Here is a 114,549-nt window from a genome sequence, read left to right on the forward strand (position 1 = left end):
CTTCATCTTTCGTTTGTGAGCACTTGATACAAACTTGTGGCGATCCCCGAAGGGTTCGACTCGCTCATTCCAAGCGCCCACACTTATCGGCTGTTAATTGTTAAAGAGCAGTGACAGTTGCCTGTCGCCCTACTGACTAACCCGGCTGGCTCGTCGCGCTTGGCGCTTCGTGCCTTGCTGTGTTAGCAGCAGAGAAACGAGATTATGAAGCAGATCAGGCAGTGTGTCAAGCGTTTTTTTGAAGAAGTTAGAAAGTTTTAAAACCGTCTAACTCGTCCCGCTTAAACCAGAACTCTCGTTCCGAACCACCTGGCGAACAATCAACCGCAAGGCTAACCATTCAACTTCACAAACAAGGGTAAATTTTCAGCGCTGTTTCTAACCAGCTAAAAACTTAACGTTGCGTTCTCTGGAGCAGAACCTAGAACTTTAACACAGAATTTTCTGATTTGTCAAGCTCCGGGTTTTACACCGTGTCAGTTACCTGACTCAGTCATGCAAGTTTCGGTGCGGGCCTCTTGGCCAAGGCGGTGAATCTTGTCTAACTGCTCTCTGCGGCGCTTTGAGGGAAAACCCTGTGTGTGCTGCAGCGAGAAAAGAACTATAGCACGATGAAATTTGGCTTTGCAAGTTTTTTACCTAACTATTTCATGGAAATCAGCATCAAGCCATCAATTTATACACTAAGCCCTTGTTAAATATGAACAATCTAAAATGAAACAAAACAATACAAAACTGGCCATCCAGTCGTGGAGAATGTCCCAAATTTGAGAACCTCTGGTGAAACCATCGATATGGCCTATAGAAGAGCCCCCAAGCTCATGGCTTTTTGCTCTGCACTCCCTTTCTAAGCTCGTCCATCAGCTCCCTATCTTAAAAAGCTCTCGCCGACAGACAGACAGACAGACAGACAGACAGACAGACAGACAGACAGACAGACAGACAGACAGACAGACAGACAGACAGACAGACAGACAGACAGACAGACAGACAGACAGACAGACAGACAGACAGATAGACAGACAGACAGATAGACAGATAGACAGATAGACAGATGGATAGATAGCTACATAGATAGATAGATAGATAGATAGATAGATAGATAGATAGATAGATAGATAGATAGATAGATAGATAGATAGATAGATAGATAGATAGACAGGGACAAGGATAGGGATAGGTAGGCTGGTAGACCAGATGGCAACCCACCCGCGTGACAAGCCCTCTTAGGGGGGAGCACTTATAACGTTGACGCGCTTGCCGGGAAGGAACTTGGAACTCCTTCTGTAGCGTCACAACCCTCGCCTCTATATATAGAGGCGACATGCCGTCCTTCTCGCTTCGATTCAACATGCCCCTCTATATAGAGAAGGGAAGCGGTATCCAAGCTGATAGGTCGGTCGACGCTCCCCTATTACAATAAGCAGACAACTAACTTTGCATGCAGACTCTGTATGGCACGCTCATCTTCTCAAGCCCCCACGACACAGCTCAGCCTGATTGGCGAGGAAATGCTATCCAATAATCTCCTGACCGAGAACATTCTCGATCAGGTCGCCCGCCTTCCCGCTGACTGGCGCGCCACCCTGGATCAGCCAGAGCTACAGAACATACTGGCAACATTAGCCAAGTGGCTGGACAAGGAATGCCAGGACGGTGCCGTCATTTATCCCGCCGCCCCGTTCCGTGCTTTGGAGCTGCTACCACTACAAAAGGTCAGCGTCGTGATTCTGGGTCAGGACCCTTACCACGGCCCCGATCAAGCCCAGGGACTGTCGTTTTCGGTTCCGGACACCTGCCCTGCACCACCTAGTCTGCGCAATATCTTCAAAGAGCTGGAACTGGAGTATCCCCAGACCCCTCTCCCGCCCAGCCATGATCTGAGCAACTGGGGCCGACAAGGCGTGTTGCTCTTGAACACATCCCTAACCGTCGAGGATGGCTTGCCTGCCTCTCACGCCAAGAAAGGCTGGGAGCAAATTACCGACGCTTTACTGATGAACCTGGCCCAGCAAAGTACACGCCCTATTGTGTATATGTTGTGGGGTGCTCATGCCCAGGCCAAAGAGGCATTGATCCAGCAACAGGCTCAATGCCCCCATCTGATTCTGAAAGCCAATCATCCCTCCCCTTTGGCTGCGCGTCGCCCACCGGTCCCATTTATTGGCTGCGGTCATTTTCGACTAGCCAATGAGTGGCTCACACAGCAAGGTGCCACGCCTATCCAATGGTTTGCCACTGGTGCCTGACCATCCCTTCCCTTTACCCCATACAAAACCATGCCTTTAAGCCCTGCCAATCCCGAACTAAGCTCTCAAGAGCAGCATGCCCAATGGTCAAACGAACTGCTCGAACAATATAGCTGGCAGTTCCAGGGGGAAACTCCCTTTGCCGTTCCGCTGAGCACCTTGCCCTTGCTGGATGAGTTGTTCACATTCGTGAACGAAACCATCAAGGACTCCTTTGACCGTTCTTTATTCTGCTGGACGGATCTCAAGCAAGACAGCACCGGTCTGACAGCCTGGTATTTAGGCGTCGAAGACTACGATGAGGCACTGGAGCCTTATATAGAGGGCTTATCTGCAAAGGCTCTGATCCAGGACCAAACGACATAAGGACAGCTGCGCCGGCCCTGCCCGCACTGGCACAGAGGACTTGAACAATGCCGAGCAAGCTGACCGCAGCTCCGCCCCCGCTGGCGCGCCCCCATTTGCCCGCTCCTACACTCAGCGCCGATGCGCCAGTGGCCCTCATGGGCATGGCAAGGTCGGAAGGGCAAAAAAAACCCGGCACCAAAGCCGGGTTTCTTCATCTCTTAGCCGGATTGCATTTCAACCCGCCCACTGGGATTTCAAGGCTGCACACCTGCAGCATGTGCCTGCTGATCGGCGTGATAGGACGAACGCACCATGGCGCCCACGGCGGCATGGGTAAAGCCCATTGCATAGGCCTCCCGTTCAAACATCAAGAACTCATCGGGCGTCACATAACGCATCACGGGCAAGTGGTGACCCGAGGGCTGCAGATACTGACCAATGGTCAGCATATCAATATCGTGAGCACGCATATCGCGCATCACTTCCAAAATCTCTTCGTTGGTTTCACCCAGGCCCACCATCAGACCCGATTTAGTCGGAATGTTGGGATGCAGCTTCTTGAACTCTTGCAACAGCTTCAAGGAATGGTGATAGTCCGAACCAGGACGCGCCTGCTTGTACAAACGAGGAACGGTTTCAAGATTATGGTTCATGACATCCGGCGGGCAGGCATTCAGGATGCCCAGGGCTCGGTCCAGACGTGCGCGAAAGTCGGGCACCAACACTTCGATGGTCGTGGAAGGAGAGTGCTCGCGCACCTGGCGGATACATTCCACAAAGTGAGCCGCACCCCCATCACGCAAGTCATCACGGTCCACAGAGGTAATCACCACGTAGGACAACTTCATGGCCCCAATCGCCTTGGCCAGATTGGCGGGCTCGTTCTCATCCAGAGGATCAGGGCGGCCATGACCTACATCACAGAAGGGACAACGGCGGGTGCATTTGTCGCCCATGATCATGAACGTCGCTGTGCCCTTGCCAAAACATTCCCCGATATTGGGACAGGATGCTTCCTCACACACCGAAAACAATTTGTGTTCGCGCAGGGTTTCCTTGATCTCGTAGAAACGGGAGTTCGGCGCAGCCGCTTTCACCCGAATCCAGTCAGGCTTTTTCAAACGCTCTGCCTGCACGACCTTGATGGGAATGCGCGAGGTCTTGGCCTCGGCTTTCTGCTTTTGCGTGGCGTCATACTCAACAACGCGAGGGCGCACAGTAGGTTTGGAATCGACGGATGGATCGGTAGGGGTGGTCATAGGCGTCTAAATAGAAAAACAGCGTGCGAACAACATCATCACTCAACGATGGGCGCAGTGGTCAATTGTAGCCCCTTCGCTTTACAAGCGCCTAGAACAAGGGCGATAGTTTGTACCAGACCCCTCTAATATAGAGGTCGACTTAGGAATGCAGCAACACCCGAGAATAAAACCTGCAAATACTATAAGTACGGAGACTTGCATGTCACACGAGCACCCTGCCGATCCTGTCCTGCTTGAGCAACAGGGGGGACTGGCCCGCATCACCTTGAACCGACCCGCACAGTACAACGCGCTGTCCGAAGAAGTGCTGAACTCGTTACAACACATTCTGGACTCACTGGGCCGGGAACCCAGTCTGCAATGCGTCATCATCCAGGCCGAAGGTAACGCTTTTTGCGCGGGGCATGATCTGAAGCAAATGCGCGCCAAACCTGAACACGACTATTACCGAGAGCTGTTCAGCCGTTGCAGTCGCGTCATGCAAAGTGTGCTGGCCCTGCCCGTACCGGTGATTGCCCGTGTGCAAGGGCTGGCCACCGCCGCCGGCTGTCAGCTAGTTGCAACCTGCGACCTGGCTGTTGCCTCCGAATCCACCCGCTTTGCCGTGTCCGGCATTAACGTTGGCCTGTTCTGCTCCACCCCTGCCGTTGCCCTGTCACGCTGCATACCCCCCAAGGCCGCCATGGAAATGCTGATGACGGGCGAATTCATCAGTGCTCAGCGGGCTCAAGAGCTGGGGTTGATCAACTATGCAGTCCCCAAAGATCAGTTGGATCAAACGGTACAACGACTGGCCGACAGTATCATGGCAAAAAGTCTGGTCGCCGTGCGGGCCGGCAAAGCCATGTTCTATCGCCAGCGCAGCCTGGCTATCGAACATGCCTACGATTACGCAGGCCAGGTCATGGCCGACAACATGATGAGCAATGATGCTTGCGAAGGCATTGACGCTTTTATCAGCAAACGCATGCCGCAATGGAGCGGCACCTGAGGTGACGCTTGACCTGAAATAAAGGTTAAAGAGAACACAGCACCGTAACGGGAAACGGTGCTCTTGTGTCACCGCGCACTAAGCAACCGTGGCCGTTGCCCGCGACGTGATCGCCTGGGCCAGATAATCAGCCAGATACTGTGCCGCCTGCTCCCAGGAGACCTCCACACCCTGCGACGCGATATCCGTGGTCTGCAGCCCTTCATAGCCACAGGGATTGATACCGCCAAACGGCTTGAGATCCATCCCTATATTCAAGGCAAGGCCATGGTAAGAACGGCCATTACGGATTTTGACGCCCAGCGCGGAGATCTTGGCCAGCTCGGTCTTGCATCGCGCTTGCGGCACGTACACCCCAGGCGCACCCGGTTTGCAGCAGGCACCCTCGACCCCAAAATGGCTCAGACAGGCCATTACCGCCTCTTCCAGGAGACGCACATATTCTTTGACGTACAGCCCTGCCCGGCGAAGATCAAACAGACAATACACCATCAGCTGACCCGGGCCGTGGTAGGTAATCTGTCCGCCCCGGTCGGTTTGCACCACGGGTATACCACCCGCATTGAGCAAATGCTCCGGCTTGCCGGCCTGCCCCTGGGTGTAAACGGGGGTGTGCTCCACAAGCCAGATTTCATCCGGCGTGTCCGGCCCGCGCAATTCGGTAAAAGCGCGCATCGCCTGCCAGATGGGCTCATAGGCGCTAGGCCGCTCAAACCATTTAATACGAACAGAGTCGGACATGAACGCCGGGTCCCTGATTACATCACCACGCGCACAAGATGATGCGCGTGCAGGGCACGATAGAGATTATCCAACTGCTCACGCGAGACGGCCCGCACGGTAAAAGTCAGGCCAGTGTAATTGCCCGCCTTGCTGGGCCGCACTTCAATGGTGGCGGCGTCAAAGTCGGGGTCGTGCTCCAGAACAATGGCCAGCAATTCGTCTTGCAGGGTGTCGTGGGTCTGGCCCATGACTTTGATAGGAAAGTCACTGGGATATTCAATTAATGATTCTTCGGGTGAAATTGTCATGCTTGCTCCGCAGCCTTGATGGCCTTGTCATAGCCTTCGCGCAATCTGGCAAAGACAGGGCCGGGTAGCCCGTCACCGACGGGCTGACCATTAAATACAACGATGGGCAGCACCTCTTTGGTCGCTGACGTCATCAAAATTTCGTCGGCAGTGTCGACCTCTGCGCGTAAGATCTGCCGTGCCTGGAAAGCAATGCCTGCCTGAGCGGCAAGCTCCTCCATCAAACTGTAGCGCACCCCTTCCAGGATCAGGTTGTTGCGCATGGGGGCCAGCAAGGTGCCATCGCGCACGATCCAGATATTGCAGGAAGCCCCCTCTGTCAGAAAACCATCTCTGAACTGAATGACCTCGTCCACACCCGCCTGGACAGCTTGCTGCTTAGCCAACACATTACCCAGCAACGAAGTAGATTTTATATCGCAACGCAACCAGCGCTCATCGTCAATGGCCACAGCCTTCAAACCCGTCTCGCGCTCTTGCTGCACACGCTTGAAAGGCGAGACCATGATGAAAATACTGGGTGACACATGGTCCGGAAAGGCATGATCACGCTTGGCAACGCCACGGGTCACTTGAATGTAGACCATGCAGTCAGCGCCCCGGCCCGAGCGGGCCAGCATATCCAGCACCAGCTTTTCCCATTCACGGCGGCTAAAGGGATTGTGAATCCCCACTTTCGCCAGGCTGCGCTCCAGACGCCCCAGATGCCCATCAATACGAAAGGGTTTGCCATGGTAAGCAGGCACGACATCGTAGATACCGTCGCCAAAGATGAAACCTCGATCCAGTACCGAAATCTTGGCCTCACCCAAGCGCACGAAATCGCCATTCAGGTAAACAATGCTATCGGGGTCAATGCCTGCAATCATAGGGTTTAGTCTCGCACCAAAGGGTTACTCAAACATCAAGCGCACTTTGTCGGCCATACGTCCGAAAAAACCTGCCTCGGGCACATCTTCCAGCACCAGCAAAGGCTGCTCAGCCAATACCTTGCCATCCAGGGACAAAGTCAGTGTACCGACCTTGTCTCCCTTGCTCAACGGGGCCAGCAAGGGCTGGGTGTAGTTGGCAACCGGTTTGATTTCCGAGGACTTGCCACGAGGAACCGTCAGCCACAAGGGCTGGGCTGTACCCAAACCTACGTTCTCGACTTCGCCTTCCCACACGCGGGCGGTGACCGCCGGGTTATTGGCGTCGTACAGCTTGACCGTTTCAAAGTTCTGGAAGCTCCAGTTCAACAGCTTCAGACTATTTTCTGTACGAGCTGCATCGTTGGCCGTCCCCACGACCACCGAGACGACACGGCGGCCATCACGCAGGGCCGTAGACACCAGGCAGTAACCCGCTGACTGGGTATGGCCGGTTTTTAGTCCATCCACCGTATTGTCCAGCCAAAGCAGACGGTTGCGGTTGGGCTGCTTGATGTTGTTGTAGGTGTATTCTTTTTGGCTGTAGTAATGCAGGTACTGGGGAAAGCGGGCGACCAGCGCTGCGGACAACACACCCAGATCGCGCACCGATGTCAGGTGCTCGGGATCAGGCAAGCCGGTGGAGTTCTTGAAATGTGTCGCGGTCAAACCCAGTTTGGCCGCCTCTTCGTTCATCAGGGCGGCAAAGGCGCCTTCGCTACCCGCAACGGCTTCGGCCAACGCCACCGAGGCATCGTTACCCGACTGCACGATCACACCTTGCAGCAGATCGTTCACCGACACTTGCGAATTGACTTTGACAAACATGCGCGAGCCTTCGGTACGCCAGGCCTTGTCAGAGATCACGACGTTCTGGTCCAGCTTCAGGCGGCCTGTCTCCAAGGCATCAAAGACCAGATAGGCTGTCATCAGCTTGGTCAGGGAAGCGGGCTCCACCTGTTCATTGAGTCCTTCTGCCGCGATGATCTGTCCACTATTGACGTCCATGGACAACCAGGCACGCGCTGTCAGACTGGGTGCAGGCACCACAGACAAGTCACCCGGCAAGGCAGGCGTCTGGGCGCCGAGCACTTGCGTGGATTCGGCTGGAGCCGGTGTTTGCGTCTGTGCCTGTGCCACCATAGGCAGTGCCAAGGCAAGGGCCACCACACAACGAGAAAGGACTGGAGATGCAAATTTTTGAATAGAAGTCATGGAAAAAATCGATTGCTTTGACAGTGGCGGAAAGAGCCCATTATGGCAGAGCCATATGGGCCTGTGAGGGGCAGGACCCCTGAGTCTGAGCAGGAAAACGCAACGATTTGAAAGCAAAATCCGACTTAGGTTCCAAACGCAGCCAAATGTCGGCTAATCAGTTCGCGCAACTGAATCAGCTTGCCATGAAAAAAATGCCCAGCCTCAGGTAATACGACCATGGGCAACTGGTGCTCGCGCGCAAAGTCCATGCCCTCGGACAAGGGAACAACATCGTCGGTTTCCCCGTGCACCAACAGGGTATCGGCAGGAGGACTGACTTCCCGGAAACGAAAGCGATTGACGGCCGTGCCCGTCAAGATGAATACAGGAGGCAAGGGTGCCTGGGCATCTTTCAGGCTGGCATAGACCTGGGCGGCGACAGCGGTGCCAAACGAAAAGCCAGCCAGCATGAATGGGCCTGAGTTCCACTGTGGGAAATGAGCCGGAAACTGCTCGATCAAGGCCAGCATGTCGGCCGTCTCTCCACGGCTGCTATCAAACTCCCCGGCGGACTTGCCCACACCACGGAAATCAGGGCGTACCGCCAGCAAGCCATGCTGAGTAGCACTGCGCGACAGGGTAGTCACGACTTTGTTATTGCGGGCTCCCCCATGCAAGGGGTGAGGATGCAGCAGCAAGGCCCAACCCTTGGGCTCGCCGGCTGGCCAATCCAGAGCACAGTCAATCACCCCGGCCTGGCCGGAAAACTGGATGGTATCTACGCGTTCAGACATGCTCAGATCAAATATCACATAAGATTACGTTTAACTCATCCAGTGTACCGGATTGTCATGAATACCTCTTCTGCATTCACCTTACCCAGCCCTCGCGACATAGTGGCGGAGCTGCGCACGCGCCTGCCTCATTTTCCTCAGATCCGCTGGGTAGACTCGACCGAATCGACAAACGCGGATCTGCTCGCCCTGGCTCGCCAAGAGGCAGGCCCGCGAGTACGTCCCTGGTTATTGGGCGCGCATCTGCAAAGCCGTGGCCGCGGGCGGGCGGGACGCACCTGGGAAAACAGCGTAGGCGCCAACCTGATGTTTTCCTGTGCCTTCGACATTTTTTTACCCGCACGCCAACTGCCCACACTCTCGCCGTTGTCCGGCCTGGCCACGACCGAGGCACTTCGCCAGTTTCTGGAGCCTGCGCTGCGCAATCGACTGGCCATGAAATGGCCCAATGATGTGCTGTGGGATCAAGCCAAACTATCCGGCATCCTGGTCGAGGCCACCCGAGCTAGCGCCGCCCCCAGCTCCAACGACCATCATGTGGTGATTATCGGCATTGGATTGAATCTGCGTGAAGCCGCCACCCTTAGCCTGAACACCCAGCGAGCTGTTGCCGACTGGACCAGCATTGCCGAACAGTCGCGCCAGGCTTCGCTGACGCGTTGCTCGGATATCGTTGCCAAGGTTGCCCAGAGTCTGTATCTGAGCCTGAATCATGTCACGGCCCATGGCTTTGCTGACTTGCCCGCTCGTTATGCACAGGTCGATGCCCTTATTGGGCAACAAGTCCATATCATCGACAATGGCCACATCCTGCATACCGGCATCGTGACGGGCATCAACACCTCCGGGCAACTGCTGTTGCGCCACCCCGATGGCTCGGAACGTGCGGTTACCGTAGGCGAAGTTTCCGTTCGCGCCCAACGTTGATCGCTATACTGGCATTCTTTTAGCTCTGACGACCCGGTATGACCCTGCTTATCGATTCTGGCAATACCCGCATCAAACTGGGGTGGTGTCATCCTTTAACCGGCGTGCGCGAGGACCAGGCGGTAAGCCTGCATGCGGACCAGCTGGATCAGTTGGCAAGCTGGCTGGAAGCCGCTCACGCTCCGCTGCAGACGTTTGCCAACCAAAAAGGCGTGCAGGCACTCGGCGTGAATGTGGCAGGCCCCCAGGTTCAGGCGCAGATTGATGCCGCGGTACGCCGTCTGGGTTTGGGCCCCGTGCGCTGGCTACAGGCCCAGGAACAGGTTTTTGGCCTGCACAACGATTATGAGCAAGCCAGTCAATTAGGTGCAGACCGCTGGGCCGCTTTGCTGGGCCTGAGCGACTTGCTGGCCCAGGAACACCCTGACGAGCAGGGCGCTTTACTGATCAGCTTTGGGACTGCCACAACCATCGATCTTCTAGGCCCCGCGCAAAACGGAATACGCCATTTTCTGGGCGGCTCCATTCTGCCGGGCCCCAGCCTGATGCTGGCCTCCCTCAAGCAAAATACGGCACAGTTGCCGCAGGCACACGGGCAAACCGCCGCTTTTCCACGCAACACACAGTCGGCAATCAGCACGGGCGTTGCAGCCGCGCAAGCTGGTGCGGTGTTGCGCCAATGGGAAAAGGGACGCCAGCATCTGGGGCACAGCCCTCTGATCTTTCTGGCCGGAGGCGGCCGGGCATTGGCACAGCAGGAATTGTCCGAACAGCTCCATCACCACTGCCGCTTGATAGCGATCGCACCGCCGACCCTCTATGAGCTGGATACCCCTGCCTTGCGCGGGCTGGCCCTTTTTGCCTGCCGAAATTGAACGGCTTGAAAGGCCGCGACGGGATGGCCCACGTTCACCCGCGTGACCCCTGGATACGTTTGGCATTAAAACGGATGAACTTAAACTGCCCTGCCCTTACAATGCCGGGCTGAACTGTATTTTTTTTCCGGGCATCGACGATGCGACTGCTTTTCATACTGATCCTGGTGGCGAACGTCGCCCTGCTGGCCTTTGGACAAGGCTTTTTTGGCACGCCCCCCAGTGAGCAAGGCCGCGAGCCTCGTCAGTTCTCGCAGCGCAATCAAGATGCCATTCAACTTGGAACCCCGGCCCATCCGGCGCCCGCTTCCCCTTGATCCTCGATTGCCGACACTATGAAACCTATACGCAAAGCTGTTTTCCCCGTCGCCGGTCTAGGCACACGTTTTCTGCCTGCCACCAAGGCCATGCCCAAGGAAATGTTGCCAATCGTCGACAAACCCCTCATTCAGTATGCGGTCGAGGAAGCCATTGCCGCTGGGGTCACCGAATTAATCTTCATCACCGGCCGCAATAAGCGGGCCATTGAAGATCACTTTGACAGCATCCCAGAGCTGGAACAGGAACTGGCCGGCAAAAACAAGCTGGAACTGCTGGATGCGGTCCAAAATATTATTCCCAGCCATGTCAGCTGTATATATACCCGCCAGCCGCGCGCGCTGGGTCTGGGACATGCGGTTCTGTGCGCCGCACCCATTGTGGGCAACGAACCCTTCCTGGTTCTGCTGGCGGACGACCTGATCGACGCCAATACCCCGGTATCACGACAACTGGTTGAAGCGGCCCATCAATACAATGGCAGTATTGTTGCCACTCAAAATGTAAATAAAAATGAAACAAATAAATATGGAATAGTTTCCGGCGACTTAATCGATTCCAAAGCCACCCGACTTAATGGAATCGTTGAAAAACCAGCACCGGAAGTGGCTCCTTCTACGCAAGCCGTTGTGGGCCGTTATGTATTGGAACCGGAAATCTTTGACCACCTGCGACGCACTCAAGCAGGGGTGGGTGGAGAGATTCAATTAACGGACGGAATTGCCAGCCTTTTGAAAAGTCGTGCGGTATATGCCTATGAATATGAAGGCACACGTTACGACTGTGGTAGCAAATCAGGATTCTTTCATGCTACGCTTGAATTTGGTCGTAAATACCACGGACTTTAACGAGGGGCGCAGAGGGGTCCGCACGCATAACAAGCTTGGTTGTAATTGTTGTTCAAACACTGCCTGAAAAACCACGCAAAGGGCGATTTAGCTTGACTTACAGGCTAAATACCCCCTACGATTGGCAGTGCAGGATTTCAAGTTCGTCGAAGTTTGTTCAATACGGTATTGTTTCTAATACTCATTGCCCTGATTTTTACATCTTGACAATCTTTTTTGAGCAGATTGCTCGTCATTTTTAGGGAATGCAGGAAATGCAAACAGAAACCGGTATCGTGAAATGGTTCAATAACGAAAAAGGCTACGGCTTTATCTCCCCCGACAACGGTGGCAAAGATCTTTTCGTTCACCATTCCGACATCTTGGGCACAGGCTTTAAATCCTTGGAAGAAAACCAGCGCGTTTCGTACGTGTCGGCCGAAGGCCAAAAGGGCCCACAAGCTAAGAGCATCCAAAAACTGTAAATCGATCTCGATCAGTTTTTAGAACTCAAAAAAGCCCGCGTCATGCGGGCTTTTTTTATTCAACTTGATCCAGATCAGGTCAAGCTGTCTACAAATCGCCACAAACTCCAGCGCCAGTCAAAACCGAATACTTATTAGCTAATAAGCAAGCCGGTATTTAATCGCGAATCTGAGCCAGTCCCGAAAGTACGCGTTGCACTGCGCCCTCATGCATCTGAACCCAATGTAAGCCTGCATCTGCCATTTTGTGATGGCGCGCGGGATCATCCACCAGCTCTACCGCCTGCTGCAAAGCCAGGGCGGGGGTACTGGCCCGAATGGCGGCACCCGCCTGCATGGCATCTTGCATGGCCTGGGCAAAATTATGCGTATGAGGCCCCACAATGACAGGCACCCCCACTGCGCAGGCTTCAATAAAGTTTTGACCACCCAAAGGTTGAAAACTGCCCGCGACAATCGCCACCCGGGCCATGCCGTAGTACCAGTGCATTTCGCCCAGCGTATCGCCCAGCAGCACGTCGACCTCGCGACACGCCTCAACCGCACTGGTGCTGGTATCACCCTGTTTCAACAGTTCACTGCGACGCACTGCGCGCAGCCCCCGTTGATTCAAGTAGTCGGCAGCCTCATCAAAGCGTTCAGGATGTCGCGGCACCACGACAAACAGAACGGGACTGTGCAACTCGCTGCCCTGTTTACGCTCACGACGCAAATAATGCGCGATCGCATCAATAAAATCCATATGCTCGGTCTCGCGCGTACTGGCAATGACCACCACGCGGCGGCCCAGGTCACTGGCAAAACCTCGACCACGCGCAATTTTCTCCTGCGGCAATACGACGTCAAACTTCAGGTTTCCCGATACCCGGACCCCTTGGGCCCCAGCCAGCTCCAGACGCTGGGCATCAGCCAGGCTCTGCGCGTAAATCAGCTGAAAAGATCGATATGCCTCGCGCATGACTGAGCCAGCTTTCAGGCTGGTGCGCAGGGCGCTTTCTGAAAAGCGAGCACTGGCCAGCATCATGGGTACGCCCTGCCGACGCGCAGCGGCCAGCAGATTGGGCCACACCTCGCGTTCGATCAGCACACCGGCACACGGCCGGTAGTGGGCAAAGAAGCGCCGTACCGAGCCGGGGAAGTCATAAGGCAACCATTGCTGCACCAACTGCCCGCTGGCAATTTCAGCCGCAAACGCGTTTGCCCCTTCTTCACGGCCCGTCACGGTCATGTGTGTCAGCAGGACCGTTTCACCCTGATCGAGCAAGGCCCGGATCAAGGGCTGCGCGGCCCGTGTTTCGCCCAGGCTGACCGCATGCACCCATACAGGCGCTTTTTCAAGGGTGGGCGCAGAACCGTAAAAACCAAAACGGGGGCCTGACAACACTTGCCATTGCCCACCGGCGCGACGAGCACGCAGACCCATCCAGGCCATCAAGGCTGGAGCCAGAATGCGTATGGAGGCGGTATAAAAGAATCGGTTCACCCGTTTTGGCCTCGTTATGAAATCAGCAACCACCCGACCCGGCTTGGGGTGCTACCGAAAAACTACAGAAAACGGTGCGAGGCAGAAAAACCTGCCCTCAAACAGGGCCGCAGACCCTTTGGCACCGCGTATTGTAAGCACAAAGCCGGCTCTCAAAAAACGAATTGGCCATCCAGGTCAAACTAGTTTTTTTGCGTATCCAGCAAAGCGCCCTGGGGCGCGGTCGTACGTCCCAACGCCTGATCGATGGCACAGAGTACCGTTTCCGCGGAGGGAGGATGACCTCGCTCTCCCAGACTGGCGGTATAAGCCGAACCTTCCAAAGGCGTGCGCACAGGTGTGGAGGCTTTATAGATACCGATCGTGGGGCGTCCCAAACCGGCCGACAAATGCGTCAGGCCACTGTCCAGCCCCACCATGATTTGCGCCCCGGCCAATTGCAAGGCGATCGGCGTCAGCTCCATACGTGGCATGACCTGGGCCTGGCTGCGGCCAGCAATCAGCGTTTGGGCACGTTCGGACTCGGCAGGGCTGCCAGCCAGCAGGCGCAAAGCCATCCCCTCCTCCTGGAGGCGATCGAACACCTGTTGCCAGTTCTCGGGGTCCCACAGCTTATCGTCGCGACTGGCCGAGGGCATGATGATGGCATAGGGATCACCGTCCTTGGGGGCCTGCGCCGCCAGAGCCTGCAAACCGAAATCCGGCGCTCCGTCAAACTGGTAGCCAAAGGCGGAGGCTGCCAATGTTCTCTGACGAAGCACGGCAGGCTGCCAGAAGGCGACTCGATGGCGCACATCATAGAAAAGCGAGGCAAGCGGTTCCCGGGCCGACTTCCAATCCAAGCCATGTCGGCGCCCCTTGGTCTGCCTGACCAGCCAAATGGATTTCATCAGGGCCTGCATATCGAGGACAACATCGTACTGGCGCGATTGCAGTTGCTCACGCAAGGCAGCGCGCTCCTGACGCGTCTGGGCAGACCACCATTGCTTGCGCCAGCGCCGATGCGCCACGGGAATGACGTCGTTTACCGCCGGATGCCAGCCCGGAATCTGGGCAAAGCTCTCTTCTACAAGCCAGTCAATTTGTGCACCGGGCACATGGCGTGCAATGTCCGAGATTGCTGGCAACATATGAACCAGATCTCCCAATGAGGACGTACGCACAATCAATATCTTGCAAGTCATGGGCGAATTATAGTGGTGGCCGCGTCCAATCCATCAAAGATGCATAAAAATATCCATCTGCTCTTGTTCTGTGCCGCAACCGCCATCAGGCATAATAGAACTGCCTATTTTCAGGACCGGAAACATGATTGATCTCAAACAGATCGAAGCCTTTGTATGGGTTGCCGAACTTGGCGGTTTCCGGGCGGCTGCCGAAAAGCTCAACACGACCCAACCATCTATTTCTCAGCGCATCGCCGGACTGGAATCCAGTCTGGAACTGCGTTTGTTTGATCGGGGCGCCCGGGGCATCAAACTGACAGACAAAGGCCAGGAGCTACTGTCACATGCACAGCGCATGCTGGATCTGCGCACCGAAATGCTGCGCGCTGCCAAAGAACAAAATGCCATCCGCGGGCTGCTACGCCTAGGGGTGGCTGAAACCATTGTGCAGACCTGGCTACATGAGCTGATCGACAAGCTGCACCAGGAGTACCCGGCCCTGGTCATCGAGATCCACGTCGACACCACGAGCGTGCTGCGCCAGCAACTGGCCAGTTTCCAGATTGATATGGCCATGATTGTGGGCGTTGGCCAAGACCCTAAAGAACAATGCATCCGCTTATGTGCGTATCAGTTGGGCTGGGTCGCCAGCCCGACCCTGAAGCTGCACGGCCGCAAAATCAGCGTTTCCGAGCTAGGGGTTTACCCTGTAATCACCTATCCGTCCGGGAGCGTTCCGTACCTGGCCACACGCGAAGCATTGCTGCGTGCCGGCGTCAAATCACCCCGTATTTTTGGCAGTGCATCCCTGAGCACCATCGTGCAAATGACACGTCATGCCATGGGCCCCAGCGTGCTGGCCCCAGCGGTCATAAAAGACGAGCTTTCCGAGGGAAAACTGCGACTTTTGAAGGTCGATCAGTCCCTTCCGGACATCGAATTTTTTGCCTGCTGGATGGACTCGCCCGACAGTCATATTGCTCGCGTCGTCGCCAATCACGCACAAGAAATCGCCCAACAATACGTGCAGACCGATAAGTAATCGTTATGGCCTAGGATTCAAACATACGATTGGACACAAATTATCTGATCGGTTGCAATCCGAGGCTGTGATCAACCCCCTTTGTGCGAGTGGTCATCATGAACCTGCAAACCCTGCCTGTGCTAGCGCCCGAGGCCCAGAAGTGGCGCGAGCTGATCCGTCAACAAATCCATACTGGTCCCACTGCAGGACTGGCCGCAGGCTATGTGCAGGCCAACCTGATGATTCTTCCCAAAGAGTGGGCCGACGAGTTTTTGCTGTTTTGTCAGCGCAACCCCAAGCCCTGCCCGTTGTTGGCCGTGACCGAACCCGGTCAATTTCAGGTCCCGACCCTGGGTGGCACGATTGATCTGCGCACGGACTTCCCCCGTTACCGCATCTGGCAAAATGGCGAGCTCGGAGCCGAGCCACTGAGCATTACCGATGTCTGGCGCGAGGATCTGGTGTCCTTTCTGATCGGCTGCTCCTTTTCGTTTGAAGAGGCCCTGCTGGCCGACGGAATTGATGTGCGCCACATCAGTGCGGGGGTGAACGTGCCCATGTATCGCAGCTCCATCCAGACTCAAGGTACGACGCGCCTGTCCGGCCCGCTGGTAGTATCGATGCGGCCCATGCGTGCTGCCGATGCCATCCGCGCCATTCAGATCACCTCGCGCTTTCCATCGGTACACGGCGCTCCGGTACATATTGGCGATCCGTCCCTGATCGGAATCGGCGACCTGCAAAAGCCCGACTATGGTGATGCTGTGCCAGTCGGTCCTGACGAATTACCCGTTTTCTGGGCCTGCGGCGTTACTCCCCAAGCCGTCGCCGCCCAGGCCAAGCCGCAGTTTTGCATCACGCATGCCCCTGGCCATATGTTGATTACCGACTTGCCCAACACACGGCTGGCCGCGCTTTAAAAATTGGACCGGCACTGTCCGGTCACCCCTCTGGTTTCAATATGCAGTCCCCTGCCCAAAAGGGGGGCGCACTCTATCAACCATACAGCTGGACCGCTATTAGGAGCACCTTATGAAAAAAATCGTACTGACCTCCCTGGCTTTAGGCTCGCTGGCCCTGGGCTCTGCCGCCATGGCCCAGGAACTGCCCAAGACCTCCCTGAAAGTAGTCGGTGGCTTGAGCAATCTGACCGCCTACCAGAATACCGAGCAGCCCTTCTGGACCAAAAAGGTGCCTGAGCTGTCCGGTGGCCAGATCACTGCCGATATCAAAGGTTTCAACGACATGGGCCTGAAAGGTCCTGAAATCATGCGCCTGATCAGCCAGGGCGTGATTCCTTTCGGTACCGCCACCCTGGCTTACTTCGCCAGCGACAACTCGATTAACGAAGCCATCGACCTGGCCGGTCTGGCACCCGATATCGAAGTGGCCAAAAAACTGACCGACGCGTTCACGCCTGCCTACGAAGATTTCTATGCCAAGAGCAACGTCAAGGTACTGGGCTTCTCGACCTACCCTGCCCAGGTCCTGTTTTGCAATGGCAACTTCAATGGCCTGAGCGACCTGAAAGGCAAGAAAGTGCGCACCAGCAGCCGCACCCAGGCTGAATTTGTCCAGGCTCTGGGTGGCAACAGCGTCACCATCCCATTTGGTGAAGTCGTTCCTGCCCTGCAAAACGGCGTGGTTGACTGCGCGATTACCGGCTCCATGTCCGGCTACTCGGCCAAATGGTACGAAGTCAGCTCCAAGCTGTATGAAATGCCAATCAACTGGAACCAGCAGATTCACGCAGCCAACCTGGGAACCTGGAACAAGCTGGACCCCAAAGTCCAGGAGTTCCTGGCCAGCAACATCAAGGCCATGACGCAAGACATCTGGGCTGCCGCTGCCAAGGAGACCCAGGAAGGTTATGACTGCAATACTGGCTCCGATGCGTGTACCCAGCCCGTCAAAGGCAAGATGACGCTGGTCAAGCCAACCGACGCCGACCGCGAACTGCTGAAGAAAGTCATGAGCGAAACCGTGGTGCCCAAATGGGCCGAGCGTAGCTCCGCTGACACCGTGGCTGCCTTCAACGCCAGCCTGAGCCCGATCCTGGGCTTTGAAGCCAAGAAGTAATCTGTACGTACCGCCTGCCACCCATCCTGCGGTGGCAGGCCGCCTGTCCTTCAGGCCCCTCCCTCCTAGACCCTGTACGGGGTAGACACCATGGAAAATACCGAAAAATTCGCCATGCTGAACCGCTTGCTGTCCGGTGCCACGACCCTGTCGCGCATCGCCATCTGGTTCGCAGGCAGCCTGACATTGATCAGCGCCCTCTATATCACCGCGGACGTTCTGTTTCGCAAATTCAGTGGCAGCTCTCTGGGCGGCTCGGATGAGCTATCTGGCTACGCCTTTGCCATCAGCATTTCCTGGGCACTATCTTTTGCCACCCTGCAACGGGCCAATATCCGTATCGACGCCATCTACCAGCACCTGCCGGTCCGTCTGGCCGCCTTGCTGGACTGGATTGCTCTGGTGGCCCTGTCTGTTTTCATTGTCTACCTGACCTTGTACGCCACTGACGTGGCCGGCCTGTCCTGGACCAACCAGTCCACTGCCAACACCGCCATGGGCACTCCCTTGTGGATTCCGCAGTTCCTGTGGGTGGGCGGTCTGATCTGGCTGTGTGTCGTTTTGGCCCTGATGCTGCTGCGCTCCAGCCTGGCCCTGATTACGGGTGACCTGGCCGGTATCCGGTCCCTGTGCGGCATCCGCAGCACCCAGGAAGAAGCGTCCGAAGAAGCCGAGGCTGGCAAACGCATGGTGCAAGGAGACGCCAAATGATTACCACCGCACTGACTCTCTTGCTCGTTCTGATCGGATTGAGCATTCCCGTGGGCGCTGCCCTGGGTGTTTTGGGCCTGATTCTGGACCCGCTGTATTCCATGTTGCCGCTCACTGGCGCCCTGGGTGAGATTTCCTGGGGCACCAGCAACGAATTCCTGCTGGTGGCCATTCCCCTGTTCATCATGCTGGGCGAGATCCTGCTGCGCTCCGGTATGGCCGAACGCATGTACAACGCCATGAGCCTGTGGCTGTCCTGGCTGCCAGGCGGCCTGATGCACGCCAATATCGGGGCCAGCGCCCTGTTTGCCGCCACTTCCGGTTCCAGCGTGGCCACTGCCGCCACCGTGGGCACCGTGGCCCTGCCGCAGATCAAGAAACAAGGCTATAACGAGCCCCTGTTCCTGGGCAGCCTGGCCGCAGGCGGTACCTTGGGCATTCTGATTCCGCCTTCGATCAACCTGGTGATCTACGGCGTGCTGACCAATACCTCCGTGCCCAAGCTGTATCTGGCCGGCATCATCCCCGGTTTGGGCATGGCCCTGCTGTTCATGCTGGCAATCGCTGCCGCGTGCATGGTCAAGCCTAAATGGGGCGGCACCAAGATCAAGGCTAGCTGGGGTCAGCGTTTTGCCAGCCTGGTGCATCTGGTTCCACCCCTGGGTATTTTCTTGCTGGTCGTAGGCTCGATTTACGCCGGTGTTGCCACCCCGACCGAGGCTGCTGCCCTGGGTGTGGTCGGCGCCTTGATTCTGGCTGCCTTCTCGGGCCGCATGAGCTGGACCATGATCAAGGAAGTGCTGGAAGGCACCATGAAAGCCACGGCCATGATCATGCTGATCGTGATCGGTTCGGCTTTCCTGAACTTTGTCATGTCCGCCACTGGCCTGACCAACGCGCTGACTGACGCCATCACCGGGCTGGGTGTCTCGCCCATGGTGATGCTGATGATCATCGTGGTGTTCTACCTGGTGCTGGGCTGCTTCATGGAAACCCTGTCCATGATGATCACGACTATCCCTATCGTGGCTCCCATCATGATCGCTCTGGGCTTTGACCCGGTTTGGCTGGGTATTGCCATCATCATTCTGGTGGAAGTGGCGCTCATCACCCCTCCTGTTGGTCTGAACCTGTTTGTGGTCCAGAGCCTGCGCAAGAACGGCAGCATGAACGACGTGATGCTGGGCAGCCTGCCTTTTGTGATCATGTTGCTGGCCATGGTGGGCCTGCTGGCTATCTTCCCGGATCTGGCTTTGTGGCTGCCACGCCTGTTCGGTTAATCCCAATCTGTCTTTAAGTTAACGAGTACTGCTATGCGTTTGACCTTTGAACTGGCCCAGGCCACCCACACTGAAATCATTGAGGCTGATCTGCAGCACTGCATCGTGGCCGGTTGGGCGGGCCGTGATCTGGCCGCCATCGAGCACCACATTGAAGAGCTGGCCGAACTGGGCGTACCACGCCCCAGCTCGGTACCGCTGTACTACCGCATCGCGGCCAACCAGATGATTCAGGATGCCGACATCCAGGTCGTGGGTTCGGGGTCGTCGGGCGAGACTGAGGTATTTGTCTTCAATCATCAAGGCCGCCTGCTGGTGAGCCTGGCGTCCGATCACACCGATCGTGTTCTGGAAGCGCATAGCGTTGCCCTGTCCAAACAGATCTGCGCCAAACCCATTGCCCGCGAAGCCTGGTTGTTCAGCGACGTGGCAGAGTACTGGGACGAGCTGATCATCCGTGCCTACATTCAGGAAGGCGGCAAGGAAGTCCTGTACCAGGACGGTCCCTTGTCCACACTGAAAAATCCTCTGGAACTGATCGAGGGCTACTTCCAGTCCACCACCATGCCGGAAGGCTACGGCATGACCTGCGGCACCGTCGGCGCGATCGGAGGCATCCGTCCCGCTGCCCAGTTCACCATGGAACTGTATGACCCCCGCCGCGAACGCAGCATCCGCCACACCTATGTGGCTGAAGTCCTGCCCGAAGTAGCCTAAACTGGCCCAGCCCGCCCCACCCATTTATTTAGCGAGTGATCCATGCTAGCGACTATTACCGAACTGCAACGTGCTCTTGATCGTGGCGAAACCACCTCGGTCGAACTGACTCGGCAAGCCCTGGAACGTATCCAGGACGACAGCCGTGACGGCGCTGCCACGTTCATCGAAGTATTTGCCGAACAGGCTCTGGCAGCGGCCAAGGCTTCCGACATCTTGCGTGCGGCCGGTCTGAGCCGCTCGCTGGTCGAGGGTCTGCCCATGTCGGTCAAGAACCTGCATGACATCGCCGGCTACATAACGTTGGGTGGGTCGACAGTGCTTAAAGATGCTGAGCCTGCCGAGCAGCACGCCACCATTGTGGAACGCCTGCTGCGCGCCGGCGCCATTTTGATCGGCTCGACCAATATGACCGAATTTGCCTTCTCCGGTCTGGGCATCAACCCTCACTACGGCACTCCGCGCTCCGTTTGGGATAGTGACAATGCCCGTATCCCCGGGGGCTCGTCCTCCGGCGCCGGGGTCGCGGTTGCCCAGGGCATGTCGGTCTTTTCCATTGGTACCGATACCGGCGGCTCGATTCGTATCCCTTCGGCCTTTAACGGCCTGACCGGTTTTAAACCCACTGCCGAGCGTGTCCCCAGCGAAGGCACCATGCCCTTGTCCCGCAGCCTGGACTCCAACGGCCCCTTGGCGGTTTCTGTTGAGTGCTGCGCCATTGTTGATGCCATCCTGACCGACCAACCTTATGTACCTGTGGCGACTCCTGCCCTGGAAACCGTGCGCCTGGCCGTACCCAAGACCTTTGTCTTTGATGGCATTGATCAGACGGTACGCGCCGCCTTTGACCGCGCCATCGCCTTGCTGCGTGAGCACGGCGCAGTCGTTGAGGAAATTGACCTGCCCGAGTTTGAGCAGTTGCCCCACATCAACCGCAAAGGCGGCTTTGTCTGCGCGGAAGCCTGGTCCGTTCACCGTGACACCCTGCAAAGCAAGGGCGAACAATATGATCCACGTGTGGCCTCGCGCATCCTGCGCGGCAAGGACATCGACTGCGCTGACTACATCGAACTGCAGGATACCCGCCAAGCCTGGATCAGCGCGGTCGAGAGCCGTCTGGAGCGCTATGATGCCGTGCTGATGCCGACCGTACCCGTCGTCGCCCCGCGCATTGCCGATCTGCAGGCCTCGGACGAGGTGTACTTCGCCACCAACGGCCTGGTTTTGCGCAATCCCACACTGATCAACTTCCTGGACGGCTGCGCCCTGTCCCTGCCCTGCCACGCTGCCGGTGAGGCCCCGGTCGGCCTGATGGTGGCCGCTCCTGCCTACCATGACGAACACTTGCTGGCAGTAGGTGCAGCGATCGAACGGGTATTGCCCTTGCGCGGACGCTAATCCGCTAAGATGAAGTTCGTTTCAGGACGGCCACCCGGCCGTCCTTGTGCTTTGCGTCAGGAGCCTGTCATGAGCACAACCCAGTCTTCCTCCTTGCCCCGGACCAGTCTGACACCGACAGCCTTTCCCTTGGCGGGGGTGCTCATCCTGATTCTGTCGTCCTGGGCGCTGTCGGGACTGGATGCCAGTGGCAAATGGATCATGGGCTTTGGCGTGCCCTTGCTGGTGATGTGCTGGTTTCGCTACGTGGTCCATCTGGCCCTGGTGTTGGCGCTGGTGCTGCCCGTCAAAGGACACAAGATTTTGCGCAGCACCCGGCCCAAAGCGCAAATACTGCGTGGCACCGTGATGATGCTGTCCACCTTTTCATTTTTCACGGCACTGAGCTATCTGCCTCAGGCTGAGGCCACGTCCATTAATTTCCTGGCACCCTTGCTGGTGCTGTCGGTCGCTCCCTGGATTCTGAAAGAACCACCTCGTCTGAGCCGCTGGATAGCAGCCGGAGTCGGGTTCCTGGGGGTGCTCATCATCATCCGACCAACGGCCGGCCTGGACCCGCTTGGGGTGATGTTTGGTTTGATCACCGCCTGCATGTTCGCCACACAATTTATCGCGACCCGTCGCGTGGCGGTGGACAACTCACTGACCACACTGATCTGGAGCGGTGCCGTTGGCAGCATCTGCCTGACCATTGCCCTGCCTTTTCTTTTACCCGCAGCGCTGCCCGCCCTGAAAGAGCTGACCATTTTCCAATGGTTGATTCTGATTTCTACCGGCCTGTGGGGCTGCCTGGGACACTTGCTGCAAATTCAGGCTTATCAGCGAGCGTCGGCCTCGTTGCTGGCCCCCTTTGTCTACCTGCAAATCGTGGCGGCCGCCGCGCTGGGCTGGTTGATCTGGGGTCAGTTCCCCGACATGTTTACCTGGATCGGAATTGGCGTGGTCTGTGCCAGCGGTATTGTGATTGGAGCGCTGGAGTGGCGGCGCCAGAAGCAATCCGGCGCCTGACTCGTTGGCGCGAACTTAGCGCGATTGCCAGCCCTGCACAAAGACGGCGACGGGCTGGCGTTTGGAACCGGCTTTTTGCAGCTCCAGCAAACGTAAGACCCCTTCACCGCAAGCCACATCAATACCTTGGGCACTGACGTTCAGAATCTGACCCGGTTCTGCGCAATGCGTCTGTTCTACCACCTGAGCGCGCCACACCTTCACAGGCTGCTCCAAACCGGGCAAGGACAGAGTGGAGCCGGGCACTGGGTCAAACGCACGAATACGGCGCTCCAGTTCCTTGGCTGGCCGGCTTAAATCCAGCACCGACTCCGCCTTGGACAATTTCTCGGCATAGGTCACACCTGCCTCTGGCTGAGGAACGGCCTGCAAGGTGCCATCACGCAAGTGCTGCAAGGCGGCCAGCAAGGCCTGCGCCCCCAGTTGAGCGAGATCGTCATGCAAGGTGGCAGCACTGTGGTCATCGCGAATGGGCAGCTCGCTGCGCACCAGCATATCGCCGGTATCCAAGCCTTCATCCATCTGCATGATGGTGATGCCCGTTGCCGCATCGCCTGCCTGAATGGCCCGCTGAATAGGGGCCGCGCCACGCCAGCGGGGCAGCAGACTGGCGTGAATATTGAAGCAGCCATAACGTGGCAGCTCCAAGGTCCACTTGGGCAAAATCAAACCATAAGCGGCCACCACCATCAAATCGGGCTGCACGTCCAACAATGTCTGGCGGGCCTGGGCGGCCTCCTCGGGGTACTTGCCATCCAGGCGCAGACTATGCGGCTGCAGGACCGGGATAGCAGCCTTCAGGGCGGCCTGCTTGACCGGGCTGGGGCTCAGTTTCATACCCCGACCCGCCGGGCGATCCGGCTGCGTCATGACCAAGGGAACCTCAACGCCCTGGGCTAGCAGCGCTTCCAAGGCCACACGAGCGAAATCTGGGGTACCGGCAAAAACAATACGCATGGCAACTATTGCCCTGCCTTCAGGGCTTCACGCTGCTGCTTGCGCAAACGGCTGCGAATACGTTCACGTTTGAGCACGGACAGATACTCCACAAACACCTTGCCATCCAGGTGATCCAGCTCGTGCTGCACACACACCGCCAGCAGGCCGTCGGCTTCTTTCTCGTACCACTGTCCGTTCTCGTCCTGGGCCTTGAAACGGATACTGGCCGCACGCTCGACCTTGTCATAAGTATCGGGCACGGACAGGCAACCCTCTTCGTACACCTTCAGCTCTTCACTTTTCCAGGTGATTTCCGGGTTGATCAGCACCAGCAATTCATTGCCGCTTTCGGACACATCAATTACCACCACCCGCTCGTGGACATCCACCTGGGTCGCAGCCAGGCCTACACCGGGCGCATCATACATGGTCTCGGCCATATCCTTGACCAGTTTGCGAATGCGGTCATCGACCTCCTGCACAGGTTTGGCCACCGTGTGCAGTCGGGGGTCAGGAAATTTAAGGATGGGAAGCAAAGCCATTGTCATGTCCGAAGAAAAAGCGATAAGTCGATATAATAAAACAAGTTTCAGAGCGGCATCCGATTGCCCCGGCACACCACGACGCCCTGGTCACCAAACGACATCCACCCTGGATAAAAATATCGGGGTTACACCGAACACGGTTTCGTTTCGTGCCACACTGCCTTATGCCTCATTATTTTAGCTCGGATGAAATTTCGGAAGAATTGCATGCCTGGTTGCGCCTGTCGCTAGAGCCTGGGCTCGCACCCGCCCAGGCCCGGCAATTGCTGGCGGCCTGCGGGCTGCCACCGCACATCTACCAAAGCTCGGTGCAAACCCTGTCGCGGCATATCCCTGGCGAACTGGCGGTACAACTCAACCAGGAGCCGGTGAAAGAGCTGCAGGCACTCATAGACCAAACGGTGCAATGGCTCAAACAGCCTGGCCACCATATCGTGACCTTGGCTGACGCCAGCTACCCGGCTGCCTTGCTGGATCTGCACGACGCTCCCCTGCTGCTTTACGCAAATGGCGATCTAGGTATCTTGCAGCGTAAAGGGCTGGCTATTGTGGGAGCGCGCAACGCCACCCAATCCGGACAGGAAACCGCGACCGATTTTGCCCATACCCTGGCGACCAAGGGGTGGTGCATTATCAGTGGTCTGGCCAGCGGCATCGATCAGGCCGCCCATAAGGGAGCTTTGCAAGCCGGCTCTCAGGGTGCCGGCACCCTAGCGGTCATGGGTACCGGTCTGGATCTGGTCTACCCGGCCGCCCATCGCGACCTGGCTCATCAAATCAGCGCTCAGGGGCTGTTGCTGAGCGAATTCCCTCTGGGAACACGGGCCCTGCCCCACCACTTTCCGCGTCGAAATCGCATTGTGGCTGCGCTGTCCAAGGGCGTACTGGTGGTGGAGGCCGCCAAACAAAGCGGTTCGCTGATTACCGCCCGTTTGGCCGGGGAGCTGGGGCGAGAAGTCTTTGCCATTCCCGGCTCCATTCACTCCCCTTTGGCTCGAGGCTGCCACGCTCTGATTCGTCAAGGTGCCAAGCTGGTTGAAAGCGCCCAAGATATTCTGGACGAGCTGGGCAATGCCCAAGGCGACGTCTGCCGGGACACGCCTGCCCGGCCCGGACCCACGCCACATGCCCATGACAGCTTGCCCGAGGAACTACGTCCCATCCTGGAGCGCATCGACTTTGCCCCCTTGACTCCGGAGCAACTGATGCGTCGTACCGGCCTGCTGGCTACCGAACTGCCCGCCTTCCTGGCCGAGCTGGAGCTGGCAGGCTGTATCGAGGCCCTGCCCGACGGCCGCTTTCAACGCTTGAAGCCTTAAGAACCATAGGGCAGTTCCTAGGGCGCCAGCCCCGGCCCTCAAGAGGTATCATGACGATTACGTCAGGGCCTGCGGGCCCCAGCCCTCTATCCCTTCAGGAAACTTCATGTCATACCCATCGCGCGTCAAGATTGTGGAGGTCGGCCCCCGGGACGGCTTGCAGAACGAAAAAGAATTCATCCCCACCGACGTCAAGGTCGAGCTGGTCAACCGTTTGTCTCATGCTGGCTTTGTGAATGTGGAAGCAGCTTCTTTTGTGTCGCCCAAATGGGTACCGCAAATGGCCGACGGCGCCGAGTTGATGGCAATGATCGACCGTCGCCCCGGCACGATTTATTCCGTCCTGACCCCCAATATGCGTGGTTTTGAAGGTGCCCTGGCCGCCAAGGCGGACGAAGTGGTGATCTTCGCCGCCGCCAGCGAGGCATTTTCCCAGCGCAACATCAATTGCAGCATCGAAGAATCGCTGGAGCGCTTTGCCCCCGTTGCCCAGGCTGCCAAAGAAGCCGGTTTGCGTTTGCGCGGCTCCATCAGTTGTTCTTTCGGTTGTCCCTATGAAGGTGCGGTAGCCCCGTCCAACGTACTGAAAGTCGGCAAGCGCCTGATTGAACTGGGCTGTGATGAAATCGACGTGGCCGACACCATCGGCGTAGGCACGGCCCGCCAGGTTTATGACCTCATGCGCATGGTGACCGAGCACATAGACCCAGCTCATGTGTCCGGCCACTTCCACGACACCTACGGCCAGGCCATTGCCAATATCGTCGCGTCCATGCAGGCTGGCATTCATATTTTCCACAGCTCCGTGGCCGGTCTGGGCGGCTGTCCCTACGCCAAGGGCGCAACCGGCAACGTCGCGACTGAAGATGTACTGTTCCTGATGCAAGGCCTGGATATTGAGACCGGCATTGATCTGAACGCCGTGGTAGAGACGGGACAATGGATTTCGGCTCACCTGAAGCGTAAATCGGCCAGCAATGCCGGTAACGCCCTGGCCGCCCGCAAGCAAGGGGCCGCCGCGTGCTGATGAGCCAAGCCCCCACCAAAGAGGAAATTGACGCCCTGTTAAGCGACCTGGGCCCGCTTCCCATTCAAGGCCGCTCCTGGCCCAAATGGGTCGCTGCCAGTGCCTGGGTCGTGCTGGCCCTGATCGGGGTGCGGTTTGCCTTGGTCGCCGGCTCTCCGCAAGGGGCGGCTATCAGCCCCGTGCTGGCGGGCAGTCTGGTACTGCTGTTTACCGGCCTGATTCTGATTGCCTGGCACATGTGGCATGGGGTCACCACAATTGACCAGACCGGCATACGCCAGAGCTGGATCATGAAGCGGCAAGTGCAATGGCAGGACATCCACTTTGCCAAATTTGTGCCGCTGTTCAACTCCAAGCGTCTGATCTGCTTTACCCGACGTGGTCGTCCCGTGATTTTTCAAGGTGCCACACAGGATCTGCAAGTAGCCTTTGCCAAGATTTCCCTGGTGTTGAGGCGCAAGAATTAGGTCTTCCGGTTTGCTCCGTAAGGCTTGGCATATTGGGGCAAACAATCCAGCACGTCTTCCATACGAAAGCCGTGCGCAGCAGTTAGACAGACCAGGTATGGCCGTGTTCCACCCCACGACGATACCTACACCACCAGTCCCCGGGGCAGCGCACACCATCCGGGGACCAAGAGCAAAACGCACAGCAACGTCATAGCCCCCAGACCCATCAGTCAATAAAAAAGCAGCTCTCAAAGAGAGCTGCTTTTTGCATATCGTGAACTCCGAAAGGATTAACGAATAGGCAGACCGTAAATCAGGCCGCCGTCGATCCACAGGGCATTGAGGCCGCGTTCGATCTGCAGCGGGCTGCCTTTACCCACGTTACGCTCGAAAGACTCGCCGTAATTACCGACTTGCTTGATGATGTTGTAAGCCCATTTTTCGTCCAGGCCCAGGTTCTTGCCGGCACCTGGCGTCACCCCAAGCAGACGCTGAATGTTGGGATTGTCGCTTTTGAGTTTTTCATCCACGTTGGCGGCCGTCACACCCAACTCTTCGGCATTGAAGCTGGCTTGCAGGGACCATTTCACAATGTTCAGCCAAGCATCGTCGCCCTGACGAACGAAGGGACCCAAAGGCTCTTTGGAAATGATTTCTGGCAGAACCAGATAATCGTCCGGGTTCTCCATTTTGGAGATGCGAATCGACGCCAGACCGGAGGCGTCAGTGGAAAACACGTCACAACGACCCGCCACAAAAGCATTGACCACTTCGTTGAACTGTTCGATCACGACTGGCTTGTAGTCAACTTTGTTGGCACGTGCCCAATCGGCCATCGTATTTTCGTTGGACGTGCCAGTCTGCATGCAAACGGTAGCGCCGTTCAGTTCCTTGGCACTGGTCACGCCCAGCTTCTTGGACACCAGAAAACCCTGGCCATCGTAAAAGTTGATGCCGGCATGAATGGCACCGAGCGCCGTGTCACGCTGCTGGGTCACGGTGGTATTACGGGCCAGAAGATCAATTTCGCCCGATTGCAAGGCTGTGAAGCGCTGCTGGGAGTTCAAAGGCACCGCCTTGAACTTGCTGGCATCACCCAAGGTGGCCGCCGCCACCGAACGACATACGTCAATATCCAGGCCCGTCCAGGTCCCCTTGTCATCGGGGGCCGAAAACCCGGCAAAACCGGTGGTCACGCCACACAGCACGTGGCCGCGCTGTTGGACATTGTCCAAGGTGGCTGCCTGGGCAGCAGGCAGGCTGGCCATCAAGGCCAGGACAACAGCAGAAACTGGCACAAAGCGCATCGGGCTCTCCTCAAAAGATATAGGTATTGGCTATTTTCCTGAAATAGTACCGCAGCCCGAACGCTACTTGTGTGCATATCTATATGGCAAATTAATCGTAGCTGCGTTGGTCCTCGATGACTTTACCATCCCTTGGCAGGGCGCCAGGTGCCATAAACTCCACCTGGGCGCGCAGTTTGGTGATCTCACGGATCGAATCCGCCAAGGCGCTTTCCAGCCCGTCGGGCTGTGCGCTCACTTCCACCTGAAACACCATCTGATCCTGGCCACTGGCCCCGCGTACCACCAGACGGGCTTGCCCCAATTCTTTGTGCCGCAGACGAATCTGCTCCACCTGCCCCGGATGCACAAACATGCCCCGCACCTTGGTAGTCTGATCCGCACGCCCCATCCAGCCGCGAATACGCTGATTGGTGCGGCCGCAGGGGGATTGTCCAGGCAACACGGCAGACAGGTCTCCCGTCCCGAAGCGCACCAGCGGATAGTCGGGATTGAAAGAAGTCACCACGACCTCGCCCACTTCACCCGGGGCCACCGGCTGTCCCGTGCCAGGACGCACAATTTCCAGGATCAGGTTTTCATTCAACACCAAGCCTTCGCGAGCCTGGGTTTCGTAGGCGATCATGCCCAGATCTGCACTGCCATAAGCCTGGTAGCCTGCCACCCCTTGCTCGCTGAACCACTTTTGCAACGACGGCGGATAGGCCTCACCTGAAAACAAAGCCTTGCTCAGACCCGGCAAGGCAATTTGCATGGCCTGGGCTTTTTCCATGATGATTTTCAGAAAACTGGGTGTGCCGGTATAGCCATGAGGGCGCAAATCGGCCATAGCCTGCACCTGCTGCTCGGTTTGGCCCACCCCACCGGGAAATACAGTGCAATCGAGTGCATGCGCGGCCGTTTCCATCATGGAACCTGCCGGAGTGAAGTGATAAGAAAAACAATTGAAAATCAGTTCTTCACGCCGAAAACCTGCCGCATACAGGGCACGCGCGAAACCCCAATAGTCCGAGCGGCGGCTTTCAGGTTCGTACATGGGGCCGGGCGAGGCAAACACCTTGCGGGCCGCTCCCCAGGAGATGGAGGAAAAGCCCCCAAAGACAGCCTGCGCGTAAGCGGCCGAAGACTGCCCGGCCCGTGCCTGCTCCCGAGCCTGAAGCTGGGCCTGCAACAACTCACTTTTACGAAACACCGGGATGGCCAGCAGATCCTCGCGGCTGCGCACGGCCGCCAGCTCCACGCCCTCCAGTTGCCTGGCAATGGCAGGGGCGCCCTGGGCTGCCGCCTGCAACACCTGCGGCAAACGGGTCATCAAATCGGCTTCGCGCTCGTCCGGTTCCAGGGTCTCGCGCTCATCGTAATACTCGCTCATTTATCCTCCAGTGGGATGAATTGGCATCCCAACACGCTGCGCCAAACCAATCTGCTGTCCACAGACAAAGGCGTGTCAATGCCAAGCTCCGCAGCCACACCCTGTGTAGCCAGAAGCAGCCCAAAACTCAAAACGTCAAAAGGCCAAGGGCGGCACCTCATGTGCATCCCGGTGGCAGGTCTTTCCCTGTGCTGATCCTGCTGCTGTTCAGTACAGGCCAGACCCGGCTGATACATGGAAATTCCTGGGCGTTACGCCAGCCAGCGCTTGCGACGCCGGTAAAATTTATTGTCGCGAAAGCTCTTGCGCTCTCCTCCTGACACACCCAGGTAAAACTCCTTGACGTCCTCGTTCTCGGCCAGCGCCTGCGACGGTCCGTCCATCATGACCCGGCCGTTTTCCAGGATGTAGCCATAGTCAGCATATTTCAGGGCCACGTTGGTGTTTTGCTCGGCCAGCAGGAAACTGACTCGCTCGCGCTGATTCAGATCCCGCACAATCTCGAAAATTTCTTCTACCACCTGCGGTGCGAGTCCCATGGACGGTTCGTCCAGCAAAATCATGCCCGGATCGGCCATCAAGGCGCGGCCAATGGCACACATTTGCTGCTCCCCGCCAGAGGTATAGCCGGCCTGACTGGCACGGCGCTGCTTGAGTCGCGGAAAATACTGGTAGACCTTGTCCAGCTCGGCGCTCAGGTCGCCACGCGACAAGGAGCGGGTGTAGGCCCCCGTCAATAAATTTTCTTCAATGCTCAAGTGCGCGAAACAATGACGCCCTTCCATCACCTGCACCACGCCGCGCTTGACCAGATCGGCCGGCGTCAGCTGATCAATACGCTCACCACGCAGATGGATCTGGCCTTTGGTCACATCGCCGCGCTCGGCGCGCAGCAAATTTGATACGGCCCGCAAGGTCGTGGTTTTACCGGCACCGTTGGCGCCCAGCAAGGCAACAATCCGCCCCTCCGGCACCCGCAAGGACACGCCCTTGAGCACCAAAATGACGTGGTTGTAAATCACTTCGATGCCATTGACGTCCAGCAGGGCGGGCGTCTCATCCACTTGGCCTACGGTCTCACTCATAATCTTCCCCACGCAATGCAGTGCCCAGGGCGAACCCTGGGCGCCTGGGTTTAGCCTTCGCAGTTGCGAGGCGTAATTTTCTTCTCGGCGGCGTACTTGGCCGACATTTCCTTGACTAGCGGATCGACAAATTTCTTGTCGGACTGATACCAGTCGGACACGACTTCAAATTTGTTGCCATCCCACTGCACAATACGCGCCCAGTCGTCACCCATGTGATTGCTGCATGAGGTTTTGATGGGGCGCATGATGCCCTCAAAGCCCAGCTCTTTCAGACGCGCCTCGTCCAGGTTCAGGTTTTCAAAACCCCAGCGCACTTGCTCGGGGGTCATGTGTTTGCCTTTGCCGAACTTTTCCTGAGCCGCGCGGATTGCTTCGACCTGCATCATGGAGATCATCATGCCGCGAGTGTGGGCCAGCGTACCCACGTACTTGTCGCCGTTTTCAGCGCCTTTGCCCTTGGCATGCATCTCGCGCACCGCATCATGCACCGGACCATCGGCAGCACTGTTGTGGATGGTAATGCCCTTGTATCCCTTGGCAGTCTGGCCCAGATCGACCACATCGCTCTCGGAGGCAGCCCACCAGATGCCGTAGATCTTGTCGCGGGGGTAACCCACGGCCTGCGCTTCACGGATGGCGGTAGGCGTCATGATCCCGGCGCTCCACAGCAAAACGAAATCAGGACGGTTCTTGCGCACCTGCAGCCAGGTGGACTTCTGCTCCACGCCAGGCGCCGTCACCGGGTACAGATCCAATTTAAAGCCTTGCTCTTTGGCACGAGCCTGCAACAGCGCAATCGGCTCTTTGCCGTAAGGCGAGTCGTGATAGACCAGGGCAATACGCTGATCTTTCAGTTTGTCCTCACCCACTTGCTTGGCAATGTCCTGAATCATGACGTCCGCCGCGGTCCAGTACGTACCCAGCAAGGGGAAGTTCCACTCAAACACCGCCCCGTTGGCCGAGTGCGACAGGCCGTAGCCCATGGTCTCAATGGGCACCCCATCCACAAAGGCCTTGTCAGTCAAGGCGAAGGTAATGCCCGTAGACTGCGTGTCAAAACCCGATGCCCCGCCATTCTTGCCTTTCATGCGCTCGTAGCACTCCACGCCGCGGTCGGTGGCGTACGCGGTCTCACATTCCTCGTACACCAGCTTGACGCCATTGACACCGCCATCGCGCTCATTGACCAAAGCCAGATAGTCCAGCTTGCCGTCCGCCCACGGGATACCCAATGGCGCAAAGGAGCCGGTGCGGTAGGTCAGCAGTGGAACGTACTGTTCCTCGGCTGCCACAGCGGCTGTACTCATGGTCAGCATTGCAGCGCAAGCACTCAAACCGAGCACAGCGCGTTTCAGTCGTGTTGTCATCTCCTGGTCCTCCGATAAGTACCATGTGTCTGAATACCCCGTCCCGATGGGCGGGGCTGTTGTTGTAATGAACTGCCTACCTGCTGTTAATGGGGGAAGGGCCACAAACGCAGCTTTTCCTTACCAATACTCCAGAGTCGAGCCAAACCGTGCGGCTCCACAATCAAGAAAAACACAATCAGGGCACCGAACACCATGTGCTCAATGTGCGAAGCGGTATCCACCCCGATGGACACACCAAACCAGTGCGGCACGTTGGTCAACAGCACCGGCAGCAAAACCATGAAGGCAGCGCCGAAGAAACTGCCCACAATCGAGCCCAGTCCACCGATGATGACAATGAACAGCAGTTGCAGGGAACGATTCAGGTCAAAGGCCAGCGGCTCCCAGGAACCCAGGTGGATAAAGGCCCACAGGGCACCGGCAACACCGATGATGAAAGAGCTGACGGCAAAGGCGGTGAGCTTGGCATAGACCGGACGGATACCAATGACCTCGGCCGCCACATCCATGTCACGGATTGCCATCCATTGGCGGCCAATCGCGCCACGCACCAGGTTCTTGGCCAACAGGGCAAACACCACCACGAAGATCAGCACAAACAAGTACTTTTGCATGGGGGTTTGAACCGGCAAACCAAAGGCACTCAAGGCAGGTACCGACACGTTGCCCGAAGGCGAATAGTTCGTGAAAAAGGCAATGCGAAGGAAAGCCCAATCCACAAAGAACTGTGCGGCCAGTGTCGTGACAGCCAGGTACAAGCCACGGATACGCAAGCTGGGGATGCCAAAGGCCACGCCCACCAGAGTGGCAAACACGCCACCCAGCAGGATTTGCAACACCAGCGGCAACTCCGGAATACGGACGCCAAAGTTCCAGGCGGCATATGCCCCCACGGCCATGAAGGCGCCCGAACCAATCGAGATCTGGCCGCAATAGCCCACCAGGATGTTCAGGCCGATGGCTGCCAGAGACAGGATCAGAAAGGGGATCAGAATGGCTTGCAGGAAGTAGTTGGATGCCATGGCAGGCACCACCAGGAATGCCACCAGCAACAAGCCCAACACCACATAGCGATCCTGGCGGATGGGGAAAATCTGCTGGTCAGCCCGATAGCTGCTTTTGAACTGACCATTTTCGCGGTAAATCATATCGACTCCACCTCAGACGCGATCAATAATCTTCTCGCCGAACAGACCTTGTGGTCGGAACAGCAGGAACACCAGGGCCAGCACATAAGCGAACCAGATCTCGATGCCGCCGCCCACATAAGGGCCCAGGTACACCTCGGACACCTTCTCGCCCACACCGATAATCAGGCCACCCACAATGGCGCCAGGCACCGAAGTCAGGCCACCCAGAATCACCACCGGCAAGGCGCGCAGCGCAGCGGTCGACAAGGTGAACTGCACCCCATATTTGGAGCCCCAGATAATCCCGGCGACCAGGGCCACCAAACCGGCTACGGTCCAGACCACAACCCAGATACGGTTCAGGGGAATACCGATTGACTGCGCCGCCTGGTGATCGTCTGCCACCGCCCGCAGGGCACGGCCCACGCTGGTGTATTGGAAGAAGATGGCCAGGGCCACCACCAGCAAGGCCGCCACTACGGCCGAGCTCAGGTCTTCCAGACTGACCAGCACACCACCTTCAAACACGGACTCCAGGATGAACGCCGGGTCTTTGGGCATCCCCACATCGATGGAGTACACCGAACTGCCAAACACGATCTGGCCCAGGCCATCGAGCAGGTAGCTGATGCCGATCGTGGCCATCAACAAGGTCGTGCCTTCCTGATTGACCAGGTAACGCAACACCCAACGCTCGATGACGACAGCCAGCACAAACATCAAGATGGCCGAGACAATAAAGGCCAGCACATTGCCCAATAAGCCGGGCTCCATACCCAGCCACTGTGGAATCCACTGCGACAGACGGGCCATGGCCAGAGCGGCCACCAGCACCATGGCGCCCTGTGCAAAGTTAAAGACACCCGATGCTTTGAAGATCAGGACAAAGCCCAGCGCGACCAGGGCGTACAACATCCCGCTCATCAAGCCGCCCAACAAGGTTTCAAGAAAAAATGCCATGTCCGTTCCCCTCAATGGCCAGCGCCAAGATAGGCGCGGATGACGTCCGGGTTCTGCCGCACTTCGTCCGGTACCCCATCACCAATCTTCTTGCCATAGTCCAGGACCACCACGCGGTCCGAAATATCCATGACCACGCCCATATCGTGTTCAATCAACACAATCGTGGTGCCGTACTCTTCGTTCACGTCCAGAATGAAGCGGCACATATCCTGCTTTTCTTCGATGTTCATGCCCGCCATGGGCTCATCAAGCAGCAGAATGCTCGGTTGCATTGCCAGGGCGCGCCCCAGATCCACCCGTTTTTGCAGGCCATACGGCAGTCGCCCCACCGGCGTTTTGCGGTAGGCCTGGATCTCCAGAAAGTCGATGATGCCTTCCACGTATTCACGGTTGCGAATCTCTTCACGCTCGGCCGCCCCCAGACGCAAGGCCTGAGCAAACACACCGCTTTTCATGTGCAGGTTGCGACCCGTCATGATGTTATCCAGCACACTCATGCCCTTGAACAGGGCCAGGTTCTGAAAGGTGCGGGCAATACCCTGCTCGGCGGTGTGACGCGAGTTCATGCGGGCATAACTCTGGTCGCGTAAAACAATCTCGCCTTGTTGTGGCGCATACACGCCATTGATGACGTTCAGCATGGAGCTTTTGCCGGCTCCGTTCGGACCAATGATGGAGCGAATCTCGTGTTCACGAATGTTGAACGAGATGTCGGTCAAGGCTTTCACCCCACCAAAGGACAAGGAAATATTTTTCAAATCCAGTATCACCGGGCCTATGCGACGGCCCGCCACTTGCGCCTCACTCATCATGCGCTCCTTGCTGCTGCGTCTGTCATGCGCTCAATGTGCAGGTCTGCCGAAATGCGACCGCTGCGCCCATCCTCGAACTTCACTTCTGTCTCCACAAACTGCCGGTCCAGTCCATTGAACAGGGCATCGACCAGCACCTTGTATTTTTGAGCAATAAAGCCCCGGCGTACTTTACGGGTACGGGTGAGCTCATCGTCATCGGGGTCCAGTTCCTTATGCAGAATCAGAAAGGCGCTGATGCGCGATCCCGCCAGTTTGGGGTCGCTGGCCAGATCCTCGTTCACCTGCGCCACGCAGTCACGAATCAAGGCATAGACCTCGGGTTTGCCCGCCAGGTCGGTATAACCGGCATAGGGCAGGTTGCGGCGCTCGGCCCAGTTGCCCACGGCTTCCAGATCAATATTGATGAAGGCACAGACCTCTTTCTGGCCGTCACCAAACGCCACCGCCTCTTTGATAAAGGGAAAGAACTTGAGCTTGTTCTCGATGTACTTGGGCGCGAACAGGGAGCCGTCGGCCAATTTGCCCACATCCTTGGCGCGGTCGATGATCTTTAGCTGACCATCGGTATCCAGATACCCCGCATCCCCCGTGTGATACCAGCCATCCTCGGTAAAGGATTCGGCGGTGGACTCAGGATTGCGGTAGTACTCCTTGAACAGTCCGGGGCTGCGCACCTGAATCTCGCCGTTATCGGCCACGCGGATTTCCACCCCTTTCACAGGTGGGCCCACGGTGTCGGCCCGCACATGACCATCTTCCTGCACGCACACGAAAACAGACGTCTCGGTAGCGCCATAGAGCTGCTTCAGGTTGATGCCGATGGAACGATAAAAATCAAACAGATCCGGGCCAATCGCCTCGCCAGCGGTGTAGGCAACGCGCACGCGGCTCATGCCCAGGGCATTGCGCAAGGGGCCGTAGATCAGGATATTGCCCAGGCCATAGCACAGCCGGTCCCACAGGCCCACACCGGGTCGTTTGTCCAGAATCTTCACGCCCACGCGTTGAGCCAAGGCCATAAAACGCCTGTACAGTCCGCGTTTGAGGGCGCTGGCATCTTCCATGCGAATCGTGACTTGCGTCAGCAAGCCCTCCAGCACGCGTGGCGGCGCAAAATAATAGGTGGGGCCAATATCATGCAGGTCTATGGACACGGTTTCGGGCGACTCCGGGTGATTCACCGTAAAGCCTGTCACCAGAAACTGCGTGTAGGAAAACATGTTCTGCCCGATCCAGGCAGGGGGGAGATACGCCAGGACTTCCTCGGCATCGGTCAGCGATTCCAGCTCCTGAATGGCCAGCCCGCGATCAATCAGGGCCGCATGCGTAAGAACCACACCCTTGGGCTTGCCGGTGGTGCCGGAGGTGTAGAACATGGCGGCTGCATGATCCGGAGCAATCGCTTTCCAGATGCGGCGTACGCAATCGGGATCATGCGTCAGTTGCAAACGCCCCTGCTCCATGACCTGCTCGATGTATTGCAGTTGCTCTTGCTGATAGTTACGCAAACCGCGCGGGTCGTCATAGATCAGCGCGTCCAGGTCCGGGCATTGATCCCAGACTTCCAGCAACTTGTCGACCTGCTCCTGATCCTCGACCACCGCCACACGTATGCTGGCATCCAGCAAGACGTGCAGCATCTCCTGAGCCACTGCATCCTGATACAGCGGCACGGGTACGGCGCCCAGCATCTGCGCCGCCATCATGGCCAGGTAAAGGCGCGGGCGATTCTCACCAATCACCGCGACATGCTGGCCGTCTTTGACACCCAGCCCGGCCAGGCCTGCAGCCAGTTGCTCGGCCTGTTCGGCCAGCTCCCGCCACGTCCAGGTCTGCCAGATTCCCAGGTCTTTTTCGCGCATGGCGACTTTGTCGCCACGCACCTGGGCATGGTGTTCTATCCAGGCTGGGAAGGTGCCGGGTAAACCCGCTACCTGCTCTTTATCCATCCGCACAACCATGTCTCCTCCGAATTTTCCCGGCTTGTTATGGTCCAGGAGGCTGCTTATGATTGCGGCAGAAGGCACATGTTATGCCTTCACGCTATTTGCAGCCTGTTATTAATCAAGTTATCGGCTGCCCGTCCCGAAGATTGTCACGGACATGACATTCGACCTTTATCGAGGGTTAATCCTCATGCATGTTGTAGATGCTTTATCCGAGCGAGCCGCCTGGTTTCGCCTGTTGACGCCGGAGCTGCAAGAGCGAGTGCGCCGCGACACGCTCATTACCGCCTACGAGGCCGGAGCCATCGTCGAACGCAAGGGAGAGCGCGCCACAGCCTGGATTGGTGTGCTCTCGGGTTTGCTCAAGGTGTCGGTCGGAAACTCTGAGGGCAAGATCGCCTCCATGACCGGGGTGCCAGCCGGCGGCTGGATAGGGGAAGGCTCCTTGCTGAAAAACGAAGAGCGCAAATACGATGTGGTGGCCTTGCGCGACAGCCAGGTGGCCCGCTTGCCCATGCACAGTTTCAACGATTTGCTGGACCAGAGCATTGCTTTCAACCGCTACCTCCTGCATCAGCTCAATGAACGTGTGGCGCAATTTATCGGCAAGGCTGAGTACAACAGCCTGTCTACGCCCGATGCCCGCGTGGCACGTTGTCTGGCAGAGCTGTTCAATCCACTGCTCTACCCCGGAAAAGGTCTGCGCCTGGACATCACCCAGGAAGAGATCGGCTATCTGGCGCGGGTGTCGCGCCAACGGGCCAACCAGGCCCTGCGTCAGCTGGAAAACGAAGGGCTGTTACTGATCAAGTATGGGGGCGTCCAGGTTCTGGACCTGGACGGCCTGAAACGTTACGGCGATGAATATGCCGCCTGATGATGCGGTCGCATCCGACCGCATTCCGGTCAGTCCAGGCGGATGTCGGCCCGTTTGATCACGGCGGCCCAGTCGGCACGCTCGCGCTCGGCATAAGCCCGGAACTCATCGGACGTCATCGGCATGGGCTCCACGCCCATATCGCGAATACGCTGAGCCAGTTCAGGCGTTTTCAGAGCCTGCATCAGGTCCTGGCTCAAGCGTTCACGCGCGTCCTCAGCCATCTTGGGAGGGCCTACCAGTCCTTGCCAGGCGTAGGCGTAGAAATCGGCAATCCCGGCCTCGGCCATGGTCGGCACCTGCGGCATCAGACTGCTGCGCTCGGGAGTGGCAAGCGCCAGCACCCGCAGTTTGCCCGCCTTTATATGAGAGAGCGCGGCAGCGGAATCCACAAAGGACATATCCACCTGACCGCCCAACAGATCCTGAATGGCCGGCGCGGCTCCTTTGTAGGGCACATGCACGATTTTGCTGTCCGTGCGTTGCTTGAACATTTCGAGGGCCAGATGGTGGGGCGAGCCACTGCCTGCAGATGAGGCGGTCAGTTTTTCAGGCTGGGCGCGAACCGCTTCCAGGAGCTCGGCCACCGTTTTGTACGGAGACTCTTGCGGGACTGCCAGCATCAAGGGAAAGCGGGCCAGGCCACCCACGTAGGTAAACGCGGCGGGATCGTACTGCAGTTTGCTGTACAGGGAGGAATTAAAGGCCAGCGTGCCCGAATCGGCCGTACCCACGGTATAGCCATCCGGCTTGGCATTGCTGACGTAGGTTGCGCCAATAATGGTGGCAGCCCCCGGTTTGTTTTCCACAATCAGTGTCTGTCCAAGGCTGCTTTCCAACTGTTTGGCGACCAGCCGGGCTATCACGTCAGAACCGCCCCCTGCGGGATAGGGTACGACCCAGGTCACTGCCGACTGAGGCCAGTTCGCTGCCAACGCCGTTCCGGTCAGGGTGGCGCCCAGCAACAGCACACCGGCTCCAAATTTTTTCCAATGCATGATGTCTCCTCTGTGCATGCAGGCAGCGCTTTTGGCGCCGCTTTTTTTTAAGTTTTAAGCATCCCGTCCGGGATGCGCAGAGACATTATGCGCGGAGCGCCTCACCCAGGGCATTAGTAACGATGCGGATATCGATCAGCCATAGTCACGTGCGCCAAACAGGGCCGAGCCAAGCCGGACTTCGGTAGAACCTTCCTGAATCGCCAGTTCGAAATCTCCGCTCATGCCCATGGACAGGCCTTGCACCTGTTCATAGCCCAATTCCACCAGACGGTCACGCCACTGGCGCAACTGTGCGAAACAGGCGCGCACGGCCTGCGGATCATCGCTATTGACGGCCATGGTCATCAAGCCGCGCACCTTCAAGGTGTCCAGTGAGCGCAGGGATTGCATGAACGCAGGCAGCTCTTGCGGTGCCAGACCAAACTTGCTGGGCTCGGGCGAGGTCTTGACCTGAATCAGCACATCCAGGCTGCGCTGTTCGGTTTGCAGGTGTCTATCCAGGGCCTGAGCCAGCGACAAACGGTCCAAAGATTGCACTTCGCTGGCCAAACGAGCGATATCTTTGGCCTTATTGCTTTGCAGATGGCCTATCATCACCCACTGGACCGCGCGATCGGCCAGCTCTGCCTGCTTGTCCCGAATCTCCTGAACCTTGTTCTCCCCCATTCGCGACAAGCCCAAATCCAGGGCCTGGGCCAGCACGGGCGCAGGAAAGGTTTTGCTTACCGGCAACAGAGCCACCGCATTGGCAGGGCGGCCAGCCTGCAGGCAAGCCTGTTCGATACGCTGGCGCAGCTGCGCCAGCCGACCTGAAAGGGAAGAGTCAGAAAAAGCCATCAATGCACACGCATCCAGAGAAAACCATTGCAAACGCTGCAAACACAACAGCGGCCATTTCCGATAGCATAACTGTTACACACGGCCATCGCTAAGCCCATCGACCGCGTGTTTGCCCCGTTGCACGTCTGTATGCCATTGGCGTCTTCACGGTGTACTCGCATCCCGTTTCCCCAACCTTATCGAGGAGCTCATGACAGATCGTCCCACCCATGCTTTGCCGTCATACCTGAACGCCGACGACGTCGGCCCGTGGGGTATTTATCTCGAACAAGTGGAGCGAGTCACACCGTATCTGGGCAAACTGTCCCGATGGGTTGAAACACTCAAGCGTCCCAAGCGCACACTGATTGTCGATGTCCCCATTGAACTGGATAACGGCACCGTGGCTCATTTTGAGGGCTACCGCGTTCAGCACAATACTTCCCGTGGCCCTGGCAAGGGCGGCGTGCGCTATCACCAGGACGTGACCTTGTCCGAAGTGATGGCCCTGGCTGCCTGGATGTCGATCAAATCGGCTGCCGTGAATCTGCCATTTGGCGGTGCCAAGGGCGGTATTCGTATTGACCCGCGCAACTACTCCCAGGCCGAACTGGAGCGCATCACCCGCCGCTACACCAGCGAGATCGGCGTGATCATCGGCCCCAACAAGGACATTCCCGCTCCGGACGTCAACACCAACGCCCAGACCATGGCCTGGATGATGGACACCTATTCCATGAACGTGGGCGGCACCAGCACAGGGGTGGTCACCGGCAAGCCCGTGTCCCTGGGCGGCAGCCTGGGCCGGGTGGAAGCCACCGGGCGCGGCGTATTTACCGTAGGCTGCGAAGCGGCCCGTGATGCCGGCATCGACCTGAACGGCGCACGCGTCATTGTGCAAGGCTTCGGTAATGTGGGCGGCACTGCGGCGCGTCTGTTCCAGGAAGCCGGCGCCAAGGTGCTGGCCGTACAGGACCACACCGGCACCGTGTACAACCCCAACGGCCTGGATGTACTGGCCTTGCTGAACCACATGGAACAGCACAAGGGTCTGGCCGGCGCTCCCAACGCGGAGGCCATCGCCAATGAAGACTTCTGGCACATTGAAACCGATCTGCTGATTCCGGCTGCCCTGGAAGGCCAGATCAACAAGCACAATGCCGACCGCATTCGCGCCCGCATTGTGATCGAGGGTGCCAATGGCCCCACCACCCCCGAAGCCGACGACATTCTGAACAGCAAGGGCGTGACCATTGTGCCGGACGTGGTCGCCAACGCCGGTGGTGTCACCGTGTCCTATTTCGAGTGGGTCCAGGACTTCTCCAGCTTCTTCTGGACCGAGGACGAGATCAACAACCGTCTGGAAATGATGATGCGCTCGGCCTACACCACCGTGGCGGCGGTCGCCAAGGAGCACAACGTCACCTTGCGCACGGCTGCCTTTATCGTGGGTTGCGCCCGCATTCTGGAATCTCGTCAGGTACGCGGCCTGTATCCTTAAGCTTGTAAGGCGGCATACCCGGTTTATGCCGCTTTTTATGAGCAAAATACAGCGCCTGTGCAAAAAAAACAGGGGGAAAGCGGTAGAATCGGGCATCCAGGATATGACACCCGTATGAAACCCTTACCCCCTTTCTCTTTGACCGCAAGGACGTTGCTGTGAATAACAATGACCTGAACGCGGCGGTCCAGGTACGCGACATCCACAAACGCTTTGGCACCAACGAGGTGCTCAAGGGCATTTCCCTGCAAGCCCACAAGGGCGATGTGCTTTCCATCATCGGTGCCTCCGGTTCGGGCAAAAGCACCTTGCTGCGCTGCATCAACCATCTGGTCGTCCCCGATCAGGGCGAGATCCAGATCGGCAATGACATTTTGCGCAGCCACCGCAATCGCAAGGGAATTTGCCAGACGGACAATCCGCGCCTGCTTGAACAAGTCCGCGCACGCCTGGGCATGGTGTTTCAGAACTTCAATCTTTGGTCGCACCGCACGGTGCTGCAAAACGTCACCGAAGGCCCCATCCATGTCAAAGGACGTCCGGCCCGGGAAGCGGCCGACTACGCCCGCGAACTGCTGGGCAAGGTGGGTCTGAGCACTAAGTGTGATGCCTATCCAGCCGAGCTGTCGGGCGGACAGCAGCAGCGTGTGGCCATTGCCCGCGCCCTGGCCATGGACCCGGATGTCTTGCTGTTTGACGAGCCGACCTCGGCGCTGGACCCGGAAATGGTGGGCGAGGTACTGCGTGTGATTCGCCAATTGGCCCAGGAAGGCCGCACCATGATTTTGGTGACCCACGAAATGAACTTTGCGCGCGACGTCTCTTCCGAGACCATTTTCATGCACAACGGCCTGATTGAAGAGCGCGGCCACCCCAAAGACCTGTTCGATAGGCCACAATCCGAGCGTCTACAGCAGTTTTTACAACCAATGCAGTAAGATCATCGCTTCGTGCATACGACACCGGCTGGAAAACCAGCAGGGCTGAGACGGCCCTGACCAGCCTTTCCACAAAGGAGAGCCAGACCATGAGTTTCCTCAGCAAGACCCTGATCTGTGCAAGCCTGGCCCTGTTGGGCTCCCAGGCTGCAATGGCAGACACCCTGAAAATCGGTACCGAAGGTGGTTACCCGCCATGGAGCATGGTGGACGCCGCTGGTAAAGTCACCGGCTTTGACGCCGATATTGGCGCAGCCCTGTGCAAAGAGCTGAACAGCGATTGCAAATTCATCGTGCAAGCCTTTGACAGCCTGATTCCTTCCCTGGATGCCAAACGCTTTGACCTGATCATCTCGGGCATGTCCTATACACCCGAGCGTGCCAAGCGCGTCAATTTCAGTATTCCTTACGCCGTTGAAGACGCGATTTTCGTGTTGCCCAAGAACAGCGAACTGATCGACGCCGACAACGAACAGACCATTTTTGACGGCCTGGCCGGTAAAACCATTGGCGTTCAGGGCGGCACCACGCATGGCGCTTTCCTGGCCAAGAAAGCCCCCAAGACCACTGTCAAGAATTACGAAACCCTGGACCAGATGCAAATTGATCTGGACGCCGGTCGTCTGAACGGCACCTTTGCCGACCTGACCTCTCAGTCCAAATTTCTGCATAAGGTTGGCGAGCAGAACTTTGCCCTGTCCAAGCTGGTCATCAAGGGCTCCTCCGATCCCGAGACGCTGGGTTACGGCATTGCCGTCGGTATCCACAAAGACAATGCAGAACTGAAAGCCAAGGTTGATGCTGCCCTGTGCAAGCTGATTGACGATGGCACCGTCAAGACCGCCAGCGAAAAGTGGTTTGACATCGACATCGCCAACTACGAGATCTGCAAGAAATAAGTCGAGAAGTACCACTTGATGCTAGAGACCATTTTTAATGTGCTGCGCGAAGGCTGGGGCTGGATGTTCCTTCGCGGAGCGGCAATGACCTTGCTGATCTCCGTTTTGGGCATGGCCCTTGGCGTTGTCATTGGAATTACAGGAGCCAGCATCAAGACCAACGGGCCACGCTGGCTGCGTGGCCCCGTCAGCTTGTACACCACGGTTGTGCGCAGCATCCCTGAGCTGCTCATCATCTATCTGCTGTTTTTCGGCTCGGTGCAATTTGTCTCCGATCTGGCCGACTTCATGCGCATGGAAGATGTCGTCACCCGTTGGTTTCCCGCCCTGGTGGGCATTTTGGCGATTGGCCTGATTGCCGGCTCGTACAGCGTGGAAGTCTTTCGCGGCGCCTTGCAGGCCATTCCTGAAGGCCAGATCGAGGCGGCCAAGGCCATCGGCATGTCATCCTGGCAGCGCCTGCGGCGCATTATCCTGCCGCAAATGTTCTGGTATGCCTTGCCCGGCGCCAATAATGTCTGGCAGACCGCACTCAAGGACACCGCCCTGATCTCGCTGGTCGGCCTGGTCGAAATCATGCGCGCCGCCACCCTGGGAGCGGCCAACACACGCGAACCGATGGCCATGTACCTGATTGCGGGTGTGCTTTATTTTCTGATCGGTGCCTGTAGTCAGGCCCTGTTTTTACTGGCCGAACGCTATACCGGCAAAGGCATGAGAGCCCGGCCATGATAGATCTGGAATTATTCAACACGACCATCGAAACCCTGTTCAAAGGGTTTGGCATGAGCGTGTATATCGGTCTGTGGGGCATTGTGCTGTCGCTGTTCATCGGCCTGTCCCTGGCCCTGATGCGCCAGTCCCACAGCCGTCTTCTGAACGGTTTTGCCTTTGGCTACAGCACCGTTTTTCGGGGCACCCCCCTGCTGGTTCAGTTATTTCTGCTGTATTACGGCGTAGGCACGGTGAGTTTTGTGCGCGAGACCCCCGCCCTATGGTGGCTGTTCAGCGATGGCATGCGCTGCGCCATTTTGGCCATTGGCCTGAACAGTGGCGCCTATGTCAGCGAAGTGTTCCGTGGGGGCTTTCAGGCCGTTCCGGTCGGCCAGATCGAGGCCGCCAAATCCATCGGCATGTCCGCCTGGATGCGCTTTCGCCGCGTCGTCTTCCCCTTGGCTATCCGCCAGGCCTTGCCGGCCTACAGCAATGAAATCGTGCTGGCCATCAAAGGCACCAGTCTGGCCTCGACCATTGCCGTCATGGATCTGACCGGCCATGCCAAACGCTTGATGAACCAGAACTACGCCATCATCGAGACCTTCGTGATTGCGGGCCTGCTGTACCTGCTGATTAACTTTACCCTGCTGTCGGTAGTACACCTGATCGAGCGCTGGTTGAAAGTTCGCCGTTGAACCGACGTTCACCCAGACTGTGCGCCCTACCGACCATAACAACTGGACGCGGAGCACTGTCACATGCCAACACGCCCCAAACTGGCCCTGGTGGGCACCGGCGGCACGATTGCCGCCACCACCCAATCCAATCTGGGCCTGACTGACTACGACATCACCCAGGGCGTGGAAACGCTTTTACAAGCCGTACCGGCTCTCAATGAGCTGGCCGACCTGGAATGCCACCAGATTTTCAACGTGGACAGTCGGGCCATGAGTTCGCGGATGCTGTTGGAGCTATCCCACAAACTCAATGCGCTGCTGGCACGCCCCGATATCAACGGCGCCGTCATTACCCATGGCACCGACACCCTGGAAGAAAGTGCTTTTTTCCTGCACCTGACCCTGAAAACCGATAAGCCGGTGGTGATGACAGCGGCCATGCGCCCGGCCTCGGCCCTGAGCGCCGACGGACCGCTGAACCTATACCAGGCAGTGCAAGTGGCCTGCTCGTCGCGGGCTCAGGATCAGGGCGTGCTGGTGCTGCTCAATGACCAGATTCACAGCGCCCGTTTTCTGAGCAAGCAACACACCACCCAGACCGGCGCATTTGGTTCGCCCGATGCCGGCCCACTGGGACTGGTAGCGGGCGGCCAGGCTCGTTTCATGATGCGCAGCCTGCTGCCCCATACCCACAGCAGCCTGTTCGATGTTCGCTCTTTGCACAGCCTGCCCAAAGTGCAGATTTTTTACGATCATCCCGACACGCTGGCCGAACTGTATCGCCACGCGGCCCAAAGCGGCGTGCAGGGCCTGGTAGTGGCCGCAACCGGAAACGGCAGCCTGACTCCTGGCGCGCTGGAAGGGGTCAGCCTGGCTCACCGGCTCGGCGTGGTCTGTGTCCGCGCCTCCCGTATCCCTGCAGGGCCTGTGACAGACAGCGCTTATGATGCCGACCATCACACGATCGCAGCGCATTACCTGCCCGCGCAAAAGGCCCGAATCTTGTTGATGCTGTCCTTGGCCAACAAGCTGGAACACGATGAGATCGAAGCGGTTTTCCGCGATTACTGAGTGCCCGGACCGGCTGGTGTGCCAAGGGGACGTACACCTGTTGCCCGCCTGACGTTCACTCAAGATGCCCGCAGTTCGAGTCGCGGCGTGAACGCTGAGGCCAACTAGGCCAGCTCCAGCTGACGTTGGCTGCTAAAGCGCCGTGGCTGGCCACTCAAAGGGTCGATGAATGCAATGTGCCGCGCCAGCAATTGCAGCGGCTGACTGAAATCATCGGCAGCGCGCTCGGGCAACAACTCCGGATAAAACACATCATTGAGAATGGGGGCACCCAAGCTGCTCAAATGCACCCGCAACTGATGCTTGCGACCGCTATGCGGGCGCAGGCGATAAAGCGCCCGATGATCGCCCTGCCCGGTCTGCCAATGTCGCTCGCACACGATTTCGGTACTGCTGTTGGGCTCTCCCGCCACTTCTTCCATCACAAAACGGCCCGGCACCTCTTTCAGGCGGCTACGGTACACCAGCCCGCTTGCCAGTTTTTCCTGAAATGGTGCCACCGCCTCATATTCCTTCTCAATGCCACCTTGCTGAAACAGGGACTGATATGCCCCACGGGCAGACGGGTCCCGACAAAACAGCAAAATACCCGCTGTTTCCCGGTCCAGCCGGTGAATAGGGCTGATGCCATCCTCTTTGAAATGTTTTCGCAGGCGACTCAAGGCTGTTTCATGCAAATAGCGTCCGCCGGGCGTCGTCGCCAGAAAATGCGGCTTGTCGACCGCAATCAAACACTCATCCGCATACAGGATGGGCATCTCAAAGGGAACGATGGTTTCCTTGTCCACCATGCGGAAGTACCACAGCCAACGCTCAGCCCGGTAGGGTGAATCCAGCGTCTGGGGTACCGCATTCTGATCCAGAATGTCGCCACGCCTGAGTCTATCGAGCAAAACCTCAGGATTCACATGTGGAAAACGCTGCAGCAAAAACTCATCGAGCCGCTGCCACGGACCGGGCGGGCACCACACTTTGCTGGGGCTGACCCCGTCACGCGAAGGCACGGGCGGGACGCTGTTTATCGGTGTCATGACAAGAAAAGCCACACGGAAAACGGCCCGCCAACGCAGCGGGCCAGACAATCAGGGCCATCAGTGTACTACCCGCCACCGCAAGGACGGCCGGTAGTACTGACACGCTCAGTGCCGAACCGGATCGGGGATACGACGCATCCGCACACCTTGACGAGTCCACAGCCAGATCAAGATCAGAAAAGCGGGTATATACACCCAGAATTCCGAAGGGCGATCTGGATGAGGCACCTTCACCTGCTCAATGTCCCAGCCTTGCTCCCACCCGGCTCGACGTGCGGGACTGCCAAAACTCACAGATGCAATTTGGGCCGTGTCGCCAAATGCCATGATCGTCAGGCCCGCTTGCGACAAGCGCTTGCTGGCCGCTGCCAGACCGCTCGCTTGGTCACCTGGCGGCAAGGCCGGCAACGACACCGCTACTGTTTTCTGCAAATCCTTGCCTTCCAGGTTCATCCCGGCCAGTTGAACCACCAGATTTCCGCCATCCGGTATGGTCTGCACAATCTGCATCAACTCCGAAGCAGGACGATCCTGATATTTCTCAGCAACGTGATCCATAAACCAGTCGGGGCGGAACAACATGAAAGTCACCAGCAACAGCAGGCCGGTCTCCAGCCAGCTCGTCTTGATCCGCAACCAGCCCATGGTGGCTGCGGCAAAGGCCAGCGATGCAACCGTGGCGCCCAGCACCACCAGCATTAATTCCCAGGCACTGTGAATGCCGATCAGCAGCAGCATGGGATTGAAGATGAACATGAACGGCAACACGGCGGTGCGCATCGCATAGGTCACGCCCTGCACGCCCGTCTTGATCGGGTCCTCACCTGAAATGGCTGCCGCTGCAAAGGTGGCCAGGCCGACCGGCGGTGTGATGTCCGCCATGATCCCGTAATAGAACACAAACATGTGGACCGCAATCAGCGGAATGACCATCCCGCTTTGCGCCCCCAGTTCCACCACGACGGGGGCCATCAAGGTCGCCATCAAAATGTAGTTGGCGGTCGTTGGCATACCCAGACCCAGAACCAGACATACTGCAGCGGTGAAAAACAGCATGACCAGCACATTGCCCATGGATACCATCTCCACGAAGGCAGTCATGCGCAGGCCCAGGCCAGTCAGTGTGATGGCCCCTACAATCAGGCCCGCCGTCCCGCAGGCAATGCCGATGCCCACCATATTGCGAGCGCCTTCCTGCAGCCCCACCCAGACTTCACTGATGCCCTGGCGCAGAGGCTGGGCGGTCGCCTGTTTGCGAAACCAGGCGATGATGGGCCGTTGTGTCGCCATCTGGAACAACATGGCCATTACTGCCCAGAAAGCCGACAGGCCCGCAGACATCATCTCTACCGTCAGGCACCAGACCAAAATGCCAATCGGGATCAGAAAATACAAACCGGCTCGCACCGTTGGCCAGGGTTCGGGCCGCACCGGCGTGTTCACATTGATATCGGTGGGCAGATCCTCATGATCCGCTGCCACTTTCAGCAAAAACACGTACAAGGCCAGTAGCAGGAACAACAGAATCCAGATTGCAGCGGCACCGGCCACCGCCTGCACGCCGACGCCTATCCAGTACACCAGCCCCATCACAATCAGGGTGCCGGCCGTCCCCATGCCCCAGCCAGCCAGTTTTTGCACAAAGGTCTTGGGCTTGCCCGATGCCATCATCGGTTGAATCCCCAGTTTGAGCGCCTCCAGGTGCACGATGTAGAACAGGGCAATGTACGAAATGACCGCAGGCAGCAAGGCATGCCGAATGATGTCGGTATAGGGAATGCCGACATACTCAATCATCAGAAACGCAGCTGCGCCCATGACTGGGGGCATGATCTGCCCATTGACCGAGGAGGCGGTTTCAATCGCGCCGGCACGGATGCCACCGTAACCGGCTTTTTTCATCAGGGGGATGGTGAAAATGCCCCCCGTCACCACGTTGGCAACCGAGGAGGCCGACACAATGCCATTGACCGCCGAGGACACCACCGCCACTTTGGCAGGCCCGCCGCGCAAGTGCCCCAACAAGGCAAAGGAGACCTGCATCATGTAATTGCCCGCCCCGCAACGATCCAGCAACGAGCCCAGCAATACAAAAATGAAAATATAAGAAACAGAAACGCCCAGGGCCACCCCGTAGACCCCTTCGGTGGTCAACCACATGTGTGAGACCAGACGCTGCAAGGAAGCGCCACGGTGGGACAAGGCATCGGGCAACCAGGGGCCCAAAAAGATATAGGCAATGAAAATAAGCGCCAATACCGCCATGGGCGCGCCCAAGGAGCGCCGCGTGGCCTCCAGCAGCAAGACCAGACCCACACTGGCCACCACCACGTCCATCGTGGTCGGGATGCCGGGACGCATGGCCAGCTCTTTATAGAAAAAGAACAGATACGAGCCGCAAAATGCGGCGATCAGCGCCAATATCCAGTCTTGAACAGGGATGCGATCCCGAGCCGAACTCTTGCAGGCAGGATACGCCAGATAGGCCAGAAACATGGCGATGCCCAAGTGCAGGGCACGCGCCTCAGTATCATTGAAAATCCCCAGATTCAGGGCAAAAGGCAACGGAGAGGCGTACCAGAGCTGGAACAGAGACCAGCCGATTGCAGCCAGGAACAACACCATGCCCGCCGCACCCGTGACCGAACGCCCGCCCCGGTCTACATCGGCAACCAGTTTTTCCAGTTGTGCTGTTTCATCCTGTGTCAGAGCGACGTCCTGCGCCGTTTTTTTAGGTTCTTGTTGTGTCATTTGCATGTGTCTCCAGGAAAAGCAAGACCACTGCTGGTGCAGCGGCACTTGCGGCCAGGCGGCCTGTGCCGGCCTGGCCACGATCAGACTGTCTTACAGCAGCCCTTTTTCCTTGAAGTACTTTTCAGCCCCTTTGTGCAAGGGAGCGGACAGGCCATTTTTAACCATGTCCTCTTTTTTCAGGTTTGCCAATGCAGGGTGCAAGCGCTTGAAGTCGTCAAAATTGTCGAACACGGCTTTGACAACGTTATAGACCGACTCTTCGGGCACATCTTCCGAGGTCACAAAAGTGGCCAAAACGCCGTAGGTTTGCACATCGTCCGGGTTATTTGGGTACAGCCCGCCTGGAATCACGGCTTTGGCGTAGTAGGGATAGGTCTCGACCAACTTGTCTACCGCCGCTCCGGTCAGTGGGACCAGCTTGGCGCCGCAAGAGGTGGTGGGGTCCTGAATATTGGCCGAGGGGTGGCCTACGCCATAAATGAAGCCATCGATCTTGCCGTCACACAGGGCCGGGCCATGCTCATCAGGACGCAGTTCCGAGGCCAGCGAGAAAAAGCTGTTGTCCAGACCCATTGCCTGCAACAACTGATCCATCGATGCCCGTGTGCCCGAGCCCGGATTGCCCACGTTAAAACGTTTTCCCTTGAAATCATCAAAGGTATTGATGTTGGCCTCTTTGCGCGAAAGCACGGTAAAGGGTTCCGGGTGAATAGAAAACACCGAACGCAGCTTCTTGTAAGCCCCTCCGTCCTTGAACTGCCCTTCACCGTTATAGGCGTTGTAACCTACATCGGACTGCACCACGCCCAGGTCCAGCTCACCGGCCTTGATGGTATTGACGTTGAAAACCGAGCCTCCGGTGGACTCTACCGAGCAGCGCACGCCATCGGTACCCCGATCTTTATTGACCAGACGGCAAATCGCACCGCCCGCGGCGTAATACACGCCAGTCACGCCTCCCGTGCCGATACTGACAAATTTCTGCTGGGCACTGGCCGGCAGCGGGCTCAGTAGCATGGCGCAAACCGCCGCCGTTGCGCTGAGCGCCCACACCTTCTTTTTGCCGGTTTGTTTGCTAATGTGTTCCATCTTCTTGTCTCCCATGGGGAAATCCCCTGTTTGTATAGCCGGTACGGCCGGTTTTCTTCACTTTGCAGGAGCCGGGCCTGCCTCTTCATCATCGTGCTGCCAATAAATTCCCTGACTACGAAAGGATGTCTCCAGTTGCGCCAAGCGCTGTACAACCGGCTTGCCTCCCAGCGCGGCGATCCGCGCCAGCAGATGCTCGGCCACGGTGACGGCTCCCACCAGGGAATGGAAAAAACTTGCTGCGCACTGACCACCGGTCTGTGCCTCAAACAACAAAACATGCCGGGCACCTTGTGCAATCGGTGACAACACACTATCGGTAATCGCCACGACGGGAATCCCGCGTTGCACCGCTTGCTGCACGCTGTTGACCACGGCTTTAACGTACGGCGCCTGACTGATGACCAGCAACACACTGCCGCTATCCAGACCCGTTTCCAGCTCCAGCAGCAAATCGGCCGCCCGGTTCAGCAAGACACCGTCGCCCCGAATCAGCTGATAGGCGTAATGCATCTGAAAAGCGCAGGCAAAGCTGGCTCCCAGCCCCAAGAATCCGACCTTGGACGCGCCCAGTATGGCCCGGGCGCACGCATCGAGCGCATTAAGCGGGTTGAGCCGCAACACGGACGCCAACGCCTGCTCCTGTTGCGCACCCAAGTCCCTGGCCTGTTGCTCCGAGGCGCGGCTGCCTTGCAAGTTCTGGGCGCGTGCGGCCATCGTGCCGCTGGTGCGATGCAAAGCCTGTTGGAAGGGCTCGCGAAAGCCATCATAGCTTTCATAGCCCGCCGCTTTGGCCAGACGGAGCATGGTGGCCGGAGCCAGCGACAAGGCCTGCGCCTGCTTGCGCATGGACCACAGGCTGACCTCTACCGGATGGCGTTCTACCCATTGGGCCGCCCGACGCAACTCGGGAGTCAGCTCAGGCAAGAGACGCTGCAGGCGTAACAAGGGCTCCATGTATCGTTCTACTCACACATCCACACAATAAAACGCATGTTAATCTGGAGACGAACAAAAAAAACAAATGTTTTATTAGGGTTTGCCCGCAATTCGCTATCATTATTTCTTTTTCAGGGCGTTGTGCTGCCAATGATGGGTGGCATTAGCGAATTTCGAAAAAGTCGTAACGCTTGTCGGTGTAAGAACGCTGTATATCCACCTGCTCAACCTGCGCCTGCTCGGGACCAATATAAAGCCAGCTGACCATACGATCGATGGCATCGGCCGTGCCTTGCAACAACAGCTCCACCGAGCCGTCCCCTGCATTGCTGACCCAGCCTTTGACGCCATACAGATGCGCGTGACGCAAGGCGCTGGCACGAAACCCAAGCCCCTGGACCCGCCCTTTAACACTCACCTCTACGGTTTCACAATCCGCCATTCGTCTGCTCCCTGCTATTTGTTACCGAAATGTGGCACGCATCCGCCCCCGTTCTCGATATTCAGTTAAATTAGTCACATCATTGTTGCATGACCGCACCCGATTCCCTGCTTTGTGCAGCCACTTCATCATGAAATTGCCCCGCCTTATTTATCTATCGCTGCGCAGGGCAATCTACATGCCAAGCCTACTGGCTATCCTGGGCCTGTTGACCCCCTTTGCCCAGGCGGCACCGCATGCCCAACAGCATATTGTGCGTGTGGGCGTCTATGAAAATCCCCCCAAGCTTTTGCTGGATAGCCAGGCCCGTCCCGGCGGCATTATGGGCGAGCTGCTGATGGAGATTGCCAAGCGCGAGGGCTGGACCCTGGAGGCGGTACAGTGCGACTGGCAACAGTGCCTGAACGCCTTGCAAAACGACCTGCTCGATCTCGTGCCAGGACTGGCCTATTCGCCCGAACGGGCAGCGCTGTACAGCTACCACAACCGAGCGGTGCTGGAGGACTGGTCTCAGATCTTCACAGGCAAAACCACACATATCGGCGCGCTGAACGACCTGAATGGCAAACGCATTGCGGTCATGAGCGGCACCCTGCAACTGACCCAGCTCTACAATATTTTGCAAAAACTGGAACTGGGCTCCAGGCTGGTCATCACCGACTCCCAGTACAGTGCCCTGAAACTGGTACAGACCAAACAGGCCGACGCCGCAGTAGTCGGCCATTTATTTGGGGTACGCCATGCCGGTGAACATGGCCTGAAAACCGCCCCTATCCGGCTGGAACCGACCAACACTTATTTTGTCACTGCCAAAGACCGCAACCTGGATCTGCTGGCGGCCATTGATACCCACATCAAGAACTGGCAAGACAATAACGACCCGTTCTATACCGAAACGCTGAACCAGTGGGGTCTGCGCCTGATCGAAAAGCCGACCAAGCCCTGGATTATTCCTGCATTGCTGACGCTGGGCGTCTTGTTGACGATCGCTCTGCTTACCGTGACCCTGATGCGCATTGTCCTGCGTCGCCAGCGCAAAAAACTGCTGCGCACCGAACATCATTTGCATACGGTGCTCGATGCCATTGACGCCTACGTGTACATCAAGGACGATCAGTTCCGCTATCAATACGCCAACCGCAAGCTGTGCGAGGACCTGAACTACACCACCGACAGCATTGTGGGTAAAACCGATCAGGATCTGTACGCCAACAAACAGACCATCAACGAATTCCGGCACAACGACGAACAGGTGCTGTACAGCGGTGAACGATTGGCCGTGGAAGAGGTGGTGCGGGACCGTAAAGGCGATATACGCGCCACATTTTTCTCCATCAAGATGCCCGTCCAAGACCCGGAAACGCGGCAAACCAGCCTGTACTGCATCTCCACCAACATCTCGGCCCTTAAAGCCACGCAATCAGAAAACTATCGGCTGGCTTTTTACGACCCACTCACCGAACTGCCCAACCGCCGCCTGCTGCTGCAACGCCTGGAACGCCACCTGCAAACCATCGAGCCTTACAAACGGCCCGGTGCGTTGTACTTTCTGGATCTGGACCGCTTCAAACATATCAACGACGCACGCGGACACGCCATTGGCGATGCCTTGCTGCGCAAAGTAGCACGCCGCCTGTCCTTGATTATTGACCCCCAGGACATCGTGGCCCGACTGGGCGGGGACGAGTTTGTCATCCTGAAGATTCTGCACCCAGGCACCGTGCGCGACTGCTACAAAGAAGCACTGGAATTTGCTGAACTGGTGCGCACCCGTCTTGAGGAGCCTTACAACATTGAAGGCCATTCGTATCTGAGCAGCAGCAGTATCGGTCTGGCCCTGATTACCGACAGCACCCTGACTTCGGAAGACCTGATGCGTCAGGCCGACACGGCCATGTATCGCTCCAAAGAAAATGGCCGCAACCAGATCACGCTGTACGAGCCTGGCATGCAAGAGGCCGTCGAAGAACATTTGAATCTGCAACACGATCTGCGCTTTGCCATAGGGTCGGATCAACTGCGCCTGTTTGTGCAGTCCCAGTACGACAAGCACAACCGTATTTGTGGTGCTGAAGTACTGCTGCGCTGGCTGCATCCCACCCGCGGCATGCTCACCCCCAATCTGTTCATTCCGCTGGCGGAAAGCACGGACCTGATCACCCCCCTGGGCGACTGGATCATGGCCTCGGTCTGTGATCTGCTGCTGCAAACCCAGCAGTGCCACTTTCCGATTTCCATTAACGTCAGCCCGATCCAGTTCCGCCGGCCCGATTTTGCCCGCCGCACACGCCAGATTCTGGAAAGCAGCGGCGCCCCCGCCCATCGCCTGATTTTTGAGATTACCGAAGGCGTGCTGATGGAGGACTTCAGCTCTGCCAACAGCATGATGCGGGAACTCAAGGATCTGGGCATCCGCTTTTCCATGGATGACTTTGGTACCGGCTATTCCAACCTGGCCGCCATACGCCGCCTGCCACTGTATGAGTTGAAAATGGACCGCAGCCTGATTCTGGGGGTGCCTGGGGAGCAAGAAGCCAACGCCATTGTGCGCACGGTACTGGCCATGGCACGACAACTGGGCCTGCACGTGGTGGCAGAAGGGGTGGAAAACGAGCAGCAGAAAGAATTCCTGCTGCGTCGCGGCTGCCATGGATTGCAGGGCTATTTGTTCAGCGCCCCGCAACTGGTGGAGCAGTGGCTGGAGCTTATTGAGCAGGATGGGGGTCCTGCCGCCGCCCCCTGAAAACGCGGGCTGCATGCACCGGTTTCACCTTATTCCCGTCGCCACGCCAGCCCCGTCACACTCAGCCCTGACGGCCATCTTCCCGCTGATATTGGCACGACTCCAGGCATGTCAGATAAGGACGGCCTGGCCTCATCGCGCAGCCAAGCAGGGGCTTGTGCTGTCACGCACGATCACGCATCCGACCCTTTTTCCTGCACCGGCTCAGTCTCTTGCGGCAACACCCATTCCAGCCGCTCATGCTCAATATCCGTATGCAAGGGCTCAATCCCCGGCTGCGTACGTTTGGCCCTGGCCGATAGCTCGGCAAAGCGGCTGACTTTGCCGTACAAACCTTGCTGGCCAGCCAGTGCCGTAACGGTGCTGTTGTAGTGTTTGCCCGCCTGCCCCAAGGTTTCGCCCAGCTTTTTCAGACGTTCGGCCAGGAGAGACACCTGGTTATAGATATCCCCTGCACGTTGGCTCAGTTCGTGGGCCTGCTCATTGCTGCGCACCATCATCCAGATATTGGCTACGGTGCGCAAAATGGGCAGCAAGGTCGTGTGTGAAACCATCAGGACGTTCTTGCCCAGACCGTAATCGAACAGGCCATGATGCTGCTGCAACGCCTGCATATAGGCCGCTTCAATCGGCACATACATGAATACAAAACCAGGGCTGTTCAAACCGGGCAAGGCGCTGTAATCCTTGGTGGCCAGATCATCAATATGGTTGCGCAGTGCCTGCACATGCGCCTGCAGGCTTTGCTGACGCTCCTCATCGGTCTGAGCACGAATGGCGCGGTCGTAGTCCACCAGGGACACCTTACAGTCCAGCACCAGATGCTTGTCCTGGGGAAGATGGACCACAAAGTCGGGATACCGCAGGCGGCCTTGCTCATCGCGTGCCTGCCACTGCGTATCAAAGTGCACACCACGCACCAGCCCCGCCACTTCCAGCGTTTTCTCCAGCTGGGTTTCACCCCAATTCCCCGTGGTTTTCTTATCACCTTTCAGGGCCATCGCCAGCGAGTGCGCTTCGGCACTCATGCGCAGCCCCATTTCCTGCATGCGTTGCAGCTCCAGACTCAAGGCGGTCTGGCCTTTCACGGACTCGTCATGCACCTGGTTCACCCGCAGTTGAAAACCAGCCAATTGCTCGCGAAAGGGTCGCAGCATTTCATCCAGGGTGCGCTGGCTGTCCTGGCGCAACGTTTGTCCTTTGGCCTCCAGAATCTGTTGAGCCAGCGACTCGAACTGCAGCCGCATTTGTTCACGGCTATGTTCCAGGTCCTCCTGGATAGCCTGGTTACGCCGTTCCTGGGCCTGAATCTGAGCATCGCGGCGTATCAGCTCTTTATCCAGTTCCACGGCCCGGTTCTGGGCGTGCTGAGAGTGCTCGTGAGCATGGGCCAGATCCTGCTCCAGACGCGCGCATCGATCCTCCAGTGCCCGCTCGACCGGGGCGCTCATGCGCGACCGCAGCCATGCACCCAGCACCAGTCCCAGCGCCAAGGCGACCACCGCGATCAGCACATCCATTCCCGTCAAATCCAGCTGCATCCACCCTACTCCTGCCCAGCACCGCCAGATCAGGAATGTCCTGACCGGTCTGTCCGGCTAAGCCTGCTATTTAACCGTATAACGCTGGTAATTTATACACCCTTTTCTCAATCCCGACCTAAAGACAGCACGCTGACGGTGTCCGCGCCCGCCAAGCCGTGAGCTCGCCCTCTTCCCGTCACATCCAGACAAAACTGGACGCCAAATCCCGTATTTGGGGGACAAATCAGAAACGTCTGCCCCTTAGGATAAGCAGGTGTCTGTTTTTTATGCCCTCTCATGAACTGGATCAGCAATGCGCGGATCGTGGCGATTTTCTCGGTGGTATGCCTGCATATCGCTGCCTACGCCGTCCTCAATGCCGAGGTAGGCACGGCCAACTGGTGGAGCGGCAATCTGTATGATGCGGCCACCCGCTGGTGCGTACCGGTCTTTGTGATGGTCAGCGGTGCGCTCCTGCTCGAACCCCGGCCTCAAGAAGGCATGAAACTGTTCTATCGCAAACGGGCATCACGGGTCTTGCTGCCCTTGCTGTTCTGGACGGCCTTTTACCTGGGCTGGACCGCCTTCAAGCAACATTGGTGGACGCCGCAGGCAGATCCCTACCCCTATCTGGAGCGTCTATTGCAGGGGCGTCCCTATTTTCACCTCTGGTTTTTGTACATGATCGTGTTCCTGTACCTGTTCACGCCATTTTTGCGTCGCATGGTCCAGAACACCAATCTGAAGCAATTGACGGTGCTGACTGGAGCCGCTTTCGTACTGTCTGCGCTGAGCACCCTGAGCAAGCCAGAGCTGAACACTCACTCGGCTCCTTTCTTCACCTGGTTTCTGTCTTATCTGCCCTATTTCCTGCTGGGCTATCTGCTGCGCAAAGTACCTGTACGCGTGCCCCGCTGGCTGACCCTCTCGGTATTACTGGGCAGTATTGCGGCCACAGCCTGGGGCTTTTACGCGTTGGCCATCACCCACGATCGTCAAACCGCGGCGTACTTTTACGACTACCTGAGCATTACCGTCATCCCCATGTCTATCGCGTTGATCGTGCTGCTGCGTGACTGGAATCAGCCCTTGATCAACTCGCGCATCAGTGCCCATCTGGCGGAGCTGACCTTGGGGGTGTATTTGATCCACCCCTGGCTGATCGACCTGATGTACCGCTACCTGTTCACCGCGCTGGATTTCAATGCGCTGTGGTCAATTCCTGCGTTGGCAGTGGCCATCTATGGTCTGTCCCTGCTGCTGACGGCCGGCTTCAAAGCGACGCCGGTTTTGCGGGCAACCGTCTAAACATCACTACGTAAAACACAAAAAAAATGGGCTAGCTTCCAAAGAGAAACTTGCCCATCTCCATCTAGGGGTGCACCATCGGCGCGACTGATTATTCGCGGCTCATTACCCAGCACCAAGCCTTCACACCACGCCCCGCCACCGTCAACCCATGACCGGCCATGGACCATTGATGGCCTCGTACCCATCATCCCCTTCAAGGCTTAAGGACGAAATGGCGCGTCATCAATAGGAGATGCCTCGCCCGTCAGGTGAGCCGCCAGAATCGCTGCGCTGCCGCAAGCCAAGGTGAAGCCCAATGCGCCGTGGCCTGCATTCACCCACAAGCGACCTGCCAGCTTGCTGGCTCCCACCACCGGTTTGCCCGATGGCGTCGCAGGCCGCAAACCAGCCCAGGTCTGGGCCTGTTCCAGTGGCAGACCGGGAAACAGGCCATTGACCTGCTGCTTCAAGGTCGCCATGCGGGCAGCAGGAATATCCAAACCTTCAAACCCAATATCCACCATCGCGGCCATGCGCAGTACCTTGCCCAGACGGGCGTACACAATACGCTGTTCGTAATCGGTGACGCTGATCGCCGGCACCGCCTGATTCAAACCCTCCAGCGGCAGGCTCAAGCTATAACCCTTCAAGGGATAAATCAACGGGCGGCCACCCAATTGCCGCAGCAAAGACACCGTACCCATCCCGCTGGCAAGAACAAACTGATCTGCTTGAAACTCGCCTTGCGGGGTGTGCACAGCGCGAATGTCGCGTCCTTCCATCACAAAACGCTGCACCGGCGTGTTCAGCCTCAATTCGTAGTCACCGTCGTTTTGCAGGCGCTCATGCAAGGCAAGGGCAAACAAACAAGCGTCGCCCGCTTCTTCACTCGGTGTGTAAATCGCACCTTGCAAGCGTGAACCCAAAGCCTGTAGTGAGGGTTCCAATTCCAGTACCTGGGCGGCCTCCAGCACTTGCTGCGACGAACCCAGCTCAGCCTGCAGTTGCGCTTGCTCACGCGCATGCTCAAACGGGCCCGGGCTACGGAACACAATCAGTTTGCCATTGCGTTGATGAGCAAACTCCAGATTGAAACGTGCTTGCCAGTCGTGCAGAACGTCGCGGCTCAAGTAGGACAGACTCAGCATCTGCGCAGTAGTCCGACGCACCACATCACTGCGGCAGGCTTTCAGAAAATGAAGCAGCCAGCGCCATTGCTGCAGGCTCAGGGCCGGCTTAAAACGCAGGGGCGAGTCTTTGTTCAACAACCAGCGGGGCAAATCCTTGAACACGCCGGGATCCGCCAAGGGGGCGACGTAGCTGTAACTTAGCTGCCCACCGTTGGCAAAACTGGTCTGTCCGGCCACCTGCGGGCCGGCCTCCAGAACCGTGACCTTGATCCCTTTCTGGCGCAACATGAACGCAGTGCTCATTCCGATTACACCGGCGCCGATAATACATACATGCATGGCTATACCCCCAATAACTGCTCTATTGTCTGGGGGGCGGCGTCGGGACGCCAATGAATAGTTGCTGTAGTCCATAACCCTGGGTTATGGAAAAACCAACGACTCAACCAGGAAAACGGCATTCCAGCAGCGCCTGCCGGATGTGATCGAGCACGCGTTCGCGCGAACCCGAGCCCGCATCATCAGGGGCCGTCAAAATACTCACGGGGATAGGCAAAGGCTCGGGCAAACGATGGATGGCAAGGCCTCGGCCTTGCATGGCGCGCGCGGTGACCAGATCGACCAGGGCCTCGCCCACCTGCTGCACCACCAGACTGCAAGCAACGTAATGGGTCTGCACACGCATAAAGGGCGTGACATCGGGAGCATGGTTTTGCAACAGGCTTTCCACCATCGCACCGACCGGGTCATCCGCGTCCAAAGCAATGAAGGCGCGCCCGGCCATCTCCTTCCAGTGACGCAACGGAGCAACGCCCGGCAAGGTAACGTGTACCAGTTCCGTATGGGCCAACACCTGCCGCTGCACACCGGAGGCTTCGCCCTGATCAAAGCTCATCACCATGTCCAGGTCGCGCGTTTCCAAGGCTTGCAGCAACTCGCCACTATGGTGGGTACGCAGCTCGAAACTCATGGCCGGGTGCGCCTGACGGCAGCGACTCAAGGCGACCGGCAGCAGCTCCAGGCCAAACGCCGGACTGCTGCCTATACGCCACAGCCCTTCATGGTGAGAGCGCAGATTGCGCGCCAGTCGGCTGACGTCATCCAGATTCTGATGCAAGCGCGCCACGTAAGGCGCCAGGATGCTGGCCTCGCGTGTGGGGATCAAGCGGCCCCGCACGCGGTCAAACAGCCGAAATCCCAGCTGCATTTCCGCCGTTGCCAGCATCTTGCTGGCCGCAGGCTGGGAGATATGCAGCAACTGCGCGGCCTGTGTCAATGAACCGCCACGGCAGATTGCGTCAAAAATTTCTACATGCCGCCACCGCATCGACGGGCCCTCCTGGTGCGTGCTGGTGTGAATACCCGGTATTATCCTGCAACTTGGACAGCAAAACCGTACGGGCAGGAAAGCCATCAGCCCCCGGCGCTTACTTGGTATCCTATAGCCTTTTGAGTCTTTTGCCGTGCGCCAGACGCCGGGCGAGCATATGGCTGCCAATCCCTACAAGAAACGCGAACCCAATATCCGTGAACAAGTCTATGGCATGTTGCGTCAGGACATTGCCCTGGGCAAGATCGGCTTTGACGTGCGGCTGGTCGATAACGAAATTGCGGCCAGCCTGAATGTCTCGCGCATGCCGGTGCGTGAAGCCTTGCTGCAACTGAAAAACGAAGGGGTGCTGGAAGGAACATCACGCGGCTTTGTACTGCGGGTCTACACCGCCCAGGATATCGAGGACATTTTCTCAGTACGTCTTTTACTTGAGCCACCAGCAGCCAAGCTGGCCTGCATCCATCAAAGCAAAGTGGGCATGCTGGCAATGGAGCAGGCCTTGAGTCGAATTGAAGCCACTCACCAGCAAGGTGACCCGATCGACAATATTCAGGCCAACTGGGCCTTTCGCAGTGCCTGGATCAGCATGGTGCCCAACAAGCAATTGGTCGACACCATGGCACGCCTGCACGATCAGGCCGACCAAGCCCGGATTGCCTGCCTCCAGGACCCCCAGTTCCGATTGGAGACCATGCAGCGGGCCAAGGCCATCTGCCAGGCATTCCGTGAATGCCAGCAGGAGCAGGCAGCCCAGTTGATTAGGGAAAACCTGGTCATTTGCTGCTCGGCCTACTGCCTCAAGCAAGCGGAGCTGCTGGCCTGAGGGCGGCCCTACAGGACACGCCCCCTGCGGTCACCGGCCGCAGGCCACAAAAAAAGGGCGCCGCAGCGCCCTTTTGCAATCAAGCCGTCCTGTTAGTCCAGCGTGATATCCAAGGCCTTAATGGTCGGCCCCATGGTTTGAGCATCACGCTCGATCAGATCCGCAAACTCCTGAGGTGTGGAAGGTTCGATCTGAATACCGAAGTCCACGAACTTCTTGACCACTGACTCTTCTTTCAGCACCGCCGTCAATTGTTCGGTCAGACGGGCCACGTCTTCCTCAGGCGTACCGGCTTTGGCCGAAATGCCCCACCAGATGGTGAACGCCACATTGGGGATACCGGCTTCTGCAATCGTCGGCACGTCTGGACGCAAAGGGCTGCGCTCGGTCGTGGCGGCCGCAATCGAACGCAAACGGCCATCTTCCAGGAAACCGCGGCTGCCCGTCAGCACATCAAAAATAAAGTCGATCTGGCCGCTCACCGCGTCAATCAAAGCGGGACCAGCGCCTTTGTAAGGCACGTGTACCAGTCGGGCGCCGGTTTCTTTACGCAGCATCTCGCCCAGCAGGTGAGTCCCCGTCCCCATCCCCGGCGAACCGTACGTCAGCTCCTGTTTCTGGCCCGCGGCCACCAGATCCTGAACCGTCTTGAAGGGGCTGTCTTTATTGACCAGCAGGAACACCGGCGCCTTGGCGGCCAGCGTCATGGGGATCAGGTCGGTTGCCACGTCGTAATTCAGACGCTGATACAAGTGGCGATTCAAGGAATAGGCACCGCTATCAGCCAGAAACAGGACCGTACCCAAGGAGCTGGGATTGGCGTTCTTCACGACGTTCATGGCCACCTGGGCACCCGCGCCGGGGCGGTTTTCCACGATGACTTTTTGATCAAAGCGCGTGCCCATTTCCTGGGAGATCACGCGCGCGAGCTGGTCCGCCGCACCGCCCGGTGGGTAAGGCACAACCAGCGTCACATTCTTGTTTTGAGCATGGGCCTGTGCACCCAACATCAGTGCACAACACGTTGCCAACTTAAGCCATACCTTCATTGTTCTATCCCCGTTGCCCCTGTGGGCTTATTCAAAATCATTGTGAAGCACCCTTGCTCAAATTGGTGAGCCCGGCCTGTTTTATTGCTGATCGACCCGCATCCCCAAGCCGGATCAACTGTTTTGCCAACCGTATTTCCACACGTCGCAAAACGACCCCCTTTCTGTCCCGCGCCAAGGTTGGGTTTGCCCGAAGTACCACTGCGTGATGGCCTCTGACACTTCGGGTTTTTCCGGTGAAGGACAGGAATTTATAAATAATATATTGCAGTATACTGTTTGCAGGATATTAGTAATTTCACCCATGCATATCGGCTTATCGCCTTGGTGGCGCGTGAGCCGGGAGACAGATAGATCATGCACGCCCATTCCATTCCCGCTTCTGAATTGCCGCTGTTTTCAATACCCGCCACGCAGCGCACGGTACCGGCCCTGTTGCGCCTGCGCGCCGAGCGCATGGGTGATGCCCCGCTGTTCTCAGACCGTCATACCCACTACACCGGCGAACAAACCTTGCAAGTGGCCGCAGCCAGCGCCAGCCGCCTGAGCCGCGCCGGCATCAAGCGTGGCGACCGGGTCGCCCTGCTTTGCACCAACCGCCACGAATTTTTGGACATGGTGCTTGGCTGCGGCTGGCTGGGTGCCATTGTGGTGCCCATCAATACCGCCTCGCGTGGTGCCCAGTTGCAGCACATTCTGTGCAATAGCCAAGCCAGCCTGCTGGTGGTGGAAAGTGATCTGACTCCGCTGCTGGCCGATGTGGACCTTGGCGCCACTGCCGTCCAGCAAGCCTGGTTGATTCAAGGCCAGGAAGCCGCACAAACACTGGCTGTGGCCACCTGCGATCTGCCTGCTTTGGGCGATTACTGCGAGCCTGCGGATATCGGCCCTGGCGATACGCTGGCCATTCTGTACACCTCCGGCACCTCGGGCCCCTCCAAAGGCGTGCAATGCCCCCACGCCCAGTTCTACTGGTGGGGTATTTACACTGCCAGCAAACTGGGCATGAAAGCCGACGATGTGCTCTACACCTGCCTGCCCATGTTCCACACCAATGCCCTAAACACCTTCTTTCAGGCCCTGGTCAGTGACGCCTGCATGGTGGTGGACAAGCGGTTTTCAGCCAGCCGCTTCTTTGACAATCTGTGCCAGACTGGTGCCACCATTACCTATCTGCTCGGTGCCATGGTGCCCATCTTGCTGTCCAAGCCGGTCACGGCCGCAGAAAAGCAGCACAAGACCCGCATTGCCCTGGGCCCTGGCGTGCCTGAACAGTTTCATAGCCAGTTTCTGGAGCGCTGCCAGATGTACCTGCTCGATGGCTTTGGCTCCACCGAGACCAATTATGTGATGGGCCGGGGTATCCAGGAGCAGCGCAATGGTTATATGGGCCGTGTATCCGAGGGCTTTGAGGCGCTGGTAGTGGATGAAAACGACAACCCGCTGCCAGACGGTGAAGTGGGCGAGCTGTTGCTGCGCGCCGATGAACCCTATGCCTTCGCGCTGGGTTACTACGGGCAACCGGACAAGACGGTGGAGACCTGGAAAAACCTGTGGTTCCACACCGGTGACCGCGTCGTGCGTGATGCAGATGGCTACTACCGCTTTGTGGACCGTCTGAAAGACATGATTCGCCGTCGTGGTGAGAACATTTCCTCCTACGAAGTCGAACAGGCATTGGCCAGTCACCCCGCTGTCCACACCGTTGCGGTGTATGCGGCCAAGTCCGAACTGGCCGAGGACGAGGTCATGGCCATGATTGTGCTGCGTCCTGATTGCAGCGTTAGCTGCGAGGAACTGCTGCAGCATTGCGAACGCCGCCTGCCCTATTTTGCTGTCCCCCGCTTTATCGAATTTACGGATGTCTTGCCCACTACGGAAAATGGCAAGATTCAAAAATTTGCCCTGCGTGATCGCGGCATTGGTCCCAACACGTGGGACAGAGAAAAAGCGGGCTATCAGGTTCGTCGCTAAGCGCTGTTACAGGAACTGACCATGACACCTGCTTTCAACTTGAATACGGTGCGTCTGCTGGGCGCGACCGAGGTCACCTATACGCGACGCGGTCAGCTTGGCACTTCCGAGCTGCTGGCCCAGGCGTTCAAGCAGTCTCTTGCCGCAGCGGGTCTGGAGGCCGGCGAAATTGATGGCCTGGGGGTGGCCTCCTTCACCCACGCCCCTGACCGGGCTATTGATCTGGCCTGGAAGCTGGGCTTGAAGGTGAGCTGGATAATGGATGACAGCAATGGCGGCGCCAGCGGTCTGAATATTCTGCAGCACGCCATTCGCGCCGTTCAGGCAGGGGATGCCCGCTGTATAGCGATTGTGGCCGGGGATCATTTTCAGGCCAAGGATTTCCAGCAACTGGTCGAGAACTATAACCAGACGACTTATGACCATTTGCGGCCTTTGGGTGCAGGCAGTCCGAATCATCGCTTTGCCATGCTGACTGCGAATCACATGCGCAAGCTGGGTTTGGAGCGAGAAGACTACGCCGCCCTGGTGATGCGTCAGCGGCTGTGGGCCAGTATGAATCCGGGTGCGGTGTATCGCAGCCCCATGAGTCTGGATGATTATATGAATGCGCCTGAAGTGGCGGACCCTTTGACGCGGCTGGATTGTGTGCCGGTGGTCGATGGCGCCAATGCCTTGATGGTGATGCGCGCGGATCATCCGGCGGCGCAGAATCAGCCTGCAATTACCGTAAGGGCGTTACGCAGTTTTCACAATATTGATGATCAGCAAGGCGATGGCTTGAGCACGGGTCTGGCGGCTTTGGCTCCGGCTTTATGGGCGGAGTCCGGCTTGAGTCCGGCGCAGATGGATGTGGTCAGTATTTATGACGACTACCCCGTCATGGTGCTGGCGCAGTTGCAGGATTTGGGCTTCTTTCAGGCCGATAACGCCAAACACTTTATTCATGAGTCGATTGCCACAGGACGTGTACCGGTAAATACCTCTGGCGGGCAATTGTCAGCGGGGCAGGCCGGGGCGGCTTGCAGCCTGCATGGACTGGTTGAGGTGATGCGTCAGTTAAGCAATCAGGCGGGGGAGCGGCAGGTGGCGCAGGCTCGCTATGGCTTGGTCACGGGTTACGGCATGGTGGAGTATCGCTATGGCATGTGCTCGACAGCGCTTGTTCTGGAGGCTTTGTAATGCATCCTTCTGTGCTTCGGTGTGTGCAGTGTGATCATCGGGTGTTTCCGGCACGGTTCTTGTGTCCCATGTGTCATGGGGATGAGTTTCTGGCTGAGGGGTGCGCGTCTGGTGTGGTGACGGAACTGACGCGTAGCGCTGCTTCTGGCGAGGAGCCAGGGGTGTATATGCTGGCAACGGTTGCCAGCGATGCAGGGCCGGTGTTGATTGCTCGAGTGCTGGATGAGGCTGTCCAGCGAGGGGATAAGGTCGCGTTGGTTCTGCGGGATGGTGGGATTTATGCGGATCTTGTGCAGGGGTAAAGGGGATCTCTCAGCGGCTTGTTTAATGGCCTTATTTGCTGAGGCTGGGGTTAGATGCCCAGTCAGTAAAGATTGGGCTGACTCAAGTGTTGGAATCAGCCACGGTTCGACGCAATGAAGAAGGTGACTATAAGACGCTGGTTCAGGGGCTGTCCGGGTGTCGGGGCTGGCAACTTGCCGGCGCTGCGCGCCGGTGCCCTGGTCAGATAATCGCTACGGGCGCACCTTGAACTCGTCCGGTGGCTTGTCCCCCGGGCAACCCCCAAGCGTCGGACTCAAACCGCAAGGTGCTTGCACCCCTGCGCAATTATCTGCCTGCGGCAAGTCGCCTGATCCGCCCCAAACACCCGGACAGCCCCTCAATCAGCTCACAGCATCTTTTATCGGACGATTGTTGATAGGGGGTGTGAATGCTCCGACTTAGTGTTCTTGACGGGATGGCTGAGTGCGCTTTACTACACACAAGCTAAAGACGTGGGGCTTATGCGCTCAAGCCTCAAAAACTGACCTGAACACTGTCGGCACACACAACCTGCGTCCTACTCGCCTCTAAAAGCGATCCCAGCGACAGGCAGAAAGATCGTTAAAGCGCTTGTACGCCGCCCCCACATCAATCACTTTGCTGCACATAAATAGGCAGCGAGAACGATCAACGCTATTGAGCATAAAAAAACCTCAGTTGGGCCTGTGCCGAACTGAGGTTTTTTGTTTGAGCGTTGTATCCAGACTCTGGCTTTCTTCGCGGAACAACATGCTTGTTGTCCCGCTTTCAGACTGCCTGCTCTGCCTTAGCCGATCAGGCCTGGCAGGCCGATGGCAATCCAGGGCACAAACAGGACCAGGGCCAGAATGCCGATCTCGATGACCAGGAAGGGCACGGCAGCACTGTAGATGTGAGGCAAGCGGATGGACGGAGGTGCCACACTTTGCATCACGATCAGCAACAGACCAAACGGCGGGGTCAACAAGCCGATTTCCAGTGCAATCAGAATCATCACTCCCAGCCAGACGGTGTCCACACCAGCGGCCAATGCCAAGGGCATGAAAAAGGGCAAGGCGATCATCATCATGGAGATCTGATCGAGCACCATGCCCATCACCAGCAGCACCAGCAACATGCAAATGACCAACACGAAGGGCGACAAATCATAGTCTTTGATCAAGCCCAAAAAGCCAGCGCTGGCGCCCGAAAAGCTCAACAATTGGGCAAAAGTGGTCGAGGCCGCCAGAATAAACAGGATCACCACCGATACTTTGGCCGTTTCGATCAGGCTCTTCCACAAGGCTTTGAGCGTCAGGGCGCGGTAAGCAATGGTTGCCAGCACCGAGGCGACCACGCCAATGGCTGCTGACTCTGTGGGCGAAGCCCAGCCGGCCAGCATGGAGCCCACCACCGCGATAAAGATACCCAGCAAAGGCACCACATTCAGCACAAAGGGCTTCCACAGGGCCCAGCCCTTCAGACGCGTGGCAGGATCGTCATCGCTCATCGGTGCATCTTGCGGACGCAGGCGGCTGCGCACGACCACATAGGCCAGGAAACCGGCCGCCATCAACATGCCGGGCAAAATACCGCCAATCAGCAGGCGCTCGATCGAAATGCCGGCCAGACTGCCCAGCATCACCGCCAGTGCCGAAGGCGGAATCAGCATGGCGATACCGCCCACGGCCATGATGGGGCCCATGGCCATGGTAGGGTGATAGCCGCGACGCAGCATTTCAGGCAGCATCACACCGCCCATCATGGCCGTATTGGCAATCGACGAACCCGACAGGGTCGCAAACGTCGTCCCTCCCAGAATACTGACGATGGACAATTTGCCCGGCACGCGCGAGATCATGCGTTCAATCGAGTCGATGGCCTTAAAGGCCAGACCGGTATGAAACAGCACCTCCCCCATCAAGACAAACAAGGGAATGGGGGTGAGCGAAAAACTGCCAATGGAAGCGGTAGTATTCCGTGCCCACTGAGCCAGACCGGCCGCTTCGCCCAGAAACAACCAGGCTCCCAGCAAGTTGACGGACAGAAAGGCAAATACCACCGGCGTGCCGATGGCCATCAGAAGAAAAAGCGATCCCAGCAGCAGGATCAATGCCATTTGCCATTCCATGCTCAGGCTCCTTGCGCCGCGGAACGCGAAATCAGACGACGAAAGAATTCCAGTGCCAGCAAGCCCGCCCCGAACAGCAAAGGCAGATTGAGCCACCACTCGGGAAAGATCAGCGCTTTGAAGACCATGGCGCCTTGCTCGTGCGAATCCAGCGCCACCAGGGCACATTGCCAGGCCAGTGTGCCGCAAACACCCAGTCCAAGCAGGTTCGAGAGCAGATCCAGACCGCGCTGGGCAGAAGCTGGCAAGGTGTTGAACAGCACATCAATACGAATATGACCGCCCAGGTACAGCACCCAGGGGGCTGCCACAAAGGTGGCGATAATCAGCATGTACTCGGTCACCTCCACGCTGGTCGAGAGCGCGTCGTAACCCAGGTTTCGCAATATCACGTCAGCACAGACCAGCAGGCTCATCAGCCCGAAAGTCACGGCTGCCACGGCACCGCAGGTATGCATTAAAAGGGCGTAAGGACGCCCCCACGTCGGGTTGGAAGGCTGGCCTTCCGGGGCTGTTGCAGCAGACATCGCGTCTTCTCCGCAGGTCAAGGATCACTGAAAGGGCGGGCATCATATCGCCCGTAGGGCGCCATCAAAAAGTGGACACTGTCCGCAAGGGGGCAATGTCCACTGTCCAACAGCGTCAACAACTATCTGCGTTAAGGCTGGTAACCACCAAACAGTTCGCGCAGTTGCGCGGCGTATTTGGGGCTGGATTTGTCGATACCGGCCCAACCAGCTTCATACGCCTTGGTTCGCAAGGCACGAGCAACGTCCGGCTCCAGAACCAGCGCCTGCACACCGGCCTGCTCAGTGGCGGCTTTTTCCTCCACCGCCATCTGGTGTTCAGTCACGTTTTGCGACTCCATCCACTCGATCTGTTTGCGCATGAAGGCTTTTTGCTCTTCATCCAGTTTTTCCCAGCTCTTCTGGTTCATGAAGAAACCCACTTCCACGTTATAGAAGCCGGGTTCAACACGGTATTTGGTTTTTTCATGCCAGCCCATTTCCATCACACCCACTGACGGCCAGCCATACCCGTCCACCACGCCACGCTCCAACGCGGTATAGACCTCGCCGGGTGGAATCTGCAAGGGAGTAGCACCGATTTCACGGAAGAAAGACAGGTACACCGGCACGCCACGCAGCTTAAAGCCCGACAGGTCCGCCGAAGTCACCGGCTTGTTGGTGTAGATGTGGTATTGCAGGCCATCGGTAGTGCGGGCCAGCCAGGTGATATTGGCTTTTTCACGGTGAATCTTGTCCATCAGCTCGTAGCCGCCATTCTGGCGCAGCTCGCTCATGGGTTTTTCCGTCAGCGTCAGGGCCAGCGCCTCTGGCACCAGGTTGGCATGAAAGACAGCGGTTGTATTGGCAAAATCGATCACGCCCGAACGCAGGGCATTGCCGACCTCAAAAGGAGGAATGGCTTCCGGGCCACCAATGACGTTGATCTGTACCAAGCCCTTGCCTTCTGCGTTGACCTTGTCAACGAATTGCTTGAACCGCTTGGTAAAGAAGGTGTCCATCGTAAAGACAGATACCGCCTTGAGCGTGACTTCCGCCGCCTGCGCGCCAGCCATTCCCAATGCCAGCAACGCTGCTGCCACCACTCGAGTTGTTTTATGAACCATGACGGAACTTCCGCAGTAAGGTTTATTGATTATGAAATTTTAGTTTAGATATAAATATATCAATAATCAATTATTTATGAGTCGGGGTTTTCACTAGGCCGGCAGATCCCCTGCCGGTACTCAGGAGTCCACGCCGCGCCGTGCCTGCTCGGCATCCGCCTGCGGTATCATCACAGACTTCAAGTTTTATTGGCTAAAAGGTATTACTGATGACATTTTCCGCTGTGCTGTTTGATTGTGACGGTGTGCTGGTAGACAGCGAGCCCATCACGGTTCGCGTGCTGCGGGACATGTTGCAAGAGGAAGGCTGGGTGATGAGCTACGAACAGTGCTACGACTGGTTCATTGGCAAAGCCCTGCCCGACGAGCTGCCGACCGTGCGAAAAATGACGGGTAAGGACCTGGATATGGAATGGGTGATGGCCTTTCGCATGCGCCGCAACCATGCCTTGAGCAATGAAGTCATGGCCATTCCCGGCATCCAGGACACTCTGGATGCCATTTTGCGCGACAAGCCCGGCATGATTGCCTGTGCCTCCGGGGCAGACCGAGCCAAGCTGGTACTGCAACTGGGACAAACGGGACTGCTGGATTATTTTGGCAGCCATATCTATAGCGGCGCCGAGACCCCCCGCAACAAGCCTTACCCGGATGTGTATCTGGCCGCTGCGCAGGGTTTGGGTGTAGACCCCAAGGAATGTCTGGTCGTGGAAGACAGTGTTACAGGCGCGACAGCAGGCCTGGCCGCCGGGGCGACTGTCTTGGGTTACTGCCCGGTCCCCGACAAACAAGAAGATCTGCGCCGCCTTGGCGTGCGGGACACCTTCCGTCGTATGGATGAATTACCGGCCTTGATCGCTAGGCTGGAGCACGAACGCGTACAGGGTTAAACCTTCATGCAGCCATGAAAAAGGCGCGGCGTAGCGAGCCGGACTCAAAAACGACGTGTGCCCTTTCTTTTTCTGGACTCCTCGCTTCTACCGTGCCTTCCTGTCCGTGGCTTAATCTTCCAGATGGAAGGTATGCAAAATACGATGCATCACGGGCGTAATAATCAGCCCGAACGTGGCGACCAGCACCAGACTGATATATGCGCCATAAATCGCAAAAAAAACTTTGCCAGCCCAGGTCTCGGGCAGAGCCATGGGGCCAAGTCCCCCCACCATCATGGCTGCATTCAAGGCCGCATCGTGCCAGGGCACATTCTCTTCAAACCACATATGGCCCAGTGCACCCAGCATCAGGGAAAAAGTTACAAAAACGATACCAATCAAGGTATGCATCAACAGGCGTTTGGCAAACTGCCAACCCGTAATCAAGGGCTGATCGCGTGACTCGTACATATCATTAAAACGTCTCGGTCTGAACCGTCAAAGAACCCAACCACTGGCTGACCTGCAAGGACAGGGCATCGGCAGCCTGCCCAAAAGCATCAACCACCTCAGGCACCGCCGTGCCGTCCACCTCCTGCTGAACCACAAATCGACGGGTCTGGATCAACTGGCCAGAACGCTGGTCACGCAACAAGGCATCAAGCTGAATGCGTACCCGTGGCGCACCCTGTACATACTCGACCTGGAAGGCTCCCAAGGTACCTCCCAGCTCGATATCGGCAATCACGGACTCGCCTTCCAGCACCACGGCCCGGAACTGTGCGGCGTCACGCAAGCCATCGGCCAGACGATTGCGCAGCAGGGCAGGCGCATCATCCCCCCATCGCACGCCTTTATACGCGCTTAATTCGTTGCCTTGAGGCAAAACTGTAATACGCGAACTGGCCAGCAAACGATCCGCATGAGGGCGATTGACCTGAATAATCAATTGCTTGTGCGAAGCACCGGCTTGCTGGGCGCTCAGCGCTGCCGCCGGAAGCTGATAGTAGGTCAGGGGCTCGGACTGAGGCAGAACCGAGCAGGCCGTAGACAAGGCGGCCAGACCAACTACCGATGCCTTTAGCAAACGATGCACAATCGTGGGCATCATGGTGTGAACTCCTGTAATTTGTCGCGACCCAAGAGGTAACCGGTCGGATTTTCTTCCAGACGGGAGGTAACGGCCCGGAACCCGGCCAGTACCTGCCGCAACTCACGCAAGGCAGGCTCGATCTCGGTCAAACCCTGGGCCCCGCGGCCAATAGCGGCCGAGTTCTGTTCCAGCAGCTTGTTCAGGCTTTGAGTGGCGCGGCTGAAATCTTCCATGGATTTCTGAATCGCATTCATGGCCTGCGTACCCTGACGATCCACAAGCCCCTGCGTGGACGAGAGCAGGCGAGTGGCCTGTTCGCTGGCCTGGGACAGCTCTTTTACCAGGGCCGGCACGCCTTCACTGGCCTTCGAGAGCTGCCCCATCAAGGCTTCCAGCTGTTGCAAACTGGCAGAAAGCGATAATGAGTTCTCGGACGACAAGAAGGTATTGGCGTTATCCAGCAGCCGGGAGATCTGTGCCATCAGCTCCTCGCCCCCGGCCATTAATTGAGCCAGTGGAGAGGGCGAGGCCACAATGGTAGGCAAGCCGTCATCCTGGGCCTCCAGCAAGGGACTGTTAGGCGTGCCGCCGCTAAGCTCAATCACGGACTGGCCGGTAATGCCGGCCAGCGCCAGGCGAGCCTGGGTATCTTCGTGAATCGGGATCGCAGCCTGAATCGTCACTTGCGCCCGCACACGCTGCAAATCATTCGGGTCCAGGCGCAAATGCCGCACCTCGCCCACACGCAAGCCGTTGTATTGCACGGCACTGCCACGTGACAAGCCACGCACACCTTCCAGAAAGACAATATCGTAATCACGGGTCTCGGCATCCTGCCCCGACTTGGCCAGCCAAAGCGAGAAAAAGACAGCAGCGATCGCCACTACCAAGGTAAAGACCCCGATCAATACATGATGGGCACGCGGTTCCATTAACAATGCTCCTGACGACGGCTTTGGGCCTGTTGGGCGGCCCGTCCCCGTGGACCGTGGAAATATTCCCGAATCCAGTCGTTATCAACCTGCTCTACATGGGCCAGCGTGTCGTTGACCAACACACGCTTTTGCGCCAGCACGGCGACCCGGTCACAAATGGTGTAGAGCGTATCTAGATCGTGTGTAACCAGAAAAACGGTCAGACCCAACGCATCGCGCAAGGTCAGAATAAGCTGGTCAAAATCCCCCGCGCCCACAGGGTCCAGACCGGCCGTGGGTTCGTCCAGAAACAGGATTTCCGGATCGAGTGCCAGGGCACGCGCCAAGGCGGCGCGCTTGATCATGCCGCCAGACAGCTCGGCCGGATATTTGGTCGCCGCATTGGCGGGCAAACCGGCCAGTGCCATTTTCATGGCGGCGATATGCTCGGCCGATGAGCGGGACAGACCGATATGCTCGATCAAGGGCATCGCAATATTCTCGACCACGGTCAGCGAGGAAAACAGTGCCCCTTGCTGGAACAGAACCCCTAGACGGCGCTCCAGCCGCGAACGGTCTTCGGGCGTCAGAGAACCGATTTCCTGATCAAAAATGCGAACCGTGCCCCCATTGGGCGGGCGCAAACCTAAAATGGCGCGCAGCAGTACCGACTTACCCGTACCGGAGCCCCCCACCACGCCGACGATCTCACCGGGGTAGACGTCCATATCCAAATGCTCATGCACGACGTGATCGCCAAAGCGATTGTCCAGATCACGCACTTGAATAATGGGACGAACGGCAGCCTCTACCATCCCATCTCCATAAAGAACAGCGCGGCCAAGGCATCGATCAAAATGACGATAAAGATGGATTGCACCACGGCCGAGGTGGTGTGCTCGCCCACAGACTGGGCGCTGCCAGTGACCTTGAACCCTTCCTGACAGCCGATGACCGCGATCAGAAACGCGAAGATCGGTGCCTTGGCCATGCCCAGCACAAAGTGTCGCAAATCAATATCCTGATTGAAGATATTGATGAACATGGTCGGCGAGATATCCAAAATCAGGGCGCACACCAGTGCGCCACCAAAAATCCCCGCCAGCATGCCCACAAAGGTCAGGATAGGCATGGCCAACAACATGGCCAGCACCCGGGGGATGACCAGAATCAGCATGGGATTCAGCCCCTGGGCGCGCAGAGCATCAATTTCTTCATTCGCCTTCATGGAGCCAATTTGCGCGGTAAAGGCGCTGGCAGTACGACCCGCCATCAAAATGGCCGTCAGTAGCACCGCGAACTCTCGCAGGAAGGAAAAACCGACCAGGTTGACGGTGTAGATCGTGGCGCCAAAATCCGCCAGCACCGTCGCGCCCAGAAAGGCGATCACTGCACCGACCAAAAACGTCAGCAGGGCCACGATGGGCACTGCATTAAATGCAGTTTCCTCCAGTTGCGCCACAATCGAGGTCACCCGCCACTGACTGGGCCGCAGCAGATTGCGGATCAGCGTTTCCAGCGTCAGGCCGATGAAACCCAGGAGCTCGCGCATATTGCGCGAAATGTGGACCATGGACAGGCCCACCCGCTCGAACAGATCCGTGATGCCCCAGCGGGGCGCAACCAGATGGCGCTGATCCATGCGACTCATCGCCTTGGCGACGGTTTGCAATAACTGATGGCGCTCTTTGGACAAGCCTTGGGCCGTATCCAGAGCCACCTGCACACGCTCGGCTCCGAGCCACTCGCACAGCACCTGAGCACCGGTGGTATCCAGCGACTTCAAGGCGCTGAAATCCAAGGACCACGGGCCCTGCTTGTCACCGAGCGAGCGCAAACTGCTTTGCAACGCTTCGTAGTGACGCAAGGACCAGTCGCCTAGCAATTGCAGCTGACCAGAGGAGTCTGTACGGACATACAGAGACGCAGACGTATTCATGCGCATAGTCTAATGGATTTGCGCTGACCGCTTCCATAGCGCCAACTACTTTTTCATGCTTTGTGGATAATTAAACGGGCTGTAAGCAAGTCAGGCAATCAGGCAACATTTCTGCTATATAAATCCGTCCGTCCAGCGCGGTGGTCAAACCATGCCCATACACGCCCTGCACCCGACAACGCCCCAGCAAGATGCCCGAATCCGGATCAAACCGTGACAGGCTCGCGGTCTGGTCGCTGACCAGAACGGAACCGTCGGTTTGTACGGCCACGGCCATTGGCTTGTACAAGGGGCGCAGTTCCCCCAGATAGCGACCTTGTACATCCAGATGCTGGACGCGATTGTTTTCACGGTCAGCCACCCAGACCGAACCGTCCGCCGCGCCGGCCAGCATATGTGGCGTGCTGAACTGCAAAGGCCCCGGGCCCGGCGCGCCCAGCGCAGCCAGCCACTGACGCTGCGGGTCAAAGCGATGCACCACGGTATTGCCATAGCCATCGCTTACCCACAAGCCTCCCCCTGCACATTCAATCGCATGGGTGGGGTGGTTGAACGGTTCCTGCCAACGCGGCTGCTCCGGCATGCCCAGCCGCCATTGCTCATGGCCCTGGCCGTCCAGAGCAACAACCTGATGCCCATCGACATCCGTCACCAACACGCCGCCCTGCGGACGGGCGCTGATGTGATGCGGGCACAGCATATCGTCCAATGGCCAGCGGGCCGATACCTGTCCATCCGGAGTGAGCACCAGCACACTGGCCGGACGGCGCAGCAACGCCGCAATACGCCCATCAGAGAGCACCGCCACGCTGGTGATGCTGCCCACATCGGCCTGCGTCCAGGCGCGCTCCACTTTATAGCGTTGCGCTCCCAGGCTGACATAAGCCATAGTCATCTCCCCCCCCCCTTTACATCGCGTTAGGCAAGACCATGACGATTTGCGGGAAGATCGTCACCAATACGGTGGCCAGCACCAGCAACAAGAAAAAGGGGAAGGCCATGCGCACCAGCTCAAACAGGTTACGGCCGGTAATCCCCTGAATCACGAACAGATTGAAACCGATGGGCGGAGTGATCTGGGCCATTTCCACAGTCAAAATCAGATAGACGCCAAACCAGATCGGGTCGATACCGGCCGCCATCACAGCGGGCAACAAGACCGACGTGGTCAGCACCACAATGGAAATGCCATCCAGAAAGGCGCCCAGAATGACGAAAAACACCGTCAAGACGGCAATCAGGGCGTATTGGCTCAAACCCAAGGAACCAATCCAGGCAGCCAGATTGGCAGGCAGGCCGGTAAAGCTCATGGCGCTGGTCAGGTAGGCGGCCCCGATCAAAATAAAGGAGATCATGCACGAGGTGCGCGCAGCGCCTAACAAGCTGGCCGTAAAGGTTTTCCAATTCAGGGAACGCCCCACCGCGGCAATAAGCAAGGAACCAATGACACCGAGCACAGCCGCTTCCGTGGCCGTTGCAATACCACCGTAAATTGAACCGATCACAGCCACAATCAACAAGACCACCGGCAAGAGCAGACGCAGGCGCCGTACTTTCTCACCCAGGCTTAATTGCTCGGTTGCCGCCGGCACCCGATCCGGATGACGTATGGACCAGATTGCGATGTAGGCCGAAAACAGGCACATCAACAAGATACCGGGCAATACCCCGGCCACAAACAGGCGGATGATGGAAACCTGAGCGGCCACGGCGTACACAATCATCACGATCGAGGGGGGAATCAGCAGGCCCAGGGTACCGGCGCCGGCCAGCGAGCCGATACTGATGCTGTCGTCATAGCCTCGTGCTTTGAGCTCGGGCAAGGAGATGCGGCCAATGGTGGCAGCCGTGGCAGCCGAAGAACCACTGACTGCCGCGAAAATGCCGCAACCCAAGGTATTGACATGAACCAGACGACCCGGCAAACGCTGCACCCACGGCCCCAGCCCGCTGAACATATCTTCCGCCAGCCGGGTCCGATACAGAATCTCCCCCATCCAGATAAACAAGGGCAGGGCTGTCAGGGCCCAACTGGCCGAGGAGTCCCAGGCTTTAGTGGCAAAAATAATGCCCGCCGGTGCATCTGCATACAAAAAAATAGACAAGATACCGCAAGCGATCAGGACCAGCGCCACCCACACTCCACTGGCCAGCAAGGCAAGCAGAGCCACAAACAAGACGATTGCCTGAGATAAATCAGCCATGTTCCGTTGCCTCCAATTCTTGACCCTGAACCACACGCAGCAGACGCCGCAACAACATCAGGGTCAGCAGACCCAAACCAACAGGCATGCCCAGTTGGGGAATCCACAGGGGCACCGCGACCATGCCCTGAGCGACTTCCTTGTACACAAAGGACTCATACACAAAATGGGCCGTCTCCCAGGTACACCAGGCGGCCAGCAACAGCCCAATCAGCGTGGCCAACAATTCGTAAGGGCGCCTGAGGTGCTCGGGGATCACCTGCAACAACAAAGAGACGCGGATATGATCGCCCTGCAGCATGGCGTAGGGCAGCGCCAGAAAAATCGACGCTGCCATAAACCATCCTGCGAAGTCGTCCGACGCCGGTATTTGCATGGAGAACAGGCGCGCCACAATCTGCGCCGTCACCACTACCCCGATCAGGCAAAGAAAGAGTGCGGCCAGTGCGCCGCATACTCTGGCCATACGCTCCAGCACAATCATGGACGCACTCCTGATTTAGGGCTGACGGTAAGTATCAAGCAGCTTCTGGCCGTCGGCCCCCGCTTTCTTCAGCCATTCTTCGGTCATGGTCTGGCCGATAGCCTGCAACTGCGCAGCCAGCTTGTCGCTGAGCGGGCCGACCACCATGCCTTTATCGGCCATGGTCTGGGTCAGCTTGGACGTCTGTTCACGCGACATCGCCCAGCCACGCTGCTCAGCCCGTTCCCCAGCTTCCAGCACGGCTTTTTGCACGTTCTCGGGCAGGCGTTGGAACGCGCGCTTATTCACAATCACAAAGCTTTGCGGAATGAACACCTGCGCGTCGTAGTAATACTTCACGTAGTCCCAGGCCTGTGAATCCACGCCCGTGGCCGGCGAGGTCAGCATGGCATCAATAATGCCGGTAGAAAACGCCTGTGGCACCTCAGGTGTTTGCACGGTGGTGGGCACCGCCCCCATCAAGGAAACCAGGCGACTGGTGGCCGGACTGTAGGCACGGAAACGGACGCCAGCCAGATCCGAGAGCTGCTCCACCGGTTGTTTGGTGTAAATGCCTTGTGGAGGCCAGGGGGAGCCATAGACCAGCACGATGCCTTGCTTGTCCAGGCGCTCGGCCAGAAACGGACGGGTGGCTTTCCACAGCTTTTCCGACTGGTCAAAGGATGAGGCCAGGAAAGGCACGCTGTCGACTTCAAACAAAGGATCTTCGTTGCCGATGGCCGCCACCAGCATCTCCCCGGCCTGCACCACACCTTGCTGAACGCCACGCTTGACCTCGGGACGCTTGAGCAGCACCGAGTTCGATTGCACATTGATATTCAACTCGCCATTGGTCGCCGCTTTGATATCGGCCGCGAACTCACGCGCATTCTGTGTCAGAAAGTTGTTGTCAGGCTGCTCGGTGCTCATGTTCCAGTTGGTGGCCGCCTGCGCGGTCCCTGCCAACGCCAGTACGCAAGCCATGGAAAGTAATTTTTTAATCATGATGTCGCTTCTCCCAAGAATTGAGGTGATAGCCGTCTTATGAACGGCTCGCATTCAGATCCCGTGACTGCAGATCCCACAACAAAGAAAACTCGGATACATCGTTCGTTGCCACGCCCAGATCCTGCTGCAAGCGGGCGGCCAAGACATGCGCAGCCTCCGGGGTGGTCAGATCCGCCACCAGATACGGGTCCAAACGACGCTGCTGCGTATCTTCGGACGGCAGGGGGGTCGAGAGCTCGGGATCAGGCGTGAGCACACGCAAGGCCACCAAACCATCCACCTGTTCCAGATAGGCCGCACTGTGACGGGCCAGGCTTTGCTGATGTGCACGTTCAGGCAGACGCACCAGCAAAACATGTGAGCCCGTACCGGCCCCGCCCAGCACGCTCACCGCCATCACGCGGCGCTGGGTATTGCTCATGCGCGCAAAGTTGGTATTGGACCAGTCTGTCTGCTGCTCAAATGCTTTTCGATATTCGGGGGTACCAAAGACCCGCAGGGACTCGGTGCGATACAGGGCCAGATACTTGCGCCCGACCCCTTGACGCACATAACGTCGCGACCATTGAAAGCCCGGTATGGCCGCACGCTCGGCCATGTGCTCGCGCTCATACCATTGATTGAAATCCCGCTCATGTTCCGGGGCGATATCTGTCCAGATGAACAACTCCCCCGGCGCATCACGATCCGTACGAAAAATAGCAGACACGACAGCCCTCCCGAATCAAAGTCATTGCACACGCTTTGTGGGAGTGTCCAACGGCTGCCGGGCAGAGACCAAACGGTTTATTTCAACCTGGAGCAATCGGAAAAAGCGATCAGTTCTAGCGAATGGCGCGAGATATAGCTTATCAAGCAAGCGCGGCGGTCGTACACCTGTACGGGCAAGGGGAAAACCCTCAAAGGCTAGATGGCAAAAACACGCGTGTCTGGCGGGGGTAAAGCCAGACCTGGATGCTCGGCAGCAAAATGATGCATGCGCTCCAGCGCTACCCCAATGACGGCCTGAGCCGTTTGCGTCAAGGGATCGGGTCGCCAACTGGCCACCAGACGCAAGTCCGGCAAGGCATGCTCACAGACGATTTCCTGATACAGCCCACTGTTGAGCTGACGACTGACCGCCGCCAGGGGCAAGGTCGCAATACTGGGTTGTGCCTCGATCAGTTGCATGCTGGCGGCAATGGAAGATACATAATGAATCCGGGCCTGATCTACCGGCAAGGGGTCAAGCAACTGCACCAAGGCCAGATGGGGCTGCGAGCCGCGAGGGAAGGTGACCAAGGGCCAGCGTTGGACCAACTCCTGCAAGCCACTACGGACCGGCATGCTCTCATCGGCCATGCACACCCAGCCCATACGCATCGACCCCATGGGCAGATTGCGTATGCCATCGCCCATGATGGGATCGGTCTGCAAGGCCACATCAATCGTGCCGCGTTTGAGCAGGTCATGAAGGCGCAACGTGGATTCAGCAGTCAGCTCAATTTCCAGTTCGGGATACAGGGCATGCAATTGGCGAATCAGGTCCTTGAACCAGGTATGCACAATGGACTCGACCACCCCCAGACGCACACGGCCGCTCAAGCGGCTGGAACCTGCCAGGGCCTCGCGCAGATCGTGCTCCATGCCCAGCATCTGCTCGGCGTACTGCATCAGTTTTCGCCCGGCGGGAGTCAAACGCAAATCCCGATGACCGCGCTCAAACAGGGTTTTCTGAAACTCGCTCTCCAGGGCTGCAATCCGTCCCGACACCGCAGCCTGCGTCAAATGCTGCTTGTTCGCGGCCGCCCGAAAACTGCCCAAGCGAGCAATCCAGATGAAAGTTTCCAAAAAACGAATATTCATGCACCTGTCCTTTCTGAGCCCATCATGGCGGCAAGATGATATTGGCTCCGCTGTTCACAGGGAACGGACACAATCAAGCCAGCACCATCACCGACAAAAGCCTGGGGCGACAACCTATGGCCATGCGCTCGGCCCGCCACAATCTGCGCATGCCGCAGCAAGGACACGTGCGGTCGAAAAGGGCGCGGAGGCTGTGTCCAGCCCAGCCCGGTCAAGCTGGACCAGATTGCCTCATGCCACTGTTGCAGGGCATCCAGAGCCTGCTTTTGCGAGTCGTCAGGACCGGCCCACACCACCCTGGGCTTTTCAAACACATCCCGTACGGTCAGATCCAGCTTGATATCCGGCACCGTCCATCCAGCCATTCGTGTCGCCAAGGACTGCAGCGCCGACACGGGGCTGCTATCGAGAAAAGCCAGGGTTAAGTGAAAGTGATCAGACTGCATCATCCGTCCACCATACAGGGCCTGGGCCTGACGGGCCTGTTCGGCCAGCCAGGCCCGGGTTTGCGCATCGGGCCACCAGCCGATGAACGCACGCATAGCGTGTTCGGCATCGCACTGCTTCAGGTCCAGAATGGGCAAGGGAATCGTCATCAGCACACCCTCAAACAAGGCAGGTTAAACAAGAACGGGCAGGCTCAGGCCCCCCCTCAGTGACAGCGCACACCTCTCGCTTTACCCCATCGTAGCGCTGTCCGCGCAAAATTCCGGTGAAAGCCCACCGACAGCCAGAGTCACGGGCAAAGGGAAATAGCCGGTTCTTCGCAAGGCTGCGCGACATTCGCACACTAGCAGCAGCCCGGATAAGGATCATCCATTTACAAAGCCTGACGTTTTTAACGGTTTCAGATACGCAAAACGATAGACGTGCAAAAACTCCCTACCTAAGATAGACCCAGCGGTCTGAACCTATGACCGGCAAACACAGAACAGGAGTAGAACGATGGGTATTATCTCCATGATTGTTGTGGGCTTTATCGTAGGTTTGCTGGCGCGGGCGATCATGCCTGGCGACCAGAAGATGGGATGGATAATGACGTCCATCCTGGGGATTGTCGGCGCATTTGTAGCCGGCTATCTGGGTCAAGCCATGGGCTGGTACGTCCCCGGCGAAGGCGCTGGCTGGATCGGTTCCATCGTGGGTGCCATCATCGTCCTGTTTATCTACGGCCTGGTCAGTAAGAAGGCGTAAAGCGCCACACGTACCCCCCAACACTGCAGCAGCCTTGACGGCCAGGTGGTTGAGACCTGAACCTCACCCTCGCACGGAAACGGGCTACACAAGTCCGGGAAGCTGCTGCAGCTTGCTGCTTGCCTTTAGCAGCCGCATTCACCGCCGCCTGTTACTGCGGCGGCCCCGACGCACAGAAGCAGAAAACGACCAGCCATCGCGACTGAGCGCCAGGACACCCGACGTTCCCGGAGCCTGTCATGCCTTACATCATCACCTTGAATCGCGTTTACGATGCCATCCATGCGTCTTCCGGCAAGGCTGCCCGTGTCCTGACAGACCGCCTCTGGCCACGCGGCCTGCGCAAAGAAGCGTTGGGCGATATCCAGTGGCTGCACGAAGCCAGCCCCACACCGGAGTTGCGCAAGGGTCTTCATAAGGGCGACATTTCCCCTGAGCAATTTCAGCGCCGCTATCAACAACAGTTGGAGCAGGACCCCGACGCCTTGCTGCCCTTGATGACGCTGGCCCGCAAAGGCGAACTGCAATTGCTAAGCGCCGCCCATGACCCACACACCTCGTATTTGACGGTGCTAAAACAGGCCGTGCTCAACGCATTGGCCAACGAGGATCGCATCCATGACGCAAGGGAACCCAGCTCGCCGGTCTGTTATGCCCACTTGCCACGCGAGGAAAAGGAATAAACCCGACTGCGTTATCGCTGTGTCTGCCCAACCGAGCTGGCCCCTGGCGCATTGCGCGCTCCCAGCAAGTGCTTGACCAGGCTCTGCACACAGGCTTCACGCCGCGAATCCGGCGCGTAGTCATTGCGCAAGGCGGACCAGGTCGGATGAATCCGAGCCTGCGCCAACTCCTCAGGCAGGCTTTGCGCACGCCAGACATTCAATTCCCGCTGCAAGGCCTGATCGAAATCCTCAGCATCAATTTCGCCCAGCCGAATAGGCGTTTGCGCCGCGTGACCGCGCCGCTCCAGAGCCGCAATCAAACTGAGCTGGCGCACCGCTAACAGGCGCAGCACCGCGTCATCCACACTTAACTCGGTCTCGCCTCGCAGCCTGCCCATCAAGCGCTGGCCCCACTTGTCCGCGCCTTGCCACAAACCGCCGGCCAGTGCGCCCAGAACCGTTCCCGTTCCCAGACTCAAGCCACCAGTCATCACATCCAGTGTCGCACCGGCCATGGCGCCAGCCGCCACGCCCTTACCCAACTGCACCCCAAACTCTTTCAAGGCCTGGGGATCAAACAAATCCATACCCCAACGGCCTCCCTCAAAATGCAGCAGATCTGCCACCACATCCTGACGGCCAAAGCTGTAGCGTCTGAGCAAAGCCTGAACACTCTTGGCCTCGCGTGCCAGGACCGGCTCCCGTAACTGCTGCACCGCCAAGGTCATGGATTCCTTGTCCGAGGGCGTACTCACTCGCCAGGCGGCCACATCAATCAGCAACTCTGCCAACAGCCGCAGGGCATCCCGACGCCGCAAGGCCGCCTGCTGGGCCAAATCCATTTTCAGATGTTGCAACACCCCGGCCTGCGTCTCCAGCAATACCGCCAGCTTGTCGTACAGCAACGCTTCGCCATCCAGCGCTGGCGCTACCGTATCGAACTCTGCCAAGGCATGCAGGCCCAAGCGGGCCAAAGCACTACGCCATTCCTGCACCCGAGCCTGCGGGCTGCGCACGAAGTTCAGAACAGGCAGCAAAGGCCGCCCGCTATAGGCGAGCAGCGTCAGCTCATCTTTATGCTTGCTCAGCACAGGATCGCGTGCATCCACCACGTATAAACCGGCATCACAGGACTGCAACTTACGCAGCACGCGAGCCTCTTGTTCAAAGCGTCCCTGCGCCGCGGGGGACTCCAGAAAGCGCCGAATCCGTTCCGGCCCATCAATACGCTCCCCAGGCTGGCTCAGCTGATCCATAAAGTCCAGCAAAGCCATGCTGTCTTCCAGGCCGGGGGTATCAAACAGCTCTACCAGAGCCTCGTCGTCCACCGTCAGCCGGGCTCCTTCTACATGCCGTGTGGTGCCGGGACTGTTGCTGACCTGACCAAAAGCGGCGTCCCGGGTCAGGGTGCGCAACAAGGAGGTCTTGCCGGTATTGGTATGGCCCACCACCGCCAGCGTCAAAGCCGCAGCATTCATGAAGGCTCCTTCAAAGGCCGGTCAGGCCATTGATCGTGTATCTGTCCCGGCGCAAAACCGGCCGCCACCAAGCGTTCATGCCAGCTGCGACGGCGTGCCTGCTCAGGATCGGCCAAGGCCTCATCCAGCAAAATGACATCGGACTGCTGGGCCAACTGCGCCCATTCCACCAAGGTGGCGACCACACCCCGATCCGGGGTCTGGGCAGCGTCACACACCATCAACAAATGACGAGGGCTCGCTGACTGCAGGCGGCCCAAAATGGCCAGACGCTCGGCCCGTGAATCCACGCGACCCAGATCCTGCATGTCCTCCTGGATAAAGGCAGGCGGCCAACGGTGTTCGGGCGGCAACTCCAGCCCCACCACACACAGAGCATGAGCCGCTAAAAGAGCGCCGGGCTCATTGTGAATCCGGGCGACTTTGTCGGGCGAGGCCAGTTCGTCTACGCCCGTAGGCTCACTGACAGGCATCAGGCGCGGGCGCAATTCCGCCAGACCCGGCAAACTGTCGTCCAAGCTCAGTCGCGCCGTGTGTGTACGCCATTGCCACAGGCTCCAGGCCAGGGCCAGCACACGAGGCAGCAGGCCATACGTGACCACCACACCCAGCAACCAGCTGGACCAAAGGGCCTGAGCCTGGGCATCCAGCATGTGCAAGCCATCGCTGCTACGTATGGTGAGGGTATCGGGCAAGGTAAAGCCCAACAAGGACGGCAGGACGCCCAGGCCTTCAACCAGCCAGACAAAGGTATCTGGCGTCAAAAGCGTGGTTTCCCAGTTGAAGTGATAGCGACGCGAAGCCAGCAATAACAGCAGGGTGCTCAGGGCCGACAGGAAGGCCAACACCCACAAACCATGGCTGATCAATCCCGCCAGCCAGAACTGAGTGCCACGGCGCGCCAACACGGCGGCAAAAGCCTGCGGCACCAGACTGGCCTCGCCTTTGACGAAGCGGCGACTCAGCCACCACCACAGATCGCCAGCCCAACTGCCAGCGCCGGTCGTTTTCCCCGACAAGGCCAGACTGAGCAACCAGAAAATAAAAGTCAGAACATGCAGTCCCAACAAGGCTCCTACGGCCGTGACCACATTAACGGCACGACGGCCATCGCCCAAGGCACCGGCTGCGGTCGCAGCACCGGCCAACACCGCCAGCACGGCCATCGCGACCATCAGAAGACGCGCCACGCGCCACCAGCGACTCCAGGCCTGCTCCAACCCGTCACGTTGAGCCAGAGCCAGGGCTCGCGCCGTTACGCGTCGAGCAAATGAGCCACCCGCCGCCCGTGCACGTCGCGACTCCGAGAGGTCTTCAAGAGGCCCCCACAGGGTCTCACGCAAACGTATGGCTTCAACCAAGGTTTGTTGCTGCCAGGAGCCGACAGGGGCAGACGGTTTCATGGCCCTGGGCCCCCTTTACAGCAGCACAGGTTCATCAGGCAAGGCATTGACGCGCGCATCATTCGGATCATGCGCCGGCGCGCCTTGCTGCAACACCGCCTCAATCGCCTCCACCGCCGTCAGCAAGCCAGACAGATATTCGCGGGCCGCCAGATCCTTTTCCAACTCTCGGCAGATCCGCGCCCACTGGGCCGGGTCGGCCTGGATGCCACGATCCGCAATGATGTGGATATGCCGCTGCCCCAGAGCCAGATACAACAGGACACCGGAATTGAGCGGCGTATCCCATACACGCAAACGACCGAACACCTCCAGGGCTCGTTGGGCACTGTCCGCTTCGTGCGCCGGCAGGACGGCCTCGATCGCCACCACCAGCTCGCCACTATGGTTCTGTTCACCCTTGCGAATCTGTTCAGCCAGATGGCCCAGCATTTCCGCGTTGAAATGACGTCGGCGCAGCCATTGGCCGTGCACCGATGCCCAGCCCGACAACTCTTTCCAGTTCACACTCATGTTGCTCCCCTGTGGCCTTACCAGCTACCGGAGGCGCCACCGCCTCCACTGCCGCCACCACCACCGCCGCTGCCACCGCCAAAGCCGCCAAAACCCCCACCGCTGCTGCCGCCATTGCCGCCAAAACCGCCCGAGGAATAACCGCCCAGGCCTCCAATGACGCCGCCACGACGCGAAGCACGCCCGGAGCTGGACTTGCCGCCTGCCCCAAAGAGTCGGCCAATCATGCTCAAACCCGCACCAACGACGGCGGCCAGCAAAGCCAGACCAATACTGCCCGATACCACCAGCGTGAACACCCCCGCGGCAAAGGCCGCAAACAAGGGCGAAGCAAAAAACACGATCGCGCCGACGGCCAGCAAAGGCTCCCAGAACACCCCATCTTCCCCGGACGAAGTGACAGGGGCATTTTTAGGGGGCGGGGGCAGTTCCTCGCCGTTGACCAGCCCCACCAAACTATCCGTCGCAGCCTGAATGCCGGCGTAGAAATTGCCTTCGATAAAGCGAGGGGTCATTTGTTCTCGGATGATGCGGCCAGCCTGCAGGTCTGTCACCGCGCCTTCCAGACCATAGCCAGTCTGGATACGCATGCGACGATCATCCTTGGCCACCAGCAGCAAGATGCCATCGTCCACTTTCTTGCGACCGATCTCCCACTGATCAAAAACACGCAGGGCGTATTGCTCGATCGTTTCTTCACCCGTGGTGGGCACCATCAGGATCACCACCTGTGCGCCTTTTTCCTGCTCCACAGCCTTGAGCTGCTGGTTCAGGGCCTCTTTCTGCTCCGCGCTCAGGGTGCCGGTGGTGTCCGTCACCCAACCGGCAATGGCGGGAATCGGCTCGGGTTTGGCCTGCGCCTGGCCCCACGGCCAGCACAACATCAGCAAAACCGTCAGCAGACAGACCCAAACCAGCCTGCCTGTCCGTACAGACCCAAGCCCGGTCGTCGGTGCAAGATCGGACACCTTCATGGCACCCCCTCCAGAGTCACTCAATACCCGGCAGGAGCCGGTGTCGCAGGAATATCAAATTTGACTTCGGGGTCACGCGTGATTTCGCTCTGACGATCCACCCCGTAGTTTTCCTTGACCTTGTAGCCAAACAGCTTGGCGGTAATCAGGGTAGGGAACTGGCGAATGTACAGGTTGTATTCCTGCACTGCCTGCACGTAACGACCGCGCTCGGTGGCGATACGGTTTTCCGTGCCTTCCAGCTGCGTCATCAAATCACGAAACAGCCCGTCGCTTTTGAGCTGCGGATAGTTTTCCGAGACCGCGATCAGGCGCGACAAGGCTGAGGACAACTGGTTCTGTGCTTCCTGAAAGCGCGCCATGACCTCGGGATTATCAATATCCTCGACTTTCATCTGTATGGTGCCCACCTTGGCGCGCGCCTCGGTAACCTGCGTGAGTACCGTGCGCTCATTGACCATATAGGCATTGACCGAGCTGACCAGCTTGGGCACCAGCTCGGCTCGGCGCTCGTATTGATTCAAGGTTTGCGACCACGCGGCCTTGACCTGCTCGTCCAGCCGCTGGATCTCGTTATACCCACAACCCGACAGCAAGACCGCCATGCTGCTGATAAAGACCCATCGAATCCATGATGTCATGATTTTTTTCCTGCAAAAATAAGCAGATAAACAACAAAAACAGGTTACACCCCATTTGCCAGGACACGTGCCCAAACTCGTCAGGCAGTGCGTGCACGCCAAGCGTAAACCGCGTACTGCAGCATAACAAGTGCGTCTATGGCGGTGCTTAACAATTTCTGTCAAATCCGCCGTGCCCGCCACGCTGACCTTTTAGCCTTGAAACAGGTTGTTTTAACGCGACCGCGCAAAATGATACAAGATGGTCAATGAGGATTTTTACTGATTTCACGCTATAATGTCAGATTGCGCAGCGCACCAATCACTGCGCCTCTTGCAGCAGGCGGCGTTCTTGTCCCTGCCGTGGCATTGTCGCCATAAACAAAATACCTTAGCCTGGATTGGTAGGGCCCCGAAGAGGGCTTTTGGGCTAGTCACTGGAAAATTCTTGGACTCTCAAATCACTTTTGCCGCCCTTGGGCTGGCAGAACCTCTGTTGCGTGCTGTAACTGACGCAGGCTATACCCACCCCACTCCTATTCAGGCCCAGGCCATCCCCAAGGTCATTGAAGGGGGCGACTTGCTAGCCGCTGCGCAAACCGGTACTGGCAAAACGGCCGGCTTTACCCTGCCTATCCTGCACCGCCTGCTGAACAACCCTCAGCAAAACCGCAAGCCCGGCCGCCCACGCGCGCTGATTCTTGCCCCAACCCGTGAACTGGCCGCCCAGGTCGAGGAATCGGTCCGTCTGTACAGCCAGCACACCCGTCTGCGCTCGATGGTCATGTTTGGTGGCGTGAACATCAACCCCCAGTTCCATGCCCTGCGCAAACCGCTGGACATTCTGGTGGCCACCCCTGGCCGTTTGCTGGACCACGTGCGTCAGCGCACGGTCGATCTGACCGGCGTGGAAATCCTGGTGCTGGACGAAGCCGACCGCATGCTGGACATGGGCTTTATCCGCGATATCCGCAAGATCATCAGCCTGATGCCGGTAGAGCGCCAGACCCTGCTGTTTTCGGCCACCTTCTCGGACGAAATCCGCGAACTGGCCCGCGGTTCGCTCAACAACCCTGACGAAGTGGCCGTTGCTGCCCGCAACACCACCAACGAACTGATTACCCAGCAAGTGATTCTGGCGGAACAGGCGCACAAGCGCGATCTGCTCAGCCACATCATCCGCGAAAGCAGCTGGAATCAGGTTCTGGTGTTCTGCCGCACCAAACACGGCGCTAACCGTCTGGCTGAAAAACTGTCGAAAGACGGCATGGCCGCCGAAGCCCTGCACGGCAACAAGAGCCAGGCGGCTCGTACCCGTGCTCTGGCAGGTTTCAAAAATGGCAAGGTCGTGGTGCTGGTTGCCACTGACATTGCCGCGCGTGGTCTGGACATTGACCAACTGCCTTACGTGGTCAACTTCGAGTTGCCCAACGTGCCGGAAGATTACGTTCACCGTATTGGCCGTACGGGCCGTGCCGGCAGCGAAGGCGTGGCCTTGTCCTTGGTGGATCGCAGCGAAATGCGCCTGCTCAAGCAGATCGAGCGCATGACCCGCAATCCGATCGACCGCATCGTGGTGGAAGGCTGGACGCCTCCTTCGCGCGCTGCTCTGGCCGAAGAAGCCAAGGAAGACACGTACGCAGAGCGTCGCTTCAACAGCGCTCCTGGCGCTCGTGCTCCTGCTGCCCGTCGTCCCAACGGTGCTGGCCAAGCCCGCTCCGCTGAAGGCCGCGGCGGCAATGGTGAAAGCCGTCCGCGCCGGCCTGGCAACGACAACCGCCCACGTCGCAGCGCCGCCCCCGGTGCAGCCGGTGGTGGTGCGGCCCGTGCCGGTCAGGGTCGCCCTGGTGGCCGTCAGGACAGCCGCGGTCCCAACCGCAGCAACCGTAGCGCCGCACAAGCCAAAGCCTAAACTCCGCCAAGGGACTGTGCCTGCCAAAGGCGGGCGCAGTGCCCGCCTTTGAACCGAGCACATCATGGCACTGAGCACCTGGCTCGCCTTTTTCGCGGCTTCCTGGGTCATTTCGTTTTCACCTGGCCCAGGTGCGATTTCCTCCATGTCATCCGGCCTGAAATACGGCTTCAAGCGTGGCTACTGGATGGCGATCGGCCTGAATATCGGCATCATGATTCAGGTGTTCATCATCAGCCTGGGATTGGGACAAGTTCTGGCGCGCTCGGAACTGGCGTTCACCACGCTCAAGTGGCTGGGCGCAGCCTACCTGATTTATCTGGGCTGGAAGCAACTGCGCACCGACGCCATGCCGGTACAAGTCACCGGTCAGGCGCCCAGCGACTTTCGCATCCGCGATTTGCTGCTTCGGGGTTGTCTGATCAACATCACCAACCCCAAGGGTCTGGTATTTCTGCTGGCCATCATGCCCCAGTTTCTGGACGTGAATCGGCCGATGCCATTGCAATACCTGCTCATTGCCCTGACCCTGTGCTTTACGGATCTGGTGGCCATGGGTTGCTACACCTCCTTGGCGGCACGCATGTTGCATGTGCTTCGTCAGGCCAGCCACGTCCGGCTGCTGAACCGCGTGTTCGGTTCGCTATTTATTCTGGCAGGAACGGTATTGGCCAGCGTGTCACGTTAGCCTCGTGCGCGCCTGCGCTTGCCCCCAGGCCCTGCTTTACGGATAATTCGCTCACTGTTTTCCACGCGCCAGACTGGCGCTGCCACAAGGATTTTCAATGTCGTCCGGTGACATACGCTCTGAAGTCAAGAAACGCCGCACTTTTGCCATTATTTCTCACCCTGACGCGGGTAAGACCACACTGACTGAAAAACTGCTGCTGTTCGCGGGCGCGATTCAGATTGCCGGTAGCGTCAAGGCTCGTAAAGCCAGCCGCCACGCTTCCTCGGACTGGATGGAAATTGAAAAGCAACGGGGTATCTCGGTGGCCTCCTCGGTCATGCAGATGGAATACCGCGACTGCGTCATCAACTTGCTGGACACCCCCGGTCACCAGGACTTCTCCGAAGACACCTACCGGGTGCTGACCGCCGTGGACGCTGCCTTGATGGTCATTGACGCCGCCAACGGTGTGGAACCGCAAACCATTCGCCTTTTGCAAGTGTGCCGGGCCCGCAATACGCCCATCATCACCTTTGTGAACAAGCTGGACCGCGAAGTTCAAGAGCCACTGGATGTCCTGTCGGAAATTGAATCGCACCTGGGTATGGAAGTGGTGCCGTTTTCCTGGCCGATCGGGATGGCGCGTCGCTTTGGCGGCGTGTTCAATCTGCGCGCCAACCATATGCGTGTGTTCAAGCCCGGTCAGGAGCGTCATGGCGAGGATGAGATCATCCCTGGCCTGGACAACCCTGTGATTGCCGAGCGCTTTGGCGAGCCATTTGAAAAAGCGCAGGAAGAGATCGAACTGCTGAATGCAGCAGCGCCCGAGTTCAACCTGGACTTGTTCCTGGCAGGCAAGCAAACCCCGGTATTCTTTGGTTCGGCCATCAACAACTTTGGCGTGCAAGAAGTATTGGACGCGCTGGTGGATCTGGCTCCTGCGCCGGGCCCACGCGCTGCCCTGCAACGCGAAGTGCAGCCCGACGAGCCCAAATTCAGTGGTGTGGTCTTCAAGGTGCAAGCCAATATGGACCCCGCTCACCGCGACCGCGTCGCCTTTGTTCGTGTCAGCTCCGGGCACTTCAAGCGTGGCATGAAACTGAAAGTATCACGTACCGGCAAAGAGATTCGCCCCAATAACGTGGTGTCCTTTCTATCCCAGCGTCGCGAGCTATTGGACGATGCGTTTGCAGGCGACATCATCGGTGTGCCCAACCACGGCATTCTGCAACTGGGCGACGTGCTGACCGAAGGCGAAAATCTGCAGTTTACCGGCCTGCCGTTCTTTGCCCCTGAACTCTTTCAATCCATTGAGGTCAAAGATCCTTTACGCACCAAACAATTGCGTACCGGCTTGACCCAGCTGGGCGAAGAAGGCGCCATTCAAGTGTTTCGCCCCCATATGGCAGGCGGCATGATGCTCTTGGGCGCCGTGGGCCAGTTGCAGTTTGAAGTGGTGGCCCATCGTCTGAAAACAGAATATGGCGTGGAAGCCCGCCTGTCCTCCAGCCGCTTCAACATGGCACGCTGGGTCACGGCCAAAGACCCTAAAGACATGAAGAAGTTCATCGAGACCAACGCTGGCAATATTGCCTATGACGTGGTCGAGGCCACTGCCTTTTTAGCAAGCTCGCCAGCGCAATTGCGTGTGGCGCAGGAGCTCAATCCAGGCATTGAATTCCACGCATTACGTGAACATGGTGGACACGTTTTCGGGGATGCCGTCTAATTCTGTCACAAGAGCAGAGCCGACAGTTCGCTACAATGACGGCTCTATTCTTTTAATAACGCGCATCCGGCTGACCGGATCGCCCCTGATTCAAAACCGAGACATCGCTTATGCCCTGGCGTTTTATCATTGCTGTCTTGCTGCTGGCCGCAGGTGCTTCAGTGTGGGGCGGCCTGGAACTGGGGAACTGGCTCATCGCGCACGGCCCTGAAAAATCCATGGTCGTCAGTGCACCTGATCCATCCGATCTGCCTACGCTTGATGCCGATGGAAAGCCCTTTACCGCCCAGCCGCCACAACCTTTGGTCAATGGCCGCTTAGGGGTACCCGAGGAGCCCACGCCTATTGCCTGGGAAATCGATACCTCGACGCTTACCGAAGAAAAACCGCCCATTGCGCTGGCGACCACATCCATTTCCCTGGAGCAGGCCATTCAGATTGCCATGTCCGAGCAGAATCGGGAGCTGCAGGGAATCGCCCGGGTGAACCTGGGTGATGCCGAGGCGATTCAGCCGGTGGAGGTTGGCACCCCCCCGCCACCCCCACCACAAGATATTCAGATTGCCAGCAATAACGGCGGGGCCTGGCAGGCACAATTGCAGCAAGAGTTGAATGCCTGTAGCAAAAAAGGCTTTTTCGATCGCCCCAGCTGCTCCTGGGAAGCCCGGAACAAGTACTGTGGTCCCAACAATGCCTGGGGCAAGGTGCCCGGCTGTCCGAGCAAGTCCTTTTAAGGACACGCTGATCGCTGACGGCTGCTGGCTATTACGACCAGCGCGCCCCGACGCTCCAGGTTCAAGACCGACTCCGGCTCCTGAAACGGCAATAAAAAAGCACCCGTCAAAACGGGTGCTTTTTTTGTGGCCTGCGCGTTCAGCACAGACTTACTCGTCGTGATCGCCCATCTGCGATTGCAGGTAGTTTTGCAGACCCACTTTCTCGATCAGTTCCAACTGCGTGCCCAGCCAGTCAATGTGTTCCTCGGTGTCGTCCAGAATCTTCAAAAATAGATCACGAGAGACATAGTCACGCGCGGACTCACAGTACTCAATGGCTTCTACCACCGTCTGACGCGCTGTCTGTTCCAGCTTCAAGTCACAGCCAAGCACTTCAGGCACGTTCTCGCCGATCATGATCTTGTGCATATCCTGCAGGTTAGGCAGGCCATCGAGCATAAAGATACGTTCGATCAGCATATCGGCATGTTTCATCTCGCCGATGGATTCGTCATACTCGTGTTTGCCCAGCTTGTTAAAGCCCCAATGGTTCAACATGCGAGCGTGCAAGAAGTATTGATTAATCGCTGTCAGCTCGTTCTTTAACTGCTTGTTCAAATGCTGAATTACCACTTTATCGCCAAACATGCTGTTCTCCTGTAAATCTGACGGCGCTCCCCCCAAGGACGCGCCGAGCCCCCACACAAGACCTCACTGCCGCTATCACAAGCAGGTGCGACGCAGTCAAAACCGGGGTGGGGGATGAAGGTGACAGGCTACCATGCACTCGAGGGCAATGGCTTAAAAAAGGGACAAGCACCCAGAAAGCGTTGCACTTTTGGGTTAGTAACAGGACTAACAACAATCATTCCCACTACGAAGAGTGGGAAGCGACAATCCTGATAGAAATCACGCGCTTAAGCGCGACAGACAAGGCGGCCGAACTCGGGAACAGGGATCAGGCTGTCGTTGGCAGCCGAATCCACCCGGGCGGTTTCGAGGCTGGCAATCATGGCTTGATTGGCATAGCGCCCACCCGGTAAATAGTCCTGAGCCGTCTCCGCGCAGCAGCCACAGCACGACGCCACGCCCAGCTGACCTTGAAGGTCTGCCAGACTGGAAGCGCCGCCTCGTACTGCTTCTTGTACTTGACGCTCGGTGATTGCGTTACATATGCAGATAAACATGAGAACCATTATTATCAAGAACCGCAAAAAGATCAAGAGTCATTCTCATTAAGAACACCTGAACGTTCTGTGCCTCCTGGGAACGGCCTGCTACCGGGCAGTGCCCACCGGACTCAAGGCGGGAAAAAACGCATCAATTTTGCAACAGGTGGTCCATCAGCAGGCGGGCAGCAGGGGACAGGCTATAGCGGCTGCGTACGCACAAGGCGACCCGGCGGCGCGTCCACGGCTCCCGAATGACGCACATGGCCAGACCCAGACTCTGCACGTAGGATTCGGCCACGGAACGAGGCAGTACGCCAATGCCCAGGCCGGCCTCAATCATGCGGCACTGAGCGTCATAACTGGTGACCTGGACGCGGCAACGCCAGGTACGTTCCAGCTCGCTGGCCGCGCGCAAGAGCAAAAGATTGGGATGACTACCGGTGTGCATGCCGACATAGTCAAAATCCAGTGTGTCGGCAAAGGCCAGCTCGGGCCGGTCGGCCAAGGGATGGCGGGCAGGCACCAGCAGAACCAGCTCATCCTGCCGATAATCGTAATACTCCACCTCGGCGCTGCCCACGCCTCGAATCAAAACCCCCAGATCGGCGTTATTGTCCGCCACCGCCTGCGCCACCCCGGCACTGATCCGCTCCTCCAGGGATACCCGCACTTTGGGATGGCGTGCCATGAAAGAGCTCAGGGCTTGCGGCAAGAACTGCGTAATCGACGACAGATTCGCTGCAATCCGCACATGCCCGGTCGCCCCCCCGGCAAAATCTCGCATTAACGCGCCCATGGCGTCCATATCGTCCAGCAACCGCTGGGACATGGCGGCCAGCGATTTACCCGCCGCGGTGGGATAGACACCCTTGTTGCTGCGCTCGATCAGGGCGGCGCCCAACTGCTGTTCCAGATCGCTCAGACGTTTGCTGACGGCAGCAGGGGCAATGTGAGACTGCTCGGCAGCCCCCGAAATGGTGCCCCGTTCGAGCACCAGTAAAAACAGCCGCAAAGATTTGGGATCAATGTTCATAAGCCAGTATTCCATCCTAGGAGAGGCAGGCCGACAAGCGCTCTACCATCATCAATCGCGATAGCACCATCGCAATTTGACGCTGTACTCACACCAATAGCGATGACAGACTAGGTCAATAATACGGAACCTGATTATCCAAGTCAGAGAAATAAAGTGAGGGGACAGACACGATGCGCGACAGCGACAATCTGAAAGGGGGCTTTGATGGCACCCTGCCCATGGGGCACCAGCCGGTTTTACTCGTTATCGATTTTCAACGTGGCTTTACCGAGCCCGGCTTGACGCCGCTGGCCTCGGACTGTGACAGCCAGATCGAACAGACCAACCGCTTGATTGGCGCCATGCGCGGCAAAGGCCGCGTGATATTCACCATCATCGGCTATGAAACCCACCTGGCCGACGCCAATCTGTGGCTCAGCAAGGCCTCGTCCTTGCGCTGCCTGCTGCGTGATTCGCCAGCCTGTGAGCTGGACCCCCGACTGGACTACGACCCCCAGCAAGACATCATCCTGCACAAAACACAGGCCTCCGCCTTTTACGGCACCCCGTTGTCCGCCCTGCTGGCCCATCAAGGCTGCGACATGCTGATAGTGGCAGGTGCGACGACCAGCGGTTGCGTGCGCGCCAGTGTGGTGGACAGCCTGCAGTCAGGATTTGCCCCGTTCGTGGCTGAAGATGCGGTAGCGGACCGCTCGGCAGCCCAACACCGCAGCAATCTGATCGACATGGCCAGCAAATACGCCGAAGTGCTGCCCTCTGCAGGCTTGATCGCTCATCTGCACACGCTTTAAACACGAAACAAAAAAGAAACCACAGGAGACATGCATGAAAAAAGCCCTGACAGCGGCTCTGGCCGCCTGCACCCTGGCGCTGGGTAGTTCGCCAGCCCACGCCCAGGAAGTGGAACTGACCTTTTCAACCTATTTGCCGCCGGCCTACGAGTACGCCTGGAAACCCATCGAGAATTTCGTCCAGACCGTCGAGAAAGAAAGCCAGGGACGAATCAAGATCAATGTGTTCCATTCCGGCCAGCTGTTTGACGGTTACGAGGAACTGCCCGCTTTGTCCCGCGGCGACGTGGACATGGTCAACATGACCAGCACCTACCCCAGCGGCACGGTGCCCGCGCTCAACATTTTTACCCTGCCGTTCCTCTTTGACAGCACCGCCCACCTCAAGCGGGCTCTGGACCAGGGCCTGTTCAAGCTGGGTGCCGAGCAGGAGCTGCGCGACACACATGATGCCGTGGTGCTGGGCCTGGCGCCCTGGGACCCGTACGAGTTTTACAGCCGCAAGGCACCGATCAATTCGGCTGCCGACGTCAAAGGCAAAGTATGGGCCTCGACCAGCTCCATGGACGCTCGCGCACTGCAATTGCTGGGAGGCTCGCCCACCGGCATGCCCTCGTCTGAACTCTATCTGGCTTTTGACCGTGGCGTGATCGACGCCACCCCGCGCCCCTTGCTGACGGGCATTGGACGCAATCTGTACGAAGTGGCCAAGCACCTGTCCATCGCCAACTTTGGCATCGACGTTTCGGTGCTCGCCATCAATCGCAAGAAATGGGAGTCCTTGCCCGCTGATCTGCAGGAGATCCTCATCAAGGCTGCCCAGCAGCGAGACCAGGAGCAGTTTGAGCGCGTCAATGCCTTTGTAGACCAGGCTCTGCAACGCTACGAACAAGCCGGGGTGACTATCAATCGTGTCGAGCCGGCCCAACTGGCCCAGATGCGTGAACAGACCCGCCCCGCCATTGAAGAATGGAGCAAGCAGGTTGAGAACGGCCCAGCCTATCTGGAACTGATCGAAAAAACCCGCCAGCCCTGATCACACGTGACGGCGCGCCGTGCCCAGCACCGGCGCGCCTTGCGCGTGGGGAGACACCATGAATCCACTTATTCATTTTCTGGGCGCCTTTGCGCGCGGCAGTAATCGGCTTGCCATTCTGCTTGCCGAAGTGGCCCTCGCCGCCCTGATGCTTGCCTGCACCTACGGCGTGATAGCTCGCTATGTCTTTAACAGTCCCAGCATCTACATCACCGAAGTGTGCGTGTACCTGCTACTGGTCTGCTCCTGGTTATCCGTAGGTTGGGTCCATCTGGAGAACCGCCACGTCAGTGTCGAGGCCTTCCACATGCGCTTTTCACCGCGCGGCCAGCGTCTGGCGACCTGCATCTCGCAACTGTGCATTCTGTTTTTCTGCCTGGTGCTCTTGTGGGCCGGGATGTCGGTGGTAGAAACCGCCCTTGCCCGCAACTATCGCTCGGCCTCCATGCTGCGTTTCCCCCTGTGGATCGCGTACGGCATGATCCCGCTAGGTGGCACCTTGCTGGGTCTGGCAACCCTGCGCCGACTGTTCATCCCGGACAGTGTGGAATCCAACGACAGCATCAAGGAGTTCTGACATGGATTCCATGCTCATTTTCAGCCTGATGATGGCCTGCTTTACCATCCTGATGGTTATCGGTACCCCCATTTTTGCCGCACTGGGTGTGGCCAGCATTTCCGGCATTCTGATGAAGTCCGGTCTAGCCGGCCTGGATGTGATTCCTGCCACCTTGCACCGCGGCATGGCCAGCTATTCCCTGATCGCCATCCCGCTGTTCATTTTGATGGGCGAGGTCATCGCGCGCACCAGCATTGGCGGCAAGCTCTATCAACTGTTTTACCTGTGGCTGAACCGTTTACCCGGTGGTTTGGCTGTAGCCAGTGTGGGCAGCTCGGCCGTTTTCGGTGCCATGAGCGGCGTCAGCGTAGCGGGGGCCGCCACGATTGGTCGCTTTGCCATTCCTGAAATGCTCAAGCGCGGTTACTCGCCTAGCCTGTCGGGCGGAACAATTGCCGCCGCTGGTGCCTTGGCCCTGCTGATTCCACCCAGCATCGGTTTTGTGCTCTATGGCGAAATGGCGGACCAGTCCATCGGCAAACTATTCATTGGCGCCTTGCTGCCTGCATTGATGGTAACCATCATGATGGTGATCTATGTAGCGCTGGTTGCGGTGTTCAAACCCGAAGCAGCTCCCCGCAATGCCGAAGTCGTCACCTGGACTCAGAAGCTGACTGCCCTGAAAGACATCTGGGCCGCCGCGCTGCTGATCCTGCTGGTGCTGGGCACGATTTACATGGGTATTGCCACGCCAACAGAAGCAGCAGGCATTGGTGCTGCGGGCGCCTTTATCATCGCCATCGCCTACAAGGAAATGAACTGGCGCGTCGCCTTGCAAATTCTGCGCTCCACTGCGGTGACCAGTGGCATGATCCTGCTCATTCTGGCTGCGGCGCTGCTATTTGGCTATATCATGACGCGCCTGATGATTCCGCAAAAGCTGGTGTCCTTAATTACGGCTTCGTCTCAACCAGCCTGGCTTATTTTGCTGTTCGTGCTGCTGTTCTTAATTGCGGTCGGCATGTTCCTGGATATTGTCTCCCTGATTCTGATTGCCACGCCTGTTTTATTGCCGGTTATTGTGGCTCTGGGTTATGACCCTTTGTGGTTTGGGATTGTCATGATTATCGCCTGCGAAATGGCGGTCATTACCCCTCCTGTCGGATTGAATTTGTATGTCATCAAGGGCATTGCACCACAGATCTCGCTACAGCAAATTACACGAGGAGCCTTGCCTTTTGTAGCATTGGAAATTCTGGCCATTATTATTCTGACCATCTTTCCCGATATTATTCTTTGGCTTCCCAGAACACTTTAAAAAAAGACCCGCTTCATGCGGGTTTTTATTTATCTTCCATCCACGTTTTTTACGATGGCAGCATAATATTTCATTGCTTTTCCACTTTCTTTTTCTATTCCAGAATCAATCATTGGAGGAAACAGAAATGGATAAAAACAGCTTTACCGCCCCCCCGCTCAAAGGCATCAAAGTCCTGGAGCTGGGCTCACTGATTGCCGGCCCCTATGCCGGTAGCCTGCTGGCCCAATTCGGGGCCGATGTCATCAAGATTGAACCGCCCGGCAAGGGCGACCCGCTACGCCGCTGGCGGCAACTGCACAAGGACACCTCCCTGTGGTGGCGCGTGCAAAGCCGCAACAAGCGTTCCATTGCACTGGACCTGCGCCAGCCCGAAGGCCAGGACATTGCCCGTGAACTGGCCCTGCAAAGCGATATCGTTATTGAGAATTTTCGCCCCGGCGTGCTGGAACGCTGGGGTCTGGGCTGGGAAACACTGCATGCACTGAACCCGCGCCTGATCATGGTGCGCGTCTCCGGCTACGGGCAGGACGGTCCCTATCACCGACGCCCCGGCTTTGCAGCCATCGCAGAATGTATGGGCGGCCTGCGTTATGGCACCGGCTACCCGGATCGTCCTCCCGTACGGGCCGGCGTCAGCCTGGGCGATACGCTGGCTTCGCTGTACGGCACCATTGGGGCGCTGCTGGCCATGCACCATCTGCATCAGTCAGGCGGGCAGGGCCAAATGATTGATGTGGCCTTGTACGAATCGGTCTTTGCCATCATGGAAAGCCTGATTCCGGACTATCAACTGAACGGTCATCAACGCGAACGCACCGGAGCGAGCCTGCCCGGCATTGCCCCCTCCAACACCTATCCTACCGGTGACGGCAAGTGGGTGGTGATTGCGGCCAATAGCGATGCCATCTTCATTCGCCTGATGCAGGCCATGGGCCGCCCCGATCTGGCCAGCGACTCACGCCTGTCGGACAACGCCGGACGCGTGGAACACAGCGCCATGCTGGACCAGACCATCGGCGACTGGACCGGCGCTCGCAGCCTGACCGACGTGCTGACGGCATTGGAGCAGGCCGAAGTTCCCAGCGGCAGCATCTACACTGCTGCCGACATTCTGAATGACCCACACTACCAGGCCCGCGGCATGCTGGAAAAACACACATTGGAGGACGGCCAGGAACTGACCATACCCGGCATCGTGCCCAAGCTCAGCCGCAGCCCCGGCGCCACCCAGTGGTTGGGGCCGGAGTTGGGCGAACACACGGACAGCATCCTGCAAGAACTGGGCATGAGCCCGGAGCGCTGCCGAACACTGCGTGAACAAGGAATCGTGGAATGAGTACCGTATTGATCAGCGACGTCACCTTGCGTGACGGCCTGCAAATCGTGCCGCGCTGGGTGCCTACCCCGGACAAGCTGCGTATCGCGCACGCCCTGCCTGAATGCGGCGTGCGCAAGATCGAGCTGACATCCTTTACCTCGCCCAAAGCCATTCCCTCCCTGGCGGATGCCGACGAGCTGGCCAGCCTGACCGCACGCGACCCTCACGTCTGTTACACCGCCCTGGTTCCCAATCTGCGCGGTGCGCAACGGGCTTTAGCGGCCAGTATGGATGAGCTGAACTTTGTATTTTCGGCCTCTGAAGCGCATAACCAGGCCAATCTGCGCATGACGATTGCGCAATCACTGGCCCAGTTGGAGCAGGTCCTGGAAGCAGCGGGCAACACGCCCGTCAACGTGTCCCTGTCCACCGCTTTTGGCTGCCCCTTTAGCGGCTCCGTCGCCTCCGCACACGTGATTGCCTTGATGCAAGAAGTACAGCGTATGGGAGCCAGCTCCGTCAGCCTGTGCGATACCACCGGCATGGGTTCGCCCGTGGATGTAGAGCGCCTGACCCAAGCCGCTTTGAGCCTGTATGGCGAGCAGGGCGTCACCGGCCATTTTCATGACACCCGCGGTCTGGCGCTGGCCAATGCCTGGGCGGCGTACCGCGAAGGAGGGCGTCGTTTCGATGCAGCACTGGCCGGTTTGGGCGGCTGCCCTTATGCTCCGGGTGCCAGCGGCAATGCCAGCCTGGAAGATCTGGCGCATATGTTCCAGATCAGCGGCGTGGAAACCGGTTTGAATCTGGAAAAGCTGCAAGCAATGGCTGAAGAAATCGCCGCCCTGACCCACGAGCCGATTCAGAGTCGTCTGCACAAAGCCGGCCCGGCTTATGCCTTGAAGGTGTCCCCGTCATGAACCCCGCCCGCACCCTGTTTCAAAAGCTCTGGGATACACATCGCGTGGCAGCGTTAGACGATGAGCATGATCTGATCTACATAGACCGCCAGTTGTTGTACGAAGTCACCAGTCCGCAAGCCTTCGAGAGTTTGCGTCTGGCCGGGCGTCACGTGCGTCGCCCGGAAACCGCACTGAGCACGGTCGACCACAACGTGCCCACTCGTCGCCGCAATCAGCGTCTGGCAGACCCCCTGGCCCAGGCGCAAATTGACCAGATGGAGATCAACAGCCGGGAGTTTGGGCTGCGCTACTTCGGGCTGGATGACGAGCGCCAAGGCATCATCCACGTGATCGGACCCGAACAGGGCATGAGCTTGCCCGGTTCCAGCATCGTGGCCGGCGATTCCCATACCAGCACGCATGGCGCATTTGCGGCCTTGGCCTTTGGCATTGGCACTTCCGAGGTGGAGCATGTTCTGGCCACGCAATGTCTGGCCGCAAAACGCATGCGCAGCCTGCAAGTAGATGTGCAAGGCGAACTGCCAGCCACCAGCACCGCCAAGGATCTGATCCTGCACATCATTGCCCGCCTGGGCGCGGATGGCGGGCGGGACTGTGCCATTGAATTTACCGGCCCTGCCATCCGCGCCTTGTCGATGGAAGGGCGCATGACCTTGTGCAATATGGCGATCGAAGCGGGTGCCCGTATTGGCCTGGTCGCTGTGGACGACAAGACTCTGGACTATGTGCGCGGTCGTCCCTTGGCACCGAAAGACGAAGCCTGGAACAAGGCGGAATCGTACTGGCGCACATTGGTCAGCGATGAGGGCTGCCAATACGATCAGCACTTGCAGATCGACGCCACGCAGGTCGCCCCCACTGTTACGTGGGGAACCTCCCCCGATATGGCGTTGGCCATCGACCAGCGTGTGCCTGACCCCTTGACCGCCGCCACGGGCAAACAAGCTGATGCGCAACGCGCATTGAACTATATGGCTTTGCAGGCCGGCCAGCCGCTGGCGGGTATCGCCATAGACCGGGTGTTTATTGGTTCCTGTACCAATGCGCGCATTGAGGATCTGCGCAGTGCGGCCGCCATGGTCAAGGGCAAGCGCGTGGCCAGCACCGTGCTGCAAGCCTTGGTGGTCCCCGGCTCGGGTCTGGTGCGTCGTCAGGCCGAGCAAGAGGGCTTGGACCAGATTTTCATGCAAGCCGGTTTTGAATGGCGCGAGCCAGGCTGCTCCATGTGCCTGGGCATGAACGAGGATCGCTTAAAGCCGGGCGAGCGCTGCGCCTCCACCTCCAACCGCAATTTTGAAGGGCGGCAGGGCGCCTTGGGGCGCACCCACCTGATGAGTCCGGCCATGGCCGCCGCAGCCGCAATTGCGGGCCACCTGGTTGATATCCGACATTGGGAGACCCCATGAGCCTCAACACCGCATTTACGTCCGTACGCTCGCGCCTGATTGCACTGGACCGCGCCAATGTGGATACCGATGCCATTTTGCCCAAGCAATATATGACCTCGTTGTCACGCACCGGCTTTGGCCCTTATGCCTTTGACAACTGGCGATACGCTGACATCGGCTATCCGGGCAAACCACGGGCCGAACGCGAGCCGAACAGCCGTTTTTGCCTGAATCAGCCCAGTGCGCAAGGAGCGCGTATTTTGCTGACACGGGAGAACTTTGGCTGCGGCTCCAGCCGCGAGCACGCGGTATGGGCGCTGAAGGATTTGGGCATTGTCGTACTGATTGCGCCTTCTTTTGCCGACATTTTCCGCAATAACTGCTTTAAAAATGGCTTATTACCCATAACGCTCAGTACCGCTCAGGTAGACGCCCTGTTTGCCACCGTCGCCCGTCATCCCTGGGATGAATGGACAGTGGATCTACAGGCTTGCACGCTGAGCGGCCCCCAACCACCCATCCTTTTCCACGTGGAGCCCGAACGCCGACGCCGTCTGCTACTGGCCCTGGATGACATCAGCATCACCGAGCAAAAGCAGGCAATGATCCAGGCCTACGAGGAAAAGCGCAAACGGCAGGAGCCCTGGCTGTTCAGCTAGGAAACGCCCCGGCATGCGTCTGGCAGGAGGCAGGCCAGCACGTGTCAGCGCCGGATCGTCACCGCAATCGCCCCACGAAGGCAGATACGCGGCCCTCGCAGCTAAACCCCGGCAGCTGCCCGCATCTTGCGCTGTGAAGCCGGGGCCAACCCTTCCGCCTCCCGATACTTGGCTACCGTGCGGCGTGCCAACGTCAAGCCCTGGGCCTGCAAAAGATCGGTAATCTGCTGGTCCGACAAAGGCTTGGCAGGCGACTCTTCGCGAATCATCTGCACAATCTGGGCTCGTACCGAGGCGGCCGACATATCGGCTTTGCCGTCCGTACTGCTCAAGCCCACGGTAAAGAACTGCTTGAGTTCCATCACGCCATGCGGGGTTTGCATGTACTTTTGCCGCGTCGCACGTGAGATCGTGGACTCGTGCAAATCCAACTCTGCTGCCAGATCCGCCAATTGCATGGGTTTTAAGGCGGCAATGCCCTGGGTAAAGAAGTCCTGCTGCATTTGCACAATCGCTTGCGCCACCCGCAATATCGTCACAAAGCGGCTGTTCACACTGCGCAGCAGGCCAGTGGCCTTTTGCCGTTCCGCCAACAAGGCTGGGTGTGTCTCGATGTCATAGTCGTGCAGCTTGACCAATTGCAGCCGTGGCACAGCCAAGGGATTGAGGGCCGCTTGCCAGCGGTCCTTGCCCCGAACCAGCAACACATCGGGCACGACATAAGCCGAGACATTCTGCGTCCAGGCACGGCCCGGTTTGGGGTCCAGCCTCAAGACCAGATGATGGGCACGCTCAACCAGTTCAGCCGAATAACGGCCAGCGCAACGCTGTCGCAACTGGCTGGGAGAGGCCAGGACGCTGACATGCTCGCGCACCAGATAAAGGGCACACTCCAGCAAGGCGGGTTCGAGCTGTCTGGCCTGGTGCAGCAGTTGCAAGCTCAAACATTCAGACAGGTCCCGAGCGCCGACACCGGCGGGGTCCAGGGATTGCACGTGGGCCAGTGCGCAGCGCAAGTCACTGTCATCAATGCCCAGCTCGGCAGGCAGGCACGCCAGCACCTCGTCCAGTGACATCGGCAGGTAGCCGTTATCGTCCAGTTCTTCGATCAAGATTTGCGCCAAGGCCCGGTCACGGTCGCTCAAACGCAACAAGCCCAACTGCTCGACCAGGTAAGCCACCAGGTCCTGATCCATGGCCGACTCCGGCGTCCAGTCCGGGTCCTCCTTGTCGCCCAGATGCTTTGGAAACTCCAGGCTCGCCCACGAGGATTCCGCCTCACCCGAAACGGCTTCCGGCAATGGATCGGCGGCGACATCCGCCTGCACGTCCAAACGCTCCAGCAACGGATTCTCCAGCAAAGCCTGAGCCAATTCCTGCTCCAGCTCGGCACCCGATAGCTGCAACACTTTAATAGACTGTTGCAATTGCGGCGTCAAAACCAGCGTTTGCTGCTGGCGTAAATCTAGTGACTGACGCGTAAGCATAGGTACAATCGTTTCCATGAAAACTGACAACGCCCAGACACCCACCGCCAACGATAGTCAGGCTCTGCGCAACACACTGTTCAAACTGTGCGCCACGGCCACTATTATCTGCACCGTAGTCACTATCGTGGTCGCCATTATCTGGTGGGACCTGCTCAACCGTCTTATCAGCTTTGGGCGTGGTCTGGATTACTCCGGCCTGCAGGCCCTGAGCATTCAGAACCTGGCACTGATCAAGCAATACAACCCGTTTTTCTGGTGGACGGTCGTGGGCGTCATAACCCTCATTATTGCCTATCTTTTGTATGGCTTCGTACAAGCGGTCATGCGACGCAACCAGCAACGCATTATTGACGAGGCTACGGTGGCCCAACTGGCCCGATCCCTCAGCCGCCCGGCTCGGGAAGTCATTTTATGGACCTGGCCCGACCAACGCAGCCCGTTGACTGTGGGTGATTTACAACGCGCCCATCGCGAACTGCGTGCCGGTCGCTTTGGCAAAATAGAACTGGCTCAGCAGCAAAGTCGCCTGCTTCAAGCCGACTACGAACGCCATGAACCGCAGGCGTAACGCTTGCCTTCCTGTTTTTTTTGTGTTTGACTTACGGTCATGACTTACGCACGCCCATCCTCCTACGCATGCCAAGGTTTCAGCCCCGCCGCTGAAGCAGCCTTGTCGCGTTCCGTGCGTGAAGGCCGCTTTTCGGCCCCTGTCTCCAGCCTATCCTGCCTGCTACTACTAGCGTCCGGTTGCCGGGCCTAGTGTCCCGTGGCAGTTCGGCAGCCAATACTCAGCCACATCTACGTCATTTGTGCCGCCACCGGCCTACGTAAATGCTGCAATCGCTGGTGACGGCAAGAAGTAATCCACACTTTTTGTCCGACAGGTATCCCCATGGCAATGCTGAAAAACCCCTCTCAAAAGTATCGTCCTTTTGTCGCCTTTGATCGCGACTTTGCTGAACGCACCTGGCCGTCCAAGCGCATTACCAAAGCGCCCATCTGGATGAGCACTGACCTGCGCGATGGCAATCAGTCCTTGATCGAACCCATGAATGTGGCTCGTAAACTGCGCTTTTTCGAGCAGCTCGTCAAAATCGGTTTCAAGGAAATCGAGGTCGGTTTCCCTTCCGCGTCGCAGACCGACTTCGATTTCGTTCGCAAGCTGATTGACGAGAACCGCATTCCCGACGACGTCACCATCATTGTGCTGACGCAGTCGCGTGAAGACCTGATCAAACGCACGGTCGAGGCGGCCGCAGGAGCCAAGCGCGCCATCATTCACCTGTACAACGCCTGCGCTCCTGCCTTTCGCAAGATTGTCTTTAACCTGAGTAAAGACGAGATCAAGGAAATTGCCTTGACCGGCACGCGTCTGGTCAAAAACGAAGTGGCCAAGTACCCGCAAACCCAATGGGGCTACGAGTACTCGCCCGAAGTATTCAGCACCACCGAACCCGAATTTGCCCTGGATGTGTGCAACGCCGTCGTCAAGACCTGGGGTCCGGCCAAGGACGAGCGCGTTATTTTGAACCTGCCCGCTACCATTGAGGCCACCACGCCCAATATGTACGCCGACCAGATCGAATGGATGCACAATAATCTGGAACAACGCGACAACGTCACCTTGAGCGTACACCCGCACAATGACCGTGGCACTGCCGTGGCAGCAGCTGAGCTGGCCGTAATGGCTGGCGCGGATCGTATTGAAGGCTGCCTGTTCGGTAGCGGTGAGCGTACCGGCAATGTCTGCCTGGTCACCTTGGCCCTGAACCTGTACACCCAGGGTGTGGACCCTGAGCTGGACTTCTCCGATATCGACGAAGTGCGCCGCACCGCCGAGTACTGCAACCAGTTGCCAGTCCATCCACGTCACCCTTACGCGGGTGATCTGGTCTTTACCGCGTTCTCCGGCTCCCACCAGGACGCCATCAAAAAGGGCCTGGCCCAGCAAAAATCCGACGAGCTCTGGGAAGTGCCTTACCTGCCCATCGACCCGGCCGATCTGGGCCGCAGCTACGATGCGGTGATCCGCGTCAACAGCCAGTCCGGCAAGGGAGGGGTGTCCTACCTGCTGGAACAGGAACACGGTCTGGTCTTGCCACGTCGCATGCAAATCGAATTTAGCCGCGCCATTCAGCGCGTGACCGACTCCACCGGCAAGGAAGTGACACCGGCCGACGTATACGGCATTTTCGAGTCTGAGTACCTGAACTGCAAAAAACACTACAAGCTGCTCAAGCACAACATCATCAGCCAGCCTCATGCCGACAGTGGCCAGCAATTCACCATTGAGGTGGATGTTGAGCACGACGGCCAGGTACGCACCTTGAAAGGCTCGGGCGAAGGCGCGATCTCTGCCTTTGTGAATGCCTTGGACCTGGCGATCAAGATCATGGACTACAACGAGCACGCCATCGGCTCGGGCGCTGAGACCCGCGCCGCCACTTACGTGGAAATGCGTATCGGCGACAGCCCCTCGGGTTTCGGGGTCGGTATCCACGCCGATATCGTGACCTCGTCTTTCCTGGCAATCCTGAGCGCCGTCAACCGCCACACCAGCGCCCAGCAGGAAGCTGAAGCCACGACGGCCTAAATCGTCTTTATGTCGCCGCTGGAGGGGTGATCCCGCTCCAGCGCCCGCACGGTCTATCCCGGCCGCGCCTGACCCGCTTTCGCAGCCCGGCTTATCGTCGCTCTGCCCGCAACCCGCCCACAAGGCGGGTTTTTCGTGGGCGACTCAAGAGGCCATCTCCATTCGCTCCTAAAAAATGTCTGCTATCAAGCCTTTTGCGGGATCATGCCGCGCCATGAAAAGTAGGACGGGGCAGGTTAGGCCTGATTTCGACCACCGTGTGCGCCGCTGCTTTTCCGGTTAGGTATCGCATAGGTGCTTCAGTGTGAGATCGAACACTCTCGGCAGCCGCCGCTTAATGGATGGAATAAACCACATTGCGGGGACCACAAATGGGTAAAGGGCTGGTCGCCCGCACAGATTGCCAACCGATTTCCGATCGATTTTCAGGAGGATAAATCGGTGCGCATCTCTCACGAAACTATCTATCAAACCTTCTAGATTCAGGGACAAGGTGCCCTCAAGCGCGATGGTGGATTGCCTGCCCACTGGGTGGGCAGCACGCATGCCAAGAGCCAGAGCGCAGTCTAAGGCGTGGGCGCATAGCTGCGAGAATGTGAGGATCGCATGCCGACCCGCAGAGGCAGAAGACCGCGCTTGGCCTCGACAAGTTCGGTAGCGTGTTTCTCCGAATTATCGGGCCTCACGGCCTTATCACGACTACAACCTAGCAAGGCGATGGGCCGACACGCCGATCCGGGCAACAACCTCTGCCACTGAATACCCCCAGGCAACAATTTGTCGAACGGCCTCCTTCTTGAATTCAAGGGGGAAAAACACTGAGTACTCATGGACTACCCCTCATGCTCAAATCGTAAGCCTGACATGCCTGGGATTATCGGGGCAGTCTAATCTGATCACACCCTTGTCCACTCAATCCTGTTAACGCCACTGCTGCCCTCCACACCATTAACGTTAAGCCTTATCGTGCACAGTCGGATCGTGCGCCATTTGTATCATCCATACGTCGTACTAAATTATTTTAAGATTGAAGATATCCGTTCAACGGTAAGTGAATTACTCTGGTATCTTTGCTCCAGTCGGTCTAAGCCATACGAACTGAGATACATCGATTGTATGGTCCGTTTCCTCCATCCATTGGCACCCCATCAAGAGCGGCAACTGCGCCGAAATAACCAATGAGAGCGTATGAGCACTAAGTCTACCGACCAGAAACTCGGCCTTGTGGCACTGATTGCCATCGTTGTCAGTTCAATGATAGGAAGCGGTGTAGACAGCCTGCCGCAAAACATGGCGGAAACTTCAGCTCTCGGACCGGTGGTCATTGCCTGGCTCGTTAGCGGTTTTGGTATGTTTTTTATCGCCAAGACGTTTGTTGCGCTTTCTGATCTTCGGCCAGATCTCGAGTCTGGTGTTTACATGTATGCCAGAGAGGGTTTCGGTCCTCTCAGTGCCTTCGTCGTGGCATGGGGCTACTGGCTCATGACCGTATTCAGCAACGTGGCGTTTGCTGTAATGGTGATGGATACGCTTAATTACTTTATCCCGGGCGACTTCACCGGTGGCAACAACATCACCTCTATCGTTGGCGCTTCCATCCTGATCTGGGGCTTTCATACCCTGGTGCTGTCCGGCACCAAAACGGCGGGGATGATTAATACCATCGGTACCTTTGTGAAGCTCATTCCGCTGGTAATTTTTGTCGGGGTAGTGAGCTACTTTCTCAACTACGCCCAGTTAACCGCCGATATCTGGGGCCACCATCCCGTGCCAGGCGCCAAGCCGCTTGGCTCCATTCTGTCGCAAACGCTTTCACCCATGTATGTGGCTCTGTGGTGCTTCATCGGCGTTGAAGGCGCCGTTGCATTATCGGCGCGGGCCCGGAACAAAAAGGACGTGGGGCGCGCCACGCTGGTCGGCTTCGTGTTGGGCCTGATCATCTGCATGATCGTGTCGGTGCTTCCCTTTGGCACCTTATCGCAACAAACCCTGAGCCAGATCCCCAACCCGTCCACCGCTGGCGTCATGAATCATCTCACCGGCGCTTGGGGAGAGTGGCTGATCAACATCGGGGTTCTTATTTCAATTCTCGTCAGTTGGCTGGCATGGACCATGATCTGCGCCGAGATTCCACAGGTGGCAGCCCGCAACGGCACCTTCCCCAAAGTGTTTGCCACTGAGAATAACAAGGGCTCCGCATCCATCGCCCTGTGGGTCAGTAGCGGGATTATGCAATCCGTAATGGTGATGGTGTATTTCTCACATCATGCCTGGCTCACGCTATTGGCCATCTCAGCCATCTGCGTGCTGCCCGCCTATTTCGCTTCGGCCGCCTATCTGATCAAGACCTGCATGAACGGCGAATTCAGCCGACGCCAGCCTGCGGGACGTGGGCTGGCGCTGTTCAGCAGCTTGGTGGGGGCTGGCTTTTGCCTGTTCATGCTGTACGCAAGCGATATTCGGTATGTCGCGATGACTCCGCTGCTGCTCACGTTAGGCCTTCCTTTGTTCTTTTGGGCACGTAACCAGGATCATCCCTCTCAGGTTGCGCTGGGTAAGGGCGAACGCGTTGCGCTAATGCTTCTACTAACTATCGATATCTTGGTCATTGCGCTCTATTTAATGGGGCATATCAAGCTGTAAAAGGTTTTCTCGTACTGACGTTCAAGCATCAGTATCAAATGCCGGACGCACCGGCCAACCTAACCGTAGAGCTTTGAAATGAAATTTAATCACAATGCGCTAGTGGTGGTTTCCGATAGTTTGACCCCGGGTCTACCCGCCGCCCAGGCCCTCAAGGCCTTAGAGACGGCGGTCATCGAAAGAGGCTTTAACGTCCAGCTTGCCGCTAACCCCAAGGCCGGCCTTACCTACATTCAGCAGAGCCCGCATTACAGCTTCATCGCTCTTTTGTGGGATACCCGCAATCCCGCCATCGTTAGCGAGAGCCAGCAACTTATCCAGCAGATACGCGAACGCAACGACACGGTTCCCATTTTTTTGCTTTCGGAAGAGGAAACCGTCAACGGCATTCCTGTTTCCATACTGAGAGAAATTAACGAGTATGTTTATCTGTACTCTGAAACCGCCGAATTCACGGCGAACCGAGTGTACACGGCGGTTCATCGCTACGCTCAGAAGCTGCTCCCTCCTTATTTTGCTACTCTGAAGAACTTCACTGAGGACGGCGATTACTACTGGGATTGCCCGGGGCACATGGGCGGCATGGCTTATACCAAGCATCCGGTCGGCGTCGAGTTCATCAATTTCTTCGGTGAAAACATGATGCGGGCGGACATTGGGGTCGCCACAGCCGAAATGGGTGACTACCTGATCCACTCTGGGCCACCCAAGCAATCCGAAGAAATCGCCGCCGAGCTGTTTGGTGCCAAATGGACTTTTTACGGCGTGGCCGGCTCGTCGGGCTCGAACCGCGTGGTGGCGCAAGGCGCTATTGGTGCCAACGAGATTGCCGTGGTAGACCGCAACTGCCACAAGTCCCTCAATCATGGACTTACGCTCTCGCAAGCTCGGCCGGTTTACCTGACACCCAGCCGTAACGGCTACGGTTTGATCGGCCCCATCCCGGCACAGCGTTTACAAAAAAGCAGCATCCGCCAGCTCATCCAGTCGAGTGCCTTGACCGCCGGCGCGGTCAGTCCGGACCCCAGCTATGCGGTAGTCACCAATTGCACGTATGACGGCTTCATCTACAACGTCCATCAGGTAGTGGGCCAGCTTAGCGAAAGCGTGCCACGCATTCACTTCGATGAGGCTTGGTACGCCTACGCCAAGTTCCATCCGCTCTATCGCGGTCGGTTTGCCATGGATGTAGACGACAACATGCCCAACCGCCCCACGTTGTTCGCGGTGCATTCCACGCACAAGATGCTGCCGGCGCTTTCCATGGCCTCGATGATTCACGTCAAACCTAGCGAGCGTGCCCCGCTGGAATTTGACGACTTCAACGATTCGTTCATGATGCACGGCACGACGTCGCCGTTCTATCCCATCATTGCCTCCATCGACGTGGCCGTGGCGATGATGCAGGGCAGGGGCGGTTATTCACTGGTGCAGGAATCCATCGAAGAAGCCATCGCTTTCCGCCAAGCGGTTGTTAACGTCAAGCAAGAGCTCGCCGAAGAAGACGGTGAGTCATCGTGGTTCTTTGATGTGCTACAGCCCACTGAAGTCAAAGATCCTGCCAGCGGCGAGGTTCACGCCTTTCATAAGGCACCGATCAAGCTGCTGAGCCAGACGCCTGAACTGTGGCGTCTCAATGCCGGCGACAACTGGCACGGCTTTGCTGCACAAGACATCGGCGAAGCGGACTGCATGCTCGACCCGGTGAAGGTAAGCATCACTTGCCCCGGCATCACGCCCGACGGTCAGCACCTGACCCACGGCATCCCGGGCAGTATCGTCAGCAAGTTCCTCGATGATCGCCGCATCGAAGTTGCCCGAACTGGCGATTACACCCTCCTCATTCTGTTCTCGGTGGGCACCACCAAGGGCAAATGGGGCACACTGATCGAGAGCCTGCTGGAGTTCAAGAAGCTCTACGACAAGGGTGCCAAGGCAACAGACGCCATCCCATCTCTGGCCCGCATGTCACCCAAGTATGCGTCGATGACACTCAAAGCGTTGTGCCAGCAGATGCACGACACCATGCAAGAGCTGAACCTGATGAAGCACAGCAGCGATGCTGTGAGTTCCATACCCGAACCTGTGCTCACACCCGCTGAGGCCTACCAAAAGGTGGTGCGCTATCAAACTGAACGCGTCAAAGTGGCTGATTTTGCCAATCGGATCGCCGCCAGCATGCTGGTGCCTTACCCCCCGGGCATTCCTGTTCTGATGCCGGGCGAGCGCCTGCCGGCCGACGACACCGGCATTACCGGCTACCTCGAAGCGCTGCAGGAATTCGACAAGCGCTTCCCCGGATTCGAGCATGAAATTCAGGGCGTCAGCATCGATCAGAACGGAGATTATTGGGTCCGAGCCATCGTCGAGGAAGACAGACAGCCTCATCCCACACCTAAGCACATTAACTTCAAGGCGCCCCGCGTTTCTTCAATCAAGAAGGGAAGGCAATAAATAAGGTGGCCGTCCGATGTTTGGGCGACATTTTCTTCTAAGGTGCGAGAAAAGACATGACTGATAAATCTCAAGTAAGTGCAAGTGCCGACGCTACGCCGAGCGCAGGCCCCGCTGGAGCAAAGCTTGGCATGCTGGCCCTTATCGCGATTGTGGTGGGCTCAATGTTGGGCGGCGGCGTTTACAGCTTGCCGCAGAACACGGCGGCCACATCGGCAGTGGGGCCTGTTGTCATTGCCTGGATCATCGCCGGCATTGGCGTTTACTTCATTGCCAACGCTTTTCGCATGCTGTCCGATTTGCGTCCAGACCTGCAGGCCGGGGTCTACATGTATGCCCAGGAGGGTTTCGGCTCTTTCATTGGCTTTAACGTGGCATGGGGCTATTGGTTGATGACGTGCTTTGGCAACGTAGCCTTTGCCGTCATTCTCATGGATGCGTTCGACCAGATATTTCCCGGCGTATTCACAAACGGCAATAACCTCAACTCGATTATTTGCGGCTCCATCTTGATATGGGGCTACAACTATCTCGTTCTCTCCGGCACCAAAGTGGCCGGCTTCATCAACACTCTAGGCACCATTGCCAAGCTCGTGCCCCTGGTGCTGTTCGTGTTCCTTTTGGGCTTCTTGATCGACTACTCCCAGTTGCTCAGCAATATCTGGGGCTCCTCGCCTCAAGTGCTCAGCGGTCCCGGAGACAAGGGCACCCCGGTTTCGCTGACAGCACAGATCATGGCACCCATGACCGTTACCCTGTGGGCATTTATTGGCGTAGAAGGTGCCGTGGTGCTCTCTGGCCGCGCCCGCAAAAGAAGCGACGTGGGGAAGGCCACCCTGCTGGGCTTCTTGATTGCCCTGATTATTTATATCTTGTTATCGGTCTTGCCCTTTGGCGCCATGACGCAGCCAGAGCTCGCTCAAGTGGCCAACCCGTCTACCTCCGGCGTGCTGGAACACGTCGTGGGCGCGCAATGGGGCAGTTGGTTGATGAATGTGGGGTTGATCATTTCAGTTCTGGCTGGATGGCTAGCATGGACCATGCTGTGCGCTGAAATTCCCATGGCAGCTGGGCAAAACGGTGCATTTCCCAAGGCGTTTTCCCGGACCAACAAGAACGACGCAGCCAGCATCTCGCTTTGGGTAAGCAGCGGCATCATGCAGGCGGCCATGCTGTTGGTGTATTTCTCCAACAATGCCTGGAACACGATGTACAACATCAGCGCCCTCATGGTGGTGCCTGCCTATATCACAACCACGCTTTACATAACCAAGCTGTGCCTGACTCACGAATACAAGAAGTATTCTTCAACAGGCATGACGCTTGCGCTCGTCAGCGGCGTGATGGGCGTACTTTTCTGCCTTTTCATCTTCTACGCCAGCTCACTGAACTACCTGGCACTCGTTCCGATCCTTCTGACTTGCGGTCTGCCCGTATTCATTTGGTCGCGTAAGGAAAAGAACGACGGTAAGCCAATCTTTGAGAGGCTGGAAAAACTGTATGTCGCCATCTTGCTGATCGCCGATGTCGTGGTGCTGTGGTTGTTGTACGTAGGCAAGATCACCCTCTAACCTCGGTTGCCAAGCACGCCTAACTTGAGCAAGGCTCGGTCTTTTTGTGAAAATGCGACTTTTCGTGGAACGACTGAGCCTGACGGCAGATTCAGCCTGGCAGTTCAGCAACTTGGCGAGCTTGGGAGGGGTTGCCTGGTTCAACCATAAACGTTTGCACTCATCGATCGGCTATATTCCGCCTGCTGAGGGATGGAAGTTCACGACGATGGGTTTTGGGCGAACATGCTCAAAATTTTCAACACCGGTTCAGTTGTCCAGTCGCGCTAAAAAGGAATAACAAAACCGACCCCAAGGAGCCGGTCTTCCATTGTCTTGAACCTGATCAGTAAGTAACCGCCAAACCTGGCAAATCCACGGTGACCTGCATGGAACCGACCGCTTGCAAACAATGGCGTGCAAACTCCTGGGCGCGTTCTTCGTCTTGCGTCAGCAAGGTATAGCCCAGGGCATCGGCAACACCCATGATTTTATCGAGCAGCAGCACTTTGCCGCTGGCCCGCATGGGTTCACAGCCCAGTTCCTGCCAGGTGCGATCAAACCAATCACGAGATTGTTTGCCGCTTTCAGGATCGATGGTTTGTATTGGAGTGACCAGCTCTATGTGCTGGCGAGGACTAAAGATCACAAGCACCATAGCGCTCATAGACGATCTCCGAAAAAATTGGATCAACTGTGGAGCTTAAGCAAAGAAGGCCTGCCAAATTGTCGGCAGGCCGACATTTCAGACCCTACCAGGAACTGTCTGCCGGCTCCCACATTACCGGAACCCCCGTGTTGTTGGCCTGACGCAGCATATCGAGCAAGGGGTAAGCCCGCTGGCCAAAACTGACGGCCTGGGACATCGGATGCTCCTTGTCCTCGTCTTCGTCCTCGTGGGGCGAGTGCTTGTTTTCCCGGTCTTGCCCGATCGCTCGCTCAATATTGCCAATGGCTTCGGACAACTGCTCGGGCGTGAAGACGCCACGCTCGGGCAAACCATCGGGATAGGAGCGCCCTGCGGCCCGGAGAATAGGCATGGCATGTTCAGAGAACATCAGAACATCGGCGGCGGCTTTGCTTTTAAAGACGACTAGCATACGGTTTCTCCTTATGGATCTTTGTGTTTCCGATTCGACTTTCAGGATACACACCCCTGCAAGATAGCAGGATTTTCCCCCTCTTGGAGAGTCCTTCATGCCTGTCGCTGCGCTGTACTGCTTAATCCCGCTTTTGATCCTGGCGCCGTCTCCGGTCTGGTCACACGGCTCACTGGAATGCTCCTTGCCCCCGACCCCCACACGCTGCGCACCGGCGGCTGCCCTGGGGGACCTGCCCGAGCCTGCGCCGGATATGGGTTTGCTCAATCCGGTAGACCTGCTGGGCGGACGCAAACAACAAAGCGATATCGATCTGCCCCTCAGCCAGGCATGGCCATTGCTCCAGCTACAGCGTCACTGGAACGGGCAGGGACGCAATCCCACGCCTACACTCGGTTCAACAGGCTGGGCCTTGAACTACGATCTGCGCATCCGGCAGCAAGGCCATGCCTTATTTATGCCCGATGGGCGACAGACCCGCTTATACCCACCGGCCCGGGCACAAGGCGCCGCTTGGCTCTGGCAAGGCCCCAATGGCTTGGCCCTGCGTTTTAATGAACAGGGCTGGTTGATCCAGGTACGTATCGGCAGCCGGCAATGGCTGGATATAGAGCGCTTTACGGCCAGCCATCCGCGGGCGCACGCTGTGCAGACCGTGCGTAACCATCTAGGACAAACACTGGTATTTGACTGGCAAGCCCCGGCGCAGAAACCGGACTCGTCACCAGAGCGGGCGCAAAACCAGACAGCCATCCAGGCCCCCACCACATCAAGTGCCACCGTCATCCATATTCAGACGCCAGCCGGCCCCTTTCACTGGTTTCTGGAGCAAGGCGATCTGCAGATCTGGCTGGCCAAGGTCAGCCGCCCCGACGGCATGCAACGCCTCTACCATCCCACGCCGGGGAGACATGACTTGGGAGGCAGCAGCCTGCAGGCGCCCGGACAAGCCCCGCACCAGATGCAGCATTGGGAGTATGACGCCCAGGGCCGTATCCGTCGCCTGATCTCCTACGCTTTCGAGCAGGAATGGACGGCCACCCATGAGCCAGGCATCAGTAAATGGTTCATCGGCGCGGAGCAGCATCATTTCCACTATCGCGAC

The 114,549-nt window shown here is 57.8% G+C and carries 108 protein-coding genes and 1 pseudogene (1 of these 109 only partly in view); 54 read left to right on the forward strand and 55 right to left on the reverse strand.

Annotated elements, in window-relative coordinates; genetic code table 11:
* Positions 1-1,511 precede the first annotated feature (1,511 nt).
* Positions 1,512-2,249, forward strand: a complete 738-nt coding sequence (locus V6936_RS13920; RefSeq protein WP_039944039.1) for a uracil-DNA glycosylase — start codon at positions 1,512-1,514, stop codon at positions 2,247-2,249.
* Between the two features lie 30 nt (positions 2,250-2,279).
* On the forward strand, positions 2,280-2,615 hold the full coding sequence (locus V6936_RS13925; RefSeq protein ID WP_059318346.1) for a hypothetical protein: 336 nt from the start codon (positions 2,280-2,282) through the stop codon (positions 2,613-2,615).
* A gap of 236 nt (positions 2,616-2,851) precedes the next feature.
* Here the strand turns inward: V6936_RS13925 and lipA are convergent, their stop codons facing one another.
* Positions 2,852-3,856, reverse strand: coding sequence for a lipoyl synthase (gene lipA, locus V6936_RS13930; protein WP_003804777.1), 1,005 nt, complete (start codon positions 3,854-3,856; stop codon positions 2,852-2,854).
* Between the two features lie 202 nt (positions 3,857-4,058).
* Here lipA and V6936_RS13935 point away from each other — a divergent pair, with 202 nt between their 5' ends.
* Positions 4,059-4,850 (forward strand): enoyl-CoA hydratase, encoded by a 792-nt coding sequence (locus tag V6936_RS13935; protein WP_003804779.1) that lies wholly within the window; start codon positions 4,059-4,061, stop codon positions 4,848-4,850.
* Positions 4,851-4,928: 78 nt separating this feature from the next.
* On the opposite strand, the gene lipB is transcribed toward V6936_RS13935, so the two are convergent.
* From lipB to V6936_RS13960, 5 genes are all read right to left on the reverse strand, one after another.
* Complete coding sequence (lipB, locus tag V6936_RS13940; protein ID WP_003804782.1) at positions 4,929-5,591, reverse strand: lipoyl(octanoyl) transferase LipB; 663 nt, start codon at positions 5,589-5,591, stop codon at positions 4,929-4,931.
* Positions 5,592-5,608: 17 nt separating this feature from the next.
* The gene (locus V6936_RS13945) at positions 5,609-5,881 is read right to left on the reverse strand and encodes a DUF493 family protein (RefSeq protein ID WP_003804783.1); all 273 of its coding nucleotides are present in this window, start codon (positions 5,879-5,881) and stop codon (positions 5,609-5,611) included.
* Complete coding sequence (locus V6936_RS13950; RefSeq protein ID WP_059318347.1) at positions 5,878-6,750, reverse strand: aminotransferase class IV; 873 nt, start codon at positions 6,748-6,750, stop codon at positions 5,878-5,880. The genes V6936_RS13945 and V6936_RS13950 overlap by 4 nt, the downstream gene beginning before the upstream one ends.
* A gap of 24 nt (positions 6,751-6,774) precedes the next feature.
* The gene (locus V6936_RS13955; protein WP_207307392.1) at positions 6,775-8,004 is read right to left on the reverse strand and encodes a D-alanyl-D-alanine carboxypeptidase family protein; all 1,230 of its coding nucleotides are present in this window, start codon (positions 8,002-8,004) and stop codon (positions 6,775-6,777) included.
* Positions 8,005-8,129: 125 nt separating this feature from the next.
* Positions 8,130-8,780, reverse strand: a complete 651-nt coding sequence (locus tag V6936_RS13960) for an alpha/beta hydrolase (protein ID WP_039944040.1) — start codon at positions 8,778-8,780, stop codon at positions 8,130-8,132.
* 57 nt (positions 8,781-8,837) lie between these two features.
* On the opposite strand from V6936_RS13960, the gene V6936_RS13965 reads away from it, so the two are divergent.
* The 5 genes from V6936_RS13965 to V6936_RS13985 all read left to right on the forward strand — a co-directional run bounded on the left by V6936_RS13965 (position 8,838) and on the right by V6936_RS13985 (position 12,212).
* On the forward strand, positions 8,838-9,707 hold the full coding sequence (locus V6936_RS13965) for a biotin--[acetyl-CoA-carboxylase] ligase (protein ID WP_003804791.1): 870 nt from the start codon (positions 8,838-8,840) through the stop codon (positions 9,705-9,707).
* A gap of 38 nt (positions 9,708-9,745) precedes the next feature.
* Positions 9,746-10,582 (forward strand): type III pantothenate kinase, encoded by an 837-nt coding sequence (locus V6936_RS13970; RefSeq protein ID WP_003804793.1) that lies wholly within the window; start codon positions 9,746-9,748, stop codon positions 10,580-10,582.
* A gap of 140 nt (positions 10,583-10,722) precedes the next feature.
* On the forward strand, positions 10,723-10,899 hold the full coding sequence (locus V6936_RS13975; protein WP_003804797.1) for a hypothetical protein: 177 nt from the start codon (positions 10,723-10,725) through the stop codon (positions 10,897-10,899).
* A gap of 18 nt (positions 10,900-10,917) precedes the next feature.
* A complete protein-coding gene (gene galU / locus V6936_RS13980) occupies positions 10,918-11,748 on the forward strand; it encodes a UTP--glucose-1-phosphate uridylyltransferase GalU (RefSeq protein WP_003804800.1) in 831 nt (276 codons plus the stop codon).
* A 254-nt stretch (positions 11,749-12,002) separates the two neighbouring features.
* Positions 12,003-12,212 (forward strand): cold-shock protein, encoded by a 210-nt coding sequence (locus tag V6936_RS13985; RefSeq protein WP_026483779.1) that lies wholly within the window; start codon positions 12,003-12,005, stop codon positions 12,210-12,212.
* Between the two features lie 157 nt (positions 12,213-12,369).
* Here the strand turns inward: V6936_RS13985 and V6936_RS13990 are convergent, their stop codons facing one another.
* Both V6936_RS13990 and waaC read right to left on the reverse strand, forming a co-directional pair.
* A complete protein-coding gene (locus tag V6936_RS13990; protein ID WP_059318349.1) occupies positions 12,370-13,695 on the reverse strand; it encodes a 3-deoxy-D-manno-octulosonic acid transferase in 1,326 nt (441 codons plus the stop codon).
* Positions 13,696-13,877: 182 nt separating this feature from the next.
* Positions 13,878-14,879 carry a lipopolysaccharide heptosyltransferase I gene (gene waaC / locus V6936_RS13995; RefSeq protein ID WP_039944030.1) on the reverse strand — a complete coding sequence of 334 codons (1,002 nt, stop codon included), beginning with the start codon at positions 14,877-14,879 and terminating at the stop codon, positions 13,878-13,880.
* A gap of 124 nt (positions 14,880-15,003) precedes the next feature.
* Here waaC and V6936_RS14000 point away from each other — a divergent pair, with 124 nt between their 5' ends.
* The 8 genes from V6936_RS14000 (at position 15,004) to V6936_RS14035 (ending at position 23,078) form a co-directional block, all read left to right on the forward strand.
* Positions 15,004-15,903 (forward strand): LysR family transcriptional regulator, encoded by a 900-nt coding sequence (locus V6936_RS14000; protein ID WP_059318350.1) that lies wholly within the window; start codon positions 15,004-15,006, stop codon positions 15,901-15,903.
* Positions 15,904-16,001: 98 nt separating this feature from the next.
* Complete coding sequence (locus V6936_RS14005) at positions 16,002-16,805, forward strand: putative hydro-lyase (RefSeq protein WP_003804811.1); 804 nt, start codon at positions 16,002-16,004, stop codon at positions 16,803-16,805.
* A 112-nt stretch (positions 16,806-16,917) separates the two neighbouring features.
* Complete coding sequence (locus tag V6936_RS14010) at positions 16,918-17,964, forward strand: TRAP transporter substrate-binding protein (RefSeq protein ID WP_003804813.1); 1,047 nt, start codon at positions 16,918-16,920, stop codon at positions 17,962-17,964.
* A gap of 90 nt (positions 17,965-18,054) precedes the next feature.
* Positions 18,055-18,675, forward strand: a complete 621-nt coding sequence (locus V6936_RS14015) for a TRAP transporter small permease subunit (RefSeq protein ID WP_003804814.1) — start codon at positions 18,055-18,057, stop codon at positions 18,673-18,675.
* Positions 18,672-19,955, forward strand: a complete 1,284-nt coding sequence (locus V6936_RS14020; protein WP_059318352.1) for a TRAP transporter large permease subunit — start codon at positions 18,672-18,674, stop codon at positions 19,953-19,955. The genes V6936_RS14015 and V6936_RS14020 overlap by 4 nt, the downstream gene beginning before the upstream one ends.
* A 33-nt stretch (positions 19,956-19,988) precedes the next feature.
* A complete protein-coding gene (locus V6936_RS14025; protein ID WP_003804818.1) occupies positions 19,989-20,672 on the forward strand; it encodes a DUF2848 domain-containing protein in 684 nt (227 codons plus the stop codon).
* Positions 20,673-20,714: 42 nt separating this feature from the next.
* On the forward strand, positions 20,715-22,070 hold the full coding sequence (locus V6936_RS14030; RefSeq protein WP_131071172.1) for an amidase: 1,356 nt from the start codon (positions 20,715-20,717) through the stop codon (positions 22,068-22,070).
* Positions 22,071-22,139: 69 nt separating this feature from the next.
* Positions 22,140-23,078 (forward strand): DMT family transporter, encoded by a 939-nt coding sequence (locus tag V6936_RS14035; protein ID WP_240209203.1) that lies wholly within the window; start codon positions 22,140-22,142, stop codon positions 23,076-23,078.
* Between the two features lie 15 nt (positions 23,079-23,093).
* Here the strand turns inward: V6936_RS14035 and fmt are convergent, their stop codons facing one another.
* Together fmt and def are read right to left on the reverse strand one after the other, a co-directional pair.
* The gene (gene fmt, locus V6936_RS14040) at positions 23,094-24,035 is read right to left on the reverse strand and encodes a methionyl-tRNA formyltransferase (RefSeq protein ID WP_059318354.1); all 942 of its coding nucleotides are present in this window, start codon (positions 24,033-24,035) and stop codon (positions 23,094-23,096) included.
* A 5-nt stretch (positions 24,036-24,040) separates the two neighbouring features.
* Positions 24,041-24,559, reverse strand: a complete 519-nt coding sequence (gene def / locus V6936_RS14045) for a peptide deformylase (RefSeq protein WP_003804827.1) — start codon at positions 24,557-24,559, stop codon at positions 24,041-24,043.
* Between the two features lie 167 nt (positions 24,560-24,726).
* Between def and dprA the strand changes: the two genes are divergently transcribed.
* The 3 genes from dprA to V6936_RS14060 all read left to right on the forward strand — a co-directional run bounded on the left by dprA (position 24,727) and on the right by V6936_RS14060 (position 27,375).
* Positions 24,727-25,881 carry a DNA-processing protein DprA gene (gene dprA / locus V6936_RS14050; RefSeq protein WP_336580021.1) on the forward strand — a complete coding sequence of 385 codons (1,155 nt, stop codon included), beginning with the start codon at positions 24,727-24,729 and terminating at the stop codon, positions 25,879-25,881.
* A 106-nt stretch (positions 25,882-25,987) separates the two neighbouring features.
* On the forward strand, positions 25,988-26,908 hold the full coding sequence (locus V6936_RS14055) for a hydroxymethylglutaryl-CoA lyase (RefSeq protein ID WP_003804832.1): 921 nt from the start codon (positions 25,988-25,990) through the stop codon (positions 26,906-26,908).
* Positions 26,908-27,375: a hypothetical protein gene (locus V6936_RS14060; protein ID WP_039944042.1), complete on the forward strand. Its 468-nt coding sequence runs from the start codon at positions 26,908-26,910 to the stop codon at positions 27,373-27,375. Before V6936_RS14055 ends, V6936_RS14060 begins: the two co-directional genes overlap by 1 nt.
* A 272-nt stretch (positions 27,376-27,647) precedes the next feature.
* On the opposite strand, the gene V6936_RS14065 is transcribed toward V6936_RS14060, so the two are convergent.
* From V6936_RS14065 to V6936_RS14100, 8 genes are all read right to left on the reverse strand, one after another.
* Positions 27,648-28,664 carry an amino acid ABC transporter substrate-binding protein gene (locus V6936_RS14065; RefSeq protein ID WP_219235444.1) on the reverse strand — a complete coding sequence of 339 codons (1,017 nt, stop codon included), beginning with the start codon at positions 28,662-28,664 and terminating at the stop codon, positions 27,648-27,650.
* A 91-nt stretch (positions 28,665-28,755) separates the two neighbouring features.
* Positions 28,756-30,036, reverse strand: a complete 1,281-nt coding sequence (locus V6936_RS14070; protein WP_003804840.1) for a phenylacetate--CoA ligase family protein — start codon at positions 30,034-30,036, stop codon at positions 28,756-28,758.
* 251 nt (positions 30,037-30,287) lie between these two features.
* The gene (locus tag V6936_RS14075) at positions 30,288-31,121 is read right to left on the reverse strand and encodes an ABC transporter ATP-binding protein (protein WP_003804844.1); all 834 of its coding nucleotides are present in this window, start codon (positions 31,119-31,121) and stop codon (positions 30,288-30,290) included.
* Positions 31,122-31,171: 50 nt separating this feature from the next.
* Positions 31,172-32,440, reverse strand: a complete 1,269-nt coding sequence (locus V6936_RS14080; protein ID WP_003804846.1) for an ABC transporter substrate-binding protein — start codon at positions 32,438-32,440, stop codon at positions 31,172-31,174.
* 137 nt (positions 32,441-32,577) lie between these two features.
* Positions 32,578-33,642, reverse strand: a complete 1,065-nt coding sequence (locus V6936_RS14085) for a branched-chain amino acid ABC transporter permease (RefSeq protein ID WP_003804848.1) — start codon at positions 33,640-33,642, stop codon at positions 32,578-32,580.
* A gap of 12 nt (positions 33,643-33,654) precedes the next feature.
* Positions 33,655-34,584: a branched-chain amino acid ABC transporter permease gene (locus V6936_RS14090; protein ID WP_003804849.1), complete on the reverse strand. Its 930-nt coding sequence runs from the start codon at positions 34,582-34,584 to the stop codon at positions 33,655-33,657.
* 11 nt (positions 34,585-34,595) lie between these two features.
* Entirely contained in the window at positions 34,596-35,396 is an 801-nt protein-coding gene (locus V6936_RS14095; RefSeq protein WP_003804850.1) for an ABC transporter ATP-binding protein, read from the reverse strand.
* The gene (locus V6936_RS14100) at positions 35,396-37,363 is read right to left on the reverse strand and encodes an AMP-dependent synthetase/ligase (protein WP_059318360.1); all 1,968 of its coding nucleotides are present in this window, start codon (positions 37,361-37,363) and stop codon (positions 35,396-35,398) included. Before V6936_RS14100 ends, V6936_RS14095 begins: the two co-directional genes overlap by 1 nt.
* 175 nt (positions 37,364-37,538) lie before the next feature.
* Here V6936_RS14100 and V6936_RS14105 point away from each other — a divergent pair, with 175 nt between their 5' ends.
* A complete protein-coding gene (locus V6936_RS14105) occupies positions 37,539-38,225 on the forward strand; it encodes a Crp/Fnr family transcriptional regulator (protein ID WP_059318361.1) in 687 nt (228 codons plus the stop codon).
* A gap of 29 nt (positions 38,226-38,254) precedes the next feature.
* Here the strand turns inward: V6936_RS14105 and V6936_RS14110 are convergent, their stop codons facing one another.
* Entirely contained in the window at positions 38,255-39,223 is a 969-nt protein-coding gene (locus V6936_RS14110; RefSeq protein WP_003804856.1) for a Bug family tripartite tricarboxylate transporter substrate binding protein, read from the reverse strand.
* Between the two features lie 135 nt (positions 39,224-39,358).
* The gene (locus tag V6936_RS14115) at positions 39,359-40,063 is read right to left on the reverse strand and encodes a YggS family pyridoxal phosphate-dependent enzyme (RefSeq protein WP_039944033.1); all 705 of its coding nucleotides are present in this window, start codon (positions 40,061-40,063) and stop codon (positions 39,359-39,361) included.
* 193 nt (positions 40,064-40,256) lie between these two features.
* Between V6936_RS14115 and V6936_RS14120 the strand changes: the two genes are divergently transcribed.
* The 6 genes from V6936_RS14120 (at position 40,257) to V6936_RS14145 (ending at position 45,848) form a co-directional block, all read left to right on the forward strand.
* Positions 40,257-41,546: a Glu/Leu/Phe/Val family dehydrogenase gene (locus V6936_RS14120; RefSeq protein ID WP_003804860.1), complete on the forward strand. Its 1,290-nt coding sequence runs from the start codon at positions 40,257-40,259 to the stop codon at positions 41,544-41,546.
* Positions 41,547-41,704: 158 nt separating this feature from the next.
* Positions 41,705-42,484, forward strand: coding sequence for an ABC transporter ATP-binding protein (locus V6936_RS14125; RefSeq protein WP_003804861.1), 780 nt, complete (start codon positions 41,705-41,707; stop codon positions 42,482-42,484).
* Positions 42,485-42,573: 89 nt separating this feature from the next.
* Positions 42,574-43,383 (forward strand): transporter substrate-binding domain-containing protein, encoded by an 810-nt coding sequence (locus tag V6936_RS14130; RefSeq protein ID WP_336580022.1) that lies wholly within the window; start codon positions 42,574-42,576, stop codon positions 43,381-43,383.
* A gap of 18 nt (positions 43,384-43,401) precedes the next feature.
* On the forward strand, positions 43,402-44,115 hold the full coding sequence (locus V6936_RS14135) for an ABC transporter permease (protein ID WP_219235442.1): 714 nt from the start codon (positions 43,402-43,404) through the stop codon (positions 44,113-44,115).
* Positions 44,112-44,795 carry an ABC transporter permease gene (locus V6936_RS14140; protein WP_003804870.1) on the forward strand — a complete coding sequence of 228 codons (684 nt, stop codon included), beginning with the start codon at positions 44,112-44,114 and terminating at the stop codon, positions 44,793-44,795. Before V6936_RS14135 ends, V6936_RS14140 begins: the two co-directional genes overlap by 4 nt.
* 63 nt (positions 44,796-44,858) lie before the next feature.
* Entirely contained in the window at positions 44,859-45,848 is a 990-nt protein-coding gene (locus V6936_RS14145; protein WP_003804871.1) for an asparaginase, read from the forward strand.
* Positions 45,849-45,952: 104 nt separating this feature from the next.
* On the opposite strand, the gene V6936_RS14150 is transcribed toward V6936_RS14145, so the two are convergent.
* The 5 genes from V6936_RS14150 to V6936_RS14170 form a co-directional block, all read right to left on the reverse strand.
* Positions 45,953-46,879, reverse strand: coding sequence for a pseudouridine synthase (locus V6936_RS14150; protein ID WP_003804873.1), 927 nt, complete (start codon positions 46,877-46,879; stop codon positions 45,953-45,955).
* 108 nt (positions 46,880-46,987) lie between these two features.
* Positions 46,988-49,633, reverse strand: a complete 2,646-nt coding sequence (locus tag V6936_RS14155; protein ID WP_100214922.1) for a TRAP transporter permease — start codon at positions 49,631-49,633, stop codon at positions 46,988-46,990.
* Positions 49,634-49,726: 93 nt separating this feature from the next.
* Positions 49,727-50,725: a TAXI family TRAP transporter solute-binding subunit gene (locus tag V6936_RS14160; RefSeq protein ID WP_039944047.1), complete on the reverse strand. Its 999-nt coding sequence runs from the start codon at positions 50,723-50,725 to the stop codon at positions 49,727-49,729.
* A gap of 57 nt (positions 50,726-50,782) precedes the next feature.
* The gene (locus tag V6936_RS14165) at positions 50,783-51,682 is read right to left on the reverse strand and encodes a MurR/RpiR family transcriptional regulator (RefSeq protein ID WP_336580023.1); all 900 of its coding nucleotides are present in this window, start codon (positions 51,680-51,682) and stop codon (positions 50,783-50,785) included.
* A 145-nt stretch (positions 51,683-51,827) separates the two neighbouring features.
* Positions 51,828-52,106: an acylphosphatase gene (locus V6936_RS14170; protein WP_003804883.1), complete on the reverse strand. Its 279-nt coding sequence runs from the start codon at positions 52,104-52,106 to the stop codon at positions 51,828-51,830.
* Between the two features lie 178 nt (positions 52,107-52,284).
* On the opposite strand from V6936_RS14170, the gene V6936_RS14175 reads away from it, so the two are divergent.
* Complete coding sequence (locus V6936_RS14175) at positions 52,285-54,849, forward strand: EAL domain-containing protein (protein WP_336580024.1); 2,565 nt, start codon at positions 52,285-52,287, stop codon at positions 54,847-54,849.
* A gap of 173 nt (positions 54,850-55,022) precedes the next feature.
* Here the strand turns inward: V6936_RS14175 and rmuC are convergent, their stop codons facing one another.
* Positions 55,023-56,390: a DNA recombination protein RmuC gene (gene rmuC, locus V6936_RS14180; protein WP_003804886.1), complete on the reverse strand. Its 1,368-nt coding sequence runs from the start codon at positions 56,388-56,390 to the stop codon at positions 55,023-55,025.
* 279 nt (positions 56,391-56,669) lie between these two features.
* Here rmuC and V6936_RS14185 point away from each other — a divergent pair, with 279 nt between their 5' ends.
* Positions 56,670-57,680 carry an acyltransferase gene (locus V6936_RS14185; protein ID WP_059318368.1) on the forward strand — a complete coding sequence of 337 codons (1,011 nt, stop codon included), beginning with the start codon at positions 56,670-56,672 and terminating at the stop codon, positions 57,678-57,680.
* A 203-nt stretch (positions 57,681-57,883) separates the two neighbouring features.
* On the opposite strand, the gene V6936_RS14190 is transcribed toward V6936_RS14185, so the two are convergent.
* Positions 57,884-59,131, reverse strand: coding sequence for a D-amino acid dehydrogenase (locus V6936_RS14190; protein WP_240209193.1), 1,248 nt, complete (start codon positions 59,129-59,131; stop codon positions 57,884-57,886).
* Positions 59,132-59,234: 103 nt separating this feature from the next.
* On the reverse strand, positions 59,235-60,119 hold the full coding sequence (locus V6936_RS14195) for a LysR family transcriptional regulator (protein ID WP_003804892.1): 885 nt from the start codon (positions 60,117-60,119) through the stop codon (positions 59,235-59,237).
* A 160-nt stretch (positions 60,120-60,279) separates the two neighbouring features.
* Here V6936_RS14195 and V6936_RS14200 point away from each other — a divergent pair, with 160 nt between their 5' ends.
* Positions 60,280-60,948, forward strand: coding sequence for a GntR family transcriptional regulator (locus V6936_RS14200; protein ID WP_003804894.1), 669 nt, complete (start codon positions 60,280-60,282; stop codon positions 60,946-60,948).
* Between the two features lie 92 nt (positions 60,949-61,040).
* Here V6936_RS14200 and V6936_RS14205 read toward each other — a convergent pair whose 3' ends face one another.
* Positions 61,041-61,997: a Bug family tripartite tricarboxylate transporter substrate binding protein gene (locus V6936_RS14205; RefSeq protein ID WP_039944036.1), complete on the reverse strand. Its 957-nt coding sequence runs from the start codon at positions 61,995-61,997 to the stop codon at positions 61,041-61,043.
* A 357-nt stretch (positions 61,998-62,354) separates the two neighbouring features.
* Here V6936_RS14205 and V6936_RS14210 point away from each other — a divergent pair, with 357 nt between their 5' ends.
* Genes V6936_RS14210 through V6936_RS14220 form a run of 3 tightly spaced genes read left to right on the forward strand, consistent with a single transcriptional unit; the run spans position 62,355 to position 65,455 of the window.
* Positions 62,355-63,971, forward strand: a complete 1,617-nt coding sequence (locus tag V6936_RS14210) for an ATP-dependent acyl-CoA ligase (RefSeq protein ID WP_003804897.1) — start codon at positions 62,355-62,357, stop codon at positions 63,969-63,971.
* Between the two features lie 21 nt (positions 63,972-63,992).
* Positions 63,993-65,153, forward strand: a complete 1,161-nt coding sequence (locus V6936_RS14215; RefSeq protein WP_003804899.1) for a thiolase family protein — start codon at positions 63,993-63,995, stop codon at positions 65,151-65,153.
* On the forward strand, positions 65,153-65,455 hold the full coding sequence (locus tag V6936_RS14220) for a zinc ribbon domain-containing protein (RefSeq protein ID WP_336580025.1): 303 nt from the start codon (positions 65,153-65,155) through the stop codon (positions 65,453-65,455). Before V6936_RS14215 ends, V6936_RS14220 begins: the two co-directional genes overlap by 1 nt.
* 788 nt (positions 65,456-66,243) lie before the next feature.
* Here the strand turns inward: V6936_RS14220 and V6936_RS14225 are convergent.
* The 3 genes from V6936_RS14225 to dctP form a co-directional block, all read right to left on the reverse strand.
* Positions 66,244-67,566, reverse strand: coding sequence for a TRAP transporter large permease (locus V6936_RS14225; protein WP_131071161.1), 1,323 nt, complete (start codon positions 67,564-67,566; stop codon positions 66,244-66,246).
* A gap of 2 nt (positions 67,567-67,568) precedes the next feature.
* The gene (locus tag V6936_RS14230; RefSeq protein ID WP_003804904.1) at positions 67,569-68,093 is read right to left on the reverse strand and encodes a TRAP transporter small permease; all 525 of its coding nucleotides are present in this window, start codon (positions 68,091-68,093) and stop codon (positions 67,569-67,571) included.
* Positions 68,094-68,224: 131 nt separating this feature from the next.
* Complete coding sequence (gene dctP / locus V6936_RS14235) at positions 68,225-69,199, reverse strand: TRAP transporter substrate-binding protein DctP (RefSeq protein ID WP_039944037.1); 975 nt, start codon at positions 69,197-69,199, stop codon at positions 68,225-68,227.
* A gap of 209 nt (positions 69,200-69,408) precedes the next feature.
* Between dctP and V6936_RS14240 the strand changes: the two genes are divergently transcribed.
* Positions 69,409-70,089 (forward strand): HAD family hydrolase, encoded by a 681-nt coding sequence (locus V6936_RS14240; protein ID WP_003804908.1) that lies wholly within the window; start codon positions 69,409-69,411, stop codon positions 70,087-70,089.
* A gap of 111 nt (positions 70,090-70,200) precedes the next feature.
* Here the strand turns inward: V6936_RS14240 and V6936_RS14245 are convergent, their stop codons facing one another.
* From V6936_RS14245 to thpR, 12 genes are all read right to left on the reverse strand, one after another.
* Positions 70,201-70,542 carry a hypothetical protein gene (locus tag V6936_RS14245; protein ID WP_003804912.1) on the reverse strand — a complete coding sequence of 114 codons (342 nt, stop codon included), beginning with the start codon at positions 70,540-70,542 and terminating at the stop codon, positions 70,201-70,203.
* 4 nt (positions 70,543-70,546) lie between these two features.
* The gene (locus tag V6936_RS14250; RefSeq protein WP_003804913.1) at positions 70,547-71,182 is read right to left on the reverse strand and encodes an ABC-type transport auxiliary lipoprotein family protein; all 636 of its coding nucleotides are present in this window, start codon (positions 71,180-71,182) and stop codon (positions 70,547-70,549) included.
* Positions 71,179-72,096 (reverse strand): MlaD family protein, encoded by a 918-nt coding sequence (locus V6936_RS14255; RefSeq protein WP_003804915.1) that lies wholly within the window; start codon positions 72,094-72,096, stop codon positions 71,179-71,181. Before V6936_RS14255 ends, V6936_RS14250 begins: the two co-directional genes overlap by 4 nt.
* Positions 72,096-72,893, reverse strand: coding sequence for an ABC transporter ATP-binding protein (locus tag V6936_RS14260; protein ID WP_131071160.1), 798 nt, complete (start codon positions 72,891-72,893; stop codon positions 72,096-72,098). Before V6936_RS14260 ends, V6936_RS14255 begins: the two co-directional genes overlap by 1 nt.
* Positions 72,887-74,023 carry an ABC transporter permease gene (locus V6936_RS14265; RefSeq protein WP_003804920.1) on the reverse strand — a complete coding sequence of 379 codons (1,137 nt, stop codon included), beginning with the start codon at positions 74,021-74,023 and terminating at the stop codon, positions 72,887-72,889. The genes V6936_RS14260 and V6936_RS14265 overlap by 7 nt, the downstream gene beginning before the upstream one ends.
* A 64-nt stretch (positions 74,024-74,087) precedes the next feature.
* A complete protein-coding gene (locus tag V6936_RS14270; RefSeq protein WP_336580026.1) occupies positions 74,088-74,906 on the reverse strand; it encodes a peptidylglycine monooxygenase in 819 nt (272 codons plus the stop codon).
* A 19-nt stretch (positions 74,907-74,925) separates the two neighbouring features.
* Positions 74,926-76,221 (reverse strand): TRAP transporter large permease, encoded by a 1,296-nt coding sequence (locus V6936_RS14275; protein WP_131071158.1) that lies wholly within the window; start codon positions 76,219-76,221, stop codon positions 74,926-74,928.
* A complete protein-coding gene (locus V6936_RS14280; protein WP_003804924.1) occupies positions 76,214-76,705 on the reverse strand; it encodes a TRAP transporter small permease in 492 nt (163 codons plus the stop codon). Before V6936_RS14280 ends, V6936_RS14275 begins: the two co-directional genes overlap by 8 nt.
* A gap of 15 nt (positions 76,706-76,720) precedes the next feature.
* Positions 76,721-77,689: a TRAP transporter substrate-binding protein gene (locus V6936_RS14285; RefSeq protein WP_003804925.1), complete on the reverse strand. Its 969-nt coding sequence runs from the start codon at positions 77,687-77,689 to the stop codon at positions 76,721-76,723.
* Between the two features lie 37 nt (positions 77,690-77,726).
* On the reverse strand, positions 77,727-78,401 hold the full coding sequence (locus tag V6936_RS14290) for a DUF4286 family protein (RefSeq protein ID WP_003804927.1): 675 nt from the start codon (positions 78,399-78,401) through the stop codon (positions 77,727-77,729).
* 197 nt (positions 78,402-78,598) lie between these two features.
* Complete coding sequence (locus V6936_RS14295; protein WP_003804930.1) at positions 78,599-79,537, reverse strand: LysR family transcriptional regulator; 939 nt, start codon at positions 79,535-79,537, stop codon at positions 78,599-78,601.
* Positions 79,534-80,133 carry an RNA 2',3'-cyclic phosphodiesterase gene (thpR, locus tag V6936_RS14300; RefSeq protein ID WP_059318444.1) on the reverse strand — a complete coding sequence of 200 codons (600 nt, stop codon included), beginning with the start codon at positions 80,131-80,133 and terminating at the stop codon, positions 79,534-79,536. Before thpR ends, V6936_RS14295 begins: the two co-directional genes overlap by 4 nt.
* Before the next feature lie 349 nt (positions 80,134-80,482).
* On the opposite strand from thpR, the gene V6936_RS14305 reads away from it, so the two are divergent.
* Entirely contained in the window at positions 80,483-80,731 is a 249-nt protein-coding gene (locus V6936_RS14305) for a GlsB/YeaQ/YmgE family stress response membrane protein (RefSeq protein WP_003804935.1), read from the forward strand.
* Positions 80,732-80,970: 239 nt separating this feature from the next.
* Positions 80,971-81,414 (forward strand): DUF488 domain-containing protein, encoded by a 444-nt coding sequence (locus V6936_RS14310; protein ID WP_003804938.1) that lies wholly within the window; start codon positions 80,971-80,973, stop codon positions 81,412-81,414.
* Between the two features lie 11 nt (positions 81,415-81,425).
* Here V6936_RS14310 and V6936_RS14315 read toward each other — a convergent pair whose 3' ends face one another.
* The 5 genes from V6936_RS14315 to V6936_RS14335 are packed head-to-tail and all read right to left on the reverse strand — an operon-like array spanning position 81,426 to position 86,405.
* Entirely contained in the window at positions 81,426-82,874 is a 1,449-nt protein-coding gene (locus V6936_RS14315; protein WP_301606370.1) for a DUF3482 domain-containing protein, read from the reverse strand.
* Positions 82,871-84,277 (reverse strand): DUF2868 domain-containing protein, encoded by a 1,407-nt coding sequence (locus tag V6936_RS14320; RefSeq protein WP_059318375.1) that lies wholly within the window; start codon positions 84,275-84,277, stop codon positions 82,871-82,873. The genes V6936_RS14315 and V6936_RS14320 overlap by 4 nt, the downstream gene beginning before the upstream one ends.
* 15 nt (positions 84,278-84,292) lie before the next feature.
* Positions 84,293-84,790: a TPM domain-containing protein gene (locus V6936_RS14325; protein WP_003804945.1), complete on the reverse strand. Its 498-nt coding sequence runs from the start codon at positions 84,788-84,790 to the stop codon at positions 84,293-84,295.
* 17 nt (positions 84,791-84,807) lie between these two features.
* Positions 84,808-85,764 carry a TPM domain-containing protein gene (locus tag V6936_RS14330; protein WP_003804947.1) on the reverse strand — a complete coding sequence of 319 codons (957 nt, stop codon included), beginning with the start codon at positions 85,762-85,764 and terminating at the stop codon, positions 84,808-84,810.
* A gap of 20 nt (positions 85,765-85,784) precedes the next feature.
* Positions 85,785-86,405, reverse strand: a complete 621-nt coding sequence (locus V6936_RS14335; protein ID WP_003804948.1) for a LemA family protein — start codon at positions 86,403-86,405, stop codon at positions 85,785-85,787.
* A gap of 427 nt (positions 86,406-86,832) precedes the next feature.
* On the opposite strand from V6936_RS14335, the gene V6936_RS14340 reads away from it, so the two are divergent.
* The 4 genes from V6936_RS14340 (at position 86,833) to V6936_RS14355 (ending at position 91,429) form a co-directional block, all read left to right on the forward strand.
* Positions 86,833-88,296, forward strand: a complete 1,464-nt coding sequence (locus tag V6936_RS14340) for a DEAD/DEAH box helicase (RefSeq protein WP_003804950.1) — start codon at positions 86,833-86,835, stop codon at positions 88,294-88,296.
* 64 nt (positions 88,297-88,360) lie between these two features.
* A complete protein-coding gene (locus V6936_RS14345) occupies positions 88,361-88,984 on the forward strand; it encodes a LysE family transporter (RefSeq protein WP_059318376.1) in 624 nt (207 codons plus the stop codon).
* A gap of 97 nt (positions 88,985-89,081) precedes the next feature.
* Positions 89,082-90,695: a peptide chain release factor 3 gene (locus V6936_RS14350; RefSeq protein WP_003804953.1), complete on the forward strand. Its 1,614-nt coding sequence runs from the start codon at positions 89,082-89,084 to the stop codon at positions 90,693-90,695.
* Between the two features lie 110 nt (positions 90,696-90,805).
* Positions 90,806-91,429, forward strand: coding sequence for a hypothetical protein (locus V6936_RS14355; RefSeq protein WP_003804955.1), 624 nt, complete (start codon positions 90,806-90,808; stop codon positions 91,427-91,429).
* Positions 91,430-91,579: 150 nt separating this feature from the next.
* On the opposite strand, the gene bfr is transcribed toward V6936_RS14355, so the two are convergent.
* From bfr to V6936_RS14370, 3 genes are all read right to left on the reverse strand, one after another.
* Positions 91,580-92,059 carry a bacterioferritin gene (gene bfr / locus V6936_RS14360; protein WP_003804958.1) on the reverse strand — a complete coding sequence of 160 codons (480 nt, stop codon included), beginning with the start codon at positions 92,057-92,059 and terminating at the stop codon, positions 91,580-91,582.
* 269 nt (positions 92,060-92,328) lie between these two features.
* The gene (locus V6936_RS14365) at positions 92,329-92,598 is read right to left on the reverse strand and encodes a (2Fe-2S)-binding protein (RefSeq protein ID WP_039944052.1); all 270 of its coding nucleotides are present in this window, start codon (positions 92,596-92,598) and stop codon (positions 92,329-92,331) included.
* A 133-nt stretch (positions 92,599-92,731) separates the two neighbouring features.
* Entirely contained in the window at positions 92,732-93,616 is an 885-nt protein-coding gene (locus V6936_RS14370; RefSeq protein ID WP_003804961.1) for a LysR family transcriptional regulator, read from the reverse strand.
* Positions 93,617-93,789: 173 nt separating this feature from the next.
* Here V6936_RS14370 and V6936_RS14375 point away from each other — a divergent pair, with 173 nt between their 5' ends.
* From V6936_RS14375 to leuD, 8 genes are all read left to right on the forward strand, one after another.
* Complete coding sequence (locus V6936_RS14375; RefSeq protein WP_003804962.1) at positions 93,790-94,410, forward strand: isochorismatase family protein; 621 nt, start codon at positions 93,790-93,792, stop codon at positions 94,408-94,410.
* A gap of 34 nt (positions 94,411-94,444) precedes the next feature.
* The gene (locus V6936_RS14380) at positions 94,445-95,446 is read left to right on the forward strand and encodes a TRAP transporter substrate-binding protein (RefSeq protein WP_003804963.1); all 1,002 of its coding nucleotides are present in this window, start codon (positions 94,445-94,447) and stop codon (positions 95,444-95,446) included.
* 58 nt (positions 95,447-95,504) lie between these two features.
* Positions 95,505-96,023 carry a TRAP transporter small permease gene (locus V6936_RS14385; RefSeq protein WP_003804964.1) on the forward strand — a complete coding sequence of 173 codons (519 nt, stop codon included), beginning with the start codon at positions 95,505-95,507 and terminating at the stop codon, positions 96,021-96,023.
* A gap of 1 nt (position 96,024) precedes the next feature.
* Entirely contained in the window at positions 96,025-97,323 is a 1,299-nt protein-coding gene (locus tag V6936_RS14390) for a TRAP transporter large permease (RefSeq protein WP_131071157.1), read from the forward strand.
* A 127-nt stretch (positions 97,324-97,450) separates the two neighbouring features.
* A complete protein-coding gene (locus V6936_RS14395) occupies positions 97,451-98,662 on the forward strand; it encodes a CaiB/BaiF CoA transferase family protein (RefSeq protein WP_131071156.1) in 1,212 nt (403 codons plus the stop codon).
* Positions 98,659-99,564, forward strand: coding sequence for a hydroxymethylglutaryl-CoA lyase (locus V6936_RS14400; RefSeq protein ID WP_131071155.1), 906 nt, complete (start codon positions 98,659-98,661; stop codon positions 99,562-99,564). The genes V6936_RS14395 and V6936_RS14400 overlap by 4 nt, the downstream gene beginning before the upstream one ends.
* Positions 99,561-100,973 carry a 3-isopropylmalate dehydratase large subunit gene (gene leuC, locus V6936_RS14405; protein WP_003800514.1) on the forward strand — a complete coding sequence of 471 codons (1,413 nt, stop codon included), beginning with the start codon at positions 99,561-99,563 and terminating at the stop codon, positions 100,971-100,973. Before V6936_RS14400 ends, leuC begins: the two co-directional genes overlap by 4 nt.
* Entirely contained in the window at positions 100,970-101,614 is a 645-nt protein-coding gene (gene leuD / locus V6936_RS14410) for a 3-isopropylmalate dehydratase small subunit (RefSeq protein ID WP_003800516.1), read from the forward strand. Before leuC ends, leuD begins: the two co-directional genes overlap by 4 nt.
* Positions 101,615-101,715: 101 nt before the next feature.
* Here the strand turns inward: leuD and rpoN are convergent, their stop codons facing one another.
* Positions 101,716-103,101 (reverse strand): RNA polymerase factor sigma-54, encoded by a 1,386-nt coding sequence (gene rpoN, locus V6936_RS14415; RefSeq protein WP_131071154.1) that lies wholly within the window; start codon positions 103,099-103,101, stop codon positions 101,716-101,718.
* Positions 103,102-103,117: 16 nt separating this feature from the next.
* On the opposite strand from rpoN, the gene V6936_RS14420 reads away from it, so the two are divergent.
* The 6 genes and pseudogenes from V6936_RS14420 (at position 103,118) to V6936_RS14445 (ending at position 112,365) form a co-directional block, all read left to right on the forward strand.
* Complete coding sequence (locus V6936_RS14420) at positions 103,118-103,672, forward strand: hypothetical protein (protein ID WP_003800519.1); 555 nt, start codon at positions 103,118-103,120, stop codon at positions 103,670-103,672.
* A 330-nt stretch (positions 103,673-104,002) separates the two neighbouring features.
* Complete coding sequence (leuA, locus tag V6936_RS14425) at positions 104,003-105,697, forward strand: 2-isopropylmalate synthase (protein ID WP_207307440.1); 1,695 nt, start codon at positions 104,003-104,005, stop codon at positions 105,695-105,697.
* Between the two features lie 330 nt (positions 105,698-106,027).
* Positions 106,028-106,340, forward strand: a pseudogene (locus tag V6936_RS14430) (IS30 family transposase); the annotation flags it as partial.
* A 545-nt stretch (positions 106,341-106,885) separates the two neighbouring features.
* The gene (locus V6936_RS14435) at positions 106,886-108,340 is read left to right on the forward strand and encodes a basic amino acid/polyamine antiporter (RefSeq protein WP_336580027.1); all 1,455 of its coding nucleotides are present in this window, start codon (positions 106,886-106,888) and stop codon (positions 108,338-108,340) included.
* 78 nt (positions 108,341-108,418) lie between these two features.
* On the forward strand, positions 108,419-110,794 hold the full coding sequence (locus tag V6936_RS14440) for an Orn/Lys/Arg decarboxylase N-terminal domain-containing protein (RefSeq protein ID WP_003800525.1): 2,376 nt from the start codon (positions 108,419-108,421) through the stop codon (positions 110,792-110,794).
* 131 nt (positions 110,795-110,925) lie between these two features.
* Positions 110,926-112,365, forward strand: a complete 1,440-nt coding sequence (locus V6936_RS14445; RefSeq protein ID WP_003800528.1) for a basic amino acid/polyamine antiporter — start codon at positions 110,926-110,928, stop codon at positions 112,363-112,365.
* Between the two features lie 325 nt (positions 112,366-112,690).
* Here the strand turns inward: V6936_RS14445 and V6936_RS14450 are convergent, their stop codons facing one another.
* Both V6936_RS14450 and V6936_RS14455 read right to left on the reverse strand, forming a co-directional pair.
* On the reverse strand, positions 112,691-113,011 hold the full coding sequence (locus V6936_RS14450) for a hypothetical protein (protein ID WP_003800530.1): 321 nt from the start codon (positions 113,009-113,011) through the stop codon (positions 112,691-112,693).
* Between the two features lie 85 nt (positions 113,012-113,096).
* Positions 113,097-113,444, reverse strand: coding sequence for a DUF1840 domain-containing protein (locus tag V6936_RS14455; protein WP_003800531.1), 348 nt, complete (start codon positions 113,442-113,444; stop codon positions 113,097-113,099).
* 97 nt (positions 113,445-113,541) lie between these two features.
* Between V6936_RS14455 and V6936_RS14460 the strand changes: the two genes are divergently transcribed.
* Positions 113,542-114,549, forward strand: the 5' portion of a protein-coding gene (locus V6936_RS14460; RefSeq protein WP_336580028.1) for a phospholipase effector Tle1 domain-containing protein. The gene runs 2,580 nt beyond the window's last position; 1,008 of the gene's 3,588 nt are visible here — the first part of the coding sequence; its start codon is at positions 113,542-113,544; its stop codon lies off the right edge, out of view.

It is taken from the genome of Alcaligenes sp. CHO6 (assembly GCF_037120595.1).
Taxonomy (GTDB): Bacteria; Pseudomonadota; Gammaproteobacteria; order Burkholderiales; family Burkholderiaceae_B; genus Alcaligenes; species Alcaligenes ammonioxydans.

What these genes read in the sequence shown, in the direction of transcription:
- V6936_RS13920 (WP_039944039.1), top strand. Translation starts at nt 1,512, where the DNA reads ATGCTATCCAATAATCTCCTGACCGAGAACATTCTCGATCAGGTCGCC.
- V6936_RS13925 (WP_059318346.1), top strand. Translation starts at nt 2,280, where the DNA reads ATGCCTTTAAGCCCTGCCAATCCCGAACTAAGCTCTCAAGAGCAGCAT.
- lipA (WP_003804777.1), bottom strand. Translation starts at nt 3,856, where the DNA reads ATGACCACCCCTACCGATCCATCCGTCGATTCCAAACCTACTGTGCGC.
- V6936_RS13935 (WP_003804779.1), top strand. Translation starts at nt 4,059, where the DNA reads ATGTCACACGAGCACCCTGCCGATCCTGTCCTGCTTGAGCAACAGGGG.
- lipB (WP_003804782.1), bottom strand. Translation starts at nt 5,591, where the DNA reads ATGTCCGACTCTGTTCGTATTAAATGGTTTGAGCGGCCTAGCGCCTAT.
- V6936_RS13945 (WP_003804783.1), bottom strand. Translation starts at nt 5,881, where the DNA reads ATGACAATTTCACCCGAAGAATCATTAATTGAATATCCCAGTGACTTT.
- V6936_RS13950 (WP_059318347.1), bottom strand. Translation starts at nt 6,750, where the DNA reads ATGATTGCAGGCATTGACCCCGATAGCATTGTTTACCTGAATGGCGAT.
- V6936_RS13955 (WP_207307392.1), bottom strand. Translation starts at nt 8,004, where the DNA reads ATGACTTCTATTCAAAAATTTGCATCTCCAGTCCTTTCTCGTTGTGTG.
- V6936_RS13960 (WP_039944040.1), bottom strand. Translation starts at nt 8,780, where the DNA reads ATGTCTGAACGCGTAGATACCATCCAGTTTTCCGGCCAGGCCGGGGTG.
- V6936_RS13965 (WP_003804791.1), top strand. Translation starts at nt 8,838, where the DNA reads ATGAATACCTCTTCTGCATTCACCTTACCCAGCCCTCGCGACATAGTG.
- V6936_RS13970 (WP_003804793.1), top strand. Translation starts at nt 9,746, where the DNA reads ATGACCCTGCTTATCGATTCTGGCAATACCCGCATCAAACTGGGGTGG.
- V6936_RS13975 (WP_003804797.1), top strand. Translation starts at nt 10,723, where the DNA reads ATGCGACTGCTTTTCATACTGATCCTGGTGGCGAACGTCGCCCTGCTG.
- galU (WP_003804800.1), top strand. Translation starts at nt 10,918, where the DNA reads ATGAAACCTATACGCAAAGCTGTTTTCCCCGTCGCCGGTCTAGGCACA.
- V6936_RS13985 (WP_026483779.1), top strand. Translation starts at nt 12,003, where the DNA reads ATGCAAACAGAAACCGGTATCGTGAAATGGTTCAATAACGAAAAAGGC.
- waaC (WP_039944030.1), bottom strand. Translation starts at nt 14,879, where the DNA reads ATGACTTGCAAGATATTGATTGTGCGTACGTCCTCATTGGGAGATCTG.
- V6936_RS14000 (WP_059318350.1), top strand. Translation starts at nt 15,004, where the DNA reads ATGATTGATCTCAAACAGATCGAAGCCTTTGTATGGGTTGCCGAACTT.
- V6936_RS14005 (WP_003804811.1), top strand. Translation starts at nt 16,002, where the DNA reads ATGAACCTGCAAACCCTGCCTGTGCTAGCGCCCGAGGCCCAGAAGTGG.
- V6936_RS14010 (WP_003804813.1), top strand. Translation starts at nt 16,918, where the DNA reads ATGAAAAAAATCGTACTGACCTCCCTGGCTTTAGGCTCGCTGGCCCTG.
- V6936_RS14015 (WP_003804814.1), top strand. Translation starts at nt 18,055, where the DNA reads ATGGAAAATACCGAAAAATTCGCCATGCTGAACCGCTTGCTGTCCGGT.
- V6936_RS14020 (WP_059318352.1), top strand. Translation starts at nt 18,672, where the DNA reads ATGATTACCACCGCACTGACTCTCTTGCTCGTTCTGATCGGATTGAGC.
- V6936_RS14025 (WP_003804818.1), top strand. Translation starts at nt 19,989, where the DNA reads ATGCGTTTGACCTTTGAACTGGCCCAGGCCACCCACACTGAAATCATT.
- V6936_RS14030 (WP_131071172.1), top strand. Translation starts at nt 20,715, where the DNA reads ATGCTAGCGACTATTACCGAACTGCAACGTGCTCTTGATCGTGGCGAA.
- V6936_RS14035 (WP_240209203.1), top strand. Translation starts at nt 22,140, where the DNA reads ATGAGCACAACCCAGTCTTCCTCCTTGCCCCGGACCAGTCTGACACCG.
- fmt (WP_059318354.1), bottom strand. Translation starts at nt 24,035, where the DNA reads ATGCGTATTGTTTTTGCCGGTACCCCAGATTTCGCTCGTGTGGCCTTG.
- def (WP_003804827.1), bottom strand. Translation starts at nt 24,559, where the DNA reads ATGGCTTTGCTTCCCATCCTTAAATTTCCTGACCCCCGACTGCACACG.
- dprA (WP_336580021.1), top strand. Translation starts at nt 24,727, where the DNA reads ATGCCTCATTATTTTAGCTCGGATGAAATTTCGGAAGAATTGCATGCC.
- V6936_RS14055 (WP_003804832.1), top strand. Translation starts at nt 25,988, where the DNA reads ATGTCATACCCATCGCGCGTCAAGATTGTGGAGGTCGGCCCCCGGGAC.
- V6936_RS14060 (WP_039944042.1), top strand. Translation starts at nt 26,908, where the DNA reads ATGAGCCAAGCCCCCACCAAAGAGGAAATTGACGCCCTGTTAAGCGAC.
- V6936_RS14065 (WP_219235444.1), bottom strand. Translation starts at nt 28,664, where the DNA reads ATGCGCTTTGTGCCAGTTTCTGCTGTTGTCCTGGCCTTGATGGCCAGC.
- V6936_RS14070 (WP_003804840.1), bottom strand. Translation starts at nt 30,036, where the DNA reads ATGAGCGAGTATTACGATGAGCGCGAGACCCTGGAACCGGACGAGCGC.
- V6936_RS14075 (WP_003804844.1), bottom strand. Translation starts at nt 31,121, where the DNA reads ATGAGTGAGACCGTAGGCCAAGTGGATGAGACGCCCGCCCTGCTGGAC.
- V6936_RS14080 (WP_003804846.1), bottom strand. Translation starts at nt 32,440, where the DNA reads ATGCTGACCATGAGTACAGCCGCTGTGGCAGCCGAGGAACAGTACGTT.
- V6936_RS14085 (WP_003804848.1), bottom strand. Translation starts at nt 33,642, where the DNA reads ATGATTTACCGCGAAAATGGTCAGTTCAAAAGCAGCTATCGGGCTGAC.
- V6936_RS14090 (WP_003804849.1), bottom strand. Translation starts at nt 34,584, where the DNA reads ATGGCATTTTTTCTTGAAACCTTGTTGGGCGGCTTGATGAGCGGGATG.
- V6936_RS14095 (WP_003804850.1), bottom strand. Translation starts at nt 35,396, where the DNA reads ATGAGTGAGGCGCAAGTGGCGGGCCGTCGCATAGGCCCGGTGATACTG.
- V6936_RS14100 (WP_059318360.1), bottom strand. Translation starts at nt 37,363, where the DNA reads ATGGTTGTGCGGATGGATAAAGAGCAGGTAGCGGGTTTACCCGGCACC.
- V6936_RS14105 (WP_059318361.1), top strand. Translation starts at nt 37,539, where the DNA reads ATGCATGTTGTAGATGCTTTATCCGAGCGAGCCGCCTGGTTTCGCCTG.
- V6936_RS14110 (WP_003804856.1), bottom strand. Translation starts at nt 39,223, where the DNA reads ATGCATTGGAAAAAATTTGGAGCCGGTGTGCTGTTGCTGGGCGCCACC.
- V6936_RS14115 (WP_039944033.1), bottom strand. Translation starts at nt 40,063, where the DNA reads ATGGCTTTTTCTGACTCTTCCCTTTCAGGTCGGCTGGCGCAGCTGCGC.
- V6936_RS14120 (WP_003804860.1), top strand. Translation starts at nt 40,257, where the DNA reads ATGACAGATCGTCCCACCCATGCTTTGCCGTCATACCTGAACGCCGAC.
- V6936_RS14130 (WP_336580022.1), top strand. Translation starts at nt 42,574, where the DNA reads ATGAGTTTCCTCAGCAAGACCCTGATCTGTGCAAGCCTGGCCCTGTTG.
- V6936_RS14135 (WP_219235442.1), top strand. Translation starts at nt 43,402, where the DNA reads ATGCTAGAGACCATTTTTAATGTGCTGCGCGAAGGCTGGGGCTGGATG.
- V6936_RS14140 (WP_003804870.1), top strand. Translation starts at nt 44,112, where the DNA reads ATGATAGATCTGGAATTATTCAACACGACCATCGAAACCCTGTTCAAA.
- V6936_RS14145 (WP_003804871.1), top strand. Translation starts at nt 44,859, where the DNA reads ATGCCAACACGCCCCAAACTGGCCCTGGTGGGCACCGGCGGCACGATT.
- V6936_RS14150 (WP_003804873.1), bottom strand. Translation starts at nt 46,879, where the DNA reads ATGACACCGATAAACAGCGTCCCGCCCGTGCCTTCGCGTGACGGGGTC.
- V6936_RS14155 (WP_100214922.1), bottom strand. Translation starts at nt 49,633, where the DNA reads ATGACACAACAAGAACCTAAAAAAACGGCGCAGGACGTCGCTCTGACA.
- V6936_RS14160 (WP_039944047.1), bottom strand. Translation starts at nt 50,725, where the DNA reads ATGGAACACATTAGCAAACAAACCGGCAAAAAGAAGGTGTGGGCGCTC.
- V6936_RS14165 (WP_336580023.1), bottom strand. Translation starts at nt 51,682, where the DNA reads ATGGAGCCCTTGTTACGCCTGCAGCGTCTCTTGCCTGAGCTGACTCCC.
- V6936_RS14170 (WP_003804883.1), bottom strand. Translation starts at nt 52,106, where the DNA reads ATGGCGGATTGTGAAACCGTAGAGGTGAGTGTTAAAGGGCGGGTCCAG.
- V6936_RS14175 (WP_336580024.1), top strand. Translation starts at nt 52,285, where the DNA reads ATGCCAAGCCTACTGGCTATCCTGGGCCTGTTGACCCCCTTTGCCCAG.
- rmuC (WP_003804886.1), bottom strand. Translation starts at nt 56,390, where the DNA reads ATGCAGCTGGATTTGACGGGAATGGATGTGCTGATCGCGGTGGTCGCC.
- V6936_RS14185 (WP_059318368.1), top strand. Translation starts at nt 56,670, where the DNA reads ATGAACTGGATCAGCAATGCGCGGATCGTGGCGATTTTCTCGGTGGTA.
- V6936_RS14190 (WP_240209193.1), bottom strand. Translation starts at nt 59,131, where the DNA reads ATGCATGTATGTATTATCGGCGCCGGTGTAATCGGAATGAGCACTGCG.
- V6936_RS14195 (WP_003804892.1), bottom strand. Translation starts at nt 60,119, where the DNA reads ATGCGGTGGCGGCATGTAGAAATTTTTGACGCAATCTGCCGTGGCGGT.
- V6936_RS14200 (WP_003804894.1), top strand. Translation starts at nt 60,280, where the DNA reads ATGGCTGCCAATCCCTACAAGAAACGCGAACCCAATATCCGTGAACAA.
- V6936_RS14205 (WP_039944036.1), bottom strand. Translation starts at nt 61,997, where the DNA reads ATGAAGGTATGGCTTAAGTTGGCAACGTGTTGTGCACTGATGTTGGGT.
- V6936_RS14210 (WP_003804897.1), top strand. Translation starts at nt 62,355, where the DNA reads ATGCACGCCCATTCCATTCCCGCTTCTGAATTGCCGCTGTTTTCAATA.
- V6936_RS14215 (WP_003804899.1), top strand. Translation starts at nt 63,993, where the DNA reads ATGACACCTGCTTTCAACTTGAATACGGTGCGTCTGCTGGGCGCGACC.
- V6936_RS14220 (WP_336580025.1), top strand. Translation starts at nt 65,153, where the DNA reads ATGCATCCTTCTGTGCTTCGGTGTGTGCAGTGTGATCATCGGGTGTTT.
- V6936_RS14225 (WP_131071161.1), bottom strand. Translation starts at nt 67,566, where the DNA reads ATGGAATGGCAAATGGCATTGATCCTGCTGCTGGGATCGCTTTTTCTT.
- V6936_RS14230 (WP_003804904.1), bottom strand. Translation starts at nt 68,093, where the DNA reads ATGTCTGCTGCAACAGCCCCGGAAGGCCAGCCTTCCAACCCGACGTGG.
- dctP (WP_039944037.1), bottom strand. Translation starts at nt 69,199, where the DNA reads ATGGTTCATAAAACAACTCGAGTGGTGGCAGCAGCGTTGCTGGCATTG.
- V6936_RS14240 (WP_003804908.1), top strand. Translation starts at nt 69,409, where the DNA reads ATGACATTTTCCGCTGTGCTGTTTGATTGTGACGGTGTGCTGGTAGAC.
- V6936_RS14245 (WP_003804912.1), bottom strand. Translation starts at nt 70,542, where the DNA reads ATGTACGAGTCACGCGATCAGCCCTTGATTACGGGTTGGCAGTTTGCC.
- V6936_RS14250 (WP_003804913.1), bottom strand. Translation starts at nt 71,182, where the DNA reads ATGATGCCCACGATTGTGCATCGTTTGCTAAAGGCATCGGTAGTTGGT.
- V6936_RS14255 (WP_003804915.1), bottom strand. Translation starts at nt 72,096, where the DNA reads ATGGAACCGCGTGCCCATCATGTATTGATCGGGGTCTTTACCTTGGTA.
- V6936_RS14260 (WP_131071160.1), bottom strand. Translation starts at nt 72,893, where the DNA reads ATGGTAGAGGCTGCCGTTCGTCCCATTATTCAAGTGCGTGATCTGGAC.
- V6936_RS14265 (WP_003804920.1), bottom strand. Translation starts at nt 74,023, where the DNA reads ATGCGCATGAATACGTCTGCGTCTCTGTATGTCCGTACAGACTCCTCT.
- V6936_RS14270 (WP_336580026.1), bottom strand. Translation starts at nt 74,906, where the DNA reads ATGGCTTATGTCAGCCTGGGAGCGCAACGCTATAAAGTGGAGCGCGCC.
- V6936_RS14275 (WP_131071158.1), bottom strand. Translation starts at nt 76,221, where the DNA reads ATGGCTGATTTATCTCAGGCAATCGTCTTGTTTGTGGCTCTGCTTGCC.
- V6936_RS14280 (WP_003804924.1), bottom strand. Translation starts at nt 76,705, where the DNA reads ATGATTGTGCTGGAGCGTATGGCCAGAGTATGCGGCGCACTGGCCGCA.
- V6936_RS14285 (WP_003804925.1), bottom strand. Translation starts at nt 77,689, where the DNA reads ATGATTAAAAAATTACTTTCCATGGCTTGCGTACTGGCGTTGGCAGGG.
- V6936_RS14295 (WP_003804930.1), bottom strand. Translation starts at nt 79,537, where the DNA reads ATGAATATTCGTTTTTTGGAAACTTTCATCTGGATTGCTCGCTTGGGC.
- thpR (WP_059318444.1), bottom strand. Translation starts at nt 80,133, where the DNA reads ATGACGATTCCCTTGCCCATTCTGGACCTGAAGCAGTGCGATGCCGAA.
- V6936_RS14305 (WP_003804935.1), top strand. Translation starts at nt 80,483, where the DNA reads ATGGGTATTATCTCCATGATTGTTGTGGGCTTTATCGTAGGTTTGCTG.
- V6936_RS14310 (WP_003804938.1), top strand. Translation starts at nt 80,971, where the DNA reads ATGCCTTACATCATCACCTTGAATCGCGTTTACGATGCCATCCATGCG.
- V6936_RS14315 (WP_301606370.1), bottom strand. Translation starts at nt 82,874, where the DNA reads ATGAATGCTGCGGCTTTGACGCTGGCGGTGGTGGGCCATACCAATACC.
- V6936_RS14320 (WP_059318375.1), bottom strand. Translation starts at nt 84,277, where the DNA reads ATGAAACCGTCTGCCCCTGTCGGCTCCTGGCAGCAACAAACCTTGGTT.
- V6936_RS14325 (WP_003804945.1), bottom strand. Translation starts at nt 84,790, where the DNA reads ATGAGTGTGAACTGGAAAGAGTTGTCGGGCTGGGCATCGGTGCACGGC.
- V6936_RS14330 (WP_003804947.1), bottom strand. Translation starts at nt 85,764, where the DNA reads ATGAAGGTGTCCGATCTTGCACCGACGACCGGGCTTGGGTCTGTACGG.
- V6936_RS14335 (WP_003804948.1), bottom strand. Translation starts at nt 86,405, where the DNA reads ATGACATCATGGATTCGATGGGTCTTTATCAGCAGCATGGCGGTCTTG.
- V6936_RS14345 (WP_059318376.1), top strand. Translation starts at nt 88,361, where the DNA reads ATGGCACTGAGCACCTGGCTCGCCTTTTTCGCGGCTTCCTGGGTCATT.
- V6936_RS14350 (WP_003804953.1), top strand. Translation starts at nt 89,082, where the DNA reads ATGTCGTCCGGTGACATACGCTCTGAAGTCAAGAAACGCCGCACTTTT.
- V6936_RS14355 (WP_003804955.1), top strand. Translation starts at nt 90,806, where the DNA reads ATGCCCTGGCGTTTTATCATTGCTGTCTTGCTGCTGGCCGCAGGTGCT.
- bfr (WP_003804958.1), bottom strand. Translation starts at nt 92,059, where the DNA reads ATGTTTGGCGATAAAGTGGTAATTCAGCATTTGAACAAGCAGTTAAAG.
- V6936_RS14365 (WP_039944052.1), bottom strand. Translation starts at nt 92,598, where the DNA reads ATGTTTATCTGCATATGTAACGCAATCACCGAGCGTCAAGTACAAGAA.
- V6936_RS14370 (WP_003804961.1), bottom strand. Translation starts at nt 93,616, where the DNA reads ATGAACATTGATCCCAAATCTTTGCGGCTGTTTTTACTGGTGCTCGAA.
- V6936_RS14375 (WP_003804962.1), top strand. Translation starts at nt 93,790, where the DNA reads ATGCGCGACAGCGACAATCTGAAAGGGGGCTTTGATGGCACCCTGCCC.
- V6936_RS14380 (WP_003804963.1), top strand. Translation starts at nt 94,445, where the DNA reads ATGAAAAAAGCCCTGACAGCGGCTCTGGCCGCCTGCACCCTGGCGCTG.
- V6936_RS14385 (WP_003804964.1), top strand. Translation starts at nt 95,505, where the DNA reads ATGAATCCACTTATTCATTTTCTGGGCGCCTTTGCGCGCGGCAGTAAT.
- V6936_RS14390 (WP_131071157.1), top strand. Translation starts at nt 96,025, where the DNA reads ATGGATTCCATGCTCATTTTCAGCCTGATGATGGCCTGCTTTACCATC.
- V6936_RS14395 (WP_131071156.1), top strand. Translation starts at nt 97,451, where the DNA reads ATGGATAAAAACAGCTTTACCGCCCCCCCGCTCAAAGGCATCAAAGTC.
- V6936_RS14400 (WP_131071155.1), top strand. Translation starts at nt 98,659, where the DNA reads ATGAGTACCGTATTGATCAGCGACGTCACCTTGCGTGACGGCCTGCAA.
- leuC (WP_003800514.1), top strand. Translation starts at nt 99,561, where the DNA reads ATGAACCCCGCCCGCACCCTGTTTCAAAAGCTCTGGGATACACATCGC.
- leuD (WP_003800516.1), top strand. Translation starts at nt 100,970, where the DNA reads ATGAGCCTCAACACCGCATTTACGTCCGTACGCTCGCGCCTGATTGCA.
- rpoN (WP_131071154.1), bottom strand. Translation starts at nt 103,101, where the DNA reads ATGCTTACGCGTCAGTCACTAGATTTACGCCAGCAGCAAACGCTGGTT.
- V6936_RS14420 (WP_003800519.1), top strand. Translation starts at nt 103,118, where the DNA reads ATGAAAACTGACAACGCCCAGACACCCACCGCCAACGATAGTCAGGCT.
- leuA (WP_207307440.1), top strand. Translation starts at nt 104,003, where the DNA reads ATGCTGAAAAACCCCTCTCAAAAGTATCGTCCTTTTGTCGCCTTTGAT.
- V6936_RS14435 (WP_336580027.1), top strand. Translation starts at nt 106,886, where the DNA reads ATGAGCACTAAGTCTACCGACCAGAAACTCGGCCTTGTGGCACTGATT.
- V6936_RS14440 (WP_003800525.1), top strand. Translation starts at nt 108,419, where the DNA reads ATGAAATTTAATCACAATGCGCTAGTGGTGGTTTCCGATAGTTTGACC.
- V6936_RS14445 (WP_003800528.1), top strand. Translation starts at nt 110,926, where the DNA reads ATGCTGGCCCTTATCGCGATTGTGGTGGGCTCAATGTTGGGCGGCGGC.
- V6936_RS14450 (WP_003800530.1), bottom strand. Translation starts at nt 113,011, where the DNA reads ATGAGCGCTATGGTGCTTGTGATCTTTAGTCCTCGCCAGCACATAGAG.
- V6936_RS14455 (WP_003800531.1), bottom strand. Translation starts at nt 113,444, where the DNA reads ATGCTAGTCGTCTTTAAAAGCAAAGCCGCCGCCGATGTTCTGATGTTC.